General features: G+C 72.6%; 90 protein-coding genes and 1 pseudogene (1 of these 91 running past the window's edge). 54 read left to right on the forward strand and 37 right to left on the reverse strand.

What is annotated here, in order from left to right:
* A protein-coding gene (locus ACFFF6_RS07690) for a hypothetical protein (protein ID WP_376979720.1) crosses the window boundary here: on the forward strand, positions 1-282 show its 3' portion. The gene continues 96 nt to the left of window position 1, outside the view; only the last 282 of its 378 coding nucleotides appear in the window; the start codon falls outside the window, past its left edge; its stop codon occupies positions 280-282.
* 175 nt (positions 283-457) lie between these two features.
* Here ACFFF6_RS07690 and ACFFF6_RS07695 read toward each other — a convergent pair whose 3' ends face one another.
* The 4 genes from ACFFF6_RS07695 to ACFFF6_RS07710 form a co-directional block, all read right to left on the reverse strand.
* Positions 458-988: a hypothetical protein gene (locus ACFFF6_RS07695; RefSeq protein WP_376979722.1), complete on the reverse strand. Its 531-nt coding sequence runs from the start codon at positions 986-988 to the stop codon at positions 458-460.
* Between the two features lie 159 nt (positions 989-1147).
* Positions 1148-1933, reverse strand: coding sequence for an SDR family NAD(P)-dependent oxidoreductase (locus ACFFF6_RS07700; RefSeq protein ID WP_376979724.1), 786 nt, complete (start codon positions 1931-1933; stop codon positions 1148-1150).
* Between the two features lie 15 nt (positions 1934-1948).
* A complete protein-coding gene (locus tag ACFFF6_RS07705) occupies positions 1949-3193 on the reverse strand; it encodes an MFS transporter (RefSeq protein ID WP_376979726.1) in 1245 nt (414 codons plus the stop codon).
* A 474-nt stretch (positions 3194-3667) separates the two neighbouring features.
* A complete protein-coding gene (locus ACFFF6_RS07710; RefSeq protein WP_376979728.1) occupies positions 3668-4081 on the reverse strand; it encodes a MarR family winged helix-turn-helix transcriptional regulator in 414 nt (137 codons plus the stop codon).
* Between the two features lie 103 nt (positions 4082-4184).
* Between ACFFF6_RS07710 and ACFFF6_RS07715 the strand changes: the two genes are divergently transcribed.
* Positions 4185-5597, forward strand: a complete 1413-nt coding sequence (locus ACFFF6_RS07715; RefSeq protein ID WP_376979730.1) for an MFS transporter — start codon at positions 4185-4187, stop codon at positions 5595-5597.
* A gap of 111 nt (positions 5598-5708) precedes the next feature.
* Here the strand turns inward: ACFFF6_RS07715 and ACFFF6_RS07720 are convergent, their stop codons facing one another.
* The gene (locus tag ACFFF6_RS07720; RefSeq protein WP_376979859.1) at positions 5709-6056 is read right to left on the reverse strand and encodes a MerR family DNA-binding transcriptional regulator; all 348 of its coding nucleotides are present in this window, start codon (positions 6054-6056) and stop codon (positions 5709-5711) included.
* Positions 6057-6277: 221 nt separating this feature from the next.
* Between ACFFF6_RS07720 and ACFFF6_RS07725 the strand changes: the two genes are divergently transcribed.
* Complete coding sequence (locus tag ACFFF6_RS07725; protein WP_376979732.1) at positions 6278-7075, forward strand: hypothetical protein; 798 nt, start codon at positions 6278-6280, stop codon at positions 7073-7075.
* Positions 7076-7079: 4 nt separating this feature from the next.
* Here the strand turns inward: ACFFF6_RS07725 and ACFFF6_RS07730 are convergent, their stop codons facing one another.
* The 8 genes from ACFFF6_RS07730 to ACFFF6_RS07765 all read right to left on the reverse strand — a co-directional run bounded on the left by ACFFF6_RS07730 (position 7080) and on the right by ACFFF6_RS07765 (position 13499).
* Positions 7080-7307 carry a hypothetical protein gene (locus ACFFF6_RS07730; RefSeq protein ID WP_376979861.1) on the reverse strand — a complete coding sequence of 76 codons (228 nt, stop codon included), beginning with the start codon at positions 7305-7307 and terminating at the stop codon, positions 7080-7082.
* Between the two features lie 682 nt (positions 7308-7989).
* The gene (locus tag ACFFF6_RS07735; protein ID WP_376979734.1) at positions 7990-8391 is read right to left on the reverse strand and encodes an RTA1 domain-containing protein; all 402 of its coding nucleotides are present in this window, start codon (positions 8389-8391) and stop codon (positions 7990-7992) included.
* A 59-nt stretch (positions 8392-8450) separates the two neighbouring features.
* Positions 8451-9200 (reverse strand): ABC transporter permease, encoded by a 750-nt coding sequence (locus tag ACFFF6_RS07740; protein ID WP_376979736.1) that lies wholly within the window; start codon positions 9198-9200, stop codon positions 8451-8453.
* A 1-nt stretch (position 9201) separates the two neighbouring features.
* Positions 9202-9936 (reverse strand): ABC transporter permease, encoded by a 735-nt coding sequence (locus ACFFF6_RS07745; RefSeq protein WP_376979738.1) that lies wholly within the window; start codon positions 9934-9936, stop codon positions 9202-9204.
* Between the two features lie 11 nt (positions 9937-9947).
* Positions 9948-10856: an ATP-binding cassette domain-containing protein gene (locus ACFFF6_RS07750; RefSeq protein WP_376979740.1), complete on the reverse strand. Its 909-nt coding sequence runs from the start codon at positions 10854-10856 to the stop codon at positions 9948-9950.
* A gap of 119 nt (positions 10857-10975) precedes the next feature.
* The gene (locus ACFFF6_RS07755) at positions 10976-11638 is read right to left on the reverse strand and encodes a response regulator (RefSeq protein WP_376979742.1); all 663 of its coding nucleotides are present in this window, start codon (positions 11636-11638) and stop codon (positions 10976-10978) included.
* Positions 11638-12861 (reverse strand): sensor histidine kinase, encoded by a 1224-nt coding sequence (locus ACFFF6_RS07760; RefSeq protein ID WP_376979744.1) that lies wholly within the window; start codon positions 12859-12861, stop codon positions 11638-11640. Before ACFFF6_RS07760 ends, ACFFF6_RS07755 begins: the two co-directional genes overlap by 1 nt.
* An 80-nt stretch (positions 12862-12941) precedes the next feature.
* Positions 12942-13499 carry a GNAT family N-acetyltransferase gene (locus ACFFF6_RS07765; RefSeq protein ID WP_376979746.1) on the reverse strand — a complete coding sequence of 186 codons (558 nt, stop codon included), beginning with the start codon at positions 13497-13499 and terminating at the stop codon, positions 12942-12944.
* Between the two features lie 36 nt (positions 13500-13535).
* On the opposite strand from ACFFF6_RS07765, the gene ACFFF6_RS07770 reads away from it, so the two are divergent.
* The 3 genes and pseudogenes from ACFFF6_RS07770 to ACFFF6_RS20010 form a co-directional block, all read left to right on the forward strand.
* Positions 13536-14141, forward strand: a complete 606-nt coding sequence (locus ACFFF6_RS07770; RefSeq protein ID WP_376979748.1) for a TetR/AcrR family transcriptional regulator — start codon at positions 13536-13538, stop codon at positions 14139-14141.
* Between the two features lie 93 nt (positions 14142-14234).
* Positions 14235-14603 carry a nuclear transport factor 2 family protein gene (locus ACFFF6_RS07775; protein WP_376979750.1) on the forward strand — a complete coding sequence of 123 codons (369 nt, stop codon included), beginning with the start codon at positions 14235-14237 and terminating at the stop codon, positions 14601-14603.
* 198 nt (positions 14604-14801) lie between these two features.
* Positions 14802-14987: pseudogene (locus ACFFF6_RS20010) on the forward strand (hypothetical protein); the annotation flags it as partial.
* 39 nt (positions 14988-15026) lie between these two features.
* Here the strand turns inward: ACFFF6_RS20010 and ACFFF6_RS07780 are convergent.
* The 6 genes from ACFFF6_RS07780 to ACFFF6_RS07805 form a co-directional block, all read right to left on the reverse strand.
* The gene (locus ACFFF6_RS07780; RefSeq protein ID WP_376979752.1) at positions 15027-15770 is read right to left on the reverse strand and encodes an ABC transporter permease; all 744 of its coding nucleotides are present in this window, start codon (positions 15768-15770) and stop codon (positions 15027-15029) included.
* Between the two features lie 10 nt (positions 15771-15780).
* Positions 15781-16536, reverse strand: coding sequence for a hypothetical protein (locus ACFFF6_RS07785; RefSeq protein WP_376979754.1), 756 nt, complete (start codon positions 16534-16536; stop codon positions 15781-15783).
* Positions 16533-17273, reverse strand: coding sequence for an ABC transporter ATP-binding protein (locus ACFFF6_RS07790; protein ID WP_376979756.1), 741 nt, complete (start codon positions 17271-17273; stop codon positions 16533-16535). The genes ACFFF6_RS07785 and ACFFF6_RS07790 overlap by 4 nt, the downstream gene beginning before the upstream one ends.
* A gap of 297 nt (positions 17274-17570) precedes the next feature.
* Positions 17571-18230: a response regulator gene (locus ACFFF6_RS07795; protein WP_376979758.1), complete on the reverse strand. Its 660-nt coding sequence runs from the start codon at positions 18228-18230 to the stop codon at positions 17571-17573.
* Complete coding sequence (locus ACFFF6_RS07800) at positions 18227-19360, reverse strand: sensor histidine kinase (RefSeq protein WP_376979760.1); 1134 nt, start codon at positions 19358-19360, stop codon at positions 18227-18229. The genes ACFFF6_RS07795 and ACFFF6_RS07800 overlap by 4 nt, the downstream gene beginning before the upstream one ends.
* Before the next feature lie 57 nt (positions 19361-19417).
* Complete coding sequence (locus ACFFF6_RS07805; RefSeq protein ID WP_376979762.1) at positions 19418-19774, reverse strand: MerR family transcriptional regulator; 357 nt, start codon at positions 19772-19774, stop codon at positions 19418-19420.
* Between the two features lie 61 nt (positions 19775-19835).
* Here ACFFF6_RS07805 and ACFFF6_RS07810 point away from each other — a divergent pair, with 61 nt between their 5' ends.
* The 6 genes from ACFFF6_RS07810 to ACFFF6_RS07835 all read left to right on the forward strand — a co-directional run bounded on the left by ACFFF6_RS07810 (position 19836) and on the right by ACFFF6_RS07835 (position 26303).
* On the forward strand, positions 19836-20480 hold the full coding sequence (locus tag ACFFF6_RS07810; RefSeq protein WP_376979764.1) for an RBBP9/YdeN family alpha/beta hydrolase: 645 nt from the start codon (positions 19836-19838) through the stop codon (positions 20478-20480).
* 70 nt (positions 20481-20550) lie between these two features.
* Positions 20551-21483: an alpha/beta hydrolase gene (locus ACFFF6_RS07815; RefSeq protein ID WP_376979766.1), complete on the forward strand. Its 933-nt coding sequence runs from the start codon at positions 20551-20553 to the stop codon at positions 21481-21483.
* A complete protein-coding gene (locus ACFFF6_RS07820) occupies positions 21480-23000 on the forward strand; it encodes an alcohol acetyltransferase (RefSeq protein WP_376979768.1) in 1521 nt (506 codons plus the stop codon). Before ACFFF6_RS07815 ends, ACFFF6_RS07820 begins: the two co-directional genes overlap by 4 nt.
* Entirely contained in the window at positions 22997-23662 is a 666-nt protein-coding gene (locus tag ACFFF6_RS07825) for a DUF6320 domain-containing protein (RefSeq protein ID WP_376979770.1), read from the forward strand. Before ACFFF6_RS07820 ends, ACFFF6_RS07825 begins: the two co-directional genes overlap by 4 nt.
* Before the next feature lie 64 nt (positions 23663-23726).
* Positions 23727-25220 carry an Hsp70 family protein gene (locus ACFFF6_RS07830; protein ID WP_376979772.1) on the forward strand — a complete coding sequence of 498 codons (1494 nt, stop codon included), beginning with the start codon at positions 23727-23729 and terminating at the stop codon, positions 25218-25220.
* 96 nt (positions 25221-25316) lie between these two features.
* The gene (locus tag ACFFF6_RS07835) at positions 25317-26303 is read left to right on the forward strand and encodes an aldo/keto reductase (protein ID WP_376979774.1); all 987 of its coding nucleotides are present in this window, start codon (positions 25317-25319) and stop codon (positions 26301-26303) included.
* A gap of 13 nt (positions 26304-26316) precedes the next feature.
* On the opposite strand, the gene ACFFF6_RS07840 is transcribed toward ACFFF6_RS07835, so the two are convergent.
* Positions 26317-27288: an aldo/keto reductase gene (locus ACFFF6_RS07840; protein WP_376979775.1), complete on the reverse strand. Its 972-nt coding sequence runs from the start codon at positions 27286-27288 to the stop codon at positions 26317-26319.
* A 53-nt stretch (positions 27289-27341) separates the two neighbouring features.
* On the opposite strand from ACFFF6_RS07840, the gene ACFFF6_RS07845 reads away from it, so the two are divergent.
* Both ACFFF6_RS07845 and ACFFF6_RS07850 read left to right on the forward strand, forming a co-directional pair.
* Entirely contained in the window at positions 27342-27701 is a 360-nt protein-coding gene (locus ACFFF6_RS07845; RefSeq protein WP_376979777.1) for a MerR family transcriptional regulator, read from the forward strand.
* Positions 27698-28657, forward strand: coding sequence for an alpha/beta fold hydrolase (locus ACFFF6_RS07850; protein ID WP_376979779.1), 960 nt, complete (start codon positions 27698-27700; stop codon positions 28655-28657). Before ACFFF6_RS07845 ends, ACFFF6_RS07850 begins: the two co-directional genes overlap by 4 nt.
* On the opposite strand, the gene ACFFF6_RS07855 is transcribed toward ACFFF6_RS07850, so the two are convergent.
* The 3 genes from ACFFF6_RS07855 to ACFFF6_RS07865 all read right to left on the reverse strand — a co-directional run bounded on the left by ACFFF6_RS07855 (position 28650) and on the right by ACFFF6_RS07865 (position 31591).
* Positions 28650-28868, reverse strand: coding sequence for a hypothetical protein (locus ACFFF6_RS07855; RefSeq protein WP_376979781.1), 219 nt, complete (start codon positions 28866-28868; stop codon positions 28650-28652). The two genes, ACFFF6_RS07850 and ACFFF6_RS07855, sit on opposite strands and share 8 nt — an antisense overlap.
* A 44-nt stretch (positions 28869-28912) precedes the next feature.
* Positions 28913-29713 (reverse strand): endonuclease/exonuclease/phosphatase family protein, encoded by an 801-nt coding sequence (locus tag ACFFF6_RS07860; protein ID WP_376979783.1) that lies wholly within the window; start codon positions 29711-29713, stop codon positions 28913-28915.
* A 534-nt stretch (positions 29714-30247) separates the two neighbouring features.
* Positions 30248-31591 (reverse strand): acyltransferase family protein, encoded by a 1344-nt coding sequence (locus ACFFF6_RS07865; RefSeq protein ID WP_376979785.1) that lies wholly within the window; start codon positions 31589-31591, stop codon positions 30248-30250.
* Positions 31592-31670: 79 nt separating this feature from the next.
* Here ACFFF6_RS07865 and ACFFF6_RS07870 point away from each other — a divergent pair, with 79 nt between their 5' ends.
* From ACFFF6_RS07870 to ACFFF6_RS07885, 4 genes are all read left to right on the forward strand, one after another.
* Complete coding sequence (locus ACFFF6_RS07870) at positions 31671-32312, forward strand: GntR family transcriptional regulator (protein ID WP_376979787.1); 642 nt, start codon at positions 31671-31673, stop codon at positions 32310-32312.
* A 101-nt stretch (positions 32313-32413) separates the two neighbouring features.
* Positions 32414-33604 carry an amidohydrolase family protein gene (locus tag ACFFF6_RS07875; protein WP_376979788.1) on the forward strand — a complete coding sequence of 397 codons (1191 nt, stop codon included), beginning with the start codon at positions 32414-32416 and terminating at the stop codon, positions 33602-33604.
* Between the two features lie 21 nt (positions 33605-33625).
* A complete protein-coding gene (locus tag ACFFF6_RS07880; RefSeq protein WP_376979790.1) occupies positions 33626-34366 on the forward strand; it encodes an ankyrin repeat domain-containing protein in 741 nt (246 codons plus the stop codon).
* The gene (locus ACFFF6_RS07885) at positions 34363-35628 is read left to right on the forward strand and encodes an MFS transporter (RefSeq protein WP_376979792.1); all 1266 of its coding nucleotides are present in this window, start codon (positions 34363-34365) and stop codon (positions 35626-35628) included. The genes ACFFF6_RS07880 and ACFFF6_RS07885 overlap by 4 nt, the downstream gene beginning before the upstream one ends.
* A 32-nt stretch (positions 35629-35660) precedes the next feature.
* Here the strand turns inward: ACFFF6_RS07885 and ACFFF6_RS07890 are convergent, their stop codons facing one another.
* From ACFFF6_RS07890 to ACFFF6_RS07905, 4 genes are read right to left on the reverse strand one after another with little or no spacing between them, the layout of a single operon-like run.
* On the reverse strand, positions 35661-36014 hold the full coding sequence (locus tag ACFFF6_RS07890) for a histone-like nucleoid-structuring protein Lsr2 (RefSeq protein WP_376979794.1): 354 nt from the start codon (positions 36012-36014) through the stop codon (positions 35661-35663).
* A 32-nt stretch (positions 36015-36046) separates the two neighbouring features.
* Positions 36047-36463, reverse strand: coding sequence for an MmcQ/YjbR family DNA-binding protein (locus ACFFF6_RS07895; RefSeq protein ID WP_376979796.1), 417 nt, complete (start codon positions 36461-36463; stop codon positions 36047-36049).
* A 9-nt stretch (positions 36464-36472) separates the two neighbouring features.
* Entirely contained in the window at positions 36473-37603 is a 1131-nt protein-coding gene (locus tag ACFFF6_RS07900) for a sensor histidine kinase (RefSeq protein WP_376979805.1), read from the reverse strand.
* Positions 37603-38280: a response regulator transcription factor gene (locus ACFFF6_RS07905; RefSeq protein WP_376979807.1), complete on the reverse strand. Its 678-nt coding sequence runs from the start codon at positions 38278-38280 to the stop codon at positions 37603-37605. The genes ACFFF6_RS07900 and ACFFF6_RS07905 overlap by 1 nt, the downstream gene beginning before the upstream one ends.
* Positions 38281-38366: 86 nt before the next feature.
* Here ACFFF6_RS07905 and ACFFF6_RS07910 point away from each other — a divergent pair, with 86 nt between their 5' ends.
* The 8 genes from ACFFF6_RS07910 (at position 38367) to ACFFF6_RS07945 (ending at position 45524) form a co-directional block, all read left to right on the forward strand.
* Positions 38367-38993, forward strand: a complete 627-nt coding sequence (locus tag ACFFF6_RS07910; RefSeq protein WP_376979809.1) for a M15 family metallopeptidase — start codon at positions 38367-38369, stop codon at positions 38991-38993.
* A gap of 154 nt (positions 38994-39147) precedes the next feature.
* Complete coding sequence (locus ACFFF6_RS07915) at positions 39148-39894, forward strand: GntR family transcriptional regulator (RefSeq protein ID WP_376979811.1); 747 nt, start codon at positions 39148-39150, stop codon at positions 39892-39894.
* A 25-nt stretch (positions 39895-39919) separates the two neighbouring features.
* The gene (locus tag ACFFF6_RS07920) at positions 39920-40366 is read left to right on the forward strand and encodes a PTS sugar transporter subunit IIA (RefSeq protein WP_376979813.1); all 447 of its coding nucleotides are present in this window, start codon (positions 39920-39922) and stop codon (positions 40364-40366) included.
* Positions 40367-40457: 91 nt separating this feature from the next.
* The gene (locus tag ACFFF6_RS07925) at positions 40458-40748 is read left to right on the forward strand and encodes a PTS sugar transporter subunit IIB (protein WP_376979814.1); all 291 of its coding nucleotides are present in this window, start codon (positions 40458-40460) and stop codon (positions 40746-40748) included.
* 42 nt (positions 40749-40790) lie between these two features.
* Positions 40791-42188, forward strand: a complete 1398-nt coding sequence (ulaA, locus tag ACFFF6_RS07930) for a PTS ascorbate transporter subunit IIC (protein WP_376979815.1) — start codon at positions 40791-40793, stop codon at positions 42186-42188.
* A gap of 148 nt (positions 42189-42336) precedes the next feature.
* A complete protein-coding gene (locus ACFFF6_RS07935) occupies positions 42337-43134 on the forward strand; it encodes an aminoglycoside adenylyltransferase family protein (RefSeq protein ID WP_376979816.1) in 798 nt (265 codons plus the stop codon).
* Between the two features lie 10 nt (positions 43135-43144).
* Positions 43145-43990 (forward strand): class I SAM-dependent methyltransferase, encoded by an 846-nt coding sequence (locus tag ACFFF6_RS07940; RefSeq protein ID WP_376979817.1) that lies wholly within the window; start codon positions 43145-43147, stop codon positions 43988-43990.
* Between the two features lie 25 nt (positions 43991-44015).
* Positions 44016-45524: a bifunctional ADP-dependent NAD(P)H-hydrate dehydratase/NAD(P)H-hydrate epimerase gene (locus tag ACFFF6_RS07945; protein ID WP_376979818.1), complete on the forward strand. Its 1509-nt coding sequence runs from the start codon at positions 44016-44018 to the stop codon at positions 45522-45524.
* Between the two features lie 19 nt (positions 45525-45543).
* On the opposite strand, the gene ACFFF6_RS07950 is transcribed toward ACFFF6_RS07945, so the two are convergent.
* Entirely contained in the window at positions 45544-47031 is a 1488-nt protein-coding gene (locus tag ACFFF6_RS07950; RefSeq protein ID WP_376979819.1) for a phytoene desaturase family protein, read from the reverse strand.
* Between the two features lie 96 nt (positions 47032-47127).
* Here ACFFF6_RS07950 and ACFFF6_RS07955 point away from each other — a divergent pair, with 96 nt between their 5' ends.
* The 6 genes from ACFFF6_RS07955 to ACFFF6_RS07980 all read left to right on the forward strand — a co-directional run bounded on the left by ACFFF6_RS07955 (position 47128) and on the right by ACFFF6_RS07980 (position 53054).
* Positions 47128-48219, forward strand: coding sequence for an FAD-dependent oxidoreductase (locus ACFFF6_RS07955; protein WP_376979820.1), 1092 nt, complete (start codon positions 47128-47130; stop codon positions 48217-48219).
* A gap of 45 nt (positions 48220-48264) precedes the next feature.
* Positions 48265-49137: a siderophore-interacting protein gene (locus ACFFF6_RS07960; RefSeq protein ID WP_376979821.1), complete on the forward strand. Its 873-nt coding sequence runs from the start codon at positions 48265-48267 to the stop codon at positions 49135-49137.
* A gap of 2 nt (positions 49138-49139) precedes the next feature.
* On the forward strand, positions 49140-49781 hold the full coding sequence (locus ACFFF6_RS07965; protein ID WP_376979822.1) for a DNA-3-methyladenine glycosylase I: 642 nt from the start codon (positions 49140-49142) through the stop codon (positions 49779-49781).
* A complete protein-coding gene (locus ACFFF6_RS07970) occupies positions 49778-50776 on the forward strand; it encodes a hypothetical protein (RefSeq protein ID WP_376979823.1) in 999 nt (332 codons plus the stop codon). Before ACFFF6_RS07965 ends, ACFFF6_RS07970 begins: the two co-directional genes overlap by 4 nt.
* Before the next feature lie 115 nt (positions 50777-50891).
* The gene (locus tag ACFFF6_RS07975) at positions 50892-52262 is read left to right on the forward strand and encodes an O-acetylhomoserine aminocarboxypropyltransferase/cysteine synthase family protein (RefSeq protein WP_376979824.1); all 1371 of its coding nucleotides are present in this window, start codon (positions 50892-50894) and stop codon (positions 52260-52262) included.
* Between the two features lie 18 nt (positions 52263-52280).
* Complete coding sequence (locus ACFFF6_RS07980) at positions 52281-53054, forward strand: PIG-L deacetylase family protein (RefSeq protein WP_376979825.1); 774 nt, start codon at positions 52281-52283, stop codon at positions 53052-53054.
* 66 nt (positions 53055-53120) lie between these two features.
* Here ACFFF6_RS07980 and ACFFF6_RS07985 read toward each other — a convergent pair whose 3' ends face one another.
* A complete protein-coding gene (locus ACFFF6_RS07985; RefSeq protein WP_376979826.1) occupies positions 53121-54341 on the reverse strand; it encodes a Fic family protein in 1221 nt (406 codons plus the stop codon).
* A gap of 580 nt (positions 54342-54921) precedes the next feature.
* Positions 54922-56718: a methionine--tRNA ligase gene (gene metG, locus ACFFF6_RS07990; RefSeq protein WP_376979827.1), complete on the reverse strand. Its 1797-nt coding sequence runs from the start codon at positions 56716-56718 to the stop codon at positions 54922-54924.
* A gap of 125 nt (positions 56719-56843) precedes the next feature.
* Between metG and ACFFF6_RS07995 the strand changes: the two genes are divergently transcribed.
* From ACFFF6_RS07995 to ACFFF6_RS08005, 3 genes are all read left to right on the forward strand, one after another.
* Complete coding sequence (locus ACFFF6_RS07995; protein ID WP_376979828.1) at positions 56844-57764, forward strand: hypothetical protein; 921 nt, start codon at positions 56844-56846, stop codon at positions 57762-57764.
* A 57-nt stretch (positions 57765-57821) separates the two neighbouring features.
* The gene (locus ACFFF6_RS08000) at positions 57822-59624 is read left to right on the forward strand and encodes a gamma-glutamyltransferase family protein (RefSeq protein WP_376979829.1); all 1803 of its coding nucleotides are present in this window, start codon (positions 57822-57824) and stop codon (positions 59622-59624) included.
* 64 nt (positions 59625-59688) lie between these two features.
* Positions 59689-61068 carry a UTP--glucose-1-phosphate uridylyltransferase gene (locus ACFFF6_RS08005; RefSeq protein WP_376979830.1) on the forward strand — a complete coding sequence of 460 codons (1380 nt, stop codon included), beginning with the start codon at positions 59689-59691 and terminating at the stop codon, positions 61066-61068.
* Between the two features lie 67 nt (positions 61069-61135).
* Here the strand turns inward: ACFFF6_RS08005 and ACFFF6_RS08010 are convergent, their stop codons facing one another.
* The 4 genes from ACFFF6_RS08010 to ACFFF6_RS08025 form a co-directional block, all read right to left on the reverse strand.
* The gene (locus ACFFF6_RS08010; protein WP_376979831.1) at positions 61136-62374 is read right to left on the reverse strand and encodes a glycoside hydrolase family 76 protein; all 1239 of its coding nucleotides are present in this window, start codon (positions 62372-62374) and stop codon (positions 61136-61138) included.
* Positions 62375-62540: 166 nt separating this feature from the next.
* Entirely contained in the window at positions 62541-65981 is a 3441-nt protein-coding gene (locus ACFFF6_RS08015) for a bifunctional proline dehydrogenase/L-glutamate gamma-semialdehyde dehydrogenase (protein ID WP_376979832.1), read from the reverse strand.
* 132 nt (positions 65982-66113) lie between these two features.
* The gene (locus ACFFF6_RS08020) at positions 66114-66725 is read right to left on the reverse strand and encodes a thymidine kinase (protein WP_376979833.1); all 612 of its coding nucleotides are present in this window, start codon (positions 66723-66725) and stop codon (positions 66114-66116) included.
* 73 nt (positions 66726-66798) lie between these two features.
* A complete protein-coding gene (locus tag ACFFF6_RS08025; protein ID WP_376979834.1) occupies positions 66799-68010 on the reverse strand; it encodes a GNAT family N-acetyltransferase in 1212 nt (403 codons plus the stop codon).
* Between the two features lie 98 nt (positions 68011-68108).
* Between ACFFF6_RS08025 and ACFFF6_RS08030 the strand changes: the two genes are divergently transcribed.
* The 16 genes from ACFFF6_RS08030 (at position 68109) to ACFFF6_RS08105 (ending at position 88138) form a co-directional block, all read left to right on the forward strand.
* Entirely contained in the window at positions 68109-69383 is a 1275-nt protein-coding gene (locus ACFFF6_RS08030) for an MFS transporter (RefSeq protein ID WP_376979835.1), read from the forward strand.
* 6 nt (positions 69384-69389) lie between these two features.
* Positions 69390-71093: an acyl-CoA synthetase FdrA gene (gene fdrA / locus ACFFF6_RS08035; RefSeq protein ID WP_376979836.1), complete on the forward strand. Its 1704-nt coding sequence runs from the start codon at positions 69390-69392 to the stop codon at positions 71091-71093.
* Positions 71090-72421, forward strand: a complete 1332-nt coding sequence (locus ACFFF6_RS08040; protein ID WP_376979837.1) for a YlbE family protein — start codon at positions 71090-71092, stop codon at positions 72419-72421. Before fdrA ends, ACFFF6_RS08040 begins: the two co-directional genes overlap by 4 nt.
* A gap of 55 nt (positions 72422-72476) precedes the next feature.
* The gene (locus ACFFF6_RS08045) at positions 72477-73367 is read left to right on the forward strand and encodes an oxamate carbamoyltransferase subunit AllH family protein (protein ID WP_376979838.1); all 891 of its coding nucleotides are present in this window, start codon (positions 72477-72479) and stop codon (positions 73365-73367) included.
* A complete protein-coding gene (locus ACFFF6_RS08050) occupies positions 73364-74599 on the forward strand; it encodes an MFS transporter (RefSeq protein ID WP_376979839.1) in 1236 nt (411 codons plus the stop codon). The genes ACFFF6_RS08045 and ACFFF6_RS08050 overlap by 4 nt, the downstream gene beginning before the upstream one ends.
* A 3-nt stretch (positions 74600-74602) precedes the next feature.
* Positions 74603-75535 carry a carbamate kinase gene (gene arcC / locus ACFFF6_RS08055; protein WP_376979840.1) on the forward strand — a complete coding sequence of 311 codons (933 nt, stop codon included), beginning with the start codon at positions 74603-74605 and terminating at the stop codon, positions 75533-75535.
* Positions 75536-75569: 34 nt separating this feature from the next.
* Positions 75570-76241: a GntR family transcriptional regulator gene (locus ACFFF6_RS08060; RefSeq protein WP_376979841.1), complete on the forward strand. Its 672-nt coding sequence runs from the start codon at positions 75570-75572 to the stop codon at positions 76239-76241.
* A 45-nt stretch (positions 76242-76286) separates the two neighbouring features.
* Positions 76287-77234 carry a sugar phosphate isomerase/epimerase family protein gene (locus tag ACFFF6_RS08065; protein WP_376979842.1) on the forward strand — a complete coding sequence of 316 codons (948 nt, stop codon included), beginning with the start codon at positions 76287-76289 and terminating at the stop codon, positions 77232-77234.
* A gap of 126 nt (positions 77235-77360) precedes the next feature.
* Positions 77361-78386, forward strand: coding sequence for a 3-oxoacyl-ACP synthase III (locus ACFFF6_RS08070; protein WP_376979843.1), 1026 nt, complete (start codon positions 77361-77363; stop codon positions 78384-78386).
* Between the two features lie 41 nt (positions 78387-78427).
* Positions 78428-81043: an alpha/beta fold hydrolase gene (locus ACFFF6_RS08075; RefSeq protein WP_376979860.1), complete on the forward strand. Its 2616-nt coding sequence runs from the start codon at positions 78428-78430 to the stop codon at positions 81041-81043.
* Positions 81040-82035, forward strand: coding sequence for an NAD-dependent epimerase/dehydratase family protein (locus ACFFF6_RS08080; RefSeq protein ID WP_376979844.1), 996 nt, complete (start codon positions 81040-81042; stop codon positions 82033-82035). The genes ACFFF6_RS08075 and ACFFF6_RS08080 overlap by 4 nt, the downstream gene beginning before the upstream one ends.
* Before the next feature lie 18 nt (positions 82036-82053).
* Positions 82054-82725, forward strand: a complete 672-nt coding sequence (locus ACFFF6_RS08085; protein ID WP_376979845.1) for a vitamin K epoxide reductase family protein — start codon at positions 82054-82056, stop codon at positions 82723-82725.
* Positions 82726-82844: 119 nt separating this feature from the next.
* The gene (locus tag ACFFF6_RS08090; protein ID WP_376979846.1) at positions 82845-83633 is read left to right on the forward strand and encodes a ComEA family DNA-binding protein; all 789 of its coding nucleotides are present in this window, start codon (positions 82845-82847) and stop codon (positions 83631-83633) included.
* Position 83634: 1 nt separating this feature from the next.
* Positions 83635-85974, forward strand: a complete 2340-nt coding sequence (locus ACFFF6_RS08095) for a ComEC/Rec2 family competence protein (RefSeq protein WP_376979847.1) — start codon at positions 83635-83637, stop codon at positions 85972-85974.
* Positions 85975-86032: 58 nt separating this feature from the next.
* Positions 86033-87016, forward strand: a complete 984-nt coding sequence (holA, locus tag ACFFF6_RS08100; protein ID WP_376979848.1) for a DNA polymerase III subunit delta — start codon at positions 86033-86035, stop codon at positions 87014-87016.
* A 60-nt stretch (positions 87017-87076) separates the two neighbouring features.
* Complete coding sequence (locus ACFFF6_RS08105) at positions 87077-88138, forward strand: DUF4037 domain-containing protein (RefSeq protein ID WP_376979849.1); 1062 nt, start codon at positions 87077-87079, stop codon at positions 88136-88138.
* Positions 88139-88229: 91 nt separating this feature from the next.
* Here ACFFF6_RS08105 and rpsT read toward each other — a convergent pair whose 3' ends face one another.
* Together rpsT and ACFFF6_RS08115 are read right to left on the reverse strand one after the other, a co-directional pair.
* On the reverse strand, positions 88230-88496 hold the full coding sequence (gene rpsT, locus ACFFF6_RS08110; protein ID WP_376979850.1) for a 30S ribosomal protein S20: 267 nt from the start codon (positions 88494-88496) through the stop codon (positions 88230-88232).
* Positions 88497-88769: 273 nt separating this feature from the next.
* Complete coding sequence (locus ACFFF6_RS08115; protein ID WP_376979851.1) at positions 88770-89378, reverse strand: type II toxin-antitoxin system PemK/MazF family toxin; 609 nt, start codon at positions 89376-89378, stop codon at positions 88770-88772.
* Positions 89379-89600: 222 nt separating this feature from the next.
* Between ACFFF6_RS08115 and lepA the strand changes: the two genes are divergently transcribed.
* From lepA to hemW, 3 genes are read left to right on the forward strand one after another with little or no spacing between them, the layout of a single operon-like run.
* Positions 89601-91478, forward strand: coding sequence for a translation elongation factor 4 (gene lepA, locus ACFFF6_RS08120; RefSeq protein WP_376979852.1), 1878 nt, complete (start codon positions 89601-89603; stop codon positions 91476-91478).
* Entirely contained in the window at positions 91475-92230 is a 756-nt protein-coding gene (locus ACFFF6_RS08125) for an MOSC domain-containing protein (protein WP_376979853.1), read from the forward strand. Before lepA ends, ACFFF6_RS08125 begins: the two co-directional genes overlap by 4 nt.
* A 14-nt stretch (positions 92231-92244) precedes the next feature.
* Positions 92245-93393 carry a radical SAM family heme chaperone HemW gene (hemW, locus tag ACFFF6_RS08130; RefSeq protein ID WP_376979854.1) on the forward strand — a complete coding sequence of 383 codons (1149 nt, stop codon included), beginning with the start codon at positions 92245-92247 and terminating at the stop codon, positions 93391-93393.
* A 105-nt stretch (positions 93394-93498) separates the two neighbouring features.
* Here hemW and ACFFF6_RS08135 read toward each other — a convergent pair whose 3' ends face one another.
* Positions 93499-94311, reverse strand: a complete 813-nt coding sequence (locus ACFFF6_RS08135) for a DUF4870 domain-containing protein (RefSeq protein ID WP_376979855.1) — start codon at positions 94309-94311, stop codon at positions 93499-93501.
* Positions 94312-94533: the final 222 nt, after the last annotated feature.

Here is a 94533-nt window from a genome sequence, read left to right on the forward strand (position 1 = left end):
GGGCAGCTGCTGGCGGCGCGCAGGCTGGCGACTGACTCGAACAATGGGCACCCTTCCGCGGATCAGTCGTTGGTGCATCTCATCGTGGTCGCACCGAGTCTGGTGGTCGCTGTCTTGGCTGTTCTGCTTGGAATGTTCTCCTGTCATGGGAGTCGGAAATACCGAAAGTTCGCTGCTTGCGGCATCGTCCTGGGTGTCATTGCGGTCGGGCTGACTCTGACGAACATTCCTGGAAGCGCCGCCACTGACTACTGGCTCGAGCCGTTCCCGGGCGACGGCTGAACGGAACCGTCGGCGCAGGGAGGGCTGCCTGAGCCGGAGCGTGAAGCCGCGACCGGCCCGTGAGAGGACGGGCCCGCGGAGGGTACTCCCGGGCCGTGTACGTGTGGCCGCACAACCGAGGCGGGCATCAGGTGTCGGGACACGGGGGAGTAGCTCCCGGCGGAGGATCGACGCCTCATGCCGACCGACGATGCACGCGGGCGGGATGCATCGCGGGGATGAGGCGCACGTTCCCGCCGACCTGGAACACGAGGTTGTGGATGTCGGCACCGGCGATCGCACGCAGCACTGGGATCAGCTCCTCGGCGTGGGCGGGCTCGGCGACGTTGAGCGGCCACTCGCCGATGGTGGCGCCGCGCAGATGGGGATGGTGGAAGCCGGCCCCGTAGGTGGCGATGATGCTGATCGGCGCGAGGTCCGCCGCGCGCTGCTCGGTCCAGGTCAGCAGCCAGGAGGCGATGAGCCCTCCGCGCTGGTCGCGGTGCAGGCCGGTCGCGTCGATCCTTCCGGTGCCCTCGAGCAGGTGCTCGTCGAACTCGGCCAGCACCTGCCGGGCCGGCGCATCGAGGAGCCGGACGGCCTTCGCGAAGGCGGACTCCTTGCCGGAGCGGGTGACATGCCCGAAATGGTCGCCGCCGCGCAGGTCGGTGAAGTGCCGGGCCAGCGCCTCCAACGGTGCAGGGACATGAGTGGGGGTCGTGGTCATGACAGGGTTCCTTCCAAATCTCTGCGGTGATGATCCGCAGCAGGTGCCACGGATCGGGGTGGCGGCGATGCACGGGCAGCGACACGTCAGCACCGTCCGTCGCCGTTGCGCGAGCGAGCGTCATCTCGGAAGCGAGAACCGGCGCCGTCGGATCCCGGCTCAGATCTGGCGCAGCGCGCCGCCGTCGACCGACCACTCCGCCCCCGTCACCTGCCCGGCACGGGGCGAGAACAGGTAGACGATCACTCCGGCGACGTCCTCCGGGGCGCCGATCTTTCCGACCGGCAGGCGGCGTTCCTCGCGGATGAACCGGTCCACGGCGCTATCGGGATCGGTGCTGAAGCGCTCGGCGAGCTGGTCGGCGAACCCGCCTGGCGCATCGAACAGCGCGGTGCGGGTGGGCCCGGGCGAGACGACGTTCGAGCGGATGCCTGCTGGTCCGAGCTCGGACGCGAGCGACTTCGACAGCGACAGCACCGCCGCCTTCGACGCGGCATACGCGGCCATCGTGGCGTCAGGCATCCGGGCCGCCTCGCTGCCCAGGTGCACGATGCTCCCGCCGCCGGCCTCCCGCATCGGGGGGATCACCGCGCGGGTCAGGCGGGCGAGGGCGAACAGATTGACCTCGAACGTGGCCCGCCACAGCTCATCGTCGGTCTCCTCGATGGAGTCGCGGGTGTCGAACAGGGCGGCGTTGTTCACCAAACCGTCGACCCGGCCGTACCGGTCGATGGTCGTTGCCACCAGTCCTGCGGCAGCCTCCGGGGCGGTGAGGTCGGCGGCGATGAAGTCCGCGGAGGCGGGCAGCACACCTTCGTCAGGTTCGCGGCGGGCGACGGCGATGACCTTTGCTCCCTCGCTCGCGAGCTCGTGGGCGGTGGCGAGGCCGATGCCGCGGGTGCCGCCGGTGACGATGATGACGTGGCCGTCCAGGTCGAGATGCATGAGGTGGTCTCCTTCTCAGGGAGTCGAGGTCGAGCGGATGGATGCGGTGGTGCGGCGGGCGGCGAGCCGGGCGCCGAGGATGAGCGCCAGCCCGGCGAGGGTCAGCGCGGCGCCGGTGATCGTCGGGCTGCGCAGGCCCCAGCCGGCGGCGATCGCGAAACCTGCGAGGCTGACGCCGATCGTGTTGCCGAGGTTGAAGGCGGCGATGTTCGTCGCCGACGCGAGCGTCGCCGCGCCCTGGGCGTGCCGCATCACCCGCGCCTGCAGACCGGGAACGGTCGCGAAACCGACCAGTCCGAGCAGGAACAGCAGGACCGTCACGAGCGTCGACATCCCCGCGACCGCGCCCAGGGTGAGGATCACGACCGGCAGCAGGATCGCCAGGGCCAGCACGGCATTGTCGGCGTTGCGGTCGGCGGCCCTCCCTCCGAGGACGTTGCCGGCGAACAGTCCGGCCCCGAAGATCACGAGCAGCCACGGGATCGCCGAGACCGAATAGCCGGTGACCTCGCGCAGCAGCGGCTCGATGTACGTGAACACCCCGAACATGCCGCCGAACACCAGCGCCGTCGTCAGCAGCGAGGCGAGCACCTGAGGGCGCGCCAGGGCCCGGAACTGCTGGGCGACGGGCAGCTGGTCCTGCTCCGGCTCCGTGCGGGGCACGAGTGCGATGAGCCCGGCCAGGGCGATCGCGCCGAGGATGCTGATGATCCAGAACACTGCCCGCCATCCCAGGTGCTGGCCCACGAGCGCGCCGGCGGGAACGCCCAGCACGTTCGCGATCGTGAGCCCTGCGAACAGGGCCGCCACGGCCGAGGCCCGCCGCGTGGCGGGCACGAGGGAGGAGGCGAGCACCGCGCCGATGCCGAAGTAGCCGCCGTGGGCGAGCGCCGCGACGATCCGGCCCGCGAGCATCACCTCGTAGCTCGGCGCCCAGGCCGAGAGCAGGTTCCCGACCACGAAGAACCCCAGCAGCGCGGTGAGCGCCTGCTTCGGCGGGCGTCGCATCACCAGCGGCGTGATCACGAGCGCGCCAGGCACGACCGCGAGCGCGTAGGCACCGACCAGATGCCCGGCCTGGCTGATCGTCACACCGAGATCCGCGGCGACCTCGGTCAGCAGCCCGGCGATCACGAATTCGGTCAACCCGATCCCGAACCCGCCCAGGCTGAGGGCGAACAGCGCGAGCGCCGCGCGTCGCCGCGGCAGGTCCCCCTCAGCGGTCGCGGTGTCAGGTACGGGCCGAACAGCGGTTCCCATCGGGCGGAGCCTCCTCGAGCGAATCCCGACCGCTCGCACCCTGCGAACCGGCCGTGCATCCACCCTGCGCGGACGATTCGGGAGCAGCCACGACCCCCTGATGCCTAGCATCGGCAGGGGCAGGCTGGAGGGCCGTCATCGGGTCCCGGCGAGGGACAAGGCTGCGTCGTCCGCCCATGGGGCAGCTGCCGTCAGCCTGTTGCAGCCCGCGGCCTGCGACTGCATCAAGGAATGAACCGCCCCTCGCCCGGTGGGTGGGGGCGGTGTTCTCGCACTCGAGAGATCAGTCGGGCTTGCTGCGGTCGTCTCGAGGGCGAGCCAGGTTGCGTCGCTCGCGTCGACGACCCACATATCGCGTCAAGGCGATGATCGACATCACCACGATCATTGCGAAGACGACATACGCGATCGTCATGAACACCCTTGGTTCCATCATCCTCCGATCCGATCCGGCTATGAGTTTGCCCCGCTCCCTCAGCGCTGGGCAGTCGCCCGGCGGAGGAGGTTTGCGAGGGCTGCCTGCTCGTTACGAGAGAGCGCGTCGATCGGCGCGTCGTGGGAGAGCGCGTCGAGCACGTTGCGGCGGCAGCCCTGCCCGTCCTCGGTGAGGGTGAGGATCTTCGCGCGCCGGTCCGAGGGGTGCGGCTCGCGCCGCACCAGTCCCTGCTTCTCCATGCGGTCGATGACATAGCCGGCATTGGAGCGTTCGCAGCTCATCCGCTCCGCCAGCTCGGTCAGGGTGAGCGGCTCGTCCATCTCGCGCAGCGCGATTGCCTGCGATGCCGTGATCCCCAGCTTCTCCGCCGCGCCGCGGACGTGCGCGTCCATGCGCTGGCCCAGGCGGGCCACCAGTCCGCACAGCTCCACGCCGTCGCTCGAAGAGGTCATGGCATCAGCGTACCCCAGACTGCTCCGAGTTGATCCAGTCCGAGCTCGCCGCATATAGTCCAAACTCAGAACGTCCGAACTCGGAACATTTGAAGGGTGCCCCATGACCACTCCACGACAGCGCGGCGCCACCGGAGCCGTGCTCCTGGCCGCGCTCGCCACCGCCCAGCTCCTCGTCGGCCTGGACTACAACATCGTCTTCGTCGCCCTGCCCGAGATCGCCGGTCTGGGCTTCTCGCCCGAGACCCTGCAATGGGTCGTCAGCGCCTACGCGATCGCCTTCGGCGGGCTCCTGCTGCTGTGCGGCCGACTCACCGACGCCATGGGCCGCAGGCGCATGTTCCTCATCGGCCTCGCCCTGTTCGCCGCCGGCTCCGTCCTCGGCACCTTCGCCGTCGCGGAGTGGATGCTGATCCTCGGCCGCGGCATCCAGGGCCTCGGCGGCGCCGCCCTCGCCCCGTCCACGCTGGCGCTGCTCAGCGTCGGCTTCGCCGAGGGCGCGGCCCGGAACAGGGCTCTGGGCATCTGGGGCGCGGCCGGGTCCGCGGGCATGGTGCTCGGCTCGATCCTCGGCGGCGTGCTCACCGATGCGTTCGGGTGGCGGTCGGTCTTCGCGATCAACATCCCGCTCGTGCTGCTCATCGTCCTGCTCGCACTGCGGGCCGTGCCCGCCGATGAGGCCCGCCCGGCGCTGCGCCGCATCGACATCCCCGGCGCCGTGCTGACCACCGCGGCGGCGATCCTCGTCGTCATGGGCTTCACCGGCGCCGCGGAGAACGGCTGGGACGCCCCGGCGACGCTGATCACCCTGATCGCCGGCGTGATCGCCGCGGTCGTGCTCCTGATCGTCGAGGCCCGCACGCAGGACCCCCTGCTGGACGTCCACCGCTTCACGAACCGGCACCTGGCGACCGGCACCGGATCGACATTCCTGTTCATGGCCGGCTTCGGGGCGACCGCCTACTTCCTCACCCTGTACTTCCAGCAGACCCGCGGCCTCAGCCCCCTCGTCACCGGCCTCGCGTTCGTCATCCCCTGCCTCGGCGTGCTCCTCGGCACCAGCATCGGCGCACGCCTCGCCACCCGCGCGGGCCTGCGTGCCGCGATGGTCACCGGCCAGATCATGGGTCTCGTGGGCGTCGCCGCCTTCGCGCTCCTCGTCGGGGACACGACGAGCTGGGCCATCGTGCTCGTGCTCGCGGCGTTCTTCAGCCTGGGCCAGGGCATCGTGTTCACCACCATGTTCGCCGCCGCGACCACCGGCACGGCCGAGGCCGAGCAGGGCACCGCGAGCGGCATCGCCACCGCCGGTCAGCAGATCGGCGGCGCCATCGGCCTCGCCGTCCTCATCAACCTCACCACCGCGCTCGGCGGGGACACCCTCACCACGGCGATGACCGGCATCGCCGTGATCATCACGATCGGCCTCGCCATCGCGCTCCTCATCCCCGGCAGGAACCGCCACGCAGCCGGCCGACCCGGCAAGGGAGTCCTGGCCGGCGCGGGGCGGCCGTAGAGACCATCCGCGCCGACGCGCGGGCCCGGCGGCCTGGTGATGCGGGAGAGCACCTCCGCGTCGCGCAGGCCCGATGATGCGTCGCCACGCGGGCCGATGCGCCCCCGACCGTCAGGAGCCGGCCGAGGCGAGCGAGCGGAGGCGCTGCTCCGTCCTGCGGAGCTCGGCCTGCTTCGCGGCGAGGCATGCGGCGATGGCGTCGAGCTCGGCACGGAGGTTCGGGCACATCTCGAGCTCCGTGCCGTGCTCCCCGGTTCGGGCGCAGTGGATGTACCGCCGGATCGTGGCCGTGCTCGGACCGGCGCCGATCATCGTCCTGATCTGCGCGACGCGGATGACATCGGCGGGGGAGTCGTCGCGATACCCGCTGCTGGTGCGCTCGGGGAGCAGTAGCCCGCGGTCCTCGTAATGGCGCAGCGCTCTGGTGCTCGCCCCGGTCAGCCGTGCGAGTTCGCTGATCTACACGTGTCGTTCCTCCTGCTCGACTTGACCTTCACGCTGGCGTGAACCCCTAGCGTCCGGGGTATGACCTCTGCGCGACCTCGCCCTGATCCACCGGTTGGTGATCCGGTGTAGCGAGTCGTGGAACGTGGGCATTACGGCGCCTTCCTGACTTGGGCTGTCAGGAAGGTGCGCGCGCTGGGCCGGGGAATGTCAGTGCGAGATGCGATGGTGGAGGCATGCCGGAACGGACGGAGGAAGTCATGCTCGGAGTAATCAAGGCCATCCCGGAGACGATCAAGAACTGGCGAGACAACCGGGACCTGCTGTATCAGCTTGTCGCGGGAATCTCCGCGGCACTCGTGGTGACCGCGCTTGTCGGCGGGAAGCGACCGTCCGACTCCGTCGCGGTGGTCGCTCACGGACTTGGGATCACCCCCGTCGCGAACTGGTTCAGCACGAACGCACCGCCGGTGCTGGCCGAGAACAGCCCAACGTTGCAGTCGATCGCACTGTCAGCTGTCCTGTTGCTTGTGGCTGGCATGGTGATCGTTCCGCTCTGGCGTGGCCGTCACGCCGGTAACCAGATGTTCGGCTATGAGCCGCTCCGCCTTCTTGGCTCACCGGCGGCTTCCACGACCTGGGTTTTCTTGGTCATCGCAGCGCAGCAGGGTGACATCACATCGACGCTTCAGCGCTGGGAATACACGGCGGTGTCGGTGGCGGCATGGACAATCGGTGGGCTGTTCGGGGCTGGTGTGCTGTACCTCCTCGCGAACCGGTGTGGATTCGGTGAGCTGGTCAAGATCCTGTTCTGGCCTGTGGCAGTCGTGGTCTATCGCGTTGGCTTCGGAGCCTGCGCGACGATCTTTGCGATCGCCCTCGCGGCCATCTCGTTGCCGCTGTCGATCATCAGCTGGATGAGCGGGCTTGAGTCCGACCATAGCCGCAATGCCCGCTACGAGATGGAGCGGAAACGCGCCGAACGTGCGCCGCAGCCCACCGGTGCGCTAGTCGTACCGATCTGCGCCGCGTAGCAACTCACACCCGGCGGCACAACGGCAACGCGGCGGCGGTGAACGCCGCAGCTTGCTGGCCGACGAGAAGCTGGCTCTCGCAGAAGGCTTGGATGGCGGCCGGCTGGATCGCCGCCACCCCGGCACTCGCGACCGGCATCGGCGATGAGCTTCGGCCCTTGCTGCGAGGCCCTGTGCTGCTCGCGGTCGCGACCACGGTGATCGGGTTCGCGGGCTTTAGCGTCGTCTGCACCTACCTCGAGCCGCTCCTCCCCGACGTCACCGGCATCGTCACCACCGTGATCCCCGCACTGCTGCGGCGTCGCGGCCAGCCTGCTGCGGTGGGGCGGCCTCGACGGCGCGGGCTTCGCGCTCCTCGGTCTCCTTCTCGCTGCTCTCGCGCTCCGTGCCGTCCCGGGTTCGGGGACCGGAACCGTGCAGGCCGGGACGGAGGAGACCGCCCGATGGGGACCGCGGCCCCCACCGCCTACGGCGGCGCCGACGTCTTCACCGTCCAGGACGCACCGATTCCCGAGCCCGGCCGCGGCGAGGCACTCACCGCCGTCCTCGCGTCACCCGGCCTCCGTCCCCGGGCCATCACCGACGTGCGTGCGTCACCGGCAGGTCGTGGCTCGCGAGGCCGTGCGGATCCGAGCCTGGTCGTCAGGCTGCGATCACGAGGAGCTCCAGCCCTATGAGGGCGTGGCGCGGCAGGTCACGCGGGCGACCGGCGGCGTGGCGTGGTAGCTGTTCCGGTGCTGCGTCGCCGGGGTGTCTTCGCGGGCGTTGGGAGGGGCGGGAATCTGCTGTCGTCTCAGGGACGAGATCGCCGGTTTCGTCCGGGTGGTGTCGCTGGGACGACACCAGATTCCCGCGCAGTTCTCTGATGCCCAGCCCGTGGGTCGCAGCGCCTCGGCCCCGCGCAGTCCGGCGGATCAGGATCCGAACAGCCGGTCCCACACCTCCGCGAGCCCGTCCTCGAACCACGGGTGGGTGACGGCGGGGCCGGCGACGACGAGGTGCCAGACGGTGGCCAGGCCGGTGAGGATCGCGAACAGGGCGACGGAGAGGACCAGCCCGGTGACGGCGATGCCGCGTCCATGAGCGGCGCCGCGCAGGGCGGTCGCGGCGACGAGGATCCCCGCTCCCGCGAACAGCGCGGGCAGGAAGCCGAGCACGGGGACGGCCAGCAGCGGGAACGCCGAGATCACGGCCAGCGCGCAGAGCACCAGGGACGCGGCGCCCTGGCCGCCGGCCGACCTCCCGGCAGGCGGTGTGCCGTGGTCGTGCTGGTGGAGATGGACGGGCGATCCCGGGGAGGGGTTCGGGGTGGACATGGTGGTCTCCTCTCGGACAGGGACATCGACGGGGATCGGGAGGATGGGGACCGGCATGGTCAGGCGCGGGTGTCGCGACGCTCGAGGACCGCGGTGGCCGCTGCGATGAGCACGAGGGTGAGCGCTGCGGCGGCGACGAGGACGACCAGGACGCTGCCCGCGGTCACGGTTCCCGGATCGGAGAAGGTGCCGGTGCCGAGCTGGGCGGCGCGGGTGGCCAGGCCGTAGGGGGAGATGACGGCGAGGTCGCCGAGGATCATCAGCGCGATGACGGACGCCCCGGCGCCGAGCAGCGCGATCGCGATCGGCGCCGCGAAGGAGCGCAGCAGCATCGACAGGCTCGACTGCAGCACCGCCAGCGGGACGGTCGCGACGATGATCAGCAGGGTGGTCGCCAGGTACTTGGCAGGCAGCATCCCGGGCAGGCCGAAGCCGACCGCGCCGATGACGAGGACCGCGGCGAGCATCGTCAGCTGCATGAGGGCGGCGAGCCCGGCCACGACCGTGGACTTGGCGGCGACGATGCTCAGCGAGGACGTCGGTCCGGACATCAGCGTGTTCCAGTTGCTGCCGCGATGCTCGCTGCGCCAGACCAGGGACCCGAGGATCGCGACCCCGATCGCGAGCGGGAACAGACCGTGGAAGCCGACCGACTGCAGCCAGACGGTGTGCCAGCCGTCCTCCGGCTGCTCGCCCCGGGCGAGGTTCGTGGCCGCTCCGAGCAGGGTCACCGCGATCGGCAGGAGCACGACGACGGGCCAGCTCAGGGAGCGCTTGAGCTTGATCAGCTCGGCGCTGAGGGTGTGCATGTCAGGCCTCCTGACGATCGAAACGGCTGGTGACGAGGGTGAAGACCGCACCGCCGAGGACGCCCAGGGCGACGAAGCTCGGATACGAGATGGGCAGCGCGACCAGCTCGCCGTCCCGGTAGCTCGCCGCCTCGGCCAGGGCGTAGCAGCCCCACGGGGTCAGATGCGCCAGCACCTCGGGAAGGTTCTTCGAGAACAGGCCGAGCAGGGTGCCCAGGACGGCGAGGCCGAGCCCGATGAGCTGGTTCTCGACCAGGGCGGCGAGCAGCACGTGCGCGGCCAGGAGCGTCAGGTTGACCACGAGGATGCAGGCCGTGAAGCCGGCCCAATGCCCCAGCGGCGGCGGCGCGGAGATCCCCGCGAGCACCCGGCCCAGGGCGAGCGAGACCAGGCTCGTCGCGAGGGTGGCGAGCAGGACGACGGCGCCCAGTGCGCAGAACTTGGCACGGCACACGATGCCGGGAGCGAGCCCCGCGGTGGTCTGCAGCAGCCATCCGCTGCCCTGATGCTCGATGTCGACCTGGCGGGAGGCGAGCACGGCCAGCAGCAGCGGAGCGACCAGCGGAATGCCCAGCGACAGGCCGGCCAGCATCGAGAGCCAGGCCCCGGCGGCCGCCGGATCGAAGGTCGGGTCGGAGACCACGCCGATCAGCGACAGCCCGAGCACGGCGACCACCAGGATCGTCGCGATCAGCCCGACCCGGAGATGCCGCATCTTGGCGAACTCGTTCGCCACCGCTCGCCCCATCACAGCCCGCTCCCGGCGGTGAGCGCCATGAACACGTCCTCGAGGCTCTGCTCCTCGCGGCGGACCCCGAAGATCCCGATGCCGGAGCCGACGAGCGCGGCGACCGCACCGGCGGTGCGCGGCTCGTCCAAGCCGGGGACGGCGACCTCGTCATCGGCCGTGAGCCGGGCCCCGGCCGAGCGCAGCGTGGCGACGGCGGCATGTGGGTCCGAGCAGGCGATGATCACGTCCGGGTTCGATGCCGCCATCAGCTCGGCCCGGGAGCCCTGGAAGATCAGGCGCCCGCCGGAGAGGATGCCGAGCACGGTCGCGGTCCGGTCGATCTCGCCGAGCAGGTGGGAGGACACCATCACGGTGACCCCGTCGTGCGCGAGCCGGCGCAGCAGACCGCGCATCTCCTCGATGCCCGCCGGATCCAGGCCGTTGGTCGGCTCGTCCAGGATCAGCAGCCGCGGACGCCGGGCGAGCGCCATCGCGATCCCGAGGCGCTGCTTCATGCCGAGCGAGTAGTCGCGGACCTTCTTGCCCATCTGGTCCTGGAGCCGGACGGCGCGGACCGCGTCCTCGATCTGCTGTCGCCCCAGGCCCAGCATCCGCCGGACCAGCTGCATGTTCTCGGCCCCCGTCAGATGCGCGTAGCCGGGAGGGGCCTCGATCAGGGAGCCGATGCCGCCCAGCAGCGTTCGGCGGGTGGCACGGGTCATGGGCCGCCCCATGATCCGCACCTCGCCGCCGCTGGGCCGGATCAGCGAGAGCAGCATCTTCATCGTGGTCGACTTGCCGGCGCCGTTGGGGCCGAGGAACCCGTACACACACCCCTCGGGGATGCACAGGTCCAGGTCCTCGACGACGGTGCGTGCACCGTAGCGTTTGGTCAGGTTCGAGGTTTCGACGATCGTGGAAGGCATGCCCCCACGATCCCGGGATCACGTCCGCGGAGCGTCTGGCCGCAGGGATATCTTCCGTGTACGACCTGAGGCATAGGCGCCCTCGCCCCCGCGCCGTCGGCGGCACCCGCACGGGGCCGTCAGCGCTCGCCGGCCTCGACCAGTCCCGTCTCGTATGCGAGGACGACGGCCTGCACGCGGTCGCGCACGCCGAGCTTGGCGAGGATCCGCCCCACGTGCACCTTGACCGTGCCCTCGGCGAGCACGAGCTCGGCGGCGATCTCCGCGTTCGACAGGCCGCGGGCGACCAGCCGGAGCACCTCGTGCTCCCGCGGCGTGAGCTGCTCCAGCCGCGCCCCGGCGTCCCGTGTCCCGGCCGGCCGGGCACGGGTGAAATGGTCGAGCAGGCGACGGGTCGTGCTGGGCGCGACGACCGCGTCGCCTGCGTGCACGTGCCGGATCGCGGCCGTGATGTCCTCGACCGGCGCGTCCTTCAGCAGGAACCCGGACGCCCCGGCCTGGAGGGCGTCGTAGGCGTACTCGTCCAGGTCGAAGGTGGTCAGGATCAGCACGCTCGGCGGGTCCTCGCGCTCGGCCAGGCGACGGGTCGCCTCGACCCCGCCCATCCGCGGCATCCGCACGTCCATGAGCACCACATCCGCCTCGATGCGCTCCAGGAGCTCGAGGGCGGCCTCGCCGTCGTGCGCCTCGCCCACGATCTCGATCCCGGGCTGGGACTCCAGCACCATCCGCAGCCCCATGCGGATCATCTCCTGGTCGTCGACCAGCACCAGCCGCACCATCAGCCTGCTCCTTCCTCCCGCGCCTCCCGCGGCAGCGCCGCGACGACCTCGAAGCCGCCGTCCTCCGCGGCGCCGACGTGGAGCGTGCCGCCGTGCGCGGCGGCCCGCTCCCGCATCCCGAGCAGGCCGTGCCCGCCGGAGCCGGCATCACCGGCCCCCGGCCCCTGCCCGTCGTCGGTCACGCGCAGCACGACCTCCCGGGGGCGGCAGTCGATCCGCACGTCGACGCGGCGGAGACCCGGGCCCGCGTGCCGGCGCACATTGGTCAGCGCCTCCTGCACGATCCGGAAAACCGTCAGCCCGAGCCCCTCCGACATCCCGCCCGGGCTGCCGTCCACGGTCAGGGCCACCGGCAGGCCGGCGGCGCGGGACTGCTCGACGAGGACGGCGAGCTGGGCCATCCCGGGCTGCGGGGCATCGGACCCCGGCTCGTCCTCGCGCAGGACCCCCAGCATGCGCCGCATCTCCGCGAGCGCGCTCCGGCCGGTGTCGCGCACGTGCAGCATCGCCGACCTCGCCCGCTCGGGCTCCGATCCGACCGTCGCCGCGGCCCCGTCCGACATCAGCACCACCACGCTCAGGCTGTGCGAGACGATGTCGTGGATCTCCCGCGCGATCCGCGCCCGCTCCTCGGCGACCGCGATCCGCGCCCGCGTCTCCCGCTCCCGCTCGGCCTGCTCCGCCCGCTCCTGGAGCCCGGACACGTGCTGGCGGCGGATCCGCACCAGCGTGCCCCAGGTCCACACCCATGCGGTGAGCACGATCAGCACCCCCAGCTGACCGATGTCGATGAACTCCTCGCCGAGGCGCGGGACCACGGCGATCAGCAGCCAGGCCACGGCCGCGAGCGCGCCGAGCACGGAGACGGGGGCCGTGCGTCGCACGGCGAGGTTGTAGACGGCCAGCAGCAGCATCGCATCGGCGGCCAGGATCGGTGCTCCCAGCAGCAGCTGCACGGACGTCGTCGCGATCATCAGGGCGAGCACCCCGACCGGGAACCGGCGACGCAGCAGGTAGGAGCCGCAGATCACGGCCGAGACCAGGAGCAGCGCGACCGCGTGGAGCGGATCGCGCGCATACAGCGGGAAGATCGGCAGGTTGTAGAGGAACACGGCCATCGTCACGAGAAGGTCGACCAGCCAGGTCCGCTCGCGGAACCATGATCCCGGGCCGGGCGCCGCGGGGACCGGTGCACCGGATGATGCGGGAGCAGACTGCCTCATGCCCTCCCACGCTACCTGCGCACACTGGACGCGTCCGGTCGCCGTGCGCTCGTCGTCATCGGATGTGCCGGCAGGGGAGATCAGAGGGAGGCGCTCGCAGCGGGGTCGTCCAGGGGACGCGCGTAGTGCAGCAGCGCGATGCGCTCTCCTGCAGGCGTGGTGTCGACAGCAGTGCGCTCGAGGGCGAAGCCCGCGGCGCCGAGGGTTCGCTGCGAGGCGCTGTTGTCCGGAACGGTCCGTGCCCTCAGCTCGGTCAGGCCGCTGGCACGGCAGAGACGGCAGGCGAGATCGAGCGCCGCCGTCGCGATCCCCAGCCCGCGGTGGCCGGGGTGCACCCAGAACCCGACCTCGGCGCCCTGCTCCTGCACATCGAAGATCACCAGGCTGCCTGCGAAGGCGTCGGTGGCGCGCCGTGCGATCGCGAGGACCGCCAGGTCGCCGCGCTCCAGACCGGGGACCGCGACAGCGCGGATCATCTCCCGTACGGATGCGGGGGAGTACTCCGGCTCCGGCAGATGCCCGTACTCCTGCACGGCAGGATCGGCCGCGCCGTCAGCGAACGCGGCCGCGTCCGCCTCTTGGAGGACGCGGAGGCTCACCCGATCGCCATGGACAGGAAGCAGAGCCGAATCGATCATGCGTCTAAGCTAACATTGATCGGATAGAGTGGCGCGGTGAGCTACTGGACGCATCGCCGACCGGTCCGTCGCCGCCGCAGCGTCGACATCGACGAGACGGCCTGCGCGAGTGTGTCGCTGCTGGACGAGGGCGGACCGCGCGCGCTCACCCTGCGCGCCGTCGCCCGGCGGCTCGGCGTCGCACCGGCCAGCCTCTACTCCCGGTTCGAGACCGCCGATGACCTCTTCGACCTCGCCCTCGATACCGCTCTCGCCGAGGATGGCGAGATGATCCGGGCTCTCGGCGACGCGGACGTGGTGCCGCTGATGCTGACCTGGTACCGGCACCTGCTCCGGCACCGGTGGGCCTGTCAGGTGATCGCCCTGCGGCCACCGCGGGGCCCCGCATACCTGCGCCTGTCGGATCGGCTGTGCGAGCTGCTCGTGGAGGCCGGGGTGACCGACCCGCTGGGCGTGGCGTACACGCTCTCGAACCTCGTCGTCGGCAGCGCGGCGACCGCAGGGCTCGGCGACGAGGAGGCGGCTGCCCCGGTCGACCCGGCAGTCGCACCGACCTATGCGAGGCTCCACCGCGAGCGCGGGCACGCGGATCCGGAAGCCTCCCTCCTGGCCGGTCTCGAGGCCCTGCGCACCCGGATCTGAGCAGAGGTGGCGATAGGTCGATGCATGTCACGCATCGCAGCAGGGGCGCGGCGGACGACCCGGTCGCTCTCCTCGCCTGCGTAGGGTGGGGCGATGAGCGCGCTCACCGATTACATCGACGCCTGGATCGCGAACGACGCCGAGCGCATCGCGGGCGCCGTGGCGCAGGACTGCATCATCACGGAGTGCTACGGACCGGTCTATCGGGGACGCGACCGGGTGCGCGACTGGGCGCGGACATGGTTCTCGGCCGGGGGGATCGTGCACCGGTGGGAGATCACCGATCACATCGTCGCCGACCACCGGGAAACCGCGCAGTGGAGCTTCGAGTGCACCTGGGCCGGATCGCGGGGCTCCTTCGAGGGGGCGACCATCGCCCGCGTCGCGGACGGGCTGATCCTCGAGCTGCGCGAGTACCAGACCACCGCCGAGCTCTACGATTGGCAGGGCACCTGGCGCTGACGGGCTGGTGGAGGCGGGACGAGCGCTGCCTTCCCTCCCTGCCCGACATCAGTTCCACAGAGCAGTGAAACTGGGTGGGGCGGACGTCATGGAATCGGTGGTGCACGCGCGGCGGCTGGGAAGACCTCCGGGGCGAGCCGCTACCTCGAGTCCGTCCAGGTGATCCGTGTGGACTCCATGCCGGGGACCCGGCGGCGGATGTACCGGATCGTCGCCGACCGGTACACGGTCACGCTCACCCGCCGCGCGCTGTACGGGGAGCTCGCCGCGCAGGCGGCGGAACGACCGCGCGAGCCCGGGCCGGGCGCGGCGGCGGGGGAGCGGGTGCAGGAGATGGCCGACTTCTACGCCTTCCTCGACCGTCGCTTCCCGGAGCTGCTCGAGGAGTGGAGGAACCGCAGCGATGCCGCCGCGATGTCCCTCTCATCCGCTGACGTCCCGGCGCCCCCAGGCGATGGCGGCGATGAGGGAGATCGCCGCCGCCCACGCGGCCATGACCAGCCCGCCCGGCAGCGGTTCGAGCAGCCCCATCCCGGGATACCCGGTGAGCAGCTGCACGCCGGCGAGATCCGGGGAGTACTTCAGGGCCGGGATCGCCGGCACCAGCCCGATGGTCAGTCCGAGCACCATCGGCACGAGCACGACGAGCGGCGCGATGACGCTCCGGGCGAGGATCGTGAGGCCGGCCGCGATGTGCGCCATGAGCACGTAGTTGACGACCACGCCCAGCAGGTTCCCGGCCATGGCGGTGGTGAACTCCGAGACGGGCAGCCCGTGCTCGCCGAGGGCGGCGTGCTTGAGCAGCACGGCGGCGCTGGTCGCGACGGCCCCGATGAGGGCCGCGGCGCCGGTGACGACGGCCAGCTTGGCGACCAGCAGGCGCCTGCGGTCCGGGACGGCCGTGACCGACGTCCGGAGCTGGTGATCGGCGAACTCGGTGCCGATGACGAGGGCGGCCAGGAGGATGATCAGCGGCTGGCCGAAGCCGGCGACCTCGAAGCCATGGGACTCGACGGGGAAATCGTCCCATCGGCTGTCGGCGGGACGGAAGCTCAGCCCCGTGACGAAGGCCAGCGCGGGCGGGACCACGAGCGCCGCCAGGGCGGTGACGAGGATGCTCGGCAGGGTGAGGGCCTTGGTGAGCTCGCTGCGCAGCAGAGGACACATCAGGATCCCCTCACGCGTCCCGGCGGATGAACGCGGTGCCTGCCACGACGAGCAGCACCGCGGCCCACGCCAGCTGCACGAGCCCTCCGGCGAGGGGATCCAGCACGCCGGTCGAGTCGGGCGGGGAGTAGAGGGCGCTGCCGGCCACGACGGGCAGATGCATCGCCGGCGCCCAGATCCCGGCGAGGAAGGAGCCCAGCCCGACGACGAGCGGCATGAGCACCAGCATGGGGACGACCGCGCTCCGGGCGAGGGAACCGAGGGCGAAGGCGATCAGCGCGGTGAGCGTCCAGGAGGCGACGAGCCCGCCGATCAGCCCCCAGATCCGGCCAGTGAGCAGGAACGGGTGGATGCCGTCGCCCGCGGCGGCGTGGGTGATCATGATCGCCCCGCCCATCGACAGGAACGAGATGACCGCTGTGGTCACAGCCAGCCAGGCCGCCTTCACCGCGAACACCGGTGCCCGTCGCGGGGTCGCGGTCAGGGTGGCCTGGATCTGCCGGGCGCCCCCGTACTCGCCGGCCGCCCAGAGCGCGCCGAGGACGACGATGAAGACGTACCCGAAGCCGGCCATCGAGAAGCCGTGGAACTCCGGCGGCACGGGCTCGCCGAACAGCCGGGGATCATCGGCGGACAGGGTGTAGGCGGCGGCGTTGGACCAGGCCTGCGGCCAGGTGCCGAGGATCGTCACCGCGGCGAGGACCCCGGTGGACGGCATGGTGAGGAGCTTGGAGGCCTCGGAGCGGGCCAGGGCGAGGGCGCTCATCGCGCACCGCCCTGCTCGGCGGGACCGGAGCTGTACTGGCCGCGCCCCTCGGTCAGGGCGAAGAAGGCGTCCTCGAGGGACGGGTGCTCGCCCCGCACCTCGGCGGCGGTCCCGGAGGCGAGGATCTGGCCGCGGGCGATGACGACGATGTCATCGGCGATCCCCTCCATCTCGGTCATCAGGTGGCTGGAGACCAGGACCGTCCTGCCGTCCTCGGCCAGCGAGCGCAGGAACCGGCGGGTCCAGCGGATGCCGTCGGGATCCAGCCCGTTGGTCGGCTCGTCCAGGACCAGCACCCGGGGGTCGCCGAGAAGGGCGGCCGCGATGCCGAGCCGCTGCCCCATCCCGAGGGAGAAGCCGCGGATCCGCGAGCGGGCGGCGTCGCCGAGCCCGGTCATCGCGAGCACCTCCTCGATGCGCCGTGCCGGGATGCCGTTGGACTGGGCCACCCAGGTCAGGTGCGCCCGCGCGGTCCGGCCCGGGGCGGCGCCGGGACCGTCGAGCATCGACCCGACGGTCCAGAGCGGACGGTCGATGTCGTGGTAGGCACGGCCGTCGATGAGAGCGGTGCCGGAGGTCGCGCGGTCCAGACCCAGCAGGATCCGCAGGGTCGAGGACTTGCCCGCGCCGTTGGGGCCGAGGAAGCCCGTCACCCGGCCCGGGGCGGCCTCGAAGGAGACGTCGTCGACCACGGCGCGGGGTCCGTGCTTCTTGGTGAGGGAACGTATCTCGATCATGGATCCAGCACACCCTGCCGGAGCGCGGCGGTCAGTCTGCAGGTGTCGACAATGCGCGGGATGGGCCGCATCGGATGCCGGGGAGGGGGTGCGTGCCCCCGGGGGTGCGACCGGAGACTTCTGGAGCGAGAGCGACGGGGCGCGGAGGTGAAGGCGCTTTCCGGCGCTGAGGCTCCAGAAGTCTTCGCCTCCGGCCGGAGCGGAGACGATCAGTCCTGTCAGCGTCGACCGATCGCCACCGCGCCTGCCTGCGGGGGCTCTCGTGCCTCGAGCCACCTCCGACCGGAGCGGAGACGATCAGTCCTGGCCGGGGGAGACGAGCCCGCACTCGTAGGCGATCACGACCAGCTGCGCGCGGTCGCGGGCACCGGTCTTGGCGAGGATGCGGCTGACGTAGGTCCGCACGGTCGTCGGAGTGACGAACAGGTGCCTGGCGATCTCGTCGTTCGACATGCCGCGGCCGATCAGGCAGAGAGCCTCCCGCTCCCGCGAGGTCAGGCGTGCGATCCGCGGATCGTCCCTCCGCGGGGACAGCGCGAAGCGGCCGATGAGCCGTCGGGTGACCTCCGGCGCGAGCAGCGCATCGCCCGCGCGGGCGGCGCGGACGGCCTGCACCAGCGACGCCGGCGGCGCGTTCTTGAGCAGGAACCCCGATGCCCCGGCGCGCAGCGCCTCGTAGACGTACTGATCCGCGTCGAACATCGTCAGCACGATCACCCGAGGACCCGGGCCGCCGGCGCCGAGGATCGCACGGGTCGCGTCGAGCCCGTCCATCACCGGCATCCGCACATCCATGAGCACGACATCGACCTCGTGGTCGCGGACCGCTGCCAGCGCCGCAGCGCCGTCCGGAACCGCGCCGGCCACGGCCATGTCCGGTTCGCCGTCGATCAGGAGGGTCAACGACGCCCGCAGCCGCGGGTCGTCATCGGCCACCAGCACCCGGATCGGCGTCATCGCCGCTCACCGCCGCCGATCGGCACGACGACCCGGACCAGGAATCCCTGCCCGGCGGCGGCCCCGACGTCGATCCGTCCGCCCAGCAGGGCGGCCCGCTCGCGCATTCCCGTCACGCCGTGCCCCTCGCGGAGAGGAGCCGTCGCACCATGGCCGTCATCGTGCACCTCGACCACCAGCTCGTGGGCGGCCGTCACGACCCGGATCCGGCACCGGGAGGCCCCGGAATGGCGGATCACGTTCGTGATCGCCTCCTGGAGCACGCGGCGGATCAGCTGGCGCTGCACCAGCGGCAGCGCATCGACCTCGCCGGGGATGTCCGCCTCCACCCCGACGCCGGCACGGTCGAGGCGCCGCACCATCGACCGGACCGACGCCGTCAGCGGCGAGTCCGGCACCTCCTCGTCCTCCTCCCTCAGAGAGCGCAGCAGGTGTCTCAGGTCCGCGAGGGACGCCCGCGCATCGGTCTCGACATCCCGGAGCGTCGCCCGCAGCTCCTCGCGGGAGAGCGAGGCGACATGCGCGGCGATCCCGGCCTGCACCCCGATCGTCCCCAGCGAATGGGAGAGCACGTCGTGGACCTCGCGGGCGAGCCGCAGCCGCTCCTCATCACGGGCACGGGCCGCCGTCTCCGCCCTGACCTGCCTGCTGCGCGTTCCCAGAGCCCACGCCGCGCTCAGCACCACCGTCGCGAGGACGGCGACCTGCAGCGCCTCCTGGGCCGTGCTCCCGCCCATTACCAGAGCCAGCCCGCTCAGCCCGGCGGCGGCCAGCCACAGCCACCAGGGGAACACGCGCGCGCCCCGCCGCTCGGCGACCGCGAAGAGGCACAGGCCCACCCCGATGCCGGGATCCGCCGTCGCCTGCAGGAGCCACGCGGCCGTCGTCGCGAGCGCGGCGACCAGCGTCCCCGGGACCGGGGCCAGGGAGCGCACGGACACGGCCACCACGATCAGCGCCGCGAGCCCCGCCTGCCATCCCCGTCCCGTCGACGGCGGCGGCGCGACCGTCATCCACAGACCGACCACGATCGCGGAGCCGATCAGGAGGTCGACCATGATCCTGCGAGGACCAGCCAGGCTCCGGGCGCGCTCCGCCCGTGCGAGGCTCCGCATCGGCAGGCTGGTCATGCGCCGATGATACGGATCGGGACCGTCAGGGCTCACCGGGCAGAGCAGCGAGGACGCTCACGGTCCCTGCTCGGTGGCCAGCTCGGCCAGGCGCCGCCGGGTCCTGCGCAGCTCCGACTGCCGCGCGGCCAGACGATCGGCGATCGAGTCCAGCTCCGCGCGCAGATCCGGACAGAGCTCGAGCCGGACACGGCCGCCGTCGGTCCGGGCGCAGTCGAGGTAGCGCCCGATCGTCGCCGTGTTCAGGCCGGCGGAGATCATGGCGGTGATCTGCATGGCGCGCGTCGCATCGGCCGTCGAATAGTCCCGGTAGCCGCCCGATGTGCGCGCAGGCACCAGCAGCCCCCGGTCCTCGTAGTGCCGCAGCGCTCTCGCGCTCACCCCCGTGATCCCCGCGAGCTCGCTGATCTGCACGTCCGACTCCTCCTGCTCCGCTTGACCTTCACATCGGCGTGAGGCCGTACCGTCCCCTGACATGAGACCTGCACCCCCGACGTCCCCCGCAACGCCGCGCCGCGCCCTGATCTTCCACGGCTACGGCGCCACCCCCGCGGATCACTGGTTCGGCCGGCTCGCCGAGCAGCTCGGCGCGTGCGGCATCAGCACCGAGATCCCCGCCCTGCCGGACCCGGGGGACCCGCATCCGGGGCGATGGGAGGACGCTGTCCGGGCCGCCCTGGGCACGCCCGATGAGCAGACGATCGTGATCGCTCACAGCCTCGGCTGCCTGTCGGTGCTGCGCGTCCTGCGCTCCCTCCCGGACCCGTGGGGGCTGGGCATGCTCATCCTCGTCTCGGGCTTCACCGAGCCTCTGCCCGCGCTGCCCGAGCTGGACCGCTTCATCGCGGGGGGATGCGATGCGACACGTCTGCCCGGCCGCATCGACCGACTGCTGGTGGTCCGCTCCGACGACGACCCGATCGTCCCGCCGCCGCACACCGATCGCGTGGCGGAGCAGCTCGGGGTCACGGCCCGGGTCGTTCCCGGCGCCGGCCATTTCCTCGCCGCGGACGGTGTCACGGAGCTGCCCCTCGTCCGCGACGCGATCGTGGCACCTCCTCGGCACAGGTGCGCGGGCGCCGACCGTCCGATCGAGCAGATCTCTGACGGTTCGGCGTAATGGGCCGGACCCGGGGGACCAGGCCGCGGCCGCGAGCTCCCCGGCGCCCTCGTGCCCCTAGTCTTGCCTCATGAACCGGCTCCTGCGCCCCGTGCTGCAGCTGTTCGCCGCCCCGCACCTGGACATGCGGCGCGACTACCCGCGGGTGCGCCGACTGCAGCGGGGGCTCGCCGCCTCGCCCACCGCCCGATTCCGGGCGCTCGACCTGCGGATCGGGGACGCGGACGGCTCCCGCGAGGTGCCCGTTCGGGTGTTCCGCCCCCGCAGCGTGCACCGGGAGGACGTGCTGCTCTTCTTCCACGGCGGCGGCTGGGTGACCGGCGACATCAGCAGCTACACCCCGGCCTGCGCCACGATGGCGGAGCAGACGGGATGCGTGGTCGCCTCCGTCGACTACCGGCTCGCGCCGGAGCATCCCTTCCCCGCGGGGCTCGAGGACTGCTGGCGGGTGGCCCGGGCGATCCTCGAGGAGCCGTGGCGGCTGGGAGCCTCTCATCTCGAGGACATCGTGCTCATCGGCGACAGCGCGGGCGGCAACCTCGCCGCGGCGGTCTCGCTGCTCCTGCGGGACCTGGGCGGGGTCGCGGCCCGCCGCCAGATCCTGCTCTACCCGGTCACCGGATCCGACCACGATCCGGCGACCTCCCCCTACCGGTCGGTGCGGGAGCACGGCACAGGGCTGCGGCTGACCAGCGCCGAGATGCAGGACTACGTCGAGCTGTACCTCCCGGACGAGGCGCTGCGCGAGGACCCGATGGTCGCCCCGATCCGCGCGGACGACCTCGCCCACCAGCCGAAGACCCTCATCATCACCGCGGAGCTGGACCTGCTGTGCGACGAAGGGGAGGCCTATGGCGAGGCGCTCGCCGCGGCCGGGAACGCGGTGCGCGTCCACCGGGTCGACGGCGCGCTGCACGGCTTCATCACCCTGCCCCGCTTCGCGCGCCCCGTGCGGGAGGCGTACGGGGTGATCGATGCGTTCCTGGCGGAGGGGCCGCCGTGAGCCCGCGGGCCTGGGCGCGCCTGGACAACGCCTCCAACATCTTCCTCGCCGCCCGCAGCGACGTCGACCCGAAGGTCTTCCGGCTCAGCGCGGAGATGGACCATGAGGTCGAACCGGAGATCCTGCAGCATGCACTGGACCTCACGATCGAGGAGTACCCGCTGTACCGGGCCGTGCTGCGCCGCGGCGTGTTCTGGTACTACCTCCTGGACAGCGATCTGCACCCGCAGGTGCAGGCGGACCGCCTGCCGGTGTGCGCGCCGGTCTACCAGGGCGACCACCGCTCGTTGCTGTTCCGCGTCGCGCACCATCGGCGGCGCATCATCCTCGAGGTCTTCCACGCCCTCAGCGACGGGACCGGGGCGCTGTGGTTCCTCACCGAGCTCGTCACCGCCTACGTGCGGCTGCGCGCGAGCGATGCGCATCCGGTGCAGTGCCCGTCCGCACCGCCCGCATCCCCCGCGCCCCATGAGGAGCCCGAGAGCCCGCGCACCCTGTCCCTGGACAGCTTCCGCCGCCACTTCCCGCGCCGCCGTCGGCGCGATGCGAGCGCTCCCGGGGCCCCGCTCGGCTCCGCCGCGGCGGAGCCCACCGTCGCCCCCGATGCTGCTGCCCCCGATGCCGGGGCCGCGGGAGAGGAGCAGGGGGACGAGGCCTTCCTCGAGGCGGCGCAGTCGGCCGTGCTCGAGGACCCGGTGCCCCCGCCCCCGCCGGGGGTGCGGACCGCCCGACGGCTCCGCGCGGCGGGCCGCGAGCAGCGGCACCGGGCGTTCGGGGTCCACCGGATCCGCGGCACCCGCACCCCGGACGCCCGCACCCGCGCCGTCGAGCTGACGGTTCCGGCCGCCGAGGTCATCGCCCGCGCGAAGCAGGCCCGCGCCGGGACCACGATGTACCTCACGGCGCTGCTGTTCGAGGCGGTGCGGCGCAGCGCCCGCGCCCCGGACCGGGTGGCCTCGCTCGGGGCGAGCGTGCCGGTGAACCTCCGCCAGTTCTACCCCTCGACCTCGCCGCGGAACTTCTTCACCGCCCTGCGCGTCGAGCACACCCGCCGCAGCCCCGACGAGACGGTCGCGGAGGCGGCACGGGCCCTGGACGCCGACTTCCGGGCGATGCTCGAGCCGGAGGAGCTCGACGCCCGGGTGCGCCGGCTCATCGGCCTCGAGCGGATGCCGCTGCTGCGGATCGTGCCGCGTCCGCTCAAGGACGTGCTCCTGCGCCTGGCCAACACGGTGAACAACCGCGGCCTGACCGTCGCGGTCTCCAACCTGGGACGCGTCGAGCTGCCCCTGGACGTCGCCCCGCACGTGCGGCGCCTGGGCTTCCTGGTCTCCGCGGCCCGCCCCCAGATCTGCGTGATCTCCCACGGCGGATCGCTCACGATCACCTTCACCTCCCCGTTCGAGGAGACCGGGCACGTGCGCGAGTTCGCGCGCATGCTCACCGACGACGGGATCCCCGTGAGGATCGCCGCGACGAGGGTGAAGGAGTCCAAGCTGCGGGAGGAGCTCGTATGAGGCGCTGCTACGCGTGCGGCGTCGACATCGAGGGCGCCTGGGAGCACTGCCCGCTGTGCGGAGGGACCGTCACCGGCACCTCCGTCCCCTCGCCCTTCCCCGTGCTCCCGCTGCGCTACTCGCGCCGGCGCCTCTACCAGACGCTGTTCCTCGCCTCCCTCGGCGTGATCCTCGCCTCCTTCGCGCTGCAGCTGCTGTTCGACCGGCGGCCCGCCGGCATCGGCCTCGGACGCAGCCTGTGGCTCGGCATCGCCGCCATGTGGCTGGTGACCCTGATGGCGGTGCGCAAGCGGAGGAACGTCGCGAAATCCGTGGTCTACCTGGTCGTGATCGTCGGAGGGATCTGCGCCTACTGGGACTACCTCGCCGGATGGGACGGCTGGTCTCTCACCTATGCGGTGCCGATCATGTGCGGATGCTCGATCCTCGCCCTGGTCATCGCGGTGCCGGCCCTGCGCCTGGAGACCGGCGACCACGTCCTCTACAGCGGCCTCACGCTGCTGCTGGGGCTCGTGCCGATGGTCTTCGTGGTCCTGGGCTGGGTCTCCGATCCGCTCGCCTCGATCTGCAGCACCCTCGCGAGCGTGCTGGTGCTCCTCCTGCAGCAGCGGGTCCGATTCGCCGATGCCGCCCACGAGCTGGGCAAGCGCCTGCACCTGTGACCCCATGTCTCGCCGTCGGGCCCGACGCGACCCGCGCCCCATCCCACGCGGTACCGTCGGCTCCATGCTGATCGGCATCGACCTCGGGACCACCCGGACCATCGCGGCGCAGGCCGACCGCGGGAACTACCCCGTCCTCACCTTCCCGGACACGGACGGCGACCCGCACCTCCACCTCCCGTCCGTCACCGCCCTCGCGGACGGGCGCCTGATCCACGGCTTCGACGCCCTCCGCGAGGCGCGCGAGGGGGCGCCGCTGCTGCGCTCGGTCAAACGGCTCCTGGGAGACCCGGCCACGCATCCCGGCACCCGGGTGCGGATCGGGCAGGAGGAGCCGCTGCTGCTGGACGTGCTCACGGGCTTCCTCGCGCACGTGCGCTCCCAGCTGCCGGGCCCCGGGCCGCACCAGGCCGTCGTCTCTGTGCCCGCACATGCGCACGGCGCCCAGCGCTTCCTCACCCTGGAGGCCTTCCGCGGCGCCGGCTTCGAGGTGCTCGCCATGGTCAACGAGCCCTCCGCCGCCGGCTTCGAGTTCACCCACCGCCAGCGGCGCAGCCTCTCCGGACGCCGCACCCGCGTCCTCGTCTACGACCTGGGCGGCGGCACCTTCGACGCCTCCCTCGTCGACGCCGACGGCACGAGCCACGCCGTCCTCGACAGCGTCGGCATCAACCGGCTGGGCGGAGACGACTTCGACCAGGTGCTGGCGGACGTCGTCCTGGAGGCCGCCGGGCTGTGCCGCGACGAGCTCGACGCCCCGCAGCTCTCGGCGCTGCTCGAGGAGTCGCGGGAGGCCAAGGAACGGCTGACCCCGCAGACCCGGAGGATGCTCGTCGAGCTCGGCGGCGAGGACAAGGCGCCGGTCGTCGTCGCCGTCGACCGCTTCTACGAGGCCGCTGCCGGCCTCGTCGAGCAGTCGATCGCGGCGATGGAGCCGCTGGTCGGCTCCCTCGGCAAGGACTCCGACGTCGCAGGGATCTACCTCGTGGGCGGAGGCTCCGGCCTCCCGCTCGTGCCCCGCCGGATCCGGGAGCGCTTCGGTCGGCGCGTGCACCGCTCGCCGTACCCGGCCGCCTCGACAGCTATCGGCCTCGCGATCGCCGCGGACCCCGGCTCCGGGGTGACCATCGCCGATCGGCTATCCCGCGGCTTCGGCGTGTTCCGCGAGCGCGACAGCGGCGGAGGCGTCGCCTTCGATGCGATCCTCACCCGGGACGAGCCGCTCCCGCAGGCGGGGGAGCGGACCGTCACCCGCCGCTACCGGGCTGCCCATGACCTGGGGGTCTTCCGATACGTCGAGCACTCCGCCATCGACGCGGCCGGGGAGCCGCGCGGCGACCTCGTTCCCTTCGCCCAGGTCGTCGTCCCCTTCGACCCGGAGCTGCAGCGGCGCGCCGCAGTCGAGGGCGAGGAGTCCCTCGTCGGGCTGCCGGTGCGTCGCCGCGAGGACGGCCCGCTCATCGAGGAGACCTACACCGTGGACGCCGCCGGCATCGTCCACCTGCGCATCGAGGACCTCGGCACCGGCTTCCGGATCGAGCGCGGCCTCGGCCGCTGACCCTCCTCCGCCCAGGGGTGCCCTGGCAGTGCCTGGTGCGGACCGCGCCGATGCGATGGAATCGGGGCACCCGCACCGCACGCGAAGGAGCAGCACATGCACACCAGGACGCTGGGACAGGGCCTCGAGGTCTCCGCGATCGGACTCGGCGCGATGGGCATGTCCCAGAGCTACGGCCCGAACCCGGGCGACCGGCAGGAGATGATCGACGTCCTGCGCTACGCCGTCGAGCAGGGGGTCACCTTCCTCGACACCGCCGAGGTCTACGGGCCGTACGTCAACGAAGAGCTGGTGGGCGAGGCGATCGCTCCGATCCGCGACCAGGTCACCATCGCCACGAAGTTCGGCTTCGACATCCGTGACGGCGCGAGCGTGGGCACCGACTCGCGGCCGGAGCAGATCCGCCGCGCCGTCGAGGGATCCCTGCGTCGTCTGAGGATCGACACGATCGATCTGCTCTACCAGCACCGGGTCGACCCGGACGTCCCGATCGAGGAGGTCGCCGGGACGGTCGGCGAGCTCATCGCGGAGGGGAAGGTCCGCCACCTGGGACTGTCCGAGGCCTCGGCCGCGACCATCCGCCGCGCCCACGCGACCCACCCGGTGACCGCGGTCCAGAGCGAGTACTCGCTGTGGACCCGCGACCCCGAGCCCGAGGTCCTGCCGACCTGTGCGGAGCTGGGGATCGGATTCGTGCCCTTCAGCCCGCTCGGGAAGGGGTTCCTCACCGGCACGGTCACGGCCGATGCCACCTTCGGCGAGGGCGAGATCCGCGCCCGCGTGCCCCGTTTCGAGAAAGACAACCTCGCCGCGAACCAGGCGCTCGTGGACCAGGTGACGGCGCTCGCGGCGCAGCGGCAGGCCAGTCCCGGACAGGTCGCGCTCGCCTGGCTGCTCGCGAAGGCGCCGTTCATCGTGCCGATCCCGGGGACGCGCCGCCGGGAGCGGATCGACGAGAACGCCGGGGCGACGGCCCTTGCGCTCTCCGCCGACGACATGGCCGAGCTCGACACCCTGGTGGATCGCCTCGGTGTCGCGGGGGACCGCTACGACGCCGCAGGCATGGCGGCCGTCGGGCTGTGACGTCCCCGCAGGGTCAGGCGGCCGCGTCCAGCTTGGCGAGGTGCTCCGCGGACAGCTCCAGCCCCGCCCCGTCGAGGGCCGCGTCCAGCTGAGGGACCGTGGACCCGCCCAGGATCGGGCGGATCCCCTGGGCGACCAGCCAGGCCAGCACCACCTGGCCGCGGCTGGATCCGGTGGCGCCTGCGACCTCGGTGAGCGCGGCCAGGCGACGCTGTGAGCCCGGATGCTCGAAGACCGGGTCGATGGGCCGGTCCTCGCGGTCGTACGCACCGCCCAGCAACGCCGTGTACGCCCAGACCTCGAGCCGGTGCGTGCGGGCGTAGTCGCGCTGCTCATCGCTCAGCACTCCGGCGGGATGGACGTTGCCGGCGGGCTGGGCACCGGGGCGCGGCCGCAGGTAGGTCGCGCTCAGCTGCAGCGCATCGATCGGGACCGTGCCGAGGGAGGCGGCATGGGCGCGCGCCCGCTCGACCCGCCAGGCGGGATGGTTCGAGGCGCCGACCCGGGCGACGCGGCCGGTCGCGACGAGCTCGGCGATAGCCTCGACCGTCTCCTCGATCGGCGTGGCCCTGTCCTCCTGGTGCAGCCAGAGCAGGTCCACGGACTCGACGCCGAGTCGCTCCAGGCTCCCGGCGACGGCCTCGTGGACCGCGCGCCGGCCGAGCCCGCTGCGCTGCGCGGGCCAGGACCCTGCCCAGAGCGGCTGCGCACCCGCCTTGGTCGAGATCAGGACGCGGGAGCGCATGCCGGGGCGGGCCGCGAGCCAGCGTCCGAGGACGCGTTCGCTCGCACCGCCCATGCCGTCCGGGGAGTCCCAGAACGCGTAGCAGTCGGCGGTGTCGATCCATCGGCCGCCGCGCTCGACGAAGCGGTCGAGCACGGCGAAGGAGGTCTCCTCGTCGATGCGCGTCCCGAAGGACATGGCGCCGAGGATCAGCGGCGTGGCGGGGGAGAGGCGGTCGGACGGGCTGCGGGATGCGGTCATGGCAGGAGCCTCGAGGCTGGAGCGCGCTCCAGGTCAAGCGGTAGCCTCCGAGCATGACGACCTACACCCCGGCGGAGGCCGCCCGGCGCACCGGATTCTCCCTGGACACGCTGCGCTACTACGAGCGGGAAGGGATCCTCCCGCCGGTCGCGCGGACCGCCGCAGGCCACCGGACCTATTCCGAAGCGGACCTCGCGACCCTGGACCTGCTGCAGTGCCTGCGGGGCACCGGGATGCCGATCGAGCGGCTGCGCCGGTACGGGGAGATGTGCACCGACCCGGCGACGATGGCGGAGCGCGCCCAGCTCCTGCGCGAGCACGCGGCCGCCGTGGACGAGCAGATCGCCCTGCTCCGGACGCGGCGTGATCGCCTGGCGGAGAAGATCGCATGGTACGAGGAGCAGCTCGCGTGACCGGACCGGCAGGAGGGCTCGAGGAGGATCCGGTCAGCCGCGACGGACGTCGTCTGCACTCCCGGCTGACCGGGCAGGGCGAGGCCGTCGTCGTCCTCGAGGCCGGGCTGGGGGCGACCCGTGACAGCTGGGCGGGGCTCGTGCCGCTGCTCGAGCCGCACGCGCGGGTCCTCGTGTACGACAGGGCCGGACTCGGGCGCAGCGAGCCCGCCCAGGACGATCGCAGGCTGCCGTCCCTGGTCGCGGACCTGCACGCGGTGACCGCCCGCGTCGAGCGGCCGCTGGTGCTGGTGGGGCACAGCTGGGGCGGACCCATCGTGCGCCGCTTCGCCGAGGCGCACCCGCGGCGGGTGCAGGGCCTCGTGCTCGTGGACCCCTCCGACGAACGATGCCTCGCCTACTTCAGCCGCGCCAACGCGCTCCAGACGGCGCTCGCGGTGCCGCTCATGCCATTGCTGGCGCGGCTCGGGCTGATCGCCGCCGGCGTCCGGCCGATGACGGCGGGACTTCCGCAGGAGGCGGCGGCCCGGCTGCTCGACGAGTCCTCCACCGTGCCGGCCGCGCGGGCGGCCGCCGCGGAGATGGCCGCGAGCGGACCGGACCTCGTAGAGCTGCGCGATCACCCGCCGCAGCTGCCCGACGTCCCGGTCACGTGGATCTCCGGGGTGCAGGCGAGCCGCCTCGAACGGGGGCTGCGCGACAGCCTCGTCGCCGCGCACGAGGCATCGGCCCGCGCCCATGGACGAGGACGTCACGTCCGGGCCGAGCGTTCCGGGCATCTGGTGCCGATGACCGAGCCGGAGCTGATCGCCGCGGAAGTGCGGCGGATCCTCGCGGACGAGCACGAGGCGGCCGCCCCGGGCCGGGGACCGGGCACGAGAGACGCCACGTCCGCGTCGCCGCACCTGCCGCCGTCGCCGGGGTCGCCTCGGTCGGCGGGGACGCACCTCAGCTGATCGTCCGTCGGCGCAGGACGACGATCGCCGTCGCGGCCAGGAGCACGATCGGAGCGGCCCACAGGGCGGCCCGCGCACTCGCCGCGTCGACCAGCATCCCACCCAGGCTCGATCCCGCCACGGCGCTGAGGGGGACGGAGAGCAGGCCGAGGGTTCCTGCCCGGCTGTGGGTGAGAGCGGCGCCGAGCGAGGGGTGCGTGGATGCAGGCATGGAGAACCTTCATGGTTTTCCCGCCCACCCGAGAGACGTACTCTCTATGCGCGCCGGGTATCAGGGGCAACGGGGCGCTCGCACGGACTGAGCTCCGGCACGCCCAGCTTCGCGAGCAGCGGCAGATGGTCAGAGACCCCGCGGGCGGACTCGAGGACCTCTGCGCCGTGGTGGTCGAGGCCCCGCGCGAGGACGTAGTCGATCCTGGCGGCATGCGGGTCCTGGCCGTCGCCGACGAAGGTGATGCCCGGCGCATCCTGCGTCCAGACGTCGTCCAGACGGGTGCGCAGCAGGTGCAGCGCGGGATCCTCCGGGGAGGAGTTCAGGTCCCCGGCGAGGATCATCGGCCCTTGCTCCGGAAGCGCGGCGAGCAGCGCGCGTGCCTGGCGTTCTCGCAGCCCGCTGTCGAGAGGGTCCAGGTGGGTGGCGCCCACGGCCACGCTCGTGCCGTCGATCTCGATGCGGGCGCGCAGCACCAGTCGCGGCTCCGTGATCGAGGAGGGGCCGTCCGTGGGCAGGGGGATCCGCGCGACCTCGTGCAGCGGGGCACGGGACAGCAGGGCGTGGCCGTACTCGCGGGGCGCCGAGGAGCCGGGCTCCGGGGCGAGGGTGAGCGCCGGCGCGAAGGCGACATGCATGCCGAGGGCCTCCGCGATCAGGGTCGGCTGGTCGGCGAGGTCGCTGCGTGCCCAGAAGCGGTCGACCTCCTGCAGGGCGAGGACGTCCGCGTCCGCGCTCCGCAGGACCTCGATCACGGCCCCGAGGTCGAGACGGTCGTGGGCATCCGCCCCGTGGTGGATGTTGAACGTGACCACGCGCAGGCGGCGCGCTCGTGCAGCGGACATCGGTCCTGAAGCCTTCCGTCGGGATCTCCGGAGCACCACCGTATTCTCCGCCGCCTGCGGGGACCTGCGTGAACCCGGGGAACGTGAGCGATAGCGCGCAGGCTGCCGATCCGGGAGGCCCCGGGCCGATGCCGCTCTCATCCGCCGTCACCGGCCTCGGCCTGACCGGTGATGAGCCAGAATCCCACGGCCTGCTGCGGCTGACCGCCGTTGAGGCAGAGCCACGTGGGCCCGCTGTGGTTGACCGGTGTTGAGGCAGAGTGACGTGGGCCCGCTGTGGTTGACCGGTGTTGAGGCAGAACGACCTGGGCCCGCCGTCGCTGACCGCCGTTGAGGCAGAACCCTGTCGGCTCTGCCTCAACGGCGGTCAGCGACTCCGTCGTGACGGGCCTGTGCCTCAACGACGGTCAACGGGAGGTGGTCAGCGGTGGGAACCGGATCTGTGGTGCTCCGGGGAGGCCGGTGCCCACCCGTCGCCGCTCCGGACCGGCTCGCCGTTGCCCGCTTCCTGCCCGGTGCGCCGCTGCCCGCCGGTCAGGCGGTCGGGACTGCCCGGGACCGGCGCGGGCGCAGGAGGAGGCTCGCGAGCCCGGCGAGGGTCAGCAGCGGCCAGGCCCACTGCAGGCCGCCCGGGCCGACCATGCCCGCGTCGGCCATGATGGCGAGGCCCGCACAGATCGCGATCGCCGCGGCGAGGGACTGGGCGAGCGGCGCATCCGGGCGCGGATCCGGTCGCGGCGACTCGACGCGGCCGACGGCGAGGACCATCATCCCGGTCAGGATCAGCAGCGCCAGGCACCACAGCGGGCGCGTCGCCCACCAGATCCCGCTCAGCGGCTCCGGCAGCAGCACCCGCGCGTCCAGCGCGAGCAGCAGATGCGCGAGCCCCACCAGGGCCGTCAGGTGCCACAGGAACCAGCTCATGATCCGCTGGTTCACGAGGACCGTCACGAACCACACCCGCGGACGCCGCAGCCACGCCGCGAGCGGACGTTCGAGGAGCAGCACGATCCCCGCCTGGGCCATGCCGAGGAACGCCATGGTCACGCGCGTCGGGCTCGAGTTGGAGATCTCGTCCGTGCCCGCCGTGATCATCGAGACCGGATACGGGCCCGGACCCACGAGCACGCCGAGGCCCAGCAGCCCGACGCCCACCAGGGTGAGCCGGCGCCACGGCCCCGACAGGCGCCCGTCCAGCCAGGCGACGCCGACCTGGTGGAAGCTCGCCCACACCAGCAGATAGTTCGGATAGCCCAGCAGGGGAGCGTCGGCGACGATGCTCACCGCGTCGACGGCGCCGGCAAGGACGATCCCAGCGAGGATCGAGAACCAGCCCAGCCGCTCCCAGAGCACGAAGCAGGCGGGAGCCACGAGGATCACCAGCAGATATGCGGCCAGGAACCAGGTGGGCACGAGCGCCATCTGCGTGGCCAGCTGCAGGGTCGCCTCGGGCGCCCCGGCGGCGAGGCCGATGGCGCTGATCCCGAGCCAGGCCAGCAGCAGCGGGATCAGGGGGAGCCCCAGGCGCCGCAGGCGCGCCCGCAGCCAGGGTGCGTAGCCGAGGCCCTTGCGGCGCGCGGATCGCCAGGACAGGGCGTTGGAGTAGCCGCCGACCAGGAAGAAGATCGGCATCACCTGGAAGATCCAGGTCAGCGGATGCGTCCAGGACGCTCGGTCCAGCACCCCATGGGGCTGGATCCCGCCATCGGCGCTGACGGCGATGATCGTCCAGTGGCCGAGCACGACGACCGTGATCGCAGCGGCGCGTAGCAGGTCCACGACCCGGTTGCGGCTGTCCGGGGTCGCGGCATCGACCTGCTCGGCGCGGCTGAGCTCCCGCGGAGCGTCGCCGCCGCCCTTCGCAATCGTCCCGCCCATGGGTCCCCTTCCGGTCGCGGCGGGGCTCGCCGCCGCCTGCGGTCAGAGTAGCCGGGAGCGGACCTGCGAGGATGGTCCCATGGCCAACTCCGCCGACTCCGCTCCTGAATCCGATCGCCTCATCGGCCATCTACGCGACCAGATCCTCGACGGGGAGCGTGCGCCCGGCAGCCGCCTCGTCGAACGCGAGCTCGCCGAGGAGCTCGGCGTGAGCCGGGTCCCGGTGCGGGAGGCGCTCAAGGCCCTCGCCGCCGAGGGGCTCGTGACGCTGCGCCCGCGCACCTGGGCCGTCGTGCGGGAGTTCACCGCGCAGGACATCGCCGAGTTCACGGAGGTCCGCGAGGCCTTCGAGACCCTCGCCTTCCGTCTGGCCGCCCAGCGCCGCACCGAGGAGGGGCTCGCCCGGCTGCGGGCCGTCGTGGACCGCGAGCTCGCGGCCGCCCGTGCGGGCGACGGGGTCCGGGCCCGCCGTGCGGCCGCGGACTTCCACGAGTGCATCATCGAGATCGCCGGGAACGGGATGCTGGGGGAGATCGGACAGCTCATGGGCAGCCGCATGCGGTGGTTCATGTCGCAGCACGATGATCTGCTCGGGACCGCAGGGCAGCACGCGGAGCTCTGCGAGGCGGTCGCCGCGCAGGACCGGGAGGAGGTGGCTCGCCTCGCGTCCGCGCATCTGCGCGCGAGCGAGGAGCAGCGCAGGTCGAGGCACGGCCTCTGAGCGGTCCCCGACGCCGGGGCCCGCGCTCGGGGGCAGGCCGAGGCGGCGCGAGGGAGGAGGCGGGAATGACAGCCGCGGAATCTTTGGTATACCATTTCGGCATGACTGAGAAGATCCTCCGCAATGTGCGTCCCTGGGGCGCGGACGCCGTCGACGTCGTCATCGACGGATCGACCATCACCGAGCTGCGCCCGACCGGCTCCGAGATCCCGGCGGGAGCCGAGGTCATCGACGGACACGGCCACCTCGCGATCCCCGGCTTCGTCAACGCCCACGCCCACGCCGACAAGTCCTGGTGGGGCCATCCCTGGGTCTCCTACGGCGGCGAGGCCACCACCCAGGGCCGCATCGCCCACGAGCGGGCCGAGCGCGCCAAGTACGACATCCCCAGCCCCGAGGCGACCGAGCTGGTGCTGCGCGAGTTCCTGCGTCACGGCACCACCGCCACCCGCAGCCACGTCGACGTCGATCTGGGTGTCGGCCTGGACGGCATCCATTCCCTGCATGAGGCCGCCGCCCGCCTGGACGGCGCCGTCCAGGTCGAGGTCGTCGCGTTCCCGCAGGACGGCGTGATCCGCCGCGACGGCGTCCTCGACCTGCTGGACAAGGCGGCCGCGGAGGGCGCCGAGAACATCGGCGGCCTGGACCCGTGCCTGATCGACCGCGACCCGGTCGCGCAGCTCGACGGGCTGTTCCGCATCGCCGAGAAGCACGGCTGCGGCATCGACATCCATCTCCACGCCGGCGGTGACCTGGGCGCCTTCGAGTACGACCTCATCATCGACCGGGTGCGCCGGACGGGCCTCGTCGGCAAGGTCAACATCGCCCATGGCTTCGCGCTCGGCGACATGGCCGGTGCCCGTCAGGAGCAGCTGCTCGAGGACTTCGCCGAGCTCGGCATCTCCTGGAGCACCGTCGCCCCGGTGAAGTCCTCCCCGCTGCCGTGGACGCGGATGCGCGAGCTCGGCATCGGCCTGGGCATGGGCACCGACGGCGTGCGCGACCTGTGGTCGCCCTACGGCGACGGCGACATCCTCCGCGTCGCCCTCGACTTCGCGCGCATCCACCGTGTGCGCTACGACGAGGACTTCGTGGAGGTCGGGAAGCTCGCCACCAGCTCCGCCGCGTCGTACGTGCATCGCGAGGTGCACGACATCGCCGCCGGCGCCCGGGCGGACATCGTCCTGATCGATGCCCAGAACGTGCCGGACGCGATCGTCCGCGCTCCGCGGCGCGAGCTCGTGATCGCCAACGGCCGCGTCGTCGCCCGGGCCGGCGACGTCGTCATCTGATCGGCCCGGCATCACGCACCGATGAGCGCGACCCGTCGCGCGCTGCTCCTCAGCGCACTGGCGCTCCCCCTGGCCGCCTGCACCGCAGGCGGCCAGGACCGCGAGGGCGCCTCCCCGGCGCCGCAGGACACGACAGACAGGACAGGAACCGCGATGAGCACCGACGCCCCGACCACAGCCCTCCTCGACGCCGCCCGGACCGGCGAGACCGAGGCCGCCCGGGCCGCCCTGGCCGACGGTGCCGATCTCGACGGCCGCGACGGCGACGGCCGCACCGCGCTGCTGCTGGCCACCCGCGCCGACCACGTCGAGCTCGCCCTGCTCCTGCTGGAGGACGGCGCGGATCCCGATGCGAAGGACGACATCCAGGACTCGGCGTTCCTGTACGCCGGGGCCGAGGGCAGGGACGAGATCCTCTCCGCCGCCATCGCCCACGGCGCGGACGTCCGCAGCACCAACCGCTACGGCGGCACCGCGCTGATCCCCGCGAGCGAGCACGGCCACACCAGCACCGTCGCGATCCTCCTCGAGGCCGGGGTCCCCGTCGACCACGTCAACAACCTCGGCTGGACCGCCCTGCACGAGGCGATCGTCCTCGGCGACGGCGGCCCCGACCAGGTCGAGACGGTCCGCCTGCTGCTGGCGGGCGGTGCGGATCCGAGCATTCCCGACGGGAACGGGACCTCGCCCCGGGATCTCGCCGCCCAGCGCGGCTTCGACGAGATCGTCGCCCTGCTCGAGGACGCCGAGGACCGCGCGTGAGCGGAGCCCCCGTGGCGCGTCCCGGATTCGGGGCGGCGCTGTCGTCCCTGCGCGGGAACCGTCCCTTCCAGCTGCTGTGGTTCTCGAACCTGTTCTTCTTCGGCGGCGTGTGGACGCAGACCCTCGTGCTGGGCTGGCTCGCCTATGAGCTCACCGGCTCCGAGTTCCTCGTCGCCCTCTACACGGCTGCTCGGCTCGCCCCGCTGCTGCTGGGCCCGTTCGCCGGGGTCCTCGCCGATGCGATCGATCGGGTCCGGCTGCTCCTGCTGGCCTGCGGGTGGGCGACCGCCGCCGTCGCGATCGTCGCCCTGCTCGCGAGCACGGGGCACCTCAGCTATGCCGCGCTCGTGATCGGCGGTCTCGCGATCGGCCTCGCGCAGTCGCCGTCGCAGCCCGCGCGAGCCGCCCTCGTGCTCGAGCTCGTGGGCCGGCGTAACCTGTCCAACGCCAATGCGCTGAACTCGATCGCCATGAACATGACCCAGGTGATCGGTCCCGCGCTCGGCGGCGGGATGATCGCCGTGCTCGGAGCGCCGGCCGCGATCTGGATCTCGACGCTGTGGTACCTGGTCTCCTTCGCGCTGCTGCTCCCGCTGCGTCGTGGACGATCGGCGCAGACCGCACCCCGCCAGGGCGCCTCCGTCCTGCGGATGGTCACGAGCGGGATCGGAAGCATCCTCGCGAACCGGCTGGCGCTCGCGGTTCTGCTCGTGACGCTCGCCGCGAACACCCTGCTCTGGCCGATCTTCCAGAGCTTCATGCCGGTCTTCGCCGATTCCCAGCTGGGTCTGGACGCGGCAGGGCTCGGCGCCCTGCTCACCTGCGCGGGGCTCGGCGGTCTTGTGGGCTCCTTCATCATCGCCGGGCTCGGGGACTTCCGGGGCAAGGGAGCGATGTTCGTGCTCGGCACCCTGGCCTGGGCGCTGGCCTGGGCGGCCTTCGCCCTCACGGAGAAGATCGGCCCGGCCTTCGTCCTGATGGCTCTGATCGGCCTGTTCAGCGCGGCCTTCGGCGTGCTGCAGACGACCCTGCTGCTGATGACGACCGAGCCGGAGATCCATGGACGCGCCCTCGGCGTGCAGGAACTCGCGATCGGGATCATGCCCGTGTCCGCGCTCGTGCTGGGGCAGGTCGCCGAGCACGTCGGCGTGGGAGCGACCACCTTCGGCGCCGCCCTGCTCATGGCGGCCTTCCTCGTGGTGCTCATGCTCAGGGTCCCGGGCCTCCTGCGCTTCGGCATCCGCGGCGACGCCGAGGGGTGAGCTCGGCGCGCCCGGAGGGCGTCATCCAGCGCTCAGTGCGCCCGATGGTACGCGTCCTCGACGGTCTGCGGGATCCGTCCGCGGTCGCCGACCTCGTAGCCGTGGGATCGGGCCCACCTGCGAATCGCTCGCAGCTGCTCGGGGTCCCGGCGTCCGCGGCGCGAGGGATCCGTCGGCGCGGGCTCCTCGCCGCGCTCCCGCAGCGCCCGGGCGGGGACGCGCCGCGCCCCGGAGAGCCAGGAGGCCATCCCCGCCCGCATCGCCGCAGCGTTGCTCGCGCTCAGGTCGATCTCGTAGCCCACCCCGTCCAGGGAGAACATGACCGTCTCCGTCGCGGGAGTGCCGTCGAGGTCGTCCACGAGCTCGACAGTGGTGCGTCGCGCCATCGGGCACGTCCTTCCATGGAGGGGAGGCCAGTCTACGAGCGGGAGGGCCCGCGGGCGAGTCGTGCGGCGACGACGCGCGCGAACTCCTCCGGATCCACCGGCCGCGCCCGCCGCGGCAGCTTCTCCAGCACCAGCAGGTAGGACTCGGTGACGAGGTCGTCGACGAGCTCGCCGTCCAGGTCCTCCCCGCCGCGCAGCGTGATCCAGTGCCGCTTGTCCATGTGGTACCCCGGGGCGATCGAGGCGAAGGCGCGACGCAGCGCGACCCCGTCGGCGGGCCGGGCCTTGAGATTGACCAGCGGGACGCCCCGCAGCGCGGTCGTCAGCAGGAAGACTCTTCCGCTGACCTTGTACACCTCCCAGCCCTCGCCGAAGGGGTGGGTCAGCTGTGCGCCGGGCAGCTCCTGCGCCCGATCGACCGCACGTTCCACCAGCGCCGTTCCGTCCATGACGGGAATCTATCGCGGACCCGCCCCCGCGGATCCGACGCCCGCGGCCAGCGGCAGCACGATCTCCACGCGCAGCCCGCCGCCCGCCCGGGAGCGGAGGGCCAGCGCGCCGCCGTGCGCCTCCACGATGCTGCGCACGATGGCGAGGCCGAGCCCCGCATGGGCCCCGGCCCCGGGGTCCGCATGGGTGCGCCCCGCCCCGCGGACGAAGGGCTCGGTCAGCTGGGAGAGGATCGCCTCGTCCAGGACGGCGCCGGTGCTCTCGACCTGCAGCAGCGCCCGGGAGCCGTCGGCCCGGAGCCGCACCTGCACCTCGCCGTCGGCCGGGAGGTTGTGCACGATCCCGTTGTGCACCAGGTTCACCACGAGCTGGGCGAGCAGCTCCGGGTTCCCGTCCACGAGGACGGGCGCGGCGTCCGTCCGCACGGTGACGCCTCGGGCCTCGGCACGGACCAGCAGCGTCTCGGCCGCGTCCTCCACGGCGAGGGACAGATCCGTCGGCTCCGTCCGGAGCGCTGTGCTCTCGACCCGGCTGAGCAGCAGCAGGGACTCGGCGAGCGCGCTCGCCCGGGCCGTGGTGGCCTCGAGCCGGGCCAGCAGCGCGGGCACGTCGGCCGCAGGGTCCTGGCGGGCGACCTCGAGCAGCGCCCGTGCCGTGGCGAGCGGCGTGCGCAGCTCGTGGGAGGCGTTCGCGGCGAAGCGGCTCTGCTCCCCGACATGCGTCTCGACGCGCTCCAGCATCGCGTCGAAGGCGTCCGCCAGCTCCCGGAACTCGTCCCGCGGGCCGGGAAGCGCGATCCGATGGGCGAGCGAGCCCGCGTCGGCAAGACGGACGGCTCCGGTGATCCGCCGCAGAGGTGCGAGCATCCGACCGGCCAGGAACCAGCCGCCGACGAGGCCCAGGACGAGAAGGAACGCCATCGCCCACAGGGCGCGCGGGATGAACGCCCGCTGGAGGTCCCCGCGGTTCGGGACATGCGGGCCCGCGGTGATGATGGTCCCGTCGGGGACGTAGCGCAGCAGGAAGACCCAGACGACGGCGAGCAGGAGTGCTCCGGCGAGGAGCAGGAACCCGGCGTAGCTGAGGGTCAGGCGCAGCCGTACGCTGAGCCCGCGGCGCCGCGGCAGGAGCGCGGGCATCAGGGCTCCGCGTCCTCGGGCGCCTGGATCCGGTATCCGGATCCGGGGACCGTCGCGATCACCCACGGCCGGCCGAGGCGCTTCCGCAGCGCGGAGACGGTGATCCGCACCGCATTCGTGAACGGGTCCGCGTTCTCGTCCCAGGCCCGGGCGAGCAGGTCCTCGGCGCTCACGATCCCGCCGCCGGCGGACACCAGCACCTCGAGCACCGCGAACTGCTTGCGCGTCAGGGCCACGTAACGTCCCTCCCGGAACACCTCGCGGCGGAACGGGTCCAGTCGCAGCCCCGCGATCTCGAGCACCGGCGGCCGATGCTGCTCCGCCCGCCGGGCGAGGGCGCGCAGGCGCAGTACGAGCTCCTGCATCGCGAAGGGCTTGGTCAGGTAGTCGTCCGCCCCCAGCTCGAAGCCCGTCGCCTTGTCATCCAGGTGGGACGCGGCGGTCAGCATCAGCACGAGCGGTCCTGTCCCGCGCGCGACGATGCTCCGGGCGACCTCGTCCCCGTTCGGTCCCGGGACGTCCCGGTCCAGCACGGCGACGTCATAGTCGTGGAGGTCCAGCAGCTCGAGGGCGGCGCCTCCGTCCGGGGCGATGTCCGCCGCGATGGCCGCGAGCCTCAGCCCGTCGCGGATCGCCTCGGCCAGGAGCGGCTCGTCCTCCAGGATCAGAACTCGCATGGGCGAAGCCTACGGGGAGCCGCATATCGTCCGCGTATGCGATCTCGCATACGGCGGTGCAACACGGGGCGTCCTGGGATGAGGGCATGACCCACCGCCACCCGGCCCACTCCTCCGCTTCCCGCCGCAGCGCCCCCGGGCGCTCGCCGATCCTTCCGCTGATCGCGGCTGCCGGGCTCCTCCTGCTCGCCCTCACCGCTCTTGGGACCTTCGCCTCCGGGACCCCGGAGCAGGGCGGCGCCGCGGCGGGCTCCACCGGACGCGACGGAGGACGGATCCGGGCGGGGGAGGACGTCTCCGTCTTCGACGTGGACCACCCTGCCGTCGCCGGTCTGGACCCGGACCTCCGCGATGCGGTGCAGCGCGCCGCGGCGGATGCGGAGAACGAGGGCACGGTCTTCCACGTCACGAGCGGCTGGCGCTCGCCGGCCTACCAGCAGCACCTGCTGGACAGGGCGGTCGCCGAGCGCGGCTCCGCCCAGGAGGCGGCGCGGTGGGTCGCCTCCCCGGAGACGTCGGCGCACGTCGCCGGGGACGCGATCGACATCGGAGGCGTCCAGGCGCAGGACTGGATCGCTCGCCGCGGTGCGGGATACGGGCTGTGCCGTGTCTACGAGAACGAGCCGTGGCATGTGGAGCTTCGGCCCGAGGCCGCGCGCTCCGGATGCCCGCAGCCCTTCCGCGACCCGACGGAGGACCCCCGCCTGCGGTGATGGGCCCCGAGCCGTGACCTGCGGCGCGGGTCACAGCCGCAGGGGGTTCCCGGAGGGCGGATCCTGCGTATGATCACTCGATATAACAAGTTGTCTTGTCGGGTGCATGGCGCGCTCGGCTCGCAGCATCGAGGCCGTGCAGGGAGGTGCGCGCATGTCGACGACTGCTGGGCGCGCTGCCGTACCCAAGTACCAGCGGGTGCGCGAGGCCCTCCGCGCCGACGTCGTGCACGCCGCCGCAGGGACGCTCATCGCCTCCGAGCACGAGCTGTGCGCCCTCCACGGCGTCAGCCGCATCACCGTGCGGCGAGCGATCGACGATCTGATCCGGGATGGGCTCCTCACCCGGCTCCACGGGCGCGGGACCGTGGTGGCCGGAGCCGCCCCCGTCTCCGCGGCCGAGCGGCTCGACCTGCGGGGCTTCCACCGGCAGAAGACCGACGAGGGGCATCGCGTGACCTCGAAGGTCATCGCCCAGGGGTTCGTCCTCGCCTCCCCGGAGATCGCCCGCGCCCTCGCCCTCGATCCGGGGAGCCAGCTCGTGCGCATCGACCGCGTGCGTTCGCTGGACGGCACGATCGACCATCTCGCCCGCACCTGGATGGACGGCGACCGCTTCGCCGATCTCGTCGACCAGGACTTCTCCGACCAGTCCCTCTACGGGTACCTCGAGGTCTGCCACGGGCTGACCATGAGCCGCAGCGACATCACCGTGGGCCTGCGCCGGCCCTCCGGCGACGAGGCCGCGCACCTGGGCATCGGATCCGAGGACCTGCGCCTGGCGACCCGGACCACGACCTTCGACCCCTCCGGGGCGCCCCGCGTCCACGGGATCACCCTCTACGCAGGGGAGGCGGCACAGGCGCAGTTCACCGCCGTCGCCCCGCACAACCCCCGCTGAGAAGCCGGGAGAACCAGGAGACATCATGCTCGACGACGTGCTCACCGACGACCGCATCCAGTTCGCGCAGCGCACCACCTGGCGAGAGGCCGTCACCCTCGCCGCGGCCCCGCTGCTCGCCGACGGCTCCGTCCGCGCGGAGTACGTGGAGCAGATCCTCGAGAACATCGCCGCTCCCGGCGGCACCTACATGGACCTCGGATTCGGGATCGCCCTCGCGCATGCCCGGCCCGAAGCGGGCGTCGATGCGACCGCGCTCGCGCTGCTCGTGCTCGAGGAGCCGGTCGCGCTCGCCGATGATCCCGCGCACCAGGACTCGCTCGTCTTCGTCCTGGCGGCCACCGATGGCGAGGCGCACCGCGGACTCATGGCGCAGCTCGCCACGCTGCTGATCGACGCCGAGGCCCGTACCCGGCTCACCCGTGCCCGGAGCCACGCCGAGGTCAGGGCGGCGATCGCCCCTGCCCGCTGAAGCCCGGTTCGCCGGCTCCGGACCATCTCCCGCAGGACGCCGACCGGTGTCCCGCTCCCGCAGAACCCCCCTCAGAACACAGGAGAGAACCATGAAGTTCATGGCCATGTGCAGCTCCGGCCTCGGCAGCTCCTTCCTCGTCCACATGAACATCGAGAGCGCGCTGAAGACCGTCGGCGCGAGCGGTGTCGAGGTCGATCACGCCGACCTCGGCTCCGCCTCGCCCTCGGACGCCGACGTCTTCTTCGTCGGCAAGGACCTCGAGAACTCGGTGACCGAGTTCGGGAACGTCGTCATCCTCGACTCGATCATCGACCAGGACGAGCTCGTCGAGAAGGTCCGCCAGGCCTGCGCCGATCACGGGATCCCGACCTCCGCCTGATCCCGCGCGCCCCTGCCTTTCACCGTCGAAAGAGAAACTCGAATGAATGCATTCCTGGACATCCTCGTCCAGATCCTGTCCCAGCCCTCCATCCTCGTCGCGCTCATCGCGCTGGTCGGCCTCCTGCTGCAGCGCAAGGCGGCCGCGGATCTCATGAAGGGGACCGTGAAGACCTTCGTGGGCTTCCTCGTGCTCTCCGCGGGAGCCGGAGTCGTCGTGGCGAGCCTCGACCCCTTCGGGCGCATGTTCTCGGAGGTGTTCGGGGTCCAGGGCGTCGTGCCGAACAACGAGGCCATCGTCGGCCCGGTCCTCCAGGAGTACGGAACCGTCGCCGCGCTGATCTTCTTCTTCGGCATGATCCTGAACGTCGTGCTGGCACGGATCACGCGGTTCAAGTACATCTACCTCTCGGGACACGTGGCGCTCTACCAGTCTGCGATGATCGCCGTCATCCTCATGGTCGCGGGCTTCAGCGCCGTCGAGGCCGTGATCTGGGGATCGATCGCCGAGGCGGTGATCACGACGGTCTCCCCGGCCGTGGTCCAGCCCTTCATGCGGAAGGTGACCGGCAACGACAAGGTCGCCCTCGGACACACGGGCGGCTTCGGCATCGCCCTGTCGGGCCTGGTCGCCAAGGTCACCGGCGGCGACCCCGAGAAGTCCACGGAGAAGCTCAACGTCCCGAAGTCCCTCGGCTTCGTGCGCGACTCGACGATCGTGGTCGCCCTCTCGATGGGGCTGATCTTCGTGGTCGTCGCGCTCGTCGCGGGTCCCGCCTATGTCCAGGCGGAGATCTCGGACGGACAGAACTACCTGCTGTGGGCCGTCATGTCCGCCGGGCAGTTCGCGGCGGGCGTGTTCATCATCCTCGCGGGCGTGCGCGTGATCCTCGCCGAGATCGTCCCGGCCTTCAAGGGCATCTCCGAGAAGCTGGTCCCGAACGCGAAGCCGGCCCTGGACGTGCCGATCACCTTCACCTTCGCCCCGAACGCCGTCATGGTCGGATTCTTCTCCTCGCTGATCGCGGGCATCGCGGGCATGGCCGTCATGGGATTCGCGGGCACGGCGGTCATCATCCCCGGCATCGTCGCCCACTTCATGACGGGCGGTGCGTCCGGCGTCATCGGCAACGCGGTCGGCGGGCGTCGCGGGGCCGTCCTCGGCTCCTTCGCCAACGGCCTGCTCATCACCATCGTCCCGCTGCTGCTGCTGCCGGTGCTCGGGGAGATCGGCACCGCGAACTCGACGTTCGGGGACTCCGACTACGGGATCATCGGCCTCTACCTGGGCTGGCTCGGCATGGGCGGCGGCAAGGGCCTGATCGTCGGGGGCATCGTGGTCGCGGTGGCCGCCGTCCTCGCGGCGAGCCTGATCGGCGGACGTCTCCAGGCGCGTCGGGAGACGTCCGCCGCACGCGCGGCCGATCACGCCTCGGCCTGATCCCCGCGATGTCATGGCGCCGGCCATGGAGAGCCCGTCCCCGCCCGGGAGCGCGCCCGCCGTGGCCGGCGCCCGTGCGCTCCCGCGGGCGGCGCCGGAGGCTCCGGCTGCGGTCGGGAGGGCACGGGCAGGAGTATCCTCTGCGGGCATGGACGAGGGCGCGATCGCGGAGGTCCTCGAGCATCTGGACCGCTACGATCCCGGCGGGGTGCTCGGGGTCTACCTGTACGGCTCCGCCGTGGCGGGCGGCCTGCGCCCCGGCAGCGACATCGACCTGCTCGTCGTGACCCGACGGAGCCTCGACGCCGAGGAGCGCGCCGACCTCGTCGCCGTCCTGCTGGAGATCTCCGGCTGGGGAGGACACGGCGCCCATCACCCCACGGCGACCCGCCGCCGCCCGGTGGAGCTCACGAGCGTCGTCGCCGAGGACGTGGACCCCTGGCGCGACCCGCCCCGCGAGGACCTCCAGTTCGGGGAATGGCTGCGCGACGAGCTCTCCTCCGGCCGCCCGGCTCCGGTGCGGGAGGACCCGGATCTCGTCGTCCTCGCCGCGACGGCGCTGCAGGCCCATCAGGTCCTGCGCGGCCCGGCGCTCCGGGAGCTGATCGCCCCGCTGCGGCCAGGACAGCTCGAGACGGCGATGGTGGGCTGTCTCCCCGGGCTCCTCGCGGACCTGCACGGTGACGAGCGCAACGTCCTGCTCACCCTCGCCCGCATCCTCGTCACCCTCGAGACCGGCAGGATCGTTCCCAAGGACCGGGCGGCGCATTCCGTCGCCTCGCGGCTCCCGCCCGCCGAGGCCGAGCTCCTGGAGGAGGCGCGTCGTGCCTACCTCGACGGGAACGCCGGGCGTCTCGGACACCGCCGGGACGCGGTCGCCGCCCTCGCCGAGCGCCTGGCCCGCACCGCACGGACGACGGCCCGCGGCACGGCCGAGGAGGCGTAGCCTCCGGCGCATGGACGAACGCAGCACGGACGAGACCAGCGGCGGCGGGCCCGCCACGCACCGCTACACCCACGGCTACGGCGCCTCCGTCCTCCAGGGGCATCGGCGTCGCACGGCCGCGAACTCCGCCGCTCACCTGCTCCCTCATCTGCTCCCGGGCCAGCGGCTCCTGGACGTGGGCAGCGGCGCCGGGACCATCACGGCGGACCTCGCCCGCGCCGTCGGCCCCGAGCGCACGACCGCGCTCGAGGTGACGGAGGAGGCGGCCCAGCTCACCCGGGCCGAGCTCGCCCGGCAGGGCCTGGCCGAGGTCGAGGTCCTCGTCGCCGACGCCCACCGTCTCCCGCTCCCGGACGACAGCATCGACGTCGCTCACGCCCACCAGGTGCTCCAGCACGTCGCCGATCCCGTGGGCGTCCTCGCGGAGCTGCGTCGCGTGGTGCGTCCCGGCGGGGTCATCGCCGTCCGTGACGCCGAGTATCCCGGCTTCCGCTGGTACCCCGACGTGCCCGGGCTCGACGACTGGCTCTCCCTGTACCTGGCGACCGCCCGGGCCAACGGGGGCACCCCCGACGCCGGACGCCGTCTGCTCGCCTGGGCCCGCGCCGCCGGCCTCGACGACGTCGAGATGACGTCCTCCACCTGGACGTACGCGACGCCCGGCGACCGCGCCTGGTGGGCCGACTCCTGGGCAGGACGCATCAGCGCCGGCCCGCTGGCCCAGCAGATCCTCGCCTCCGGCCGTGCGGCGCAGGAGGACCTCGACCGCATCGCCCGGGCCTGGCGCGGCTGGGCCGAGAACCCCGACGCCAGCTTCATCGTCCCTCATGGCGAGATCATCGCGCGCCCGCGCTGAGCGGTCGCGGATCTAGGCTGGAGACATGCTGCCCGTCCTCTCCGCCGACGCCGTCCGTCGCGCCGAACAGGCCCACGTCGCCGCGCATCCGGGCGCGGACCTCATGGGGCGTGCCGCGGGCGTCCTCGCCGAGCACATCACCCTCATGCTCGGCGGGGCGCATGAGCCCCTGATCCTCGTCGTGGCCGGTCCGGGTGCGAACGCGGGGGACGCCCTGCACGCCGTCTCCCTCCTGCCCCGCACCCTTCGCGCCTGCGTGCGCGTCCGCCTCGTGCGCGGGAGAACCCATGAGCCCGGCCTCGCCGCATGCCGGGCCGCAGGAGGCATGGTGATCGGAGCGCAGCAGACGCAGGACCTGCTTCCGCGCGCCGACCTCGTGGTCGACGCCGTGGCGGGACTCGGCAGCCGTCCCCTCGCGGGGGAGGCCGCCGAGCTCGCCCGCGCCGCCCGCACGCACCGCCGGAGGGTCCTCTCCGTGGACCTGCCCAGCGGTCTGCGCGCCGACTCCGCGGTGCAGGACGGGGCATGCTTCGCCGCGGAGCGGACCGTGGCCCTCGTCGCGCCGAAGCTCTGCCATGTCGCGGCCCCCGCCGCGCTCGCCTGCGGACAGGTGCATCTCGCCCGGCTCGGCGTGGATCCCGGGGCGGGCGCGGTGCAGCAGGTCCAGGACACGGACCTGCGGGCCTGGTACCCGTTCCCGGATGCCCGGTCCCACAAGTACACGCGCGGGGTGCTCGGGCTCGAGACCGGCTCGCGCCGCTACCCGGGCGCGGCGGTCCTCGGGGCCGCGGGCGCCCTCCACGCGGGGGTGGGCATGATCCGCCATCCGGGCGAGGCCGGGACCGCGGTCCTCGCCCGCTTCCCCAGCGTGGTCCCCGCAGCCGGCCGGGTCCAGGCCTCGGTGTGCGGATCGGGCTGGGATCTCTCGGATCCCGGAGCACGCCTCGCGCATGAACGCCGTCTCGCCCAGCTCCTCGAGGACGCGCTCCCGCTGGTCGTGGACGCCGGCGCTCTCGATCTGCTCCCGGGGCGCCCGGCGCTGCCGGACGGATCGCTGCTCACGCCCCATGCCGGGGAGCTGGCCCGGCTGCTGGGCCGGGACCGGGCCGACGTCGAGGCGGATCCGCTGGGCAGCGCGCGGGAGGCCGCGGCTCGCACCGGGGCGAGCGTGCTGCTCAAGGGTGCGACCCAGCTCGTCGCCGATCCGGACGGCCAGGTGCTCCTCGCGGTGCCCGGACCGGCCTGGACCGCACAGGCGGGTTCCGGGGACGTGCTCGCCGGGGCGTGCGGAGCCCTGCTCGCCGCGGGCCTTCCCCCGGCACGCGCCGGGATCCTCGCGGCCTCGCTGCAGGCCATCACGGCCTCCCGGCATCCCGGTCCGCTGCCGCCCGAACGGCTCGCCGCGGCGTTCCCGGAGGTCCTCGCCGACTGGGAGGCGCAGCTGATCGGGGCCGGGGAGCGCCCGCCGCGCGCTGCGGAGCGCATCCTCCTCACGGACGAGGCGGAGGAGCACGGAGGCGGACGACGCCGATGACGCTCGGCGACGGGGCGGATCAGCTCGCCGGACCCAGCCGCGGCAGCGTGCGGATCCCGAAGCGCTGACGCAGCACGCGCCGCGCCGCATGCCAGCCGTTCATGCCGTGCACGCCTGGAGCCGGAGGCGCCGCCGAGGAGCACAGGTAAGCCCCCGTGTCGCCGAGGCGGAACGGGTCCGCGGAAGCCGTGGGGCGGGCCATGAGCCCCCACAGGCTCACCCGGCCCAGCGCGATGTCCCCTCCGACGAGATTCGGATTGTGTCCCGCCATGCGATGCGCGCTGACGCCGTGCGCGGCGACGACCAGGTCACGGACGCCGGGAGCGAAGCGCTCGAGCTGCGCGAGCACCGCTTCCGTCGGATCCCCCGGGTCGTCGAAGGGGACGTGCGCATACGCCCAGACGGGGCGCAGGCCGTTCCTCTCCCGCTGCGCATCGACCGCGGCGGGGTCGCTGACCAGCACCATCGGCTTCTCCGGGGTCCGTCCTCGGGCGACCTCCGCCTCGGCGAAGGCCATCTCCGCGCGCGTCCCTCCCACATGCTGCGTCCCTGCCCGGCCCACCTCCGGGTCGCGCCAGGGGATCGGTCCCGACAGCACCAGATCGACCTTCGCCGCGGCATTCCCGTGCGGGACGCGGGACAGCGCCCGGCGCAGGGGCGCCGGCAGCGCGGAGCCCAGGATCCTCGCAGCCGCTCCCGCGGTGGTGTCCAGCAGGAGGGCCCGTGCGGGCGGCAGCTGCGCTCGGGACGTGACGTGGACCCCGGTGCGGATGCGCCCGCCATGGGCCAGGAGGTCTGCGACCAGGGCATCGGAGATCGCCTGTGAGCCGCCGCGGACGACGGGCCAGCCCCCGGCGTGCCCGAGGGTCGCGAGCATGAGCGCGACGCCGGCCGTGGCGGGGGAGGGAAGCGTCCCGATCGCATGCGCAGCGACGCCGGAGATCAGCGCCCGCGCCCGCTCCGTCCTCCACGCCAGGTTCCACGCCGGGGTCCCCTGCCACGCGAGAGCCGCCCCGAGACGGGCCGCGGTCCCCATCGGCCCCGGTCTCAGCAGCCCGCGCGGCACCGAGCGCCTGTCGCCCAGGCTCAGATCGACGACGGCCTCGACGTCCTCGACCAGCGGGCCGAGGAGCGCGCGCCAGCGCCGGCCGTCCCTGCCGAGCCCGTCGGCCGTGCGGTGCAGGTCCCGCCAGGCGATCGCGGCGGGCTCCCGCTCGAGCGGCTGCGCATAGGAGGCCTCGGGGACGAGCAGCTCGACCCCGCGCGCGGACAGGTCGAAGGCCTGCAGGAAGGGGCTCGCGAGCGCCATCGGATGCACCGCGGAGCACACGTCGTGGACGATCCCCGGGGCGAGGCCCAGACCCCGGGTCCGGGCGCCGCCGCCCAGGCTGTCCTGGGATTCGAGCAGCTCCACCTCGAGGCCCGCCCGGGCCAGGGTCACCGCCGCCGCGAGACCGTTGGGACCCGACCCCACCACGACGGCGTCGACGGGGGAGGGAGCAGACATGGGGCAAGGGTAGGACAGGTCACGCTCCGGGAACAGCGGGGGTCCTCGCGCCGTTGGCGAGGGGGCAGCGTCCCCACCGCGGAAGGCGGATCCCCTGTGCGCGAGAGCGATGTCGTCGTGATCGGAGCCGGCCAGGCCGGCCTCACCGCAGGTCATCACCTGCGGCGTCGCGGTCTCGGCTCCCGGTTGATCATGCTCGACGCGGAAGAGGGTCCCGGGGGCGCCTGGCGTCACCGATGGGACTCCCTGACGATGCGGACCGTCAACGGCATCACGGAGCTGCCCGGGATGCCGCTGCCGCCGGGAGATCCGGACCTCCCCTCCTCTCTCGTGGTCCCGGCCTACTTCGCCGATTTCGAGTCCCGGGAGGAGCTCCCGGTCGAACGTCCCGTCGAGGTCCTCTCCGTCCGCGAGGAGGAGCCCGGCGGGGCGCTGCTGATCGCCGCGCGCAGCCGCGGCCGCGACCGGGAGCCGATCCGCACCCGCTTCCTGATCAACGCCACCGGAACCTGGCGTCGCCCCTTCGTCCCGCACCTGCCCGGCGCCGGGGACTTCGCCGGGAGGCAGCTGCGCACCGTCGACTATCCCGGGGCGGCAGAGCTGCTGCGCGGCGGCGCGCGGATCGCCGTGATTGGCGGCGGGATCAGCGCGGTCGGCTTCCTGGCAGAGCTCAGCGCGGTCGCGGCGGAGACCGACGCGCCGCAGCCGCGCTGGTACACGCGTCGCGTCCCCGTCTTCCGCGAGGACGGCTTCACCCCGGAGATCCAGGGCCGGGCGGCCGTCGCCCAGGTCGAGGACCGGGTGCGCCGCGGGCTGCCGCCGCGCAGCGTGGTGTCGGTGACCGGTCTGCTGTGGACCCCGCAGCTGCGGGCGGCCCGGGAGCGGGGCGGTCTCGACCGCCGTCCGATGCCCGTCCGCATCGTCCCGGACGGCGTCCTCGAGCCCGACGGCGCCCGGACCCGTCTCGACGTGCTCCTCTGGGCCACCGGCTTCCGCGCGGACCTGGGGCACCTCGCACCCCTGCACCTCCGCGGCCCCGGAGGAGGGATCCGCATGGACGGCACCGCCGTCGCCGGGGATCCCCGCATCCACCTCATCGGCTACGGCCCGAGCTCCTCGACGATCGGTGCGAACCGCGCCGGGCGGGCGGCGGTCGCCGAGATCGCTCGCCGCCTATCCATGAGGTAAGGCTCTCCATAGCGATCCACGGCGCATTCCCGTAAGGTCGGAGGCATGTTCGACGCCAGCAGCACCCCAGCTCCCGCCGCCGCGGCGGAATCCACGACGCAGGCCCGCCCGGCCCGTCCGAACCGCCCGCAGGCGGTCCTCGAGGTCATCTCCAAGGAACGCATCACCCCGCAGATGATGCGGGTGCGCCTGGGCGGCGAGGGACTGGCGGACCTCAGCCCGAACGATTTCACCGACAGCTACGTGAAGCTCCTCATCGCCGCTCCCGGCAGCGGGCTCACACCGCCCTACGACCTGGACGCCCTCCGCGCGGAGAGCCCGGAGCTGCTGCCGTCCCGCCGCACCTACACGGTGCGCCGCTGGGACCTCGAGGCCGGGTTCATCGACATCGACTTCGTGCTGCACGGCACGGGGGAGGACGCCGGCGTCGCCGCCCGCTGGGCCGATGAGGCGATCCCCGGCGACCTCGTGGCCGCCTCCGGGGCCGGAGGCGCCTACGCGCCGCGTCCCGAGGTCGGCTTCCACCTGATCGTCGGCGACCACAGCGCCCTGCCCGCGATCGTCCGTGCGATCGAGGCGCTCCCTCCCCGGGCGCGGGGCGTCGCGCTCATCCAGCTGCAGCAGGACCGGGACCGCCAGCGCATCGAGGCGCCGGAGGGCGTCGAGGTCCGCTGGCTGATCGGCGAGAACGAGCTGCTGGTCACCGCCCTCGAGCAGCTGGACCTCCCCGCGGGCGAGGACCTCCAGGTCTTCGCGCACGGCGAGCGCGGCATCATCAAGCGGGTCCGCCGCGAGCTCGTGACCGTCCGATCGATCCCGAAGGATCGCATCTCCATCAGCGCCTACTGGGCCCTGGGCCGTGTCGAGGACCAGTTCCAGGCGGAGAAGCGCGAGCCCGTCGGCCGGATCGACGACTGAGGATGACCGCGGAGCAGACGGGCCTCGTCCTCGGCGAGGACGGGCTGTCGCGTCCGCAGTGGGCCAGCGTCCACGAGGATCTGCGGGAGTACTACGACACCGAGTGGGGCATGCCGGTGCGCACCGAGCGCGGCGTGTTCGAACGGCTCAGCCTCGAAGGATTCCAGTCGGGTCTGTCCTGGGCGACGATCCTGCGCCGCCGCGACGGGTTCCGGCGCGCCTTCGCGGGCTTCGACCCCGACGAGGTCGCAGGCTTCGGGGCGGCGAAGGTCGAGCGCCTGCTGGGCGACGCCTCGATCATCCGGCATCGAGGGAAGATCGAGGCCACGATCTCCAATGCCCGCGCCACGATCGCGCTGCGCAGCATGGACGGCCTCGGGCGGGTCGGCGAGCTCGGCGCCGGCTCCACCCTCGCCGACCTCGTCTGGTCCTATCGTCCTGCCGAGACCCCCCGCCCCGCATGCGCCGCGGACGTCCCCACGACGAGTCCGGAATCCGTCGCGCTCGCGAAGGAGCTGCGGAGGCATGGGTTCCGCTTCGTCGGGCCGACCACGATGTTCGCGCTCATGGAGGCGATCGGGATCGTGGACACGCATCTGCTGGGCTCCCACCGGAGGGGCAGCTCGGGCCTCTGGCCCGCATGAGCCGTCTGCCGGGCATCGACCTCGCGCGGTGCGCGGCCCTCGTCCTCATGGTGATCGCCCATGTCGCGCCGTCCGACGGCCCGGCGCGGATCCTCCTCGTCTCCGAGTTCCTGACGGCTCCGCTGTTCGCCCTGCTGATCGGCGTCGGCGCGCAGCTCGGGGAGGAGGCCGGAGGACCGCATCGGGCGCGGAGGACGCTGGTCCGCGCCGCATGCATCCTGCTGCTCGGGCTGCTGCTCGAGCAGAGCCGCGCCCAGGTGATCATCGTGCTGAGCCACCTGGCGGTCCTCACCGCGGTCTGCATCCCGCTCGCCCGGCTGCGCAGCCGGGCCCTCGCGATCGTGCTCCCCGTGGTGTGGCTGTCCGCGATCGCGCTGCCGATCCTCGCCCGGACCTGGCCGTCGCAGCTCGTGCAGCTCGCGGGCGGCTCCGGTCCGTACCGCTTCGCCGCGATGACGGCCTACGCGCTCGCGGGGATCCTGCTCATGCGCCTGCTGCGCCGATGGGAGCCCGGACCGGGAGCCGCGCTCCTCTCGGGTGCCGGCGCGCTCGGCCTCTTCGCCGCTCTGGTGATCGCCCCGAACCTGCTCGGGCTGTTCCCGGTCCACGCCTATGACGGCTCCGCGGCAGAGACCACCGGCGACCTCGTCGGCTCCTGCGGCGTCCTCCTGCTGTGCTGGGGCGCAGCGCAGCTGCTCTCGCGGACCGCGGGCACGCGGCGCGTACTCGCGCTGCTGGCGGCGCCGGGCGCCATGTCCCTGACGCTGTACTCCGGGCAGATCCTGCTCCTCCACCTCGCCGCGGTGGCGAGCGGGGACGCCCGCGACGACTCCTGGGCGATGCTCGGCCTGCTGCTCGCGGCCGGTGGCGTCGTCGCAGCGCTCTGGCGTGCGCTCGCCCCGCGGACGGTCCGGGAGCGGGGACCGCTCGAAGCCGTCGTCACCGCGCTCGAGCGCCGGGCCGCCGGCGCCCCCGCTGTGCCGCACCGTCCGTGACCGTCGACATCGCCGCAGGTCATGCGCGCCACACGCGGAAACATTCCTTGGGGCCGGCGCGCGCGGCGTTCCACGATGGAGCCTCGGAACCATCGTCACGTCGCGGGAGGCCCCCATGAGCACGTCGGACAGCAGCGGGTACTCGAGCACCGCGCAGACCCACGCCGGCTACGAGCCGGAGGGCCCGCACCGGTCGATCGCCGTGCCGATCCACGCGACCACCGCCTATGCGGCCGAGTCCCACCAGCAGCTCAAGGACCTCTTCGCCCGCCGGCGCGACGGCTACGCCTATTCGCGGTCGGGCAATCCCACCACCTGTGTTCTCGAGCGGCGCGTCGCCGCTCTCGAGGGCGGGATCGGCGCGATCGCCGTCGCCTCCGGGCAGGCCGCCGTCGCCGTCGGGATCCTGGGCCTCGTCGCCCCCGGCGATCACCTGGTCGCGGCGAGCCGGCTGTACGGAGGCACGGTCGAGTTCTTCGACGACTCCCTCGCCGATGCCGGGGTGACCTGGTCGGCGGCGGACCCGTGGGACCTCGCCGCCGTCGAGGCCGCCTTCACCGACCGCACCCGCGTCCTGTTCGTCGAGTCGATCGCGAACCCCGGCGCGCAGCTCGCCGACATCCCCGCCCTCGCGGACATCGCCCACCGGCACGACGCGGTGCTCGTCGTCGACAACACCGTCGCGAGCCCGGCGCTCCTGCGGCCGGGGGCGCTCGGCGCCGATGTCGTCATCCACTCGGCGACCAAGTACCTGGGCGGGCACGGTGCGGCGCTCGCGGGTGTCGTCGTGGACACCGGCCGCTTCGACCCTCGGCGATGTCCCGCGCTCTTCCCGCGCCTGACCTCGCCGAACAGCCGTTTCGGCGTCACCTTCTCCGACGAGTACGCGCGCGGCGCCTCCGGCTATCTCGCCTACGCGCGCGCCAAGTACCTGACCGATTTCGGCGCGACCCTGCCCGCGCACAGCGCCTCGCTGCTGCTGGCAGGGATCGAGACCCTGGACCTGCGCATGGAGCGCATCAGCACCACCACGGCGCAGCTCGCCGCCGCGCTGCGCGAGCACCCGCTGGTCGCCCGGGTCCATCACCCCTCCTCCCCGGGCCGCCCCGATGCCGGGATCGCCCGGCGCGACTTCCCGCGCGGCACCTCCGGGGTCTTCGCGATCGATCTCGTCGGGGGAGAGGCCGCGGCCGAGGCCTTCCTCGATGCGCTCGAGCTCGTGACCCTCGCCGTGAACATCGGCGACTCCCGCTCCCTCGCGGTGCACCCCGGCAGCACCACGCACTGCCACCTCACCCCGTCCCAGCGCGCGGCCTGCGGCGTGAGCGAGGGGACCGTCCGGCTGTCCATCGGCCTCGAGGACCCGTCGGACCTGCGCGCGGACCTCGAACAGGCCCTCGTCACCGCTGCCGCGGTCGCGGAGCGCGCCGAATCGGCCTCCGCAGCCGAGCCGGACGTGCGGGAGCTGGCCCGAGCCCGCGCCTGATCCGGTACGGTCGGCCCCATGACCGATCCGCCCGCACGGCCCGCGCCCGATCCGCTGCCTCCGTTGCCCGAGGACGGCATCGCCTCGGTGCTGTGCATCGTCGCCCACCCCGACGACATGGAGTACGGCGCCTCCGCCGCGGTGCACGCCTGGACGCGCACCGGGGTGGCGGTCGACTACGCGCTGATGACCTCGGGAGAGGCCGGGATGGCACAGGCCCCGGAGGTCGTCGGGCCGCTGCGCGAGGTCGAGCAGCGTGCCGCCTGCCGGGCGGTGGGCGTGCGCGAGCTGGAGTTCCTGGGACATCCGGACGGAATGCTCGAACCGGGTCTGGCGCTGCGCCGGTCCGTCGCCCGGGTGGTCCGCCGGCACCGGCCCGATGTCGTCCTCACCGCGAACTTCGAGGTCGAGGCGTACGGCGGGCTGAACCAGGCCGACCATCGGGCCACGGGCCTCGCCGTCGTCGACGGGCTGCGCGACGCCGCGAACCCGTGGGTGTTCCGCGAGCTCGCGGAAGTGGAGGGCCTCGCGGCCTGGAGCGTCGGTGCCCTCCTGGTGGCGGGCCACGAGCGCCCCACCCACGCGAAGGCGGTCGCGCAGGAGGACGTGGACGCCGCGGTCGCGTCTCTGCACTGCCATGCGGCCTATCTCGCGCACGTGACCGGGCACCCGGCACCGGAGGACTTCATCCCGGAGCTGCTGCGCGCCGGGGGCGAGGCTGCCGGTGCCGAGCATGCCGTGGCGCTGCGCGTCCATGACCTCGGGGGACTCGGATCCCGGGACCGATCGTGATCGCCCTCCCTGCTCATCGGGAGCACCGTCAGCATCCGTCCGGGGAGCAGGTCCGGGCCTTCGTCCTCACCCGGAGCGGCGCACCTGCTCGGCATAGGCGTCCAGCACGGCGAGGATCCCGTCGTGCTGCCAGACACGTCCCCGGCTGCGCCCGGTCCGCTCGGTGAGCACGCCCGCCTCCGCGAGCTGGGCGAGGGCGCGCTGCGCGCTCATGGCGCTCGTGCCCAGGGCCTCGCGGACGAAGGCGGCATGCACGATCGGCTGGGCCACCAGCAGGGGAAGCAGGCGGAACGCGAAGGCATGGCGACGCAGCCCCGAGAGCCTCTCGCGCGAGAGGTCGAGCTGCGCGGAGAGGTCCTCGACCAGCCCGCGCCCGGTGACGGCGGCATAGCGGGCGGCCCGCGCGAACTGCTCGAGGACGGGGCGGGCGTCCCCGGCGCGGAAGGCGTCGAGGGAGGCGATGTATCCGGGGTGGTCGGTGAGCAGCCCGGCGGAGACCGGCGCCGTCGTCCGCGTGACGAGGCCCTTCCCGTGGATCATGGCGTGCACGAGGGCGCGCCCGGTGCGGCCGTTGCCGTCGGTGAACGGATGGATGGTCTCGAACTGGGCGTGCGCGATCGCGGCCTGCGCGAGGATCGGCAGGTCCTCCCGTCCGATGAAGGCGATGAGGTCCTCGAGCGCGGCGGGCACGTCCTCGGCCTCGGGGGCGATGTGGGCCGCTCCGCGAGGGCTCGAGCCGCTGCGCCCCACCCATACCAGCTGGCGGCGCAGCTCCCCTCCCGGGGGAGCGGAGGGCGCGGCCATCAGCTCGGCATGCATCCGCAGGATCGCTGCCAGGTCGAGGCGGTCGGCCAGGCGCAGCGCCGCCTCCATGGTGCGGACGTTCGCGACGACCGTCATCGCGTTCGGGCTCGTGGACTCCGCGAGCTCGGCGAGGGCGAGCTGACGGGCGCCCACGGTCAGGTCCTCGATCTGGGAGGAGGAGGCGGATTCGGTGCGCAGCAGGACCGAGCTCATCGGTCCGATGGCCTGGCTCTGCGGGCCAAGCACGGCCGTGCTGTGGAGGTCGAAGGCGACCAGGGCGGCCTCCGCGTCGGCGAGGTCCGCGGCGAGATCCGCGGGCAACTCGAACCGGAGGTCCGCGAGACGGGCCGGCAGGCAGGCCTCGTAGGGACCCGTGCCGCGCGCACGGGCGGCCCGGGAGGCGAGGCCGTCATCGGCGACAGACCACATGCCGGGACGGCGTCCGACGGCCGGGACCGGCGCAGGAGCGGGAACGGTGACCATCGCCCCATCGTAGTAACACTTTCGCGGAAAGTGTTACTACGGGGAGTGCGGGGTCACCGTTCGGCACGTGGTACTGCGGGAGGAGCGGGGTCAGCGTTCGCGGCGGACCAGGCGACGTGAGCTTCGCACCCAGCTGAGCAGACGGCGTCGACGTACCCGGTCGACCCGATACCCGGCGGCGCAGGCGGGCCCGATCGACGTGACGGCATCGTCATGCTCGGTCAACGTGACCGCATCGACATGCCCGGTCGGCCGCGCACGAGCGCGCGCGGAGCCCGTTGTTCCTCGGCACGGGACCACTGGACGATCGTCAGCGGTCTGCGGACAGAGGAGCATCGCGGAGGCCCCGTGGGGTGATCGAAGGATTCGTGTCGTTCTGATGCCCCGCGGGCGATGCGGATACGTCGGTGGTCTGTTTGCTGGCCTGCGGGCGACGCGGAGGCTTCGCCGGCGTATCGACGGCTGGATGAGCCTGGCCGATCGCCACCGATTCGGCCAGGGCATCTGCTCGATGATCGCCACGGCATCGGCCGGAGGGCCTGCTCGCTCTTCGCGGGCGCTCCGGTCGGAGCCCGCTCGATCAGGCGGGGTCGAGCCCCAGGCGCTCGAGCTCTTCGGAGACGATCGTCGGGTCCAGCTTCGTGAAGACCGGCGTCGGCTTCGCGACCGGGGCGCCGACCGCCACCGGATGATGCGCCCACGCCGGAGCGTCCGAGTAGTCGCCCGTGATGATCGGGTAGGACGGGCCGCCGTCGAGGTCCTCGACCTCCTCCATCCGCGGCAGGGGCGCGATCACCCGATCGCCGCCGAGGGCCTTCTCGACCTCGTTGGCCGAATGCGGGAGGAACGGCGAGAGCAGGGTGTTCAGGTCCGTGACCGCCTGGGCGAGGACGTGCAGGACCGTGAGCAGGCGCGGACGCTGCTCCTCCGCCTTCATCTTGAACGGCTCGGTCTCCGAGACGTAGCGGTTGGCCTCCGAGACCAGGCGCATGGCCTCCGCGATCGCGGCGCGCTGCCGGTGCGCCCGGATCAGCGAGCCCACCGAGTCGAAGCCCGCACGGATCTCCTCGAGCAGCGCACGGTCCACGTCCTCGAGCTCTCCTGCGGCCGGGATCTCTCCCACGTTCTTCGCGATCATCGCCGCGGTGCGGTTCACGAGGTTGCCCCAGCCGGCGACGAGCTCGTTGTTGGTGCGGGAGAGGAAATCCTCCCAGGTGAAGTCCGCATCCTGGTTCTCCGGACCCGCCGCGGAGATGAAGTACCGCAGGGCATCCGCCTGATAGCGGGAGAGCACGTCGCGGACGTAGATGACCACGCCCTTCGAGCTGGAGAACTTCTTGCCCTCCATGGTGAGGAACTCGCTCGAGACGACCTCGGTGGGCAGGTTCAGCTCCCCGAAGGCGCCGGGCTTGCCGCCCTTGTCGCCCTTGCCGTTCTGGGCCAGCATCTCCGCGGGCCAGATCTGCGAGTGGAAGACGATGTTGTCCTTGCCCATGAAGTAGTACGACAGGGCCTCGGGGTCGTTCCACCACTTGCGCCACAGCTCCGGGTCGCCCTGGCGGCGCGCCCATTCGACCGAGGCGGAGAGATACCCGATCACGGCGTCGAACCACACGTACAGGCGCTTGGTCGGCTGGTCCTCCCATCCCGGCACGGGGATGCCCCAGTCGATGTCGCGGGTCATCGCGCGCGGGCGGATGTCCTCGAGGATGTTCTGGCTGAAGCGGATCACGTTGGGGCGCCACAGCCCCGTCGCCTCCCGCTCGTCCAGCCAGCGACCCAGCTCGCTCGCGAGCGCGGGAAGGTCCAGGAAGTAGTGCGTGGTCTCCACGAACTCGGGGGTCTCCCCGTTGATCCGCGAGACCGGGTCGATCAGATCGGTGGGGTCCAGCTGGTTGCCGCAGGCGTCGCACTGGTCGCCGCGAGCCCCGGGGGTGCCGCAGATCGGGCAGGTGCCCTCGATATAGCGGTCCGGGAGGGTGCGGCCGGTCGACGGCGAGATCGCCCCGGAGGTCACCTGCTCGAGCATGTAGCCGTTCTCCCGCACGGCCACGAACATCTCCTGCACCACGGCGTAGTGGTTGCGGGTCGTGGTGCGCGTGAACAGGTCGTAGGACAGGCCCAGCTGGACGAGGTCCTCGACGATCACGCGGTTGTTGCGATCGGCGAGCTCACGGGCGGAGACGCCGTTCCTGTCCGCCTCGACGAGGATCGGGGTGCCGTGCTCGTCCGTGCCCGAGACCATGAGCACGTCGTGGCCCGCCATGCGCATGTACCGCGAGAAGACGTCGGAGGGGACGCCGAAACCGGCGACATGACCGATGTGGCGGGGACCGTTGGCGTACGGCCAGGCGACCGCGGACAGGACTGTGCTCATGGTTCACCAGTCTACGGACTCCGCCGGGGTGGGCCGACCGCGATCACGGATCGCGGGAGGTGATCCTGCGCGATACTGGGACCGGCGGGGCGGCCGATGCTCCGCAGGCGAAGGCGGGGTCGAGGATGAGCACGCATCGGGCCGGGCGCGGCGAGCAGCCCGCAGGGCGGTTCCTCACGCAGAGGCCGCGTGATCTGGCGGACGAGCACCGCCCGGCGGAGGAGAAGCGCCGCCTGGCGGAGGAGAAGCGCCGCCTGGCGGAGGAGAGCAGCCCCGCGCCCCCGACGGCGAGGCGCGGCCGGCGTCGGCGGGAGGGGCCGGCCGAGGAACGGCCGGCGTCCCCGACCCGTCGGATGCGCGCCGCGGACCCAGATCCCGGCAGGGACGCCGGGACGCGCCCGCCGGAGATCCCGGCGCAGCTCGAGCGGGCACGTCCGCTGCCCCCGCTGCGCACCCCGGCCGAGGCCCAGGCGCAGATCAGCACGGAGGTCGACGGGTACCGGCTGCGAGCGATCCTGCTGTCCGCGCTCGGTCTGGTCCTGCTGGCGATCCTGCTGCTGCGACCGGGTCGGCTCGCAGCCCTGCTCGCGCAGCCCGGAGCCGCGCTCGTGCTCGGCCTCGCCGGCGGCATGCTGCTGCTGGCAGGGCCGGTCGTCTGGGTCATCGGCCGGCTCCTCTACGACCGGGCCCTGGAGGAGCTCGGCACCCGTGTGCTGCGCGACGGCGTCCGGTGCGACGTCCTGCCCGGCGCGCCGGGAGCCCGGATCCTCGTCGCCGCCGATCTCTCCTCCCTCCGCGCGACGCGCCTGCACGCCGCGCTGCTGGGCTGCCCCGCCGCGGACGGAGAGCTGCTGACCTCCCAGGAGCTGCTGGGCCCCGGAGCAGAGGGCGCCTTCGTCGCGCCCGCCGCGACCCGGGGCGCGGACGGGCTCTGGGCGCTGGTGCTGCCCGCGATGACCCCGGCCGATCCGCACCGGCCCTTCTGTGATGCCCGGGTCCTGCCGCTCGTGCCGGATCCGCGGGTCTCGGGATGGGACCGGCTCTAGGGTCCCCCGTGGGATGATCCCTCCTGCCGCCCCTCGCCGTCGAAAGGCCGTCGCCCGATGTTCGTCGCCCCGGATCCGCATCTCACCCGACCTGATCTGCAGGGCACCTTCGGGATGGTCGCCTCGACGCACTGGCTCGCCACCGCGAGCGCGCTGAGCGTCCTCGAGCGGGGCGGCAACGCCGCCGATGCCGCGGTCAGCGCAGGATTCGTGCTCCACGTCGTCGAGCCCCATCTGAACGGTCCGGGCGGCGACATGACGGCGCTGATCGCCTCGCCCGCGGACCCCGTGCCGCGCGTGCTCATGGGGCAGGGCTGCGCGCCCGCGGCCGCGACCATCGCGCATTGCCGCGCCGAGGGGCTGGACCGTGTCCCCGGCACGGGCGCCCTGGCCGCGGCGGTGCCGCTCGCCGTCGACGCCTGGCTCCTGCTCCTGGCCGAGCACGGCACCTGGGAGCTTCCGGAGGTGCTCGACCACGCGATCGGCTACGCCCGCGACGGCCACCCGGTCCTCGCCCGCGTCGCCGCGCAGATCGCCTCCCTGGAGGAGACCTTCGCCCGGGCCTGGCCGACCTCCGGGGCTCTGTGGATGCCCGACGGCCGCGCCCCGCAGCCGGGAGAGCTGATCCGCAACCCCGAGTACGCCCGGGTGCTGCAGGACCTCGCGGAGCACGCCGTCGGACCCACTCGGGAGGCTCGCATCGAGGCCGCGCGCCGCCGCTGGCGCGAGGGACCCGTGGCCCGGGCGATCGCGGCGTTCCAGGAGGTGCCGCACCGGCATTCCGACGGCGCCGAGCACCGGGGCGTGATGACGGCGGCCGATCTCGCCGGGGCCGTCGCGCGCCTCGAGCCGGCCGCGACCGCGACCTTCCGCGGGCGCACGATCGCGAAGACCGGGCCCTGGGGCCAGGGGCCCGCGCTCCTGATCGCCCTGCGGATCCTCGACGGCTTCGCCGATGAGGAGCTGGACCCGTCGACCGAGGCCGGCGCCCACCGGATCCTCGAGGCGCTCAAGCTCGCCCTCGCCGACCGCGACACCCATTTCGGGGACGGTCAGGATGTCCCTCTCGCCCAGATGCTGAGCGAGGAGTACATCGCCTCGCGTCGCGCGCTGATCACCGAACGCGCCTGCGCCGGCTTCCGCCCCGGGAGGCCCGGCGGGAGGACCGGAACGGTCCCGCCGCTGCTCACCGCGGAGCAGCTGGCGACCGCCGGCGGCCGCCTGCCCGATGCTGCGACGGGCGAGCCCACGGTGCGCGTGGGCGAGGAGGTACGGGGCGACACCTGCCACCTCGACGTCGTCGACGCCCGCGGCATGATGATCAGCGCGACCCCCTCGGGCGGCTGGCTGCAGTCCTCCCCGGCCGTGCCCGGCATCGGCTTCTGCCTGGGGACCCGGCTGCAGATGACGTGGCTGGACGAGTCCTCGCCGACCGCTCTGCGTCCGGGTGCGCGGCCGCGGACGACCCTCACCCCCACGCTCGTGCTCGAGCACGGGCAGCCGGTGATGGCGCTTGGTTCACCGGGGGGCGACCAGCAGGACCAGTGGCAGCTGCTCTTCCTGCTGCGCGTCCTCGTCGGCGGCTACACCCCGCAGCAGGCGATCGACGCGCCCGCCCTGCACACCACCGCGATGCCCGGCTCCTTCTGGCCGCGCACCTGGACGCCCGCCGGAGCCGTCGTCGAGGAGCGCCTGGGGGAGCAGGTGATCGCGGGGCTGCGCGAACGGGGGCATGAGGTGACCGTCTCCGGCCCCTGGTCGCTGGGGCGGCTGTCCTGCGTGACGCGGGACCCGGCCACCGGCGTGCTGGGCGCCGCCGCGAACCCGCGCGGCGCCCAGGGGTACGCCGCCGGGCGCTGAGCTCAGCTCGGATGCTCGCCCTGCGCATGCCGCCGCTGCGGAAGGGGCCCGATACCCTGGCCCCATGAGCATCGAAGGCCTTGCCGCAGCACAGCAGAAGATGACCGACGCGGGCGTCCCGCAGACCGCCATAGACGTGTTCACCCACTACTACGCCCAGCTCGAGGACGGGACCACGGGGTCCATCCCGGAGGAGACCATCGAGCCGTATCTCGACCCGCCCGAGCTCGAGGACGTCACCATCGACCCCTTCGCCGCGAAGGAGGTCTTCGACCAGCTCGCGATCATCAACCTCAACGGCGGGCTCGGCACCTCGATGGGCATGGACCGCGCGAAGTCGCTGCTGCCGGTGCGGGACGGGAGGAGCTTCCTGCAGATCATCGTCGAGCAGGTCCTCGCGGCGCGTCGCGCGACCGGGGCGCGCCTGCCGCTGATCTTCATGAACTCCTTCCGCACCCGCGAGGACACCCTCGAGGTGCTCGCGCAGTACCCCGATCTGCCGGTCGGGGACCTGCCGCTGGACTTCCTGCAGAACAAGGAGCCCAAGCTCCGGGCCGACGACCTGACCCCCGTCGAGCACCCGGCGGACCCGGACCTCGAGTGGTGCCCGCCCGGCCACGGAGACATCTACACGGCCCTGCAGACCTCGGGCCTGCTGCAGCAGCTGCTGGACGCGGGCTTCCGCTACGCCTCGGTCTCCAACTCCGACAACCTCGGCACCGTCCCGAACCCGGTGATCGCCTCCTGGTTCGCGAGCACCGGCGCGCCCTACGCCGCGGAGCTGTGCCGGCGCACCCCGGCCGACCGCAAGGGCGGTCATCTCGCGATCCGGAAGTCCGACGGGCGCCTCATCCTGCGCGACACCGCGCAGACGCCGGAGGAGCAGATGCACTTCTTCACAGATGAGCACCGCCACCCGTTCTTCCACACCAACAACCTCTGGTTCGACCTCGAGCAGGTCGCGGCGATCCTCGCCGAGCGCGACGGGGTGATGGGCCTGCCGCTGATCCGCAACGAGAAGACCGTCGACCCGGCTGACAAGGCCAGCACGAAGGTCTACCAGATCGAGTCCGCGATGGGCGCGGCCATCGAGGTCTTCGACGGCGCCACGGCGATCGTCGTGGACCGCTCGCGCTTCCTGCCGGTCAAGGCGACCAGCGACCTGCTGCTGGTGCGCTCGGACGCGTACGAGCTCGACGAGCGGATGGCGCTCGTGCAGAAGGTCGAGAAGGTCGCGGACGTGTCGCTGGATGCGGAGCACTACAAGCTCGTCGGGGACTTCGAGACGCGCTTCCCGGAGGGGGTGCCGTCCCTGCGGGAGGCGAGCTCGCTCGCCGTCGAGGGCGATCACGTCTTCGGCGCGGGGGTGGTCGTGCGAGGGGATGCCCGGGTCACGGCCGAGGACCCCGCGCAGATCCCTGCCGGAACCGTCCTCGACGGCTGAGGAGGGCAGCGGGAGCGCCGTCCGCGCCGCCGGCCAGGGCCTGCGGCGGCGCTCCCGCACCGCAGGATCAGGTGAGGTGCCGCCAGAGCGGCCGGGGGAGCGCGGCCAGCGCCTGGGTGCGCGCGAAGCCGGCCTGGTCCAGCAGCTCCGTGCCCTCGGCGTCCGCCCCGCGGCGGAACAGATCGGTCTCCGGGTCCCGCAGCAGGCGCCACTGGCGGTCCGCCATCGCGGCGACGAGGCGGCGTCCGGGAACCTCCGGACCCAGCACCGATTCCGCGAGCAGCAGGTTCGAGGCGAGGATCGCGTTGAAGGCGACGGGCTGCGCGTCGAGCGAGCCGCCCTCGGTCCACACGTCGTAATGTCCGATGAGCGCCTCGACGATGGCGAGGCATCGATCCCGATGCGTCGAATCGCCTGTCACCTCGAACAGCAGCGCCTCCACCCCGAGCGGGACTCCCTGGTTGTAGGTCCACTGGGTGCGGTCGATCGAGCCGTCGAGCTTCACGTTGTCCCAGAACAGGCCGTTGTCCGCGAGGAGGTGCTCGCGGGTCCAGTCCACGCATCGCAGCGCGAGGTCGAGGTGCTCCTGGGCCCCGGTGAGCTGGAACAGGCGGATGCCGAGCTTGGCGGTGGGCATGTTCGACACGGTGTTGCGGTCGTCGTTCCAGTCCGTCTGCGCCCACCACACGCCGCCGGGCGCCGGATGCGTGGGATCGTCGTCCCAGCCGGAACGCAGCAGGGCCATGACCTCCTCCGCCCGGGCCACGTCCCCGCGACGGCCGTCGGTCAGCAGATGCTCCTCGACCTCGAGCATGCCGACCCAGGCGTTGTCGTCGTAGAAGTAGTCCCCGTGGGCGCCGGTTGCCGGGTCGGTCGCGGACGCATAGCCGGGCAGGCCCGTATCCCCGCCGGCCGCGTGCCAGTAGCGCTCCTGGGCGCGATCGCGGGAGGCGAGCATCGGCGCGAGATCGGTGACGCCCGGCGCATGGGACAGCTCGGCGGTCGCGGCGCGCGCCTGGGACAGCGGCCACTCGTAGGACGAGGGCGGATCGTCCTCGCGCCGAGGGGCGTGCTCGAGCAGCAGGTCGCTGCCGTCGTCGATCGCGAAGTGCCTCTGCAGCGCCTCGAGCGCGGCCCGGGCACGGTCGCGGGCCTCGCCGTGGCCCGGGCCGGAGCCGGGCTCCGCCTGCGCGGAGGACAGCGGGCCGGTCGCAGCGAGAGCACCGATCGTCCCGGCGGCTCCGAGGGCGGCGCGGCGGGACAGGGCGGGGGAGGGGGACCGGGGAGCAGGGGATGAGGGGGACATGCGATCTCCTCGTCGAGAACGGGACTGCCAGATGAGGCAGCACACCCACCCTACGGACCCGGCCTCCTGTCCTGCGGGATCCGCGGTCCCGTGTGGCTGCGGGAGCCTGTCGGCAGCGCCGCGGAGCCGGCCCCCGAGGACCGGCTCCGCGGCGGCGGACCTCGCCTCAACCCCGCCCGCGGGCGAAGCCGACCCCGCCGGTGAGGTCGTACTCCTGGGGCAGCGGGTTGCCGTAGCGGTGATCGGTCGCGCTGATGACCTGCTCGTGCAGGAAGGCGAGCAGCTCCACACGGCCGCTGACCGTCGGCACGGCCGGGAACAGGGCGACCTCGACGCGCCGGGAGATCGCCGTGAGGAGCTCGTCGTCCGCCTCACCGATCAGGCGGATCCGATGCCGTTCGAGCTGCGGGACGCGCCCGGCGAACGCGGACGCCGACTCGACGCGGACCTCCGGCGCGGCGGCCAGCACGCGGCGGACCACCGGCTCGAGGGAGGCATCGGCCAGGGAGACCTCCACATCCGCGCCGACGGCATCGGCCGCGAGCAGCACCCGCTCGAGGTGATGGGCGGGCGCGCCCTCCGCGGCCCGCACCACCGTCGGCACCGGCAGGTAGCGCAGCACGTTGATCTCGCCGTGCAGATCCTGCGGGTCTCGCGGCAGGAAGGTGCTCGCCAGATGCGCACGATCGGATTCCCGGGCGGCGTCGAGCCAGGCTCGGGGATCCGATGCCGGAGCGGCGTCGACCAGGTCCACCAGATGCAGCAGGTAGTTCGGGCCCCCGGCCTTCGCGGTCTGCCCGATCGCGGAGCGCTTCCAGCCGCCGAAGGCCTGGCGCTCCACGATCGCCCCGGTGATGCCGCGGTTGATGTACAGGTTCCCGGCCTCGACGTGATCGGTCCACCAGGCGACCTCGTCGGGATCCAGCGAATGCAGGCCCGCCGTGAGCCCGTAGGCGGTGCCGTTCTGGATGCGCACGGCATCCTCGAGCGTGTCGGCATGGATGACGCCCAGAACGGGGCCGAAGTACTCGGTCCGGTGGAACTCGGACCCCTCCCGGACGCCGAGGCGCACGCCCGGGGTCCAGAGGCGGCCCTCGGCGTCGAGCTGCTCGGGTGCGCTCAGCCAGCTCTCCCCGGGAGCCAGCTCCGTCAGCCCTCGCCGGAGCTTCTCACCGGGAGCCTCGATGACGGGGCCCACCTGCGCGGTGGGATCCTCGGGGGTGCCCACGTGCAGGCTGAGGATCGCATCGGCCAGCTGCGCGTCGAAGCGGCGCGAGCGGGACACGGAGCCGACGGTGATCACGAGGCTCGCCGCCGAGCACTTCTGCCCCGCATGGCCGAAGGCGCTCGCGGCGACGTCCTTGGCCGCGAGGTCGAGGTCCGCATGCGGGGTGACGACGATGGCGTTCTTGCCCGAGGTCTCCGCCTTGATCCGCAGCTGGGGTCGCCAGGAGGCGAACAGCGCGGCCGTGTCGTAGGCGCCGGTGAGGATCAGCTGGTCCACGCGCGGATCCGAGACGAGCGCCCGGCCGACCTCGTCCTCGGGGACGTCCACGAGGGTGAAGACGCCCTCGGGAACCCCGGCCCGTGCGAGCAGCTGCGCGATCACGGCTCCGCAGCGCCGGGCCTGGGGAGCGGGCTTCATGACGACGGCGCTGCCGGTGACCAGCGGTGCGAGCACGGAGCCGGTGGGGATCGCGAGCGGGAAGTTCCAGGGCGGGGTGACCAGCGTCAGGCGGCGCGGGATCGCGACGACCTCCGTGAGCCCGGCGAGGCGCTCGGCCTGCTCGGCGTAGTAGAGGGCGAAGTCGATCGCCTCGCTGACCTCCGGGTCCCCCTGCTCGAGAGTCTTGCCGGTCTCCGCGGCCGCGACCTCGAGCAGCTCCGCGCGATGCCGGGAGAAGACCTGGGCGACGCGGCGCAGCACCGCGGCCCGCTCGGTGGCGGGCCTGGCCGCCCAGGTCTTCTGGGCCTCGAGCGCGTGGCGGTAGACCGCGTCGACCTGCTCGACCGTGTGCAGGCGGGCCGCATCGGCGGCATCGGTGCCGAGGCGGGAGCCCCGGATCCGGTGGGTGATCGCCTCGGCCCACTGCTGGTTGGCCCGGGTCGCCATGTCGGTGTCGGGCGTGTTGGCGAAGGCGCCGGGCAGCGCCGGCAGCGACGTGCCGCCGAGCGCGGGTGCGTCCTCCTGCGCCTCCCGGGCACGGTCCTGATCCCGGTGCGTGGGGCGCGGCACCTCGTCGAGGGCGCGGGCGAGGGAGCGGCGGAAGCGCCCCTCCTCCCGGGCGAAGAGCTCCTCGGACCGGTCGAGCTCGAACACGGCGGACATGAAGTTGTCGGGGGAGGCGTTCTCCTCGAGGCGGCGGACCAGGTAGGACACGGCCACGTCGAACTGCTGCGGCGCGACGATCGGCACGTACAGGCGCATGCTGCCCACGCTCTCGCGCACCACCGCCTGCTGCCCCGGGGCCATGCCCGCGAGCATCTCGAATTCGACGCCGCCGGCGGTTCCGGGGGCGATGCCGCGGCGCTCCATGAGCAGATGGGCGAAGGCGACGTCGAAGAGGTTGTGCCCGGCGATGCCCAGGTGCACGGCCTCCAGATGACGCGGGTGCAGGGAGTCCATGAGCACCCGCTTGTACTGCGCATCGGCCTCCTCCTTCGTGTGGAAGGGGGCCTGCTCGTGTCCGTGGAGAGCGGCCTCGACCTGCTCCATCGCGAGGTTCGCGCCCTTGACGACCCGGACCTTGATGGGCGCGCCGCCGCGGGCCACGCGGGCGCGCGCGAAGGCGCGCAGGCGCTCCATGGCGGCGAGGGAATCGGGCAGGTAGGCCTGCAGCACGATGCCGGCGTGCAGGTGGAGGAGCTCGGGGCGGTCCAGCAGCCGCTCGAACACGTCGAGGGTCAGCTCGAGGTCGCGGTACTCCTCCATGTCCATGTTCAGGAAGGTGGGCCGCTCGCCGCGCGCCGCGTCGAGGTACAGCGGCAGCAGGGTCTCCACGATGTGGCTGACGGTGTCCCGCGCCCCCCACAGGGACAGATGGTCCACGATCGAGGACACCTTGATGGAGGCGTAGTCGACGTCGGGCCGCCCGACCAGGCGGCGCACGCCCTCGAGCCGCCGTCCGGCCTCGCGAGCGCCGAGGACCGCCTCGCCCAGGAGGTTGATGTTCAGGTCGATGCCGTCGGCGCGCAGGCGCGCGATGGCGCTGCCGAGCTGGGCGTCCCGGGCGTCGAGGATCAGATGGGAGACCATGCGGCGCATCACGCGCTGGGCGATGGGGACCACCAGGTGCGGCGCAAGGGGGGCCATGCCGCCGCCGAAGGACAGCACCCGGCGCAGCGGCGCGGGCAGGAAGGCGGGCGGGTGGGCGGCGAGGCGCCGCAGCTCCTGCGCGGCGGCGCGCGGATCCTCGGGACGGATCACGCGGTCCACGAAGGAGACGGTGAACTCGAGCCCCTGGGGATCCTTGAGGAGCTGCGCGAGCATCTTCGCAGGCCCCGGGACATCGTGCTCCGCGGCGGCGTGCACCCAGGTGCGCACCTGCTCGGTCACCGCCTCCGCGGAGACGTCGGCGCGGGGACGGTCATGGCTGATGCCGGTCAATCTGGGTGCTCCTCGGTGACGTGCGGGACGGCTGCGGAGCAGGTCGTCGACGACTGCCGGCACGCCGTGGTGGTCCGAGGATCATCCTATGTCCGGATCGTGGTCTCCTCGTGCGATCCGGGCCCGGCTGCGCTATCCGATCACCGGATCGCCGGCGGCCTCCTGCTCCCGCAGGAAGCAGCTGCCGCACAGCGACTCGTAGCTCACCTCGGAGCCGTCGTCGATCGCGACCTGCTCGCCGCGGAAGACGTGCACCCCGCCGACCAGGCGGCAGTTGAACTCGGCCTGCGAGCCGCACCGGCACATCGTCGGCAGCTTCTCGAAGTTGTCGGCGAGCTCGAAGAGCCGCTGCGACCCGGGGAAGACGCGGGCGAGGAAGTCGGTGCGCAGCCCGTAGCAGATGACGGAGATGTCCTCGCTCTTGGCGACGAGGAAGAGCTGGTCGATCTGCTCCCGGTCCAGGAACTGCGCCTCGTCCACGAGCACGCAGTGCAGGGGGCGCAGGTCCAGGCGATCCGCGGTCTCGCGGATGCGCTCGCGCAGGTCCTCGCCCGATGCGGCGAGCACGTCGACGCGGCGCCGCGCACCGCCGCGGGCGATGACCCAGTCCTCTCCCTTGGTGTCGATCGCCGCCTTCACCGTGAGGGTCGCCAGCCCTCTCTCCGCGTAGTTGTAGGCGGTCTTGATGAGGGTGTCGGACTTGCCGGAGTTCATCGCTCCGTACTTGAAGTGCAGCTTCGCCATGCGGGGGGGGCTCCAGGGGTCGGGGCGGGGCCGGGCGGGCCGGTGCGTCGGGGGACGGCGGTCAGGCGGACGATCAGAAGAAGTCGAGCACGCTGGGGCGCGGACCGGCCAGCAGGGTATCGAGGAACGCCTCGGCAGCGGGGTCCGCGTCCGCGCGCAGCCCCAGCCGTCGCGCCTCGGCGAGGGTCCGTCCGCCTGCGAGCAGCAGCGCCGCGGCGTGGACGTCCAGGCGAGTCCGCGGCAGGGGCGAGGAGCCCGCGGGCAAGACCTCGACCCGCCCTGATCGGACGCGGACCGCGCGGACGCCGGCGGCGCGGCAGACACCCTCCGGCACCGCGGCGTCCTCCACCTCCAGGTGCACCTCGCCCTCGAGCCCGGGCGGTGCGGTGCGGGCCTCGAGCGCCGCCGCGGTGTCCAGCAGCCGCATCATCACCAGGGGAACCGTGCGCGGGTCCGGGCGCAGCCCCGCCCCGGGGAGGACGTCGAGCAGCGGGTCCTCCGTGCGTGTGCGCACGAGGGCGGAGGAGACGACGGTCGACCAGCTGCCCAGCCACGACAGCAGCGCCTCGAGTGCGGCTCTGTCCTCGCCCACCAGGTCGAAGACCTCCAGCCCCGTGCCCCCGACGCCGTCGGCGGTGCGCGCGTAGGACAGGTACCCGCGCGGAGCCGAGGTGCCATCGCGCACGATCACCGCGTTCCATGGTGCGGCGGGGAGGCCGTCGTCCCCGAAGAGGGGGCCCTCCCGCAGCAGCAGGGCGTTCTCCCGGTGGGCCATGGCGAGGTAGAGCGCACGGAGGGCCGGCATGTCGGCGGCGAGGACCGGGGAGATGCGCAGCGACGGATCCGTGCGGATGCCCTGCAGATCGGCGAGCGGCAGCACGTATCTCCGCACCTGGGCGACGGTCTGATAACCCAGTCGACGGTAGATGCCCTGGTGGGAGGGATAGAGCATCGAGAAGGCGTCCCCTCGGGCCGTGCTGCGGGCGAGCGCCTCGCGCAGCAGGGCGCCGAAGTGGCCCTGCCCGCGGTGCCCGGGGTGGACCGAGAGTCCGGCGATCCCGCCGCATCGGACGGATCCCGCTCCGAGGGCGATCGCATCCTCACGCAGGAGCAGGGAGGCGGCGAGGTCGCCCTCCGGACCGTCGATGCCGAGCGCCGTCACGCCGGCGGGGAAGGGCTCCGGCTCGGTCCGAGGGGAGCGGCCTCCGAAGGCCAGGGAGATCATCCGATCGACGGCCGGGCGGTCCGCCGGCCCCAGCTCGCGCACGGGCGCAGGATCTGTCATGGAGAAAGTCTAGGGCGCGGGGGTGACGTGGTTCGCTTTCCGCGCTACGCTCGGTATACCAACGACGGTACGGGACTCGAACCTGATGAGGAGCCGAGATGACCGACGCAGTATCGACCGCAGCGGGCACCGCTTCGCCGCGACCGGGACGAGCGCCCACCAAATGGTGGGTCGTAGCCCTGATGTTCTTCCTGGGCTGGATGTTCATCTATGCGGACCGGACGATCCTCAATCCGGTCATGTCGGAGATCGGCGCGGAGTTCGGCCTCGACAAGGCCGGGCTCGGTCTGCTGAACTCGGTCTTCTTCTTGGTATACGCACTGGTGCAGGTCCCGTCGGGGATGATCGGCGACCGCTTCGGGCGGCTGAAGCTCATCGTGCTCGGCTTCGTGATCTTCGGCCTGTTCACGGGCCTGACGGGCGTGGTCGGCGGGGTCGGCATGCTGTTCCTCATGCGGGCGGTGGCCGGCTTCGGCCAGGGGTTCTACTACGGGCCCCAGTACTCGCTCTCCGGCGAGATGATCCCCGGGCGCCTGCGCACCCTCGGCTCGGCGATCATCAACTCCGGGCAGGCCTTCGGCATCTCCCTGGGTCTGATGGCCTCCAGCTGGATCGCCTTCGACCTGGGCGGCGGATGGCGGGCGCCGTTCTACGTCTTCGCCGTCCCCACGATCCTCGTGGGCCTTCTCATGTGGGTGCTGATCCGCGAGCCGCGCGCGCACGTCGACGCCGCCGACGCAGGGCCGAAGCCCAGCGTCCTGAGCCTCTTCCGCGTCCGCAACCTCGTGCTGACCTTCGTCATGGTCTTCTGCTCGATCTACGGGTTCTTCGTGATGATCACGTGGCTGCCCACCTATCTCGCCGAGGTCCGCGGGGTCGAGGCCTCGCAGACCGGGTTCGTCTCCTCCCTGGTCGCGTGGACCTCCGTCCCCGCCGCGCTGCTGATCGCCTGGATCTCCGACCGCATCGGCGTGCGCAAGCCGCTGCTGCTGATGGTGTTCCCCCTCGCGATCGCCTCGATCCTGCTCCTGGTCCTCGCCCCGTCCATGCCGCTGGTCATCCTCGCCCTGGTCATGTACGGCTTCTTCGGCAAGCTCGCCACGGACCCGCTGCTGATCTCGCTGTGCGGCCTCAACTCGCCGGCCTCGATCACCGCGAGCGCTTTCGGGCTGTTCAACTTCATCGGCATGTCCTCCTCGATCCTCGCGCCGTACGTGACCGGGCTGCTGGTCGACGTCACCGGCAGCTGGAACGCGGGGTTCTACCTCGCGATCGGCCTGCTCGCGATCGCGATCGTCGCCGCGCTGGGCCTGCGCGAGAACCGCCCCGCGGCCCCCGCACCCTCCCCCTCCGACTCCCGCGAAAGGGCGTGAGCGCTCATGCTCCACACGATCATCAAGCCCGCCACCTACCAGGACTCCGTGAGCCTCATGGTGCTCAGCACCCAGCTCAGCGGCCTCGACGAGGTCGAGCGGGTCTCCATCATGATGGGGACCCCGGCGAACAAGGGGATCTTCGCGGACACCGGCTTCGTCTCCCCGCAGATCGAGGCGGCCGGGCCCGCGGACCTCGTCATCGCCCTCGAGTCGGAGGATCCGGAGGCCCCGGCGCTCATCCTCTCCCGGGTCGAGGAGTACATCGCCCAGCAGGCCAGCGCCTCGCGATCGGCCAGCTACCCGCGCGTGCGCTCCCTGGAGCGGGCGCGCTCCGTCCTGCCCCAGGCGAACCTCGCGCTCGTCTCCATCCCCGGGGAGCAGGCGGCGCCGGAGATCGAGCGCCTGCTGGACGCGGACCTGCACGTGTTCGTCTTCTCCGACAACATCCCCGTCGAGGACGAGGTCCGCCTGAAGACCCGGGCCCGCGAGCGGGGCCTGCTCATGATGGGACCCGACTGCGGCACCGGCAGCCTCGGCGGACTTCCCCTCGCCTTCACCAACATCGTCACCCCCGGCCCCATCGGCATCGTCGGCGCCTCCGGCACCGGCACCCAGGAGGTCATGGTCCAGATCGACCTGGCCGGCGGCGGGGTGAGCCAGGCCATCGGCCTGGGCGGGCGCGATCTCTCGGAGAAGGTCGGCGCGATCACGTGCATCCAGGCACTGCAGGCGCTCGACGCGGATCCGGCCACCCGCGTGATCACCCTCGTGTCCAAGCCTCCCGCGCCGTCCGTGCGCGAGAACGTGCTCGGGATCTGCCAGCAGCTGTCCACGCCGGTCGTCGCGATCCTGCTGGGGGAGGAACCCGCACAGGAGCAGGACGGCAACGTCGCCTTCGCGCGCACCCTCGAGGATGCGGCACGGCTCGCCGTCGCGCTCGCAGGACCGGTGCGGGAGGGCGACGGCGAGGTGCCGGAGGCCGACCCCGCCGCGCCGGCGCCCGGCCAGCGCACGCTGCGCGGTCTCTTCTGCGGCGGCACCCTCGCCGCCGAGTCCGCGCTCATGCTCTCCCGCGCCCTCGGCGTCCCGCCCGATGCCGAGCATCCCGCCGGGTTCATGCTCGACCACGACGGGCATCGGATCATCGATCTGGGCGACGACGCGTACACGCAGGGACGACCTCACCCGATGATCGATCCGTCGCTGCGCGCCGAGAAGGTCCGCGAGGCCTTCGACGACCCCGAGGTCGCCGTCGTCCTCGTCGACGTGGTGACCGGATACGGCTCGCACGCCGATCCCGCCGGGGCTCTCGTCCCCGCGATCGAGGAAGGGCGGGCCGCCGCGGCGGCCGCGGGACGCGAGGTCGTCGTGGTCGCATCCGTGTGCGGCACCGAGCTGGACCCCCAGCCGCGCTCGGCGCAGATCGCCGCGCTCGAGGCCGCCGGGGCCGTGGTCCTCGATTCCAACGCCGCGGCCACCCGGCATGCTCTCGCAATCCTGCGCGGCCTCGGCGAGTCCGCCGTTCCCGCCGCCGTCCCGGCCCCGACGCGAGCACTCGTCTCGGCGCCGCCGCAGGTCATCAACGTGGGCCTGCCGTCCTTCGCGGCAGCGCTGCACGAGCGCGGGGGCGAGGTCGTCCAGTACACCTGGTCGCCGCTGGCCGGCGGGAACCCACGGCTGCAGAAGATCCTCGCGGCCCTGACATGACCAGCACCGCCCCCGACACCCCCGCACCCACCGTCCTCGAGGAGGAGACCATGACCATCGCCGCGAGCATCGACGAGGCCAACGAGCAGATCATCCAGCGGATCACCGGAGCCCAGCCCGTGCTGGTCGACGTCGTCCGCGCCGCCACCGTCATCCCCGAGCTGGCGCAGGAGCAGAAGACCCTCCTGCACGCCGGCCCGCCCCTGCCCTTCGCGGAGATGACCGGCCCCATGCAGGGGTCGTGCGTCGGGGCGGCCCTCTTCGAAGGCTGGGCGAGCACCGAGGAGGAGGCCCGGGAGCTCCTGGCCTCCGAGGTCCGCTTCATCCCCTGCCACCACGTCGGCGCCGTCGGGCCCATGGGCGGGATCACGAGCGCCGGCATGGCGGTCCTCGTCGTCGAGGAGTCCGGCACGGGGACCCGCGCCTACTGCACCATGAACGAGGGCATCGGCAAGGTGCTGCGCTTCGGGGCCTACGACGAGGAGGTCGTCGAGCGCCTGCGGTGGATGGCAGAGGACCTCGGCCCCGCGATCGCGGAGGCGGTGCGCGGCCTCGACGGCGGCCTGCCGGTGATGCCGCTGGTCGCCCGGGCGATCACGATGGGCGACGAGTTCCATCAGCGCAACATCGCCGCCTCCGCGCTGCTGCTGACCAAGCTCGCCGGGCCGATCGCCGCGCAGGACCTCGACCCGGCCAGGAAGCAGAGGATCCTCACCTTCCTCGGCGACACCGACCAGTTCTTCCTCAACATCATGATGGCCTCCTGCAAGGCGGTCATGGACGCCGCCCGCGCCGGGGCGGACGGCTCGATCGTCACCGCGATGACCCGCAACGGCAAGAACTTCGGCATCCGGGTCGCCGGGCTCGGCGACCAGTGGTTCGAGGCGCCGGTGAACACCCCCGAGGGCCTGTTCTTCACCGGCTTCTCGCAGGAGGACGCGAACCCCGACATCGGCGACTCCGCGATCACGGAGACGTTCGGCGTCGGCGGGATGGCGATGATCGCCGCGCCCGGCGTGATCCGCTTCGTCGGGGCGGGCGGCTTCGGCGACGCGCTCGCGGCGAGCGAGGACATGCTCGAGATCGTGCACGGCCACAACTCCGGTCTGCCCATCCCGACCTGGGACTTCCAGGGCGCCTGCGTCGGCATCGACATCCGCAAGGTCGTCGCGACCGGCATCACGCCCATCATCAACACGGGGATCGCGCACCGGATCGCGGGACGGGGCCAGGTCGGAGCGGGCACCGTGCGCGCGCCCCTGGCCTGCTTCGAGAAGGCGCTCGAGGCGCTCGCGGCCAAGCACGGCGTCGACGTCGACGCCGCCTGAGCCGAGGGCCGGACGCGAGAAGCGGGCGCAGGAACAGGACGGAGAGGGGCGCCGGATGGCACAGACGGCATGGGTCGGGCCGACCGCCCGGGAGCACCTCGCGGCCTCGGGCAGCTGGCTCCTGCACAGCGTCTTCGCGCGCGGAGCGAATCTCGTCCGGCTCGGCGCCGGGCCCTCCGGCGCCCCTCCGATGCTGCATCTGAGCGCGCGGCCGGAGCCCCTGGCGGGGAAGGGCTCGCTCGCCGTCCCCTTCGGCGTCGAGCTCGACGGAGCGACCTGGGGGCGATGGCGCCGGGCGCTGCGCGCGATCCCGGGGTCTGCCCGGTGGCGGTTCGACGCGGCGCAGGGCACGCTGCTCGCCCCGGGGGCTGCCGGGATCGCGCTCCCGCTCCTCCCGGGACGGCCCTCCGGGGCGGCCGCGCCCGGGGCGGTTCCGTCCGCTGCGGGCTCCTCCGGCGCGGCGCCGGCGAGCCCGTCCGCCCCCGGGGCCCCTCCCGCGGACGAGCTGGTGGAGGCCCTCGCCGCTGCCGAGGGGGACGAGCAGACCGGATGCGCGGCGGCGGCCGCCGGGATCCTGCGGGGCGATGCCGCGCCGGCTCGGGAGCTCATCGGCCGCGGCATCGGGCTCACGCCGAGCGGGGACGACGCGCTCGTGGGGATGATGGCGCTGGCCCCCGCGAGCGCCCCCGCGCACCGAGCCGTCGCGGAGGTCGCGGAGCTGATCCGCACCCGCGGGCGCCGGCTGACGACCGATGTCTCCTGCGCCTACCTCGTCGACGCCTCCCGGCACCGCTTCGCAGGTCCCCTGCAGGCCGTGCTCGACGCACGACCGGGACCGGAGCTCGATCGCGCCCTGGAGGGACTGCTCGCCGTCGGGCACAGCTCCGGCGCCGACACCCTGCAGGGGCTGCGGTCGATGGCGCGAGCTCGGAGGCGCGCGGCATGAGCGCCCGCGACGGCAGGACGCGCTGGCTGCTGTACTGTTTCCTGTTCTTCCTGGGATGGGTCGTCATGTACGCCGACCGGTCGATCCTCTCGCCGGTGCAGGAGCTCGTCCGGGTGCAGTTCGGCCTCACGAACTCGCAGGTCGGTCTGATCTCCAGCCTGTTCTTCATCGTCTACGTCCTCACCCAGATCCCCTCGGGCATCCTGGGCGACCGGGTGGGACGGATCCGTCTGATCACCGTCGGCTTCGTGATCTTCGGGATCGCGACGAGTCTCACCGGCGTCGCCGGGATGACGCATCTGTTCGGCGCCCTGCTGCTCATGCGGGCGATGGCGGGCTTCGGCGAGGGCTTCTACTACGGCCCCCAGTTCGCGAAGTCGGCGGAGGTCACCCCGCTGCGGCGGCGTGCGCTCGGTGCGGCGATCATCAACTCGGGCCAGGGCTTCGGGACCGCACTCGGCATCGCCGCCTCCTCCTTCCTCAGCTATCGCGTCGGTCTGCCCTGGTACTGGACGTTCATCGTCTTCGGGGTCCTCACCCTCGGCGTGGGCACGCTCATCGCGGTGCTCATCCCGGATGGGAAGGGGCACCGCGACGGCTCCCTGCGCGAGGAGATCAGCGGCTTCCTCGCCCTGCTGCGGCGCCCCGTGCTGCTGGGCGCCTTCGCGATGCTGTTCGCCGGCGTGTACGCCTTCTTCGTCATGGTGACCTGGCTGCCGACCTTCCTCAGCACGCAGTGGGGGATGGAACCCGGACGCGCGGGGACCATCGCCTCGCTGCCGTTCTGGATCGCCGTCCCCGCCGGGATCCTCGTGGGCTTCCTCTCCGACAGACTGGGCCACCGACGCGCCTTCGTCGCCGTCCTCGCCCCCGCCGCCGTGCTCACGATCCTGGTGCTCGGCTGGACCGGATCCGAGGCCGTGCTCATCGGCGCCATCGTGCTGTACGGCGCCGTCGGCAAGCTCGCCCTGGACCCCGTGCTCATCAGCACCGTCGCCGATCACGTCGACAACGCCTCCCGCTCCACCGCCTACGGCCTCTACAACTGCATCGGCATGGGTGCCGCCGTGCTCTCCCCGCCGCTGAGCGGACTGCTGGTCGACGCCGGCGGCAGCTACCGCTCCGCCTTCGCCCTCGCCGCGTCGCTGCTCGTGCTCGGCGCCGCCTGCTTCCTGCTGACCTACCGACGGCCCGCCCCGACCGGGGCGGGCACCCCCATCGTGGAAGGATGACCCATGAAGATCGTCGCCGCACTGGGCGGCAACGCCCTCTCCCGCCGGGGCGAGCCCATCACCTCCGACAACCTGCGCCGCAACGTCCGTGCCGCGATGGAGCCGCTGGGCCATCTGGCCCTCGAGCACGACCTGATCCTCACCCATGGCAACGGACCGCAGGTGGGCCTGCTCGCGCTGCAGAACCTCGCCTACGAGGACGTCGCCGCCTATCCCCTCGATGTGCTGGGTGCGGAGACCCAGGGCATGCTCGGCTACGTCGTGGGGCAGGAGCTCATGAACGCCCTGCACATGCGCAAGGACATGGCCACGATCCTCACCACCACCGTCGTCGCCGAGGACGACCCCGCCTTCGCCGAGCCCACCAAGTTCGTGGGTCCCGTCTACGAGGAGGCCCGCGCGCGCGAGCTCGCCGCCGAGCACGGCTGGGAGATCGGCCGGGACGGCGACTGGTGGCGTCGCGTCGTGCCCTCGCCGGAGCCGGTGCGGATCCGTCAGGCTCCGACGATCCGCATGCTCTCCGAGGCGGGGCTGATCGTCCTGTGCGTCGGCGGCGGAGGCATCCCCGTCATCGTCGACGAGGCGGCCGGACAGATGCGCGGCGTCGAGGCCGTCATCGACAAGGACCATGCCAGCGCGGTCCTCGCGGGGGACGTCGACGCCGATCTCCTGCTCCTGCTGACGGACGCGGACGCGGTGTACCTCGACTGGGGGACACCGCAGCAGCGCGCGATCCGCCGCGCGACCCCGGCGCAGCTGGCCCAGCACGGCTTCGCGGCCGGATCGATGGGACCCAAGGTCGCCGCCGCGCGGCGCTTCGCCTCCTCCGGCCGCGGCGAGGCCGTCATCGGATCGCTCGACCGGCTGGACGAGATCCTCGCCGGCACCTCCGGGACCCGCATCGTCGCCGAGGGCGACCTGCTGTTCTACAGTTGAGCGGTCGGGCCGCCGACCCTCGGGAGGGAGGACCATGCCGCAGGATCGCACCGCTCTGCGCGGACGCATCGTCACCTCCCTGCGCGAGGACATCATCAGCGGGGAGCTGCCCGGAGGCGCGCGCCTGAATGAGCGCGAGCTCTCCGGACGCTTCGACGTATCGCGCGTCCCCGTGCGCGAGGCGCTCATCACCCTCGCGGGCGAGGGCCTCGTGCGCATGCGGCCGGGTGACGGGGCGAGCGTCGCACCGCTGACCAGGCGGGACGTGCGTGAGGTCTTCGAGGTCCGCGCGGCGCTCGAGCCGATGGCGGCCCGGCTGTGCGCGCTGCGGGCCTCCGAGGATCAGATGCGCGAGTTCGCGCGCCTGACCTCGGAGGCGTTCGAGGCGGAGATCCAGGCGGATCCGGCACGCGGGTCGACGGCCAACGCCGACTTCCACGACCTGCTCGTCACCGCCGCCGGGAACGACCTGCTGGACGCGATGGCCCGTCCGATGATGGGCATCACGCGCAGGCTCTTCCGGCGCACGATCATCGACCACGAGGCGATGATGTGGACGGATCACCGGGAGATCGTCCGGGCGATCTCGACCGGTGACGCCGATCTCGCCGCGCACCTGGCGACCGTGCACCTGGACAACACCCGCCGCCACACCTTCGCCCTCTTCGAGACCGGAGAGGACGTCCGGGGGAGTGCGGCATACTGACCGGGCCGCCCCGAGCGGGACGGCAGTCCAGGCGAGGAGGAGAGCGTGGCCAGGAAGCGATCGGGGACGACGCCCGAGACCAGTGCGAAGAAGCCCTACACGCGGCCCAACAGGGCGCACCAGAGCGGGCGCGACGCACTCTCCCGGCGCCTCAGCCAGGGCGATCCGCTCAGCGCGCAGTCCCCGGCACGGCGCATCCCCGTCGGCGTGAGCACCTCCTCCGTGTTCCCGGCGAGCGTCGAGGAGGGCTTCCGCCTCGCCGCGCTCACGGGATACGACGGCATCGAGGTGATGGTCTCGACGTCGCGGGTCAGCCGCGACGTCGACGAGCTCGCGAAGCTCTCGCGGCACTACCGCCAGCCGATCCTCTCGCTCCATGCCCCGACCCTGTTCCTCCTCCAGCACGTGTGGGGCGCGGACCCGTGGGTCAAGATCGAGAAGACCGCGCAGATGGCCGTCGACCTCGGTGTGCCCACCATCGTCGCCCACCCGCCCTTCCGCTGGCAGGGCGACTACGCCCGGGACTTCGTGGGCGGCGTCGCCCGGCTCCAGGAGAAGTACGGGATCGGCATCGCGGTGGAGAACATGTACCCGTGGCGCCTGGGCGTGCGGGAGGCGATGATCTACCTGCCCGATCATGACCCGACCGACGAGGACTACACGCACGTCACGGTGGACCTCTCCCACGCCGCCACCGCCGGGGACGACGTGCTCGCCATGATCGACCGGCTCGGGGACCGCCTGGCCCATCTGCATCTCGCCGACGGGACGGGACGCACCACCAAGGACGAGCATCTGCCCCCGGGGGAGGGCAACCAGCCCTGCGCCGAGGTGCTGCGTCGCCTCGCCAACCGGGGCTGGAGCGGCTCGGTGCTGCTCGAGGTGAACACGCGCGGCGGGGGCCCCGAGCATCGGGAGCGGGTCCTGCGCCAGAGCCTCGCCTTCGCCCGTCACCATCTGGGCCACGGCCTCGACGAGGAGGACGGGAGCTGAGGACGGGGCCGAGTGGCATCGGACACCCGTCGGCGCACGTGCAGACGGCGGGTGGAAGAATGTGCCGGGTGCGCGCCTGCCCCTCGGGCGCGCCCCGAGTCTGAGGGACAGAGGTAGAAACGACACATGGGGAACACGTCATTCGTCCACCGCAACGTGGCGCTGCTGTCGGTGGAGGCCACGGTCGCCCAGGTACCGGTCACCTCCGACGAGATCGACGACATGCTCGCTCCGGCCCGCCGCCGGCTGCGCCTGCCCAAGGGCGTGCTGCAGCGCGTGGCCGGGGTGTACGAGCGGCGCTGGTGGCGCGATACGGACACCGGCTGGAAGCAGGGCATCGTGCTCGCCGCCGAGCGCGCCATGGCCAAGGCGGGCATCACCCGCGACCAGGTCGGGCTGCTGATCAACGCCTCCGTCTGCCGTCAGCACCTGGAGCCGGCGGTGTCCACGACCGTGCACCACGCCCTCGGCATGCCGCGCAGCTGCATGAACTTCGACATCACCAACGCCTGCCTCGGCTTCGTCAACGCGATGACCATGGCCGCCGGGATGATCGACTCGGGCCAGATCGAGTATGCCCTCGTGGTGGGCGCCGAGGACGTCGAGGAGGTCCAGCGCGGCACCATCGACCGCCTGAACTCGAAGACCTCCACGCGCGCGGACTTCAACAACCAGTTCGCCGCGCTCACCCTCGGCTCGGGCGCCGCCGCGGCTGTGCTCGGACGGGCCGACGAGCATCCGGAGGGGCATCGCATCACCCTCACCGAGGGCCGCGCCGGCACCGAGCACCACGAGCTGTGCATCGGCGATATGGACGACATGCGCACCGACTCGACGGGTCTGCTCGAGAACGGCATCGAGCTGATCGTGGACACGTGGAAGGACGCGAGCTCGCGCGGCCTGGACTTCAAGAGCATCGAGCACGTGATCCCGCACCAGGTCTCGATGGTCTACACCCGCAACTTCTCGAAGATCACCGGGGTGGGCATGGACCGCATCCCCGTCACCTTCCCCGACTGGGGCAACGTCGCAGCCGAGGCCGTGCCGATGACCCTGGCGCATCATCAGGAGAACATCTCCCGGGGCGAGCGCGTGCTCATGCTCGGCGTGGGCTCCGGTCTGAACACCGCATTCATGGAGGTCACCTGGTGAACCCGCGCATCGCCCGTGCCGACGTCGCGGAGGTCCCGGCCATGCTCGGCGTCGACCCGCGGCTCTCCCGGACCCTCGAGGTCCGCGACCACATCGGGCAGCTGCGGCGCTGGCATCTGCTGGACTCCGCGCCGCTCCTGGCCGAGCGGGGCATCGCCCCGCGCGGCACGCTGCTGGCGGTGCACGGCAACCCCACCTATTCCTTCCTCTTCCGCTCGCTGGTGCGAGAGGACATCCCCTGGCGGGTCGTGGCCGTCGACCAGCTCGAGATGGGCTGGTCCGAGCGCACCGGCGAGGTCCGCCATCTCCAGGACCGGATCACCGATCTGTCGCTGCTGACCGACGCGCTGTCCCTGCGCGGCCCGGTGGTCACGGTCGGCCACGACTGGGGCGGCATCGTCTCGACCGGCTGGGCGCTGGACAACCGCCACGATCTGGCGGGCATGATCCTCACCAACACCGGCATCCATCAGGAGCTCGGCGAGTCCCTGCCGAAGGCGCTCCAGCTCGCGACCGCTCCCGCGGTGCTGCCGGCGACGACCTCGCTGACCGACGCCTTCCTCCGCACCACGATCGCGATCTCGAACCCGCCGCTGCCCGCGGAGGTCGCCCGCGAGTACCTCGCCCCGTACCGCTCGCGCGCCCGGCGCCGGGGCATCGAGGCCTTCGTCGCCGACATCCCGGCGACAGCCGACCACCCGAGCCGCCCCACCCTCGAGCGCCTCGCCGAGGGCATCCGCGAGCTGCATGTCCCCACGCTCCTGGCCTGGGGGCCGAAGGACGTCACCTTCTCCGACCGCTACCTGCGCGACCTCCTCGAGCGGGTGCCGCACGCGGACGTGCACCGCTTCGAGGGCGCGAGCCACCTCGTCTGGGAGGACGCGGACACCGCGGGACTCGTCGCCCGCTGGCTCGAGCGGACCTTCGGCGAGGACGCCCGGCCGCGCCGCGCCGTCTCCACCTACGCCGAACAGGCGCCCGAGGGGCACCTGGGCGCCCCCATCGCCCGCCTCGCCGCGGACCCGGCCCATCGCCATGCGAGCGCCGTGGTCGAGATGGGCTCCGCCGGGGACGAGCCGCGCGAGATCAGCTGGCAGCTGCTGCACACCCGCGTCGAGGACATCGCCGCGGGCATGCTCTCCCACGGCATCGCCCCCGGCGACCGGGTGTGCGTCCTCATCACCCCGGGCGCGGACCTCACCGCGGTCCTGTACGCGTGCCTGCGCATCGGTGCGGTCGCCGTCATCGCGGACGCGGGGCTGGGCGTGGACGGCCTCACCCGCGCCGTCATCGGCTCCCATCCCGACTGGATCATCGGCATCGACAAGGCTCTGCTGGGGGCCCGCGCGCTGGGCTGGCCCGGCCGGCGCATCAGCGTCGCCCAGAAGCCCACCCTGGACCGGGCGGCCCTGGGACTGTCCACCTCCGTCACCGAGCTCGCCGCGACCGGTCGGCAGATGCGCGAGCTGGGAGCGCCGCTCGATGCCGCGTGGCCCGATCCCGAGGCCGACGCCGCGATCCTGTTCACCTCCGGATCGACCGGTCCCGCCAAGGGCGCGGTCTACACCCACCGGCAGATGAACGCGATGTTCACCGCCGTGGGGGACACCCTGCGGCTCGATCCCGAACGCGGTCTGGTCGCCGGCTTCGCTCCCTTCGCGCTGCTGGGCCCGGCCCTCGGCGCGCCCTCCGTGGTCCCGGACATGGACGTCACCCGGCCCGGGGAGCTCACCGCCCGGGCCCTCGCCCGAGCCGTCGACGCCCTCGGCGCGCCGGCGGTGTTCACCGCCCCGGCGGCGCTGCGGAACATCCTGGACACCGCGGGCGTGCTCGACGCCGCCGAGCGGGCGGCCCTCGCCCGGGTCCCGAGCTTCTTCAGCGCCGGAGCTCCGATCCCCGCCCCGCTCCTGCGGGAGCTGCGCATGCTCATGCCCGCGGCCGAGGCGCTCACCCCCTACGGGATGACGGAGTGCCTCGCCGTCACGGCGATCGATCTCGCGGGCATCGAGGCCGCGGGCGAGGGCACCGGGGTGTGCGTGGGAACGCCCGTGCCGCGGGTCGAGATCGCGATCGCGGTCATGGACGAGCTGGGCGCGACCACCGGGGAGATCACCCGCCGGCCCGGGGTGACCGGTGAGATCCTCGTGCGGGCCCCGCACGTGCGGGACCGGTACCTCATGCTCTGGGGAACCACGGACACGGCGAGCCGCTTCGAGGGCTGGCACGCGACGGGCGATGTGGGCCAGCTGGATGCGGCCGGCCGGCTGTGGGTCGAGGGGCGTGCCGCGCACGTCCTGGCGACCGCGCAGGGACTGGTGACCCCGGTCCGGATCGAGGAAGCGGCCGAGTCCGTCGCCACCGTCCGTCGTGCCGGAGCCGCCGCCGTCGGCCCCGCCGGGACGCAGCAGGTCGTCGTGGTCCTCGAGACCGAGGACGGCCACCGACCCGGGAAGGCGGCGCGGCCGCGGCCTGCCGACCCGGCCCTCCAGGAGGCTGTGCGCCGCGCCGTGCAGGACCGGGCGGGCGTCCCCGTGACGGCCGTGTTCACCACGCGCGCGCTGCCGACGGACATCCGCCACAACTCGAAGATCGACCGGGCGCGTCTGGCCCTCTGGGCCGAGGCGACCCTGCAGGGCCGTCCGGGACGTCCGCTGTGAGCGCGCAGAAGGTCCTGGTCACCGGCGCCTCGGGGATGCTGGGACGGCACATCGCCACGAGCCTGCGGGATCGCGGGGACGCCGTCCGCGTGCTGCAGCGGCGCACCGCCGGGATCGAGGGGGTCGAGGAGTCGCTCGGCTCGCTCACCTCGGCGGACGACGTGCGTCGCGCCGTCGACGGCGTCGACGCCGTCGTCCACGTCGCCGCGAAGGTGTCCATCTCCGGGCCGGAGGAGGAGTACCGGGCCGTCAACATCGAGGGCACCCGCCACGTCCTCCAGGCGATGCGGGACGGCGGCGTCGAGCGTCTCGTGAACATCTCCTCGCCCTCGGTCGCGCATCTGGGCGCCTCCATCGTGGGTCTCGACGCGACCCCGGCGGACCCGCAGCGCGCCCGGGGCCCCTACGCCCGCACCAAGGCGGCCGCCGAGCAGCTCGCCATGGCCGCCGACGCCTCCGGACAGGCGCTCGTCACCTCGATCCGCCCGCACATCGTGTGGGGGCCGGGGGACACGCAGCTCGTGGGCCGGATCGTCGACCGGGCGGCGCAGGGGCGGCTGCCCCTGCTCGACGAGGGCATGGCCCTCATCGACACCACCTACATCACCAACGCCTCCGACGCGATCCTCGCGGCGCTCGACCGGATCGAGGAGGTGCACGGGGAGAGCTTCGTGGTCTCCAACGGGGAGCCCCGCACCGTGCGGGACGTCATCGGCGGCTTCTGCGACGCGGCCGGGGTCCCCCGCCCGCGCCTGCGCGTCCCCGGCGCCGTCGGGCGCCTCGCCGGCCGGCTCGTCGAGAAGGTCTGGGAGCGGCGTCCGGGGCATGACGAGCCGCCGATGACGGAGTTCCTCGCCGAGCAGCTCTCGACCGCCCACTGGTTCGACCAGCGGCGCACCCGCGATCGTCTGGGCTGGACGCCCGCGGTCAGCCTCGAGGAGGGCTTCGCCCGCCTCGCGGACTGGTACGCCGAGCATCCCCATACCCGCTGAGCCACCCCGGGAGCACCCGTGCACGAGAACGCCGACGGACCCACCGACGAAGACCTCCTCGCCGAGATCGATGCGGAGATCGCGCGGGAGGCGGCCGGACGCCGCCGCGCCCCGGACCGGGCGGCGGGGGCGGTGCTGCTGCTCGGCGGGGCGATCGCATGGATCGCGGCGCTCGTGCTCCTCGTCGACAAGCTGTTCCTGCTGGAGAACCCGGGCGCGAGCCTCGGCTGCGACGTGAACCCCTTCATCTCCTGCGGGAACGTCATGATGACCTGGCAGGCGGAGGCCTTCGGGATCCCGAACATGGCGATCGGCCTGGCGGGCTACGCGATCATGGCGGCCGTCGGGTCGCTCCAGCTGAGCGGGGCGGTGCTGCCTCGGTGGTTCCGCTGGGCGACCCTCGGGGGGATGACGTTCGCCTTCGGGTTCATCCAGTTCCTGGCGATCTCCGCCCTGTTCGTGATCAGGGCGCTGTGCCCGTGGTGCATGCTCGTGTGGCTCGTCACCGCGCCCATGTTCTTCGTGACCCTCGCCCGCACGGTCGAGGACGGGACCTGGCAGGCCCCGCCCGCCCTCGCCCGGATCCTGCGGCACTGGGTCGTCCTGACGCTCGCCTGGTACGCCCTGGTGGTCCTCGCGATCCTCGGCGCGTTCTGGCGGCAGTGGCTGTTCATGATCGGGATCGGCTGATCGGTCGCCCTCGGGGCTGAGATCGAACCGCCCCGGCCGCTGGTCCTCCCCATGCCTCATCTCTCCACAGCCGGAGGGTGAACCGGGCGGGAAGGACGCCGGCCGCCTAGCGTCGGAGCATGGATCTCGACCCCGCTTCCGATCTCGGCACCCGCGCTCGCGCCGGTCGCCATCGCCGCGGCGACCTCGTCGAGAGGATCGACCGACGGCGCGAGGGGAGACGCCCGGGCCTCGCGGCACTGCCGCGGCCCAGCGCGACCGCGCTGCTGGGCCTGCTCGTGCTCGTCCTCGTCGCGGCCGGGGCGATCCACCTGTCCACCCGTGGCTCGGCGATCCCGGCCGAGCCCTCCACGCCGCCGTCGACGGAGCGGATCGCGCAGGAGACGGACGGGCCCGCGCAGGCTCCTGCGGGCGATCCCGCATCGAGCGCGGGGGCGGTCTCGACATCGGCGCCTCCCGCCCCCGTCGTCGTCCACGTCTCCGGGCAGGTCGCGAACCCCGGGGTGGTCGAGCTGCCCGCGGGGTCCCGCGTCGAGGACGCGATCTCCGCCGCCGGAGGAGCCGGAGGTGAGGCGGACCTGGACGCGGTGAACCTCGCGCGCCCGGTCGTGGACGGCGAGCAGATCCATGTGCCCGCACCGGGGGAGGAGCCCGCCCCGCAGGGCCCTCCGCCCGCGGGAGGGAGCAGGACGGGGGAGGCCGGCGGCGCGCCGGGAGGACCGATCGATCTGAACTCGGCCGATGCCCCGACCCTCCAGCAGCTGCCGGGCGTCGGGCCGGCGCTCGCACAGCGGATCATCGATCATCGCGAGGCCAACGGTCCGTTCCAGGACGTGGCCGATCTCGAGGAGGTCTCCGGGATCGGTCCTGCGACCCTCGCGAGGATCGCGCCGATGGCCACGGTCTGAGATGCTGTCCCGGTCCGATCTGCGTCTCGCCCCGGCCGCCCTCGCGCTGTGGATCCTCGCCGTGATCGGGGTCCGCGGCGGCCTCGCCGTGCTGTGCCCGACGATCCTCGCGGCGCTCTCCTGCCTCCTCCTGATCGGCGTCCTCTCGCGGCGCCTCGCCGTCGTGCGCCGGCTGCTCGCGCACCTGGGCGTCGTCGTGCTCGGGCTCGCGCTCCTGGTCCCGGCCCTGTCCCGGCACGAGGCGGCGGTCTCCGTCCTCGAACGCGCCTCGAGCCAGGGGCTCGTCCTCGAGGTCGAGGTGGAGGCGCTCACGCAGGCGCGCTCCCCGAGCTCCGGTCCGTCGTTCTCGCGCGAGGACGTGCAGCTGCGTGCTCGCACCCTGCCGGGCAACGTCCGCGTCGGGCGGGATTCGGGGCATCTCGGGCAGGTCGCGGTGCTCGTGCGCGCCTCCGGCGCGGCGGCCGGGGACCTTGCGGGCGTGGACGCGGGGGAGCGGGTCCGGATGCGGGCGGCGGTGCGGGTGCACGGCGATCTCGTGGTGCTCGATGTGCACCGTGCCGCGCCCCTCTCCTCGGAGCCGTCCTGGCGCGGGATGCTGCGCGATCGGGCCCGGCAGGCGACGGCCCACCTGCCCGCGGACGAGGGCGCGCTCCTGCGGGGGATGACGACAGGGGACACCGAGGGGCTGAGCCCGGCAACGGAGGATATCATGCGTCGCGCCGGAATACAGCATATTGTGGCTGTTTCCGGTGCGAACATCGCATTCGTGCTGGCCGCGGTCCTGGTGCCGCTTCTGCTCGTGGGCGTGCCGCGTCGTCCCCGCCTCGCTCTGGCGGCCCTCGTCGTCGGCGGCTACGTCCTGCTCGTGGGACCGGAGCCCAGCGTGCTGCGGGCGTCGACGATGGCGGTGCCGCTGCTGATCGCCCGCTTCGTCGGGGTGCGCGCCTCCCCGGTCGCCGCGCTCGCCTTCACCCTCGCCGTGTGGTCGGCCCTGGACCCGGTGACCTCGGCCTCGGTCGGCTTCGTGCTCTCCGCCCTCGCGACCGCGGCGATCCTCGTGCTCGCCCCGCCGCTGTCCCGCGTGATCGTCGAGCTGGGCCGCGGCCGCATCGGCGAGGCCGTCGCGCTCGTGCTGGCGGTCCCTCTCGTCGCCCAGGCCGCCTGCACCCCGGTGCTGATCCTGCTCTCGCCCGAGATCTCCCTCTGGGCCGTCCCCGTGAACCTCGTCGTCGGCCCGCTCGTGGGCCCGGCGACGGTGCTGGGCCTGGTCGCGGTGGTGGTCGGCGCCGTGAGCGTCCCGGCGGCCGCGGCGATCTGCGACATGGCCGTCGGCGGAGCGCATCTCGTGCTTCTGGTCGCCGTCGCCGCCGACACGCTGCCGGGATCGCGGATCAGCGTGCCCGAGGGCGGAGCCGGGGCGCTCTCCGCGGTGCTGGTGCTGGCAGCGGCCGTGCTCGCGATCCTCGGCAGGCGCCGCAGACCCGTCCGGTTCGCGGTCGCCCTCGTGCTCGTGGCCTCGCTCGCCCCGCCGCTCGCGCTGCGTCTGCCGGTGGACCTGAGCGGCCGTCAGGGGGACTGGATCGTCGCCGCCTGCGCCGTGGGTCAGGGCGACGCCGTGCTGCTGCGCGCGGAGGAGACCACCGTCCTGGTCGACACGGGACCGGATCCGGCCGCGCTGACCGACTGCCTCGACGCGCTCGGGGTCCGGAGCATCGACCTGCTGATCCTGACCCATCCCCATGCCGATCACGTGGGCGGGAACGCCGCTCTCCGCGGCGGACGGACCCCCGCCCGGCAGTGGATCTGTCCGCTGCCGGAGGCCCGCGACCGCACCGTCCCCTCCGTCCCTGCGACCGCGGTCGCCCGCGGCGAGGAATTGTCCGCCCCCGGTCTCGACCTCGTCGTGCTGTGGCCGCCCGATGCAGAGACCGCGCGCGCCGTCTCCGCCCGGGAGAGCGGCGGCGGCGAGGGTGATGCCGCCAACGACTGCTCGCTCGTGATCGCGGCGACCTGGTCCGACGGCACCCGCTACGTGGGCCTGGGCGATCTCGAGCCGAAGGCTCAGGAGCAGCTGCGCCGGCTCGGTCCCGGAGACGCCGACATCGTGAAGATCGCCCACCACGGCTCCGCCCGACAGGACCCGGACCTGTACGCGGAGCTGGACCCGGAGGCGGTGCTGGTCACCGTCGGTGCGGAGAACTCCTTCGGACATCCGAGCGATGCCGCGATCGCGATCGCCCGGCGGAGCACCGGGCACATCGGCCGCACGGACCGGCACGGAACCGTCCTGGTGCCGCCGGGGGACATCACGGACCTGCGGGGTGTCGGCGGTGCCCGATAGGATCGATCAGCGCTCCCGCGGACCCGGCGGGCGCACCCGTTCGAGGAAGGACCCCCGCATGGCCGACGTGGCCTGGCACTCCGTGGACCTCGCCCCCGTGATCCTGATCCACGGCACCGAGCCGCTCATCGCCTCCCGCGCCCTCGAGCGGCTGCGCGAGCAGGCCCGGCAGCGGGATCCAGAGGTCGCGTTCCACGACCTCGCAGGGGAGACCGGGGCCGGTGCGCTCAGCCAGGTCACGAGCCCGTCCCTGTTCGGGGAGGCGCGGTTCGTGCTCGTCCCGGAGCTGCAATCGGCCTCCGAGCAGCTGATCGGCGACGTCCTCGCCTACCTGAAGGCGCCCGAGCCGGACGTGACCCTCGTGCTCGTGCACCGGGGCGGCAGCCGCGGCAAGAAGCTCCTCGATGCGGTGAAGAGATCCGGCGCCCCGCGGGTGGCCGCGGATCCCATCAAACGCGCAGCGGACAAGCAGACCTTCGCCGCGGCGGAGTTCACCCGTGCGGGACGCCGCATCCAGCCCGAGGCCGTCGGCGCTCTCGTCGACGCCTTCGGGACCGATCTGTCCGAGCTCGCCGCCATCTCGCGTCAGCTCATCGAGGACACGACCCCGGAGCCCGGGGAATCCGTCCAGCCGATCACCCTGGAGGACGTCCAGGCGCTGACCGCCGGTCGGGTCGAGACCACCGCCTTCGCGGTCGCGGACGCCGCGATCGCGGGCCGCGAGGCGGATGCGCTGCAGCTCCTCGCCCAGGCGCAGCTGGTCGGCGCCGAACCGGTGCCGATGGTCGCGGCGATCGCCTCGAAGGTCCGCTCCCTGGCCAAGGTCTCCGCCCCCGGGGCGTCGGCGCGCACCCTCGGCATGCCCGACTGGATGATCCGCAACCTCTCGCGCGAGGTGCGCGCCTGGAACGACCGCTCGCTCGCCCTCGCGATCGAGGCGGTCGCCCAGGCCGACCACGAGGTCAAGGGAGCCGGTCGGGACCCCGCCTGGTCGGTGCAGCACCTCGTGCTGCAGATCTGCCGGGCTCGGCGCACGCGCTGAGGGTCCCGGCCGCAGGAAATCGTCTTGTCGACGGGGCCTCGTCCCTTCTACCGTCGAGGCATGAGCGAGGACACAGCTGGGCTGGATCTTGCCCGCAGCCTGTACCGAGAGGTGATCGCGCCGCAGCTGGATCTGCCACACGCGGCGTGCCTGATCGGCGAGGGGTCAGAGGTCCTCAGCTTCGACGACGCGCGCTCACGGGACCACGAATGGGGGCCGCGGTTGCAGCTGTTCGTCGAGGCTTCAGCCGTACGCGGCCTTCGCGACCGTCTGCGCCGAGCACTGCCGGCGGAGCACCGCGGCTTTCCGACGCGGTGGTTCTCGTTGGCGTCCGGCGCGATCGATGACCACCTCGAGGTCGACACGCTCGCGGGCTGGCTCGCGGCTCGGCTTCCCACCATCACCACCACGGTGCCGGATTCGGCACGCTGGTTGGCGACGCCTCAGCAGCATCTGCTCCAGCTGACACAGGGAGAGGTCTTCCACGACGACACCGCCGAGCTGACCGCACTGCGCCAGGCCCATGCCTGGTATCCCGCGGACGTCGAGCGTTGGATCATCGCCGCGCAATGGGAGCTGCTGAGCAGCGTCGATCCGCTCATCAGCCGGGCTCGAGAAGCGGGAGACCTGCGCGGTGGGCAGCTGCTGACGGTTCGTGCAGTCCAGCTCGTCATGGAGATGGCGTTCCTGCAGGAGCGGCGCTATCGCCCCTACGGGAAATGGTTCGGCAGCGCCTTCGCACGGCTGGATGCGGCGGACGAGCTCGGTCCCATGCTGGACGCGGCGCTCGATCCGCATGACCCCGGTGCTTCCCGAGCGGCGCTGGACCGGGCGCTCCTGGCCATCGGCCGCGCTCATGATGCACTCGGGATCTGCGCCCGAGTGACGCCGCGGATCACCGAGTTCGCGGTCGGCATCGCGGACGCTGTCCGGCCCCATCCCGTGATCAACAGCGGCGAGTACATCGAGGCGACGGTCGCCGCGATCGAGGATTCCGCGCTGCGGGATCTGCCGCGCATCGGAACGATCGATCAGCTCACGCACGCCGAGGATCTGCTGATCAACTTCACGGACGGCCCTGCGACCATGGAACGCGAACTACGTCGACGACTCGGCGCATAGGACGAAGGCCGGACACGACGAAGGGCCCGTCGCGGTGGCGACGGGCCCTTCAGAGGCATCGGCTGGACGTGTCCGGCCTTCGCCTGGTCGATCAGGCGGAGACGCCGGCGACCAGCTTGGCGAGACCGGACTTGCGGTTCGCGGCCTGGTTCTTGTGGATGACGCCCTTGGAGACGGCCTTGTCCAGCTTGCGGGAGGCGACCTGCAGGGCGCTGCCCGCGGCCTCGGCGTCGCCGGCGGCCACAGCGGTGCGAACCTTGCGGACGTGCGTCTTCAGCTCGCTCTTGACGGCCTTGTTGCGCAGACGCGCCTTCTCGTTCGTCTTGTTCCGCTTGATCTGGGACTTGATGTTTGCCACGAGGACTTCTCTCTTGTGCTGTGGGTGGTGGAACGCCCGCACCAGCTGAGGTGCGGCCCTGACGGGGACGGGCGGTGGGGATTCGCCTGGAGACGTCGGGACCGAGTCGCTGTCGCGGTCACACGTCCGGGTCGCGGCCGTTTCGCCCTGACACGGCGGACTCCACGGCATGCGCACACCGAACGGTATGTCACACATACAAGGAACGACTTTATCAGAGCGGCGCTCCCGGATCAGCACTCCGTGGCGTGTCCCGCATCCCATCCGAGCACGTCAGGCGCTCCAGCCATGGACCGTGCGGACGGCATCGGCGACCCGCTCGAAGCGCTCGCGGCTCAGGCGGGAGCCCTCGCGCCGGACCGAGCCGGGACGGATCCGCAGCAGGCGATCGGCGCGCACCTCGGAGGCGCGACCCTGACGGTCCCAGGCCCCGGTGCCGATGTCGACCCAGGTGGAGCCATGTTCGTCGACGTGCACCGCCCTGCCGCGGTCGCGGGAGGTGAGCATGAGCGCGATCAGCACCTCGCCGTCGCGATCCTGTTCGCGGGCGAGCACGAGCACCGGGCGATCCTTCCCCTGCGAGAGGTCCTCCTCGAAGGGGACCCAGGCCCAGACGATCTCCCCGGGATCGGCGGCGTCGTCCTCGCGAGGCGCATAGGAGATCGTGAGCGGCTCCGTCCCCGAGCGGTCCGGGAGCGCCCCGGGTGCGGCATCGGCGCCGATGTGGGGATCGGTGCTCCGCGGGGACCGGGCCCCGCGCGGCTCCCGGCCCTCGCGCACCGCACGCACGGCGGCCTCGCCCAGATCGCGGGCGGCGCGGCGCGCGGCCGGCGAGCGCAGCGCGGAGCGGAGGGCGGAGGACAGGCGGGAGACGAGGGACATGGAGGGGCTCCCATTCCGGGGTCGGTGACGAGGCGAAGCCTACCGGTGCGGGGCGCGCCCGAGGCGTCCCCTCCCGTCTCCGCGCCCGGGCGCGGAGCGGCTGAGCCGCCCGCCACATGCGCGGCCTGCGGTGCGCCCGGGCGCACCGGCCCATGAGACGATGTCCCCGCCGCCGGGCAGGCTCCGGCGCACCCGCATGAGCAACGCTGGACGAGAGGACGGATGCCGGTGACCCCGAGGATCGCCACCGAGGACGCCCGGGACATCGTTCCCGCCTCCACACCGATGGAGCGCATCCGCAACTTCTGCATCATCGCGCACATCGACCACGGCAAGTCCACGCTCGCCGACCGCATGCTGCAGCTGACCGGGGTCGTCGACGACCGGGCCATGCGCGCCCAGTACCTCGACCGCATGGACATCGAGCGCGAGCGCGGCATCACCGTGAAGAGCCAGGCTGTGCGCATGCCCTGGCAGGTCGACGGCGTGAACTACTCGCTGAACATGATCGACACCCCCGGGCACGTCGACTTCACCTACGAGGTGTCCCGTTCGCTGGCCGCCTGCGAGGGAGCGATCCTCCTGGTCGACGCCGCCCAGGGCATCGAGGCCCAGACGCTCGCGAACCTGTACCTCGCGATGGAGAACGACCTCACGATCATCCCCGTGCTCAACAAGATCGACCTCCCGGCGGCGGATCCCGAGAAGTACGCCGCGGAGATCGGTCAGCTGGTGGGCGTGGATCCCGCGGACGTGCTGCGGGTCTCGGGCAAGACCGGCGTCGGCGTCTCCGAGCTCCTCGACCACGTCGTGGCGACCCTGCCCGCCCCGGAGGGCGAGCCCGAAGCTCCCTGCCGCGCCATGATCTTCGACTCGGTCTACGACACCTATCGCGGCGTGGTCACCTACGTCCGGGTCGTCGACGGCCGCCTGTCCCCGCGCGAGCGGATCACGATGATGTCGACGGGCGCCCAGCACGAGCTGCTCGAGATCGGCGTGATCTCCCCGGAGCCGATGCCGACCAAGGGCCTCGGGCCGGGGGAGGTCGGCTATCTGATCACCGGCGTGAAGGATGTGCGCCAGTCGAAGGTCGGCGACACCGTGACGACCTCGGTCCGCGGCGCGAGCGATGCCCTGGCCGGGTACTCGGATCCCAAGCCGATGGTGTTCTCGGGGCTGTTCCCCATCGACGGCTCCGACTATCCCGCGCTGCGCGACGCCCTCGACAAGCTCAAGCTCAACGACGCGGCCCTGAACTACGAGCCGGAGACCTCGACCGCGCTGGGCTTCGGCTTCCGCGTCGGCTTCCTGGGGCTGCTCCACCTGGAGATCGTGCGCGAGCGCCTCGAGCGCGAGTTCGGCCTCGACCTCATCTCCACCGCACCCTCCGTCGTCTACCAGGTGACGATGGAGGACGGCACGCAGGTCGAGGTCATGAACCCCTCCGACTTCCCGGAGGGCAAGGTCCACGAGATCCGCGAACCGCTGACCAGGGCGACGATCCTCGTGCCGAGCGATTTCGTCGGCACCGTCATGGAGCTGTGCCAGTCCAAGCGCGGGTCCCTCCAGGGCATGGACTACCTGTCCGAGGACCGGGTCGAGCTGCGCTACCTGCTCCCTCTCGCGGAGATCGTCTTCGACTTCTTCGACCAGCTGAAGTCCCGCACCAAGGGCTACGCCTCCCTCGACTACGACGTCACCGGCGAGCAGGCCGCCGACCTCGTCAAGGTCGACATGCTGCTGCAGGGCGAGCCGGTCGACGCGTTCAGCGCCATCGTGCACCGGGACAAGGCGTACCACTACGGCGTCGAGATGGCCGGGAAGCTCAAGAACCTCATCCCGCGCCAGCAGTTCGAGGTGCCGATCCAGGCCGCCATCGGCTCGCGCATCATCGCCCGCGAGAACATCCGCGCGATGCGCAAGGACGTGCTGTCCAAGTGCTACGGCGGCGACATCTCGCGCAAGCGGAAGCTGCTGGAGAAGCAGAAGGAGGGCAAGAAGCGGATGAAGAACATCGGTTCCGTCGAGGTGCCGCAGGAGGCCTTCATCGCCGCCCTGTCCTCCGACTCCGACGGCGCGAAGGACGGGAAGAAGAAGTGAGCGCTCCCGCCGGGGCCCTCGACGTGAGGATCGACGGATCCGCCGGTGGGAGCATCGCGGCGGTGTGCACCGTCGCGCAGCTGTTCGCGGTACCGGAGCGGCGCCTGATGAGCGGGATCGACAAGCGCCCGGTCGACGGTCCGGTCCGCCTGCTGCTCCACGGCGTCCTCGGCGACGTGCAGGGGGACCGCGAGCATCACGGCGGTCTGTTCAAGGCGGTCTACGCCGTCTCCCGGGAGATGCGCGAGGCCTTCGCACGCGAGCGCGGCGAGGAGCTGCCCGACGGGTTCTTCGGCGAGAACCTGGTGACCCTCGGGCAGGACACCGATGAGACCCTCGTCGGGGAGCGCTGGAGGATCGGCGGGGCGGTCGTGGAGGGCACCTGTCCCCGCACCCCGTGCGTCACCTTCGCGGCGCGGATGGACGACCGTCGATGGCCGCGGCGCTTCACCGCGGCGGGCCGCTGCGGCGCCTACTTCCGCGTCCTCGAGGAGGGCGAGGTCCGCGCCGGCGACCGCATCGAGGTGCTTGAGCGCCCCGAGCACGGGGTGAGCATCGGACAGGTGTTCCGCGGCCTCGACGCCGCACAGGCGCAGGCGCTGCTGGCCTGGGCGGAGGAGAGCGGCACGGTGCTGTACGAGTCCGTCGTCCGCTCGGCGAGGATCGCTCTCGAGAAGGCCGGTCTCCCGCGGGAGTTCCCGGAGCGTCTCAGCTCGACCGGCCGCGGCCTGGGGCTCGGGAAGGGGCTGTGAACGAAGAGGAGCCGATGCGGGACCTGTCCGTCTACATCCATGTGCCCTTCTGCGCGGTGCGCTGCGGCTACTGCGACTTCAACACGTACACGGCGACCGAGCTCGGCGGCGGAGGAAGCCAGGCCGAGTACGCCGCGAACGCGATGCGCGAGATGGACCTCGTCCTGGCCGACGACCTCGCGGCCGGGCACCGCTACGAGCAGGTCTCGACGGTGTTCTTCGGCGGCGGCACCCCGACGATGCTCCCGGCCGACGACCTGGTCCTGATGCTCGCGCACCTGCGCACCCTGATCCCGCTCGCCCCGGATGCGGAGGTCACGACCGAGGCGAATCCGGACTCGGTCACGCCGGAGTCGCTGCGGCGCCTGGCGGGCGGCGGCATCACCCGCGTGTCCTTCGGCATGCAGTCCGCCGTCCGCTCCGTGCTCGCGACCCTGGACCGCACCCACGACCCGGAGCGGGTCCCGCTCGCGGTGCGGTGGGCGAAGGAGGCGGGGCTCGACGTCAGCCTCGATCTGATCTACGGGACGCCGGGGGAGACCCTCGAGGACGTCGTCGCCTCCGTGCAGGCCGCCCTGGCCTGCGATGTCGATCATCTCTCCGCGTACTCGCTGATCATCGAGGGGAACACGGCGATGGCGCGGAAGCTGCGCCGCGGCGAGCTCGCCGAGCCCGATCCCGACGACATGGCCGACAAGTACGAGGCGATCGACGACCTGCTCGAGGCGGCGGGGCTCAGCTGGTACGAGGTCTCGAACTGGGCGCGCACGCCCGCGCATCGCTCGGCGCACAATCTCGCCTACTGGCGCGGACGGGACTGGTGGGGGATCGGCCCCGGCGCTCATCGGCACCGCGACGGTCTGCGGGCCTGGAACGTGAAGCATCCCAGCCGCTACGCGCGGATGCTCGCGGAGGGCGTGCTTCCGCGGCAGGACGAGGAGCGCACGAGCCCCGAGCAGCGCGAGCTGGAGCGGATCATGCTCGAGCTGAGGATCCGTGACGGCCTGCCGGCCGAGGCGGTCGCCGAGCAGCGGCGCGACCAGATCGCCGTGCATGTGGGACGCGGGCATCTCGAGCCCGGAGCCGCCGCCGAGGGCCGCCTGGTGCTCACCCGGCCCGGACGCCTGCTCGCCGATGCGGTGATCCGCGATCTGACGGGCTGAGCACGACCCCGCCCGGTCCCGGAGCCCCGGGGCATGCACGAGGCCCCCGCCGTCCGGCGGGGGCCTCATGCGATCGGTCTCCGATGCGCGATGCCGCGCCGCAGGTCAGGAGACCAGGCGGATGTTGATCGGGTAGTTGTACCACTCGCCCTTGTTGGCCTTCACCGCGGCGATGATCGAGAAGATCAGCTGGCAGATCGCCGGCACCCACAGGATCGGGAACGCGATCGTCCCGATGCCGAGGGTGATGATCGAGAAGATGCCGTACAGGACCGACAGCACGATCGTCGCGATGGCGACGGCGATCGCGCCGTTGAGCGCCTCCGCAGCGTTGTAGCGCACGAAGCGGCTGCGGTCCTTGTACATGAGGAAGATGACCAGCGGGCCGAGCCAGCCCAGGAAGCCGACGGTGACGAGGCTGATCAGGGTCGACAGCTGGGCGAGCATCGACCACGTCCGTGCCTCGGAGGGGTCCACGCCCGGGCCGCTGAGGGGACCGGCGAAGACGCCCTTGACATGCGGAGGCGGCGTCTCGGAGAACTGCGTGCCCCCGGGCTGGCCCTGTGCCTGTCCGGCGAAGGGCGGCTGCTGTCCGTATCCCGGCTGCTGCTGTCCGTACCCCGGCTGTGCGCCGTATCCCGGCTGGGCCTGCTCCGGCTGTGCGGGAGCGGGCTGCGTGTACGGGGACTGCTGGGCGCCGTAGGGATCCGCCTGCGGCGCAGCCGTCGGCGGGACGGGGCCCGCCGGGGCCTGCGGAGCGGCGTAGGGATTCTGGGGTGCGGCGGGATCCTGGGGCGAGGCGGGGGCCTCGGGTGCAGGGCTCCCGACCGGGGCCTGATCGGCGCCCGGGAACGCTGCGGGCGGGTTCTGCGGGACGTCGGATGCGCCCTGGCCGCCGTCCGGGTTCGGGGTGGTCATGAGAGGTCTCCCTGGAGAGTTCGGTCGGGCTGTCGTACAGCACGAGCCTACTGGGCCGCGGGTGGAACCGCATGGGGGAGAACCCCCATGTCGGGTGCGGTCCTCCCCCCCCCCCGGGGCACCTGCTCAGACCCTATGAGGGTGGTGGGTTGCGGTGGTCTTGTGGGCCGGGGCCTCACCGTGCAGAGTTCGTGGATCACCCGGACCGGACAGGGGTCGGGG

The organism is Brachybacterium hainanense, assembly GCF_042434575.1.
GTDB lineage: Bacteria > Actinomycetota > Actinomycetes > Actinomycetales > Dermabacteraceae > Brachybacterium > Brachybacterium hainanense.

Excerpts from the sequence above, each read along its gene's own strand:
- ACFFF6_RS07910 (WP_376979809.1), top strand. The coding sequence starts at position 38,367 with ATGACCCACCGCCACCCGGCCCACTCCTCCGCTTCCCGCCGCAGCGCC.
- ACFFF6_RS07870 (WP_376979787.1), top strand. The coding sequence starts at position 31,671 with ATGGCCAACTCCGCCGACTCCGCTCCTGAATCCGATCGCCTCATCGGC.
- ACFFF6_RS07970 (WP_376979823.1), top strand. The coding sequence starts at position 49,778 with ATGAGCCGTCTGCCGGGCATCGACCTCGCGCGGTGCGCGGCCCTCGTC.
- ACFFF6_RS07915 (WP_376979811.1), top strand. The coding sequence starts at position 39,148 with ATGTCGACGACTGCTGGGCGCGCTGCCGTACCCAAGTACCAGCGGGTG.
- ACFFF6_RS07875 (WP_376979788.1), top strand. The coding sequence starts at position 32,414 with ATGACTGAGAAGATCCTCCGCAATGTGCGTCCCTGGGGCGCGGACGCC.
- ACFFF6_RS07740 (WP_376979736.1), bottom strand. The coding sequence starts at position 9,200 with ATGCACACCCTCAGCGCCGAGCTGATCAAGCTCAAGCGCTCCCTGAGC.
- ACFFF6_RS08000 (WP_376979829.1), top strand. The coding sequence starts at position 57,822 with ATGTTCGTCGCCCCGGATCCGCATCTCACCCGACCTGATCTGCAGGGC.
- ACFFF6_RS07890 (WP_376979794.1), bottom strand. The coding sequence starts at position 36,014 with ATGGCGCGACGCACCACTGTCGAGCTCGTGGACGACCTCGACGGCACT.
- ACFFF6_RS07695 (WP_376979722.1), bottom strand. The coding sequence starts at position 988 with ATGACCACGACCCCCACTCATGTCCCTGCACCGTTGGAGGCGCTGGCC.
- ACFFF6_RS07700 (WP_376979724.1), bottom strand. The coding sequence starts at position 1,933 with ATGCATCTCGACCTGGACGGCCACGTCATCATCGTCACCGGCGGCACC.
- ACFFF6_RS07835 (WP_376979774.1), top strand. The coding sequence starts at position 25,317 with ATGCACACCAGGACGCTGGGACAGGGCCTCGAGGTCTCCGCGATCGGA.
- ACFFF6_RS08095 (WP_376979847.1), top strand. The coding sequence starts at position 83,635 with ATGCTGTCCCGGTCCGATCTGCGTCTCGCCCCGGCCGCCCTCGCGCTG.
- hemW (WP_376979854.1), top strand. The coding sequence starts at position 92,245 with ATGCGGGACCTGTCCGTCTACATCCATGTGCCCTTCTGCGCGGTGCGC.
- ACFFF6_RS07855 (WP_376979781.1), bottom strand. The coding sequence starts at position 28,868 with ATGCCTGCATCCACGCACCCCTCGCTCGGCGCCGCTCTCACCCACAGC.
- ACFFF6_RS07810 (WP_376979764.1), top strand. The coding sequence starts at position 19,836 with ATGAGACCTGCACCCCCGACGTCCCCCGCAACGCCGCGCCGCGCCCTG.
- ACFFF6_RS07755 (WP_376979742.1), bottom strand. The coding sequence starts at position 11,638 with ATGGTGCGGCTGGTGCTGGTCGACGACCAGGAGATGATCCGCATGGGG.
- ACFFF6_RS07765 (WP_376979746.1), bottom strand. The coding sequence starts at position 13,499 with ATGATCGATTCGGCTCTGCTTCCTGTCCATGGCGATCGGGTGAGCCTC.
- ACFFF6_RS07840 (WP_376979775.1), bottom strand. The coding sequence starts at position 27,288 with ATGACCGCATCCCGCAGCCCGTCCGACCGCCTCTCCCCCGCCACGCCG.
- ACFFF6_RS07920 (WP_376979813.1), top strand. The coding sequence starts at position 39,920 with ATGCTCGACGACGTGCTCACCGACGACCGCATCCAGTTCGCGCAGCGC.
- ACFFF6_RS07940 (WP_376979817.1), top strand. The coding sequence starts at position 43,145 with ATGGACGAACGCAGCACGGACGAGACCAGCGGCGGCGGGCCCGCCACG.
- ACFFF6_RS08115 (WP_376979851.1), bottom strand. The coding sequence starts at position 89,378 with ATGTCCCTCGTCTCCCGCCTGTCCTCCGCCCTCCGCTCCGCGCTGCGC.
- ACFFF6_RS07905 (WP_376979807.1), bottom strand. The coding sequence starts at position 38,280 with ATGCGAGTTCTGATCCTGGAGGACGAGCCGCTCCTGGCCGAGGCGATC.
- ACFFF6_RS08135 (WP_376979855.1), bottom strand. The coding sequence starts at position 94,311 with ATGACCACCCCGAACCCGGACGGCGGCCAGGGCGCATCCGACGTCCCG.
- ACFFF6_RS07795 (WP_376979758.1), bottom strand. The coding sequence starts at position 18,230 with ATGACGCCGATCCGGGTGCTGGTGGCCGATGACGACCCGCGGCTGCGG.
- ACFFF6_RS08025 (WP_376979834.1), bottom strand. The coding sequence starts at position 68,010 with ATGACAGATCCTGCGCCCGTGCGCGAGCTGGGGCCGGCGGACCGCCCG.
- arcC (WP_376979840.1), top strand. The coding sequence starts at position 74,603 with ATGAAGATCGTCGCCGCACTGGGCGGCAACGCCCTCTCCCGCCGGGGC.
- lepA (WP_376979852.1), top strand. The coding sequence starts at position 89,601 with ATGCCGGTGACCCCGAGGATCGCCACCGAGGACGCCCGGGACATCGTT.
- ACFFF6_RS07710 (WP_376979728.1), bottom strand. The coding sequence starts at position 4,081 with ATGACCTCTTCGAGCGACGGCGTGGAGCTGTGCGGACTGGTGGCCCGC.
- ACFFF6_RS07785 (WP_376979754.1), bottom strand. The coding sequence starts at position 16,536 with ATGAGCGCCCTCGCCCTGGCCCGCTCCGAGGCCTCCAAGCTCCTCACC.
- ACFFF6_RS07845 (WP_376979777.1), top strand. The coding sequence starts at position 27,342 with ATGACGACCTACACCCCGGCGGAGGCCGCCCGGCGCACCGGATTCTCC.
- ACFFF6_RS07705 (WP_376979726.1), bottom strand. The coding sequence starts at position 3,193 with ATGGGAACCGCTGTTCGGCCCGTACCTGACACCGCGACCGCTGAGGGG.
- ACFFF6_RS08075 (WP_376979860.1), top strand. The coding sequence starts at position 78,428 with ATGCTCGGCGTCGACCCGCGGCTCTCCCGGACCCTCGAGGTCCGCGAC.
- metG (WP_376979827.1), bottom strand. The coding sequence starts at position 56,718 with ATGAGCACAGTCCTGTCCGCGGTCGCCTGGCCGTACGCCAACGGTCCC.
- ACFFF6_RS08105 (WP_376979849.1), top strand. The coding sequence starts at position 87,077 with ATGAGCGAGGACACAGCTGGGCTGGATCTTGCCCGCAGCCTGTACCGA.
- ACFFF6_RS07895 (WP_376979796.1), bottom strand. The coding sequence starts at position 36,463 with ATGGACGGAACGGCGCTGGTGGAACGTGCGGTCGATCGGGCGCAGGAG.
- ACFFF6_RS08030 (WP_376979835.1), top strand. The coding sequence starts at position 68,109 with ATGACCGACGCAGTATCGACCGCAGCGGGCACCGCTTCGCCGCGACCG.
- ACFFF6_RS07865 (WP_376979785.1), bottom strand. The coding sequence starts at position 31,591 with ATGGGCGGGACGATTGCGAAGGGCGGCGGCGACGCTCCGCGGGAGCTC.
- ACFFF6_RS07945 (WP_376979818.1), top strand. The coding sequence starts at position 44,016 with ATGCTGCCCGTCCTCTCCGCCGACGCCGTCCGTCGCGCCGAACAGGCC.
- ACFFF6_RS08045 (WP_376979838.1), top strand. The coding sequence starts at position 72,477 with ATGGCACAGACGGCATGGGTCGGGCCGACCGCCCGGGAGCACCTCGCG.
- ACFFF6_RS07735 (WP_376979734.1), bottom strand. The coding sequence starts at position 8,391 with ATGTCCACCCCGAACCCCTCCCCGGGATCGCCCGTCCATCTCCACCAG.
- ACFFF6_RS07800 (WP_376979760.1), bottom strand. The coding sequence starts at position 19,360 with ATGACCAGCCTGCCGATGCGGAGCCTCGCACGGGCGGAGCGCGCCCGG.
- ACFFF6_RS07815 (WP_376979766.1), top strand. The coding sequence starts at position 20,551 with ATGAACCGGCTCCTGCGCCCCGTGCTGCAGCTGTTCGCCGCCCCGCAC.
- ACFFF6_RS07995 (WP_376979828.1), top strand. The coding sequence starts at position 56,844 with ATGAGCACGCATCGGGCCGGGCGCGGCGAGCAGCCCGCAGGGCGGTTC.
- ACFFF6_RS07900 (WP_376979805.1), bottom strand. The coding sequence starts at position 37,603 with ATGCCCGCGCTCCTGCCGCGGCGCCGCGGGCTCAGCGTACGGCTGCGC.
- ACFFF6_RS07715 (WP_376979730.1), top strand. The coding sequence starts at position 4,185 with ATGACCACTCCACGACAGCGCGGCGCCACCGGAGCCGTGCTCCTGGCC.
- ACFFF6_RS08090 (WP_376979846.1), top strand. The coding sequence starts at position 82,845 with ATGGATCTCGACCCCGCTTCCGATCTCGGCACCCGCGCTCGCGCCGGT.
- ACFFF6_RS07760 (WP_376979744.1), bottom strand. The coding sequence starts at position 12,861 with ATGAGGCAGTCTGCTCCCGCATCATCCGGTGCACCGGTCCCCGCGGCG.
- ACFFF6_RS07975 (WP_376979824.1), top strand. The coding sequence starts at position 50,892 with ATGAGCACGTCGGACAGCAGCGGGTACTCGAGCACCGCGCAGACCCAC.
- ACFFF6_RS07960 (WP_376979821.1), top strand. The coding sequence starts at position 48,265 with ATGTTCGACGCCAGCAGCACCCCAGCTCCCGCCGCCGCGGCGGAATCC.
- ACFFF6_RS08070 (WP_376979843.1), top strand. The coding sequence starts at position 77,361 with ATGGGGAACACGTCATTCGTCCACCGCAACGTGGCGCTGCTGTCGGTG.
- ACFFF6_RS08040 (WP_376979837.1), top strand. The coding sequence starts at position 71,090 with ATGACCAGCACCGCCCCCGACACCCCCGCACCCACCGTCCTCGAGGAG.
- ACFFF6_RS07780 (WP_376979752.1), bottom strand. The coding sequence starts at position 15,770 with ATGTGTCCTCTGCTGCGCAGCGAGCTCACCAAGGCCCTCACCCTGCCG.
- fdrA (WP_376979836.1), top strand. The coding sequence starts at position 69,390 with ATGCTCCACACGATCATCAAGCCCGCCACCTACCAGGACTCCGTGAGC.
- ACFFF6_RS08020 (WP_376979833.1), bottom strand. The coding sequence starts at position 66,725 with ATGGCGAAGCTGCACTTCAAGTACGGAGCGATGAACTCCGGCAAGTCC.
- ACFFF6_RS07830 (WP_376979772.1), top strand. The coding sequence starts at position 23,727 with ATGCTGATCGGCATCGACCTCGGGACCACCCGGACCATCGCGGCGCAG.
- ACFFF6_RS07985 (WP_376979826.1), bottom strand. The coding sequence starts at position 54,341 with ATGGTCACCGTTCCCGCTCCTGCGCCGGTCCCGGCCGTCGGACGCCGT.
- ACFFF6_RS07925 (WP_376979814.1), top strand. The coding sequence starts at position 40,458 with ATGAAGTTCATGGCCATGTGCAGCTCCGGCCTCGGCAGCTCCTTCCTC.
- ACFFF6_RS07880 (WP_376979790.1), top strand. The coding sequence starts at position 33,626 with ATGAGCGCGACCCGTCGCGCGCTGCTCCTCAGCGCACTGGCGCTCCCC.
- ACFFF6_RS07860 (WP_376979783.1), bottom strand. The coding sequence starts at position 29,713 with ATGTCCGCTGCACGAGCGCGCCGCCTGCGCGTGGTCACGTTCAACATC.
- ACFFF6_RS08050 (WP_376979839.1), top strand. The coding sequence starts at position 73,364 with ATGAGCGCCCGCGACGGCAGGACGCGCTGGCTGCTGTACTGTTTCCTG.
- ACFFF6_RS07825 (WP_376979770.1), top strand. The coding sequence starts at position 22,997 with ATGAGGCGCTGCTACGCGTGCGGCGTCGACATCGAGGGCGCCTGGGAG.
- ACFFF6_RS08010 (WP_376979831.1), bottom strand. The coding sequence starts at position 62,374 with ATGTCCCCCTCATCCCCTGCTCCCCGGTCCCCCTCCCCCGCCCTGTCC.
- ACFFF6_RS08060 (WP_376979841.1), top strand. The coding sequence starts at position 75,570 with ATGCCGCAGGATCGCACCGCTCTGCGCGGACGCATCGTCACCTCCCTG.
- ACFFF6_RS07775 (WP_376979750.1), top strand. The coding sequence starts at position 14,235 with ATGAGCGCGCTCACCGATTACATCGACGCCTGGATCGCGAACGACGCC.
- ACFFF6_RS07965 (WP_376979822.1), top strand. The coding sequence starts at position 49,140 with ATGACCGCGGAGCAGACGGGCCTCGTCCTCGGCGAGGACGGGCTGTCG.
- ACFFF6_RS07950 (WP_376979819.1), bottom strand. The coding sequence starts at position 47,031 with ATGTCTGCTCCCTCCCCCGTCGACGCCGTCGTGGTGGGGTCGGGTCCC.
- ACFFF6_RS07750 (WP_376979740.1), bottom strand. The coding sequence starts at position 10,856 with ATGCCTTCCACGATCGTCGAAACCTCGAACCTGACCAAACGCTACGGT.
- ulaA (WP_376979815.1), top strand. The coding sequence starts at position 40,791 with ATGAATGCATTCCTGGACATCCTCGTCCAGATCCTGTCCCAGCCCTCC.
- ACFFF6_RS07980 (WP_376979825.1), top strand. The coding sequence starts at position 52,281 with ATGACCGATCCGCCCGCACGGCCCGCGCCCGATCCGCTGCCTCCGTTG.
- ACFFF6_RS07935 (WP_376979816.1), top strand. The coding sequence starts at position 42,337 with ATGGACGAGGGCGCGATCGCGGAGGTCCTCGAGCATCTGGACCGCTAC.
- ACFFF6_RS07790 (WP_376979756.1), bottom strand. The coding sequence starts at position 17,273 with ATGATCGAGATACGTTCCCTCACCAAGAAGCACGGACCCCGCGCCGTG.
- ACFFF6_RS07725 (WP_376979732.1), top strand. The coding sequence starts at position 6,278 with ATGCCGGAACGGACGGAGGAAGTCATGCTCGGAGTAATCAAGGCCATC.
- holA (WP_376979848.1), top strand. The coding sequence starts at position 86,033 with ATGGCCGACGTGGCCTGGCACTCCGTGGACCTCGCCCCCGTGATCCTG.
- ACFFF6_RS08005 (WP_376979830.1), top strand. The coding sequence starts at position 59,689 with ATGAGCATCGAAGGCCTTGCCGCAGCACAGCAGAAGATGACCGACGCG.